Source organism: Mesorhizobium sp. 131-3-5, assembly GCF_016756575.1.
GTDB classification, from domain to species: Bacteria; Pseudomonadota; Alphaproteobacteria; order Rhizobiales; family Rhizobiaceae; genus Mesorhizobium; species Mesorhizobium jarvisii.
Window position 1 is genome coordinate 5,938,098 of record NZ_AP023254.1, and the last position, 111,398, is coordinate 6,049,495.

109 protein-coding genes and 1 pseudogene (2 of these 110 cut by a window edge) are annotated in these 111,398 nt (G+C 63.8%); 47 read left to right on the forward strand and 63 right to left on the reverse strand.

Translation table 11 applies throughout. From position 1 onward, the window contains the following. From guaA to JG747_RS29050, 5 genes are all read right to left on the reverse strand, one after another. On the reverse strand, positions 1-1,142 hold the 5' portion of the coding sequence (guaA, locus tag JG747_RS29030; RefSeq protein WP_010914447.1) for a glutamine-hydrolyzing GMP synthase. Its footprint begins 421 nt before the window's first position; only the first 1,142 of its 1,563 coding nucleotides appear in the window; the start codon lies at positions 1,140-1,142; the stop codon falls past the left edge of the window. 55 nt (positions 1,143-1,197) lie between these two features. Then, positions 1,198-1,863, reverse strand: coding sequence for a 5'-methylthioadenosine/S-adenosylhomocysteine nucleosidase (locus JG747_RS29035; protein ID WP_038644938.1), 666 nt, complete (start codon positions 1,861-1,863; stop codon positions 1,198-1,200). Beyond that, positions 1,863-2,321 (reverse strand): PaaI family thioesterase, encoded by a 459-nt coding sequence (locus JG747_RS29040; RefSeq protein ID WP_023686843.1) that lies wholly within the window; start codon positions 2,319-2,321, stop codon positions 1,863-1,865. The genes JG747_RS29035 and JG747_RS29040 overlap by 1 nt, the downstream gene beginning before the upstream one ends. Positions 2,322-2,417: 96 nt before the next feature. Further along, positions 2,418-2,870, reverse strand: a complete 453-nt coding sequence (locus JG747_RS29045; RefSeq protein ID WP_064986472.1) for a TspO/MBR family protein — start codon at positions 2,868-2,870, stop codon at positions 2,418-2,420. A 75-nt stretch (positions 2,871-2,945) separates the two neighbouring features. After that, a complete protein-coding gene (locus JG747_RS29050) occupies positions 2,946-4,235 on the reverse strand; it encodes an RsmB/NOP family class I SAM-dependent RNA methyltransferase (protein WP_202360548.1) in 1,290 nt (429 codons plus the stop codon). A 301-nt stretch (positions 4,236-4,536) separates the two neighbouring features. Here JG747_RS29050 and JG747_RS29055 point away from each other — a divergent pair, with 301 nt between their 5' ends. Beyond that, entirely contained in the window at positions 4,537-5,214 is a 678-nt protein-coding gene (locus JG747_RS29055) for an MIP family channel protein (protein ID WP_019860000.1), read from the forward strand. A gap of 72 nt (positions 5,215-5,286) precedes the next feature. Here JG747_RS29055 and katG read toward each other — a convergent pair whose 3' ends face one another. Continuing rightward, positions 5,287-7,485, reverse strand: a complete 2,199-nt coding sequence (gene katG, locus JG747_RS29060; RefSeq protein ID WP_064986469.1) for a catalase/peroxidase HPI — start codon at positions 7,483-7,485, stop codon at positions 5,287-5,289. Positions 7,486-7,635: 150 nt separating this feature from the next. On the opposite strand from katG, the gene JG747_RS29065 reads away from it, so the two are divergent. Next, on the forward strand, positions 7,636-8,544 hold the full coding sequence (locus tag JG747_RS29065; protein ID WP_019860002.1) for a hydrogen peroxide-inducible genes activator: 909 nt from the start codon (positions 7,636-7,638) through the stop codon (positions 8,542-8,544). Between the two features lie 18 nt (positions 8,545-8,562). Here JG747_RS29065 and JG747_RS29070 read toward each other — a convergent pair whose 3' ends face one another. Genes JG747_RS29070 through JG747_RS29085 form a run of 4 tightly spaced genes read right to left on the reverse strand, consistent with a single transcriptional unit; the run spans position 8,563 to position 12,266 of the window. Continuing rightward, positions 8,563-9,315 (reverse strand): amino acid ABC transporter ATP-binding protein, encoded by a 753-nt coding sequence (locus JG747_RS29070; RefSeq protein WP_202362373.1) that lies wholly within the window; start codon positions 9,313-9,315, stop codon positions 8,563-8,565. 50 nt (positions 9,316-9,365) lie between these two features. Next, positions 9,366-10,307, reverse strand: a complete 942-nt coding sequence (locus JG747_RS29075) for an amino acid ABC transporter permease (RefSeq protein WP_202360549.1) — start codon at positions 10,305-10,307, stop codon at positions 9,366-9,368. A gap of 56 nt (positions 10,308-10,363) precedes the next feature. Continuing rightward, positions 10,364-11,221 carry an ABC transporter substrate-binding protein gene (locus tag JG747_RS29080; RefSeq protein WP_038644927.1) on the reverse strand — a complete coding sequence of 286 codons (858 nt, stop codon included), beginning with the start codon at positions 11,219-11,221 and terminating at the stop codon, positions 10,364-10,366. A 31-nt stretch (positions 11,222-11,252) separates the two neighbouring features. Continuing rightward, a complete protein-coding gene (locus tag JG747_RS29085; protein WP_202360550.1) occupies positions 11,253-12,266 on the reverse strand; it encodes an isopenicillin N synthase family dioxygenase in 1,014 nt (337 codons plus the stop codon). Between the two features lie 103 nt (positions 12,267-12,369). Here JG747_RS29085 and JG747_RS29090 point away from each other — a divergent pair, with 103 nt between their 5' ends. Beyond that, positions 12,370-13,314: a nucleoside hydrolase gene (locus JG747_RS29090; protein WP_202360551.1), complete on the forward strand. Its 945-nt coding sequence runs from the start codon at positions 12,370-12,372 to the stop codon at positions 13,312-13,314. A gap of 103 nt (positions 13,315-13,417) precedes the next feature. Continuing rightward, complete coding sequence (locus JG747_RS29095; RefSeq protein WP_019860008.1) at positions 13,418-14,089, forward strand: TetR/AcrR family transcriptional regulator; 672 nt, start codon at positions 13,418-13,420, stop codon at positions 14,087-14,089. A 52-nt stretch (positions 14,090-14,141) separates the two neighbouring features. Here JG747_RS29095 and JG747_RS29100 read toward each other — a convergent pair whose 3' ends face one another. Together JG747_RS29100 and JG747_RS29105 are read right to left on the reverse strand one after the other, a co-directional pair. Continuing rightward, positions 14,142-14,666, reverse strand: a complete 525-nt coding sequence (locus tag JG747_RS29100; protein WP_064986461.1) for a hypothetical protein — start codon at positions 14,664-14,666, stop codon at positions 14,142-14,144. Between the two features lie 12 nt (positions 14,667-14,678). Then, positions 14,679-15,509: a class I SAM-dependent methyltransferase gene (locus tag JG747_RS29105; protein WP_202360552.1), complete on the reverse strand. Its 831-nt coding sequence runs from the start codon at positions 15,507-15,509 to the stop codon at positions 14,679-14,681. Positions 15,510-15,586: 77 nt separating this feature from the next. Between JG747_RS29105 and JG747_RS29110 the strand changes: the two genes are divergently transcribed. Further along, a complete protein-coding gene (locus JG747_RS29110) occupies positions 15,587-16,495 on the forward strand; it encodes a LysR family transcriptional regulator (RefSeq protein WP_202360553.1) in 909 nt (302 codons plus the stop codon). A 47-nt stretch (positions 16,496-16,542) separates the two neighbouring features. Here the strand turns inward: JG747_RS29110 and JG747_RS29115 are convergent, their stop codons facing one another. The 5 genes from JG747_RS29115 to hisS all read right to left on the reverse strand — a co-directional run bounded on the left by JG747_RS29115 (position 16,543) and on the right by hisS (position 23,082). Continuing rightward, complete coding sequence (locus JG747_RS29115) at positions 16,543-17,646, reverse strand: calcium:proton antiporter (RefSeq protein WP_202360554.1); 1,104 nt, start codon at positions 17,644-17,646, stop codon at positions 16,543-16,545. A gap of 69 nt (positions 17,647-17,715) precedes the next feature. Then, on the reverse strand, positions 17,716-19,488 hold the full coding sequence (locus JG747_RS29120) for an AMP-binding protein (RefSeq protein WP_202360555.1): 1,773 nt from the start codon (positions 19,486-19,488) through the stop codon (positions 17,716-17,718). A 102-nt stretch (positions 19,489-19,590) separates the two neighbouring features. Then, entirely contained in the window at positions 19,591-20,289 is a 699-nt protein-coding gene (gene hisG, locus JG747_RS29125; RefSeq protein ID WP_202360556.1) for an ATP phosphoribosyltransferase, read from the reverse strand. Further along, the gene (locus tag JG747_RS29130) at positions 20,286-21,407 is read right to left on the reverse strand and encodes an ATP phosphoribosyltransferase regulatory subunit (RefSeq protein ID WP_069091431.1); all 1,122 of its coding nucleotides are present in this window, start codon (positions 21,405-21,407) and stop codon (positions 20,286-20,288) included. The genes hisG and JG747_RS29130 overlap by 4 nt, the downstream gene beginning before the upstream one ends. A gap of 178 nt (positions 21,408-21,585) precedes the next feature. After that, positions 21,586-23,082, reverse strand: a complete 1,497-nt coding sequence (gene hisS, locus JG747_RS29135) for a histidine--tRNA ligase (protein WP_064986455.1) — start codon at positions 23,080-23,082, stop codon at positions 21,586-21,588. Between the two features lie 352 nt (positions 23,083-23,434). Here hisS and JG747_RS29140 point away from each other — a divergent pair, with 352 nt between their 5' ends. Beyond that, positions 23,435-23,686 carry a hypothetical protein gene (locus JG747_RS29140; protein ID WP_202360557.1) on the forward strand — a complete coding sequence of 84 codons (252 nt, stop codon included), beginning with the start codon at positions 23,435-23,437 and terminating at the stop codon, positions 23,684-23,686. A gap of 87 nt (positions 23,687-23,773) precedes the next feature. Here JG747_RS29140 and JG747_RS29145 read toward each other — a convergent pair whose 3' ends face one another. Then, positions 23,774-24,412: a DNA-3-methyladenine glycosylase I gene (locus tag JG747_RS29145; RefSeq protein ID WP_038644905.1), complete on the reverse strand. Its 639-nt coding sequence runs from the start codon at positions 24,410-24,412 to the stop codon at positions 23,774-23,776. Between the two features lie 214 nt (positions 24,413-24,626). Here JG747_RS29145 and JG747_RS29150 point away from each other — a divergent pair, with 214 nt between their 5' ends. Together JG747_RS29150 and JG747_RS29155 are read left to right on the forward strand one after the other, a co-directional pair. Further along, positions 24,627-25,358, forward strand: coding sequence for a L,D-transpeptidase (locus tag JG747_RS29150; protein ID WP_019860019.1), 732 nt, complete (start codon positions 24,627-24,629; stop codon positions 25,356-25,358). A gap of 264 nt (positions 25,359-25,622) precedes the next feature. Continuing rightward, positions 25,623-26,537: a bifunctional 5,10-methylenetetrahydrofolate dehydrogenase/5,10-methenyltetrahydrofolate cyclohydrolase gene (locus tag JG747_RS29155; RefSeq protein WP_202360558.1), complete on the forward strand. Its 915-nt coding sequence runs from the start codon at positions 25,623-25,625 to the stop codon at positions 26,535-26,537. A gap of 10 nt (positions 26,538-26,547) precedes the next feature. Here the strand turns inward: JG747_RS29155 and glcF are convergent, their stop codons facing one another. The 5 genes from glcF to JG747_RS29180 all read right to left on the reverse strand — a co-directional run bounded on the left by glcF (position 26,548) and on the right by JG747_RS29180 (position 32,619). Next, positions 26,548-27,873 (reverse strand): glycolate oxidase subunit GlcF, encoded by a 1,326-nt coding sequence (gene glcF, locus JG747_RS29160; RefSeq protein WP_202360559.1) that lies wholly within the window; start codon positions 27,871-27,873, stop codon positions 26,548-26,550. 10 nt (positions 27,874-27,883) lie between these two features. Further along, a complete protein-coding gene (locus JG747_RS29165; RefSeq protein ID WP_202360560.1) occupies positions 27,884-29,089 on the reverse strand; it encodes an FAD-binding protein in 1,206 nt (401 codons plus the stop codon). Then, complete coding sequence (locus JG747_RS29170) at positions 29,086-29,670, reverse strand: ASCH domain-containing protein (protein ID WP_202360561.1); 585 nt, start codon at positions 29,668-29,670, stop codon at positions 29,086-29,088. Before JG747_RS29170 ends, JG747_RS29165 begins: the two co-directional genes overlap by 4 nt. A 4-nt stretch (positions 29,671-29,674) precedes the next feature. Continuing rightward, on the reverse strand, positions 29,675-31,171 hold the full coding sequence (locus JG747_RS29175; RefSeq protein WP_027047180.1) for an FAD-linked oxidase C-terminal domain-containing protein: 1,497 nt from the start codon (positions 31,169-31,171) through the stop codon (positions 29,675-29,677). Positions 31,172-31,296: 125 nt separating this feature from the next. Beyond that, complete coding sequence (locus JG747_RS29180) at positions 31,297-32,619, reverse strand: DUF3422 family protein (RefSeq protein ID WP_010914419.1); 1,323 nt, start codon at positions 32,617-32,619, stop codon at positions 31,297-31,299. A gap of 224 nt (positions 32,620-32,843) precedes the next feature. Between JG747_RS29180 and JG747_RS29185 the strand changes: the two genes are divergently transcribed. From JG747_RS29185 to JG747_RS29195, 3 genes are read left to right on the forward strand one after another with little or no spacing between them, the layout of a single operon-like run. After that, positions 32,844-33,647 (forward strand): FCD domain-containing protein, encoded by an 804-nt coding sequence (locus tag JG747_RS29185; RefSeq protein WP_019860026.1) that lies wholly within the window; start codon positions 32,844-32,846, stop codon positions 33,645-33,647. 23 nt (positions 33,648-33,670) lie between these two features. Further along, positions 33,671-34,807 carry an alpha-hydroxy acid oxidase gene (locus JG747_RS29190; RefSeq protein ID WP_202360562.1) on the forward strand — a complete coding sequence of 379 codons (1,137 nt, stop codon included), beginning with the start codon at positions 33,671-33,673 and terminating at the stop codon, positions 34,805-34,807. 37 nt (positions 34,808-34,844) lie between these two features. Beyond that, positions 34,845-35,612: a metallophosphoesterase family protein gene (locus tag JG747_RS29195; RefSeq protein ID WP_038644895.1), complete on the forward strand. Its 768-nt coding sequence runs from the start codon at positions 34,845-34,847 to the stop codon at positions 35,610-35,612. Positions 35,613-35,656: 44 nt separating this feature from the next. Here JG747_RS29195 and JG747_RS37600 read toward each other — a convergent pair whose 3' ends face one another. Together JG747_RS37600 and JG747_RS29200 are read right to left on the reverse strand one after the other, a co-directional pair. Then, entirely contained in the window at positions 35,657-35,788 is a 132-nt protein-coding gene (locus JG747_RS37600) for a hypothetical protein (protein WP_257784452.1), read from the reverse strand. Positions 35,789-36,082: 294 nt separating this feature from the next. Continuing rightward, entirely contained in the window at positions 36,083-36,781 is a 699-nt protein-coding gene (locus JG747_RS29200) for a type 1 glutamine amidotransferase (RefSeq protein ID WP_202360563.1), read from the reverse strand. An 87-nt stretch (positions 36,782-36,868) separates the two neighbouring features. On the opposite strand from JG747_RS29200, the gene JG747_RS29205 reads away from it, so the two are divergent. The 4 genes from JG747_RS29205 to JG747_RS29220 all read left to right on the forward strand — a co-directional run bounded on the left by JG747_RS29205 (position 36,869) and on the right by JG747_RS29220 (position 40,902). Further along, entirely contained in the window at positions 36,869-37,516 is a 648-nt protein-coding gene (locus tag JG747_RS29205; protein ID WP_064986444.1) for a hypothetical protein, read from the forward strand. A gap of 31 nt (positions 37,517-37,547) precedes the next feature. Further along, entirely contained in the window at positions 37,548-38,282 is a 735-nt protein-coding gene (locus JG747_RS29210; protein WP_202362374.1) for a 16S rRNA (uracil(1498)-N(3))-methyltransferase, read from the forward strand. Between the two features lie 143 nt (positions 38,283-38,425). Further along, a complete protein-coding gene (locus JG747_RS29215; RefSeq protein ID WP_019860032.1) occupies positions 38,426-39,799 on the forward strand; it encodes a glutamate--cysteine ligase in 1,374 nt (457 codons plus the stop codon). A gap of 89 nt (positions 39,800-39,888) precedes the next feature. Next, on the forward strand, positions 39,889-40,902 hold the full coding sequence (locus JG747_RS29220) for a DUF937 domain-containing protein (protein ID WP_202360564.1): 1,014 nt from the start codon (positions 39,889-39,891) through the stop codon (positions 40,900-40,902). A gap of 171 nt (positions 40,903-41,073) precedes the next feature. Here JG747_RS29220 and JG747_RS29225 read toward each other — a convergent pair whose 3' ends face one another. Further along, on the reverse strand, positions 41,074-41,364 hold the full coding sequence (locus JG747_RS29225) for a DUF1127 domain-containing protein (protein WP_019860034.1): 291 nt from the start codon (positions 41,362-41,364) through the stop codon (positions 41,074-41,076). 177 nt (positions 41,365-41,541) lie between these two features. Between JG747_RS29225 and JG747_RS29230 the strand changes: the two genes are divergently transcribed. Next, positions 41,542-42,498 carry a LysR substrate-binding domain-containing protein gene (locus tag JG747_RS29230; RefSeq protein WP_019860035.1) on the forward strand — a complete coding sequence of 319 codons (957 nt, stop codon included), beginning with the start codon at positions 41,542-41,544 and terminating at the stop codon, positions 42,496-42,498. A gap of 8 nt (positions 42,499-42,506) precedes the next feature. On the opposite strand, the gene JG747_RS29235 is transcribed toward JG747_RS29230, so the two are convergent. Further along, positions 42,507-44,723: a bifunctional diguanylate cyclase/phosphodiesterase gene (locus JG747_RS29235; RefSeq protein WP_027047182.1), complete on the reverse strand. Its 2,217-nt coding sequence runs from the start codon at positions 44,721-44,723 to the stop codon at positions 42,507-42,509. 130 nt (positions 44,724-44,853) lie between these two features. Between JG747_RS29235 and xseA the strand changes: the two genes are divergently transcribed. Both xseA and JG747_RS29245 read left to right on the forward strand, forming a co-directional pair. Further along, positions 44,854-46,419 carry an exodeoxyribonuclease VII large subunit gene (xseA, locus tag JG747_RS29240; protein ID WP_202360565.1) on the forward strand — a complete coding sequence of 522 codons (1,566 nt, stop codon included), beginning with the start codon at positions 44,854-44,856 and terminating at the stop codon, positions 46,417-46,419. Positions 46,420-46,421: 2 nt separating this feature from the next. Beyond that, positions 46,422-47,558: a DmpA family aminopeptidase gene (locus JG747_RS29245; RefSeq protein ID WP_019860038.1), complete on the forward strand. Its 1,137-nt coding sequence runs from the start codon at positions 46,422-46,424 to the stop codon at positions 47,556-47,558. 60 nt (positions 47,559-47,618) lie between these two features. On the opposite strand, the gene JG747_RS29250 is transcribed toward JG747_RS29245, so the two are convergent. From JG747_RS29250 to JG747_RS29260, 3 genes are all read right to left on the reverse strand, one after another. Further along, positions 47,619-47,870, reverse strand: a complete 252-nt coding sequence (locus tag JG747_RS29250; protein WP_019860039.1) for a DUF768 domain-containing protein — start codon at positions 47,868-47,870, stop codon at positions 47,619-47,621. 390 nt (positions 47,871-48,260) lie between these two features. Continuing rightward, positions 48,261-48,950 carry an SDR family NAD(P)-dependent oxidoreductase gene (locus JG747_RS29255; protein WP_064986435.1) on the reverse strand — a complete coding sequence of 230 codons (690 nt, stop codon included), beginning with the start codon at positions 48,948-48,950 and terminating at the stop codon, positions 48,261-48,263. Between the two features lie 299 nt (positions 48,951-49,249). Continuing rightward, a complete protein-coding gene (locus tag JG747_RS29260) occupies positions 49,250-50,269 on the reverse strand; it encodes an isopenicillin N synthase family dioxygenase (RefSeq protein ID WP_019860041.1) in 1,020 nt (339 codons plus the stop codon). A 590-nt stretch (positions 50,270-50,859) separates the two neighbouring features. Here JG747_RS29260 and JG747_RS29265 point away from each other — a divergent pair. The 11 genes from JG747_RS29265 (at position 50,860) to JG747_RS29315 (ending at position 61,382) form a co-directional block, all read left to right on the forward strand. Further along, entirely contained in the window at positions 50,860-51,909 is a 1,050-nt protein-coding gene (locus JG747_RS29265; protein WP_202360566.1) for a hypothetical protein, read from the forward strand. Positions 51,910-51,941: 32 nt separating this feature from the next. Further along, entirely contained in the window at positions 51,942-53,234 is a 1,293-nt protein-coding gene (locus JG747_RS29270; RefSeq protein WP_064986434.1) for a hypothetical protein, read from the forward strand. 11 nt (positions 53,235-53,245) lie between these two features. Next, positions 53,246-55,006, forward strand: a complete 1,761-nt coding sequence (locus JG747_RS29275; protein ID WP_244748261.1) for a hypothetical protein — start codon at positions 53,246-53,248, stop codon at positions 55,004-55,006. A 23-nt stretch (positions 55,007-55,029) separates the two neighbouring features. Continuing rightward, positions 55,030-55,704 carry a hypothetical protein gene (locus JG747_RS29280; RefSeq protein WP_069091419.1) on the forward strand — a complete coding sequence of 225 codons (675 nt, stop codon included), beginning with the start codon at positions 55,030-55,032 and terminating at the stop codon, positions 55,702-55,704. A gap of 72 nt (positions 55,705-55,776) precedes the next feature. Beyond that, positions 55,777-56,880: a hypothetical protein gene (locus JG747_RS29285; protein WP_019860046.1), complete on the forward strand. Its 1,104-nt coding sequence runs from the start codon at positions 55,777-55,779 to the stop codon at positions 56,878-56,880. Between the two features lie 30 nt (positions 56,881-56,910). Next, complete coding sequence (locus JG747_RS29290; protein WP_038644874.1) at positions 56,911-57,747, forward strand: hypothetical protein; 837 nt, start codon at positions 56,911-56,913, stop codon at positions 57,745-57,747. Continuing rightward, positions 57,744-58,778, forward strand: a complete 1,035-nt coding sequence (locus JG747_RS29295) for a DUF4438 domain-containing protein (protein WP_202360567.1) — start codon at positions 57,744-57,746, stop codon at positions 58,776-58,778. The genes JG747_RS29290 and JG747_RS29295 overlap by 4 nt, the downstream gene beginning before the upstream one ends. A gap of 44 nt (positions 58,779-58,822) precedes the next feature. Next, the gene (locus JG747_RS29300; protein WP_244748262.1) at positions 58,823-59,500 is read left to right on the forward strand and encodes a hypothetical protein; all 678 of its coding nucleotides are present in this window, start codon (positions 58,823-58,825) and stop codon (positions 59,498-59,500) included. A gap of 41 nt (positions 59,501-59,541) precedes the next feature. Further along, entirely contained in the window at positions 59,542-59,898 is a 357-nt protein-coding gene (locus JG747_RS29305) for a hypothetical protein (protein ID WP_019860050.1), read from the forward strand. After that, on the forward strand, positions 59,895-60,710 hold the full coding sequence (locus JG747_RS29310) for a trypsin-like serine peptidase (RefSeq protein ID WP_019860051.1): 816 nt from the start codon (positions 59,895-59,897) through the stop codon (positions 60,708-60,710). The genes JG747_RS29305 and JG747_RS29310 overlap by 4 nt, the downstream gene beginning before the upstream one ends. 183 nt (positions 60,711-60,893) lie before the next feature. Next, positions 60,894-61,382, forward strand: a complete 489-nt coding sequence (locus JG747_RS29315) for a response regulator transcription factor (RefSeq protein ID WP_064986423.1) — start codon at positions 60,894-60,896, stop codon at positions 61,380-61,382. Between the two features lie 270 nt (positions 61,383-61,652). Here JG747_RS29315 and JG747_RS29320 read toward each other — a convergent pair whose 3' ends face one another. After that, positions 61,653-63,092: an FAD-binding oxidoreductase gene (locus JG747_RS29320; RefSeq protein ID WP_019860053.1), complete on the reverse strand. Its 1,440-nt coding sequence runs from the start codon at positions 63,090-63,092 to the stop codon at positions 61,653-61,655. Between the two features lie 199 nt (positions 63,093-63,291). Here JG747_RS29320 and JG747_RS29325 point away from each other — a divergent pair, with 199 nt between their 5' ends. Together JG747_RS29325 and JG747_RS29330 are read left to right on the forward strand one after the other, a co-directional pair. Continuing rightward, on the forward strand, positions 63,292-63,768 hold the full coding sequence (locus JG747_RS29325) for a carboxymuconolactone decarboxylase family protein (RefSeq protein ID WP_202360568.1): 477 nt from the start codon (positions 63,292-63,294) through the stop codon (positions 63,766-63,768). Continuing rightward, complete coding sequence (locus JG747_RS29330) at positions 63,768-64,625, forward strand: sigma-70 family RNA polymerase sigma factor (RefSeq protein WP_202360569.1); 858 nt, start codon at positions 63,768-63,770, stop codon at positions 64,623-64,625. The genes JG747_RS29325 and JG747_RS29330 overlap by 1 nt, the downstream gene beginning before the upstream one ends. 7 nt (positions 64,626-64,632) lie before the next feature. Here JG747_RS29330 and uxuA read toward each other — a convergent pair whose 3' ends face one another. Next, positions 64,633-65,817: a mannonate dehydratase gene (gene uxuA / locus JG747_RS29335; RefSeq protein ID WP_202360570.1), complete on the reverse strand. Its 1,185-nt coding sequence runs from the start codon at positions 65,815-65,817 to the stop codon at positions 64,633-64,635. Between the two features lie 101 nt (positions 65,818-65,918). Between uxuA and JG747_RS29340 the strand changes: the two genes are divergently transcribed. Then, positions 65,919-66,704 (forward strand): SDR family NAD(P)-dependent oxidoreductase, encoded by a 786-nt coding sequence (locus JG747_RS29340; RefSeq protein ID WP_038644862.1) that lies wholly within the window; start codon positions 65,919-65,921, stop codon positions 66,702-66,704. Positions 66,705-66,741: 37 nt separating this feature from the next. On the opposite strand, the gene JG747_RS29345 is transcribed toward JG747_RS29340, so the two are convergent. After that, positions 66,742-67,356 carry an alpha-ketoglutarate-dependent dioxygenase AlkB gene (locus tag JG747_RS29345; RefSeq protein ID WP_202360571.1) on the reverse strand — a complete coding sequence of 205 codons (615 nt, stop codon included), beginning with the start codon at positions 67,354-67,356 and terminating at the stop codon, positions 66,742-66,744. A 138-nt stretch (positions 67,357-67,494) separates the two neighbouring features. Here JG747_RS29345 and JG747_RS29350 point away from each other — a divergent pair, with 138 nt between their 5' ends. The 5 genes from JG747_RS29350 (at position 67,495) to JG747_RS29370 (ending at position 71,382) form a co-directional block, all read left to right on the forward strand. Continuing rightward, the gene (locus tag JG747_RS29350; protein WP_027047184.1) at positions 67,495-67,695 is read left to right on the forward strand and encodes a KTSC domain-containing protein; all 201 of its coding nucleotides are present in this window, start codon (positions 67,495-67,497) and stop codon (positions 67,693-67,695) included. Between the two features lie 79 nt (positions 67,696-67,774). Beyond that, on the forward strand, positions 67,775-68,740 hold the full coding sequence (locus tag JG747_RS29355) for an SDR family oxidoreductase (protein ID WP_027047185.1): 966 nt from the start codon (positions 67,775-67,777) through the stop codon (positions 68,738-68,740). Positions 68,741-68,750: 10 nt separating this feature from the next. Further along, complete coding sequence (locus JG747_RS29360; protein ID WP_202360572.1) at positions 68,751-70,463, forward strand: HAD-IIB family hydrolase; 1,713 nt, start codon at positions 68,751-68,753, stop codon at positions 70,461-70,463. A 101-nt stretch (positions 70,464-70,564) separates the two neighbouring features. After that, on the forward strand, positions 70,565-70,882 hold the full coding sequence (locus JG747_RS29365; protein WP_019860061.1) for a hypothetical protein: 318 nt from the start codon (positions 70,565-70,567) through the stop codon (positions 70,880-70,882). 56 nt (positions 70,883-70,938) lie between these two features. Continuing rightward, positions 70,939-71,382: a PPC domain-containing DNA-binding protein gene (locus JG747_RS29370; protein WP_202360573.1), complete on the forward strand. Its 444-nt coding sequence runs from the start codon at positions 70,939-70,941 to the stop codon at positions 71,380-71,382. 35 nt (positions 71,383-71,417) lie between these two features. Here JG747_RS29370 and JG747_RS29375 read toward each other — a convergent pair whose 3' ends face one another. The 9 genes from JG747_RS29375 to cyoA form a co-directional block, all read right to left on the reverse strand. Further along, a complete protein-coding gene (locus JG747_RS29375; RefSeq protein WP_202360574.1) occupies positions 71,418-72,656 on the reverse strand; it encodes a DUF763 domain-containing protein in 1,239 nt (412 codons plus the stop codon). 102 nt (positions 72,657-72,758) lie between these two features. Next, complete coding sequence (locus tag JG747_RS29380) at positions 72,759-73,367, reverse strand: cysteine hydrolase family protein (RefSeq protein ID WP_027047187.1); 609 nt, start codon at positions 73,365-73,367, stop codon at positions 72,759-72,761. Positions 73,368-73,684: 317 nt separating this feature from the next. Beyond that, positions 73,685-74,221 (reverse strand): response regulator transcription factor, encoded by a 537-nt coding sequence (locus JG747_RS29385; RefSeq protein WP_202360575.1) that lies wholly within the window; start codon positions 74,219-74,221, stop codon positions 73,685-73,687. After that, positions 74,211-75,563 (reverse strand): ATP-binding protein, encoded by a 1,353-nt coding sequence (locus tag JG747_RS29390; protein WP_202360576.1) that lies wholly within the window; start codon positions 75,561-75,563, stop codon positions 74,211-74,213. Before JG747_RS29390 ends, JG747_RS29385 begins: the two co-directional genes overlap by 11 nt. Further along, positions 75,560-76,375 carry an SURF1 family protein gene (locus JG747_RS29395; protein WP_244748264.1) on the reverse strand — a complete coding sequence of 272 codons (816 nt, stop codon included), beginning with the start codon at positions 76,373-76,375 and terminating at the stop codon, positions 75,560-75,562. The genes JG747_RS29390 and JG747_RS29395 overlap by 4 nt, the downstream gene beginning before the upstream one ends. Beyond that, positions 76,372-76,749, reverse strand: coding sequence for a cytochrome o ubiquinol oxidase subunit IV (gene cyoD, locus JG747_RS29400; protein ID WP_019860069.1), 378 nt, complete (start codon positions 76,747-76,749; stop codon positions 76,372-76,374). The genes JG747_RS29395 and cyoD overlap by 4 nt, the downstream gene beginning before the upstream one ends. Beyond that, positions 76,746-77,372, reverse strand: coding sequence for a cytochrome o ubiquinol oxidase subunit III (gene cyoC / locus JG747_RS29405; RefSeq protein ID WP_019860070.1), 627 nt, complete (start codon positions 77,370-77,372; stop codon positions 76,746-76,748). The genes cyoD and cyoC overlap by 4 nt, the downstream gene beginning before the upstream one ends. A gap of 9 nt (positions 77,373-77,381) precedes the next feature. After that, complete coding sequence (gene cyoB, locus JG747_RS29410) at positions 77,382-79,379, reverse strand: cytochrome o ubiquinol oxidase subunit I (RefSeq protein WP_019860071.1); 1,998 nt, start codon at positions 79,377-79,379, stop codon at positions 77,382-77,384. Between the two features lie 10 nt (positions 79,380-79,389). Next, positions 79,390-80,571, reverse strand: a complete 1,182-nt coding sequence (cyoA, locus tag JG747_RS29415) for a ubiquinol oxidase subunit II (RefSeq protein WP_202360577.1) — start codon at positions 80,569-80,571, stop codon at positions 79,390-79,392. A 217-nt stretch (positions 80,572-80,788) separates the two neighbouring features. Between cyoA and JG747_RS29420 the strand changes: the two genes are divergently transcribed. Together JG747_RS29420 and JG747_RS29425 are read left to right on the forward strand one after the other, a co-directional pair. After that, positions 80,789-82,111 carry an MFS transporter gene (locus JG747_RS29420; RefSeq protein ID WP_202360578.1) on the forward strand — a complete coding sequence of 441 codons (1,323 nt, stop codon included), beginning with the start codon at positions 80,789-80,791 and terminating at the stop codon, positions 82,109-82,111. A 57-nt stretch (positions 82,112-82,168) separates the two neighbouring features. Beyond that, positions 82,169-83,167 (forward strand): annotated as a pseudogene (locus JG747_RS29425) (IS481 family transposase). Here JG747_RS29425 and JG747_RS29430 read toward each other — a convergent pair. Beyond that, positions 83,152-84,279 (reverse strand): serine hydrolase domain-containing protein, encoded by a 1,128-nt coding sequence (locus JG747_RS29430; protein WP_202360579.1) that lies wholly within the window; start codon positions 84,277-84,279, stop codon positions 83,152-83,154. The pseudogene JG747_RS29425 and the gene JG747_RS29430 overlap by 16 nt on opposite strands. 163 nt (positions 84,280-84,442) lie before the next feature. After that, positions 84,443-85,483 carry a proline racemase family protein gene (locus JG747_RS29435; RefSeq protein WP_064986378.1) on the reverse strand — a complete coding sequence of 347 codons (1,041 nt, stop codon included), beginning with the start codon at positions 85,481-85,483 and terminating at the stop codon, positions 84,443-84,445. 108 nt (positions 85,484-85,591) lie between these two features. On the opposite strand from JG747_RS29435, the gene JG747_RS29440 reads away from it, so the two are divergent. Further along, positions 85,592-86,554: a dihydrodipicolinate synthase family protein gene (locus tag JG747_RS29440; RefSeq protein ID WP_202360580.1), complete on the forward strand. Its 963-nt coding sequence runs from the start codon at positions 85,592-85,594 to the stop codon at positions 86,552-86,554. A gap of 71 nt (positions 86,555-86,625) precedes the next feature. Here JG747_RS29440 and pldH read toward each other — a convergent pair whose 3' ends face one another. From pldH to JG747_RS29475, 7 genes are all read right to left on the reverse strand, one after another. Then, a complete protein-coding gene (pldH, locus tag JG747_RS29445) occupies positions 86,626-87,372 on the reverse strand; it encodes a pyridoxal 4-dehydrogenase, SDR-type (RefSeq protein ID WP_064986367.1) in 747 nt (248 codons plus the stop codon). Between the two features lie 37 nt (positions 87,373-87,409). Beyond that, entirely contained in the window at positions 87,410-88,588 is a 1,179-nt protein-coding gene (ppaT, locus tag JG747_RS29450) for a pyridoxamine--pyruvate transaminase (RefSeq protein ID WP_019860083.1), read from the reverse strand. Between the two features lie 25 nt (positions 88,589-88,613). Beyond that, positions 88,614-89,420 carry a 4-pyridoxolactonase gene (gene pldA / locus JG747_RS29455; RefSeq protein WP_019860084.1) on the reverse strand — a complete coding sequence of 269 codons (807 nt, stop codon included), beginning with the start codon at positions 89,418-89,420 and terminating at the stop codon, positions 88,614-88,616. Positions 89,421-89,467: 47 nt separating this feature from the next. Beyond that, the gene (locus JG747_RS29460) at positions 89,468-90,403 is read right to left on the reverse strand and encodes a putative B6 ABC transporter permease subunit 1 (protein WP_019860085.1); all 936 of its coding nucleotides are present in this window, start codon (positions 90,401-90,403) and stop codon (positions 89,468-89,470) included. A gap of 3 nt (positions 90,404-90,406) precedes the next feature. Then, positions 90,407-91,504: a putative B6 ABC transporter permease subunit 2 gene (locus JG747_RS29465; protein WP_019860086.1), complete on the reverse strand. Its 1,098-nt coding sequence runs from the start codon at positions 91,502-91,504 to the stop codon at positions 90,407-90,409. Next, on the reverse strand, positions 91,501-93,069 hold the full coding sequence (locus JG747_RS29470) for a putative B6 ABC transporter ATP-binding protein (protein WP_020628974.1): 1,569 nt from the start codon (positions 93,067-93,069) through the stop codon (positions 91,501-91,503). Before JG747_RS29470 ends, JG747_RS29465 begins: the two co-directional genes overlap by 4 nt. A gap of 78 nt (positions 93,070-93,147) precedes the next feature. Beyond that, positions 93,148-94,122, reverse strand: coding sequence for a putative B6 ABC transporter substrate-binding protein (locus tag JG747_RS29475; RefSeq protein WP_244748266.1), 975 nt, complete (start codon positions 94,120-94,122; stop codon positions 93,148-93,150). Between the two features lie 153 nt (positions 94,123-94,275). On the opposite strand from JG747_RS29475, the gene JG747_RS29480 reads away from it, so the two are divergent. Then, the gene (locus JG747_RS29480; protein ID WP_027047190.1) at positions 94,276-94,701 is read left to right on the forward strand and encodes a hypothetical protein; all 426 of its coding nucleotides are present in this window, start codon (positions 94,276-94,278) and stop codon (positions 94,699-94,701) included. A gap of 37 nt (positions 94,702-94,738) precedes the next feature. Here the strand turns inward: JG747_RS29480 and JG747_RS29485 are convergent, their stop codons facing one another. The 10 genes from JG747_RS29485 to JG747_RS29530 form a co-directional block, all read right to left on the reverse strand. Beyond that, on the reverse strand, positions 94,739-95,749 hold the full coding sequence (locus JG747_RS29485) for an ABC transporter substrate-binding protein (RefSeq protein ID WP_027047191.1): 1,011 nt from the start codon (positions 95,747-95,749) through the stop codon (positions 94,739-94,741). A gap of 33 nt (positions 95,750-95,782) precedes the next feature. After that, positions 95,783-96,610 (reverse strand): ABC transporter permease, encoded by an 828-nt coding sequence (locus JG747_RS29490; RefSeq protein WP_202360582.1) that lies wholly within the window; start codon positions 96,608-96,610, stop codon positions 95,783-95,785. Beyond that, the gene (locus tag JG747_RS29495) at positions 96,607-97,437 is read right to left on the reverse strand and encodes an ABC transporter ATP-binding protein (RefSeq protein ID WP_019860092.1); all 831 of its coding nucleotides are present in this window, start codon (positions 97,435-97,437) and stop codon (positions 96,607-96,609) included. The genes JG747_RS29490 and JG747_RS29495 overlap by 4 nt, the downstream gene beginning before the upstream one ends. 91 nt (positions 97,438-97,528) lie before the next feature. Then, positions 97,529-98,458: a 5-formyl-3-hydroxy-2-methylpyridine 4-carboxylate 5-dehydrogenase gene (gene fhmpcd1, locus JG747_RS29500; RefSeq protein WP_202360583.1), complete on the reverse strand. Its 930-nt coding sequence runs from the start codon at positions 98,456-98,458 to the stop codon at positions 97,529-97,531. Continuing rightward, positions 98,455-100,086, reverse strand: coding sequence for a GMC family oxidoreductase (locus JG747_RS29505; protein ID WP_202360584.1), 1,632 nt, complete (start codon positions 100,084-100,086; stop codon positions 98,455-98,457). The genes fhmpcd1 and JG747_RS29505 overlap by 4 nt, the downstream gene beginning before the upstream one ends. 111 nt (positions 100,087-100,197) lie before the next feature. Continuing rightward, positions 100,198-100,920, reverse strand: coding sequence for a class II aldolase/adducin family protein (locus JG747_RS29510; protein ID WP_202360585.1), 723 nt, complete (start codon positions 100,918-100,920; stop codon positions 100,198-100,200). Between the two features lie 70 nt (positions 100,921-100,990). Then, a complete protein-coding gene (locus JG747_RS29515; RefSeq protein ID WP_019860098.1) occupies positions 100,991-101,449 on the reverse strand; it encodes a YbhB/YbcL family Raf kinase inhibitor-like protein in 459 nt (152 codons plus the stop codon). A gap of 30 nt (positions 101,450-101,479) precedes the next feature. Next, positions 101,480-102,070, reverse strand: a complete 591-nt coding sequence (locus JG747_RS29520) for an amino acid synthesis family protein (protein WP_019860099.1) — start codon at positions 102,068-102,070, stop codon at positions 101,480-101,482. Positions 102,071-102,139: 69 nt separating this feature from the next. Continuing rightward, complete coding sequence (locus JG747_RS29525) at positions 102,140-103,279, reverse strand: FAD-dependent oxidoreductase (protein WP_202360586.1); 1,140 nt, start codon at positions 103,277-103,279, stop codon at positions 102,140-102,142. A 42-nt stretch (positions 103,280-103,321) separates the two neighbouring features. Further along, complete coding sequence (locus JG747_RS29530) at positions 103,322-104,158, reverse strand: 2-(acetamidomethylene)succinate hydrolase (protein ID WP_202360587.1); 837 nt, start codon at positions 104,156-104,158, stop codon at positions 103,322-103,324. A gap of 180 nt (positions 104,159-104,338) precedes the next feature. On the opposite strand from JG747_RS29530, the gene JG747_RS29535 reads away from it, so the two are divergent. Then, positions 104,339-105,010, forward strand: coding sequence for a GntR family transcriptional regulator (locus tag JG747_RS29535; RefSeq protein WP_010914325.1), 672 nt, complete (start codon positions 104,339-104,341; stop codon positions 105,008-105,010). Positions 105,011-105,141: 131 nt separating this feature from the next. Beyond that, positions 105,142-106,704, forward strand: a complete 1,563-nt coding sequence (locus JG747_RS29540) for a GMC family oxidoreductase (RefSeq protein ID WP_202360588.1) — start codon at positions 105,142-105,144, stop codon at positions 106,702-106,704. Here JG747_RS29540 and JG747_RS29545 read toward each other — a convergent pair. Then, positions 106,701-107,744: a bile acid:sodium symporter family protein gene (locus tag JG747_RS29545; protein WP_202360589.1), complete on the reverse strand. Its 1,044-nt coding sequence runs from the start codon at positions 107,742-107,744 to the stop codon at positions 106,701-106,703. The two genes, JG747_RS29540 and JG747_RS29545, sit on opposite strands and share 4 nt — an antisense overlap. 48 nt (positions 107,745-107,792) lie before the next feature. Here JG747_RS29545 and JG747_RS29550 point away from each other — a divergent pair, with 48 nt between their 5' ends. Both JG747_RS29550 and JG747_RS29555 read left to right on the forward strand, forming a co-directional pair. After that, positions 107,793-108,641, forward strand: a complete 849-nt coding sequence (locus tag JG747_RS29550) for a LysR substrate-binding domain-containing protein (protein ID WP_202360590.1) — start codon at positions 107,793-107,795, stop codon at positions 108,639-108,641. A gap of 177 nt (positions 108,642-108,818) precedes the next feature. Beyond that, on the forward strand, positions 108,819-109,493 hold the full coding sequence (locus JG747_RS29555; RefSeq protein ID WP_064986351.1) for a GntR family transcriptional regulator: 675 nt from the start codon (positions 108,819-108,821) through the stop codon (positions 109,491-109,493). Positions 109,494-109,706: 213 nt separating this feature from the next. Here the strand turns inward: JG747_RS29555 and JG747_RS29560 are convergent, their stop codons facing one another. Continuing rightward, a complete protein-coding gene (locus JG747_RS29560) occupies positions 109,707-110,147 on the reverse strand; it encodes an Lrp/AsnC family transcriptional regulator (RefSeq protein ID WP_202360591.1) in 441 nt (146 codons plus the stop codon). A gap of 134 nt (positions 110,148-110,281) precedes the next feature. Between JG747_RS29560 and rocF the strand changes: the two genes are divergently transcribed. Together rocF and JG747_RS29570 are read left to right on the forward strand one after the other, a co-directional pair. After that, the gene (rocF, locus tag JG747_RS29565; RefSeq protein WP_019860107.1) at positions 110,282-111,214 is read left to right on the forward strand and encodes an arginase; all 933 of its coding nucleotides are present in this window, start codon (positions 110,282-110,284) and stop codon (positions 111,212-111,214) included. 2 nt (positions 111,215-111,216) lie between these two features. Next, a protein-coding gene (locus JG747_RS29570) for an ornithine cyclodeaminase (RefSeq protein WP_038644814.1) crosses the window boundary here: on the forward strand, positions 111,217-111,398 show its beginning. The gene runs 874 nt beyond the window's last position; only the first 182 of its 1,056 coding nucleotides appear in the window; its start codon is at positions 111,217-111,219; the stop codon falls past the right edge of the window.

Sequence of the window (111,398 nt, forward strand, 5' to 3'; positions counted from 1 at the left end):
GCCCGCACCTCGTCCTTGAACAGTTCGCGCAGCGGCTCGACCAGTTGCATGTTCATGCGCTCAGGCAGGCCGCCGACATTGTGGTGCGACTTGATGGTCACCGACGGGCCGCCGGTGAAGGAGACGCTCTCGATGACGTCGGGATAGAGTGTGCCCTGTGCCAGGAAGTCGGCGCCGCCGAGCTTTTTGGCCTCTTCCTCGAACACTTCGATGAACAGCCGGCCGATGGTCTTGCGCTTCTTCTCGGGGTCAACCTCGCCTTCCAGCGCCGAGATGAATTTTTCCGAGGCATCGACCAGGATCAGCGGCAGATTGTAATGCTGACGGAACATCGCCACCACGCCCGCCGCCTCATCCTTGCGCATCAGGCCATGGTCGACGAGGATGCAGGTGAGCTGGTCGCCGACCGCCTCGTGGATCAGCAGCGCCGCGACGGAGGAATCCACACCGCCCGACAGCGCGCAGATGACCTTGCCCTTGCCGACCTGCTTGCGGATCGCCTCGACCGCGTGTTCGCGATAGGCGCGCATCGTCCAGTCGCCCTCGATGCCGGCGATGTTGTGGACGAAGTTCCGGAGCAGCCTGGCGCCGTCGGGCGTGTGCACCACCTCGGGGTGGAACATGATGCCGTACATCTTGCGCTCGACATTGCCAAAAATGGCGAAAGGCGAGCTTTCCGACTTGCCGAAAACCTGAAAACCCGGCGGCAAGGCAATGACGCGATCGCCATGGCTCATCCACACCTGGTGGCGCTGGCCGGTCGCCCACAGCCCCTCGAACAGTGGGCTGTCCTTCTCGATCTCGACGAAAGCGCGTCCGAACTCGCGATGGTTGGAGCTTTCGGCGACACCGCCCATCTGCACGCACATGGCCATCTGGCCGTAGCAGATGCCAAGCACCGGCACGCCGGCATCGAAGACGATCTGCGGCGCGCGCGGGCTGCCGATATCCGATGTCGAAGCCGGGCCGCCCGACAGGATGACGGCTTTGGGATTGATGCGCTTGAACGCGGCTTCGGCCGATTGGAACGGCACGATCTCGGAAAACACGCCGGCCTCACGGATGCGGCGGGCGATGAGCTGCGTAAACTGGCTGCCGAAATCGACAATCAGGACGGTGTCGGGATGATTGGCTGTTTTCATGGCGAGCGTTTAGAGAAAGAAATGAGTCGACGCAATGGGTTGCGTAGCCTGACTTTCAGACTGGTCTGGCCTGGTCGTTGGACGGAGCCGTCCGCAGCAGACCCGAGCCGATCGCCTGTTCGAGGCGCATGACGGCGTCGGCCAGCCTTTCGTCGATGACATGAAGATATTCGGTCCAGTCGCCGACATGCCTGAGATCGGCAGCGCCGTCAGAAATACCGCGCAGCCCGATCAGGGGCACATCGAACAGCTGGCAGGCGCGCAGGCAGGCGAAGGTCTCCATGTCGACCATGTCGGCCGCGATTGCGTCATAGGCAGCGCCGGTGATGATGGCGCCGCCGGTCGACAGTGTGGCTTGTCTGATTTCAGGAATACGAAACGGCAGCGGCACGGTGACCGGCAGATCGAGGAACGGCGTCGCACCTTTCTCGAAACCCAAAGCCGAGGCATCGATGTCGCGATAGCTGACCGAGACGGCCTGATAGATTTCCGTCTGTTCCAGCGTCCGGCTGCCGGCTGAGCCGAGCGAGACGACAAGGTCCGGCAACGCCTTCTGCGACTTCAGCCAGGACAGTTCCGCACCCAGCCGGACGGCTGCCTCGACCGGACCGACGCCCGTCATCAGCGGTGTGAACAGTTTTTGCAGATGCGAACCATATTCGGCCTGCGCCGCCATGACGAAGAGGACGTCCTTGCCGCCAATTCGCGTAACGTTGGCCATCACCCAGCAATCCCGTCACGCCCAACCACCGTCATCATCGTTCCGGTCATGGTGGCGATGAGCTTGGCCTCGCCATCGGCGGCGAAGGCGTAGGCCTGGCCGTCGGCGACGATGATGGTGCGGCCGGGCTTGGTCACCGAGCCGCGGAACAGGAAACGTTCGCCCCTGCCCGGCGCCAGTAGGTTGACCTTGAATTCGATGGTCAGCACGCCGGAATTCTCAGGCATCAGCGAAAAAGCCGCGTAGCCGCAGGCCGAGTCCAGCGCCGTCGAGATGACGCCGGCATGGAGGAAGCCGTGCTGCTGGGTCAGTGCCGCCGAATAGGGCATCTCGATCTCGATGATGCCGGGCGTCACCAGTGTCAGTTCGGCGCCGATCGTCGCCATTGCCTGCTGGCGCGCGAAGGACGCCCTGACGCGATCCTCATAGTCCGGGGCCGGTACGATCTTTGCTGCCATCGCAATTGCCTTCAGTTTTGCCGGGAAAGCTTATCGCAGAGGCACGCGCGGCAGGCAAATGCTTTTGCTGCACTGCAACAAAACGATCTGAAGCAGCTAGTTCAACCCCAGAAGCGAAGCATTGAGCACGGTGGCGAAGGCCACCCATGCCGCGTAAGGCGCGAACAACCAGCCGGAAAGCCTGTCACGGTTCCAGACGCTGGCGATGAACAAGACGATGCTGGCGAGGAGACAGACGATGACGACCAAGGCAGGTCCCATCATTTTTGCGCCGAAGAAGGTTGGCGACCATGCGAAATTCAAGATGAGCTGGACGCCCCAGACCTTCATTGCCGCTCCCGTCGGCTCTCGTCTCCATGTCCGCCAGCCGGCTATCGCGATCAGCACATAGAGCAGTGTCCAAGCGGGCCCAAATACCCAGTTGGGCGGATTGAAGGGCGGTTTGACCAGCGATGCATACCAGGCGCCCGGCAATGTGGCATAGCCGATCAGCAGGCCTCCACCGAGCACCATGACAAGGAAAAGCAGCAGCGACAGATATTTCTTCAAGAATCCCACCCCAGTGGCGGCACGGCGCCGCGCAACTGCAACTGGGGCACGATCGTTACCTGTCAACGGCAGCGTTCAACTCACGTTGCGCATGGCGCAGAAGTAAAACCCGTCCGTGCCGCTCAGCGCCGGGGACAGCGATATATCCCCGCCAGCGCCGATCCGCGTTGCGGCCTCGTGGCCCGGAAAATAGCGATCCCACAACGCGCGGTGGTCCACCGGAACAAAACGGCTGTTGCGCTCGCGGAACGCGGCGATCTGCTCGTCATTCTCCTCGGAGAATACCGAGCAGGTGATGTAGACCAGCAGGCCACCGGGTTTGACATAGGCTCGTGCGGCATCGAGGATCGCCGACTGCTCGCCCTTGCGGGCATCGAGCTGCCTTTGCGTCAGCCGCCATTTGGCATCGGGACGGCGCCGCCAGGTGCCGCTGCCGGTGCAAGGCGCGTCGACCAGCACGATGTCCATGTGATTGGAGAGCGGAGCGAGTTCGGCCGGCTTGGTGACGACCTGCACGTTGCGGTTTTCTGAGCGGCGGATGCGATCGAAGATTGGCGCAAGGCGCGCCTTTTCGGCATCATGGGCAAAGATCTGGCCGCGATTGTCCATCGCAGCCGACAGCGCCAATGTCTTGCCGCCGGCGCCGGCACAGAAGTCGAGCACCTGCATGCCGGCCTCGGCGCCGGCAAGTGTTGCCGCTATTTGCGAGCCCTCGTCCTGGACCTCGAACCAGCCTTTCTGGAAGGCGGGCTCGACCTGCACGTTCGGGTGCCTGCCGTCGCCGTCGATGGGCGGAATGCGGATGCCGAGCGGCGCGATCCGCGTGGCCTGCGCCCCTGTATCGGCCAGTTCCTTGAGCACCCTGGCGCGATCGCCCTGCAACGTGTTGACCCTTATGTCGAGCGGCGGGCGGGTCGCCAGCGCCGCGCCCTCCCCGACCCATGCCTCGCCAAAAGCCCGTTCGAAAAGCGGTTCACACCAATCTGGTATGTCGGCACGCACCGCGGGCGGCGCGTCGGCAAGCCGGCGACCGGCAATCGTCTGCAGCTCGGTGGCGCTGAGCAGCGGCGGCGCGAACTTGTCGCCATCGAGTGCGTCGTTGAGCGACTGCGCTGTCTGGCCCCATTCGAGCAGCAATGCGCCGAAGCCGACGGCGCGCGGCGTGTCCTCGCCGAGCAGCCAGCCGGCGGAACGTTTGTGGCGCAGCGCGTCGTAGACGATGTTGCCGATCGCCGCGCGATCACCGCCACCGGCGAAGCGGTGTGACAGGCCCCAATCCTTCAGCGCATCGGCCACCGGCCGGTGCCGCCGGCCGATGTCCTCCAGCACTTCGATGGCCGCAGCCAGCCGTCCGCCCAGTCGCATTGATCATTCCATCAAATCAAGATTTATCGCCTGCTCTTAGAGCCTTTCGCGTCCGGATTGAACCCCGCTGCGTCACGCGACGAAGAGGTCGCCTGAAATCTTCCGATCGATAAATATCGCGGGCCGGCAACAGCAGATCGACCAATAAATGCAAGGTGTCTAATGTTCGCAACTGGCGACTGCAAGCACGGCCTGTGGCGCAACCGCTCTGCTTTCCAAGTTTTTCCGTTGGGAATACTCTTCACGCTATGATTCGCGGCGCGGAAAACGCGAACCGGCGGATCGCTACGAGGAGAGGGCAATGAAAACTTATCTGGCGGAAGTTCTAGGCACATTTCTGTTGGTGTTCATCGGCACGGCGTCGGTGGTGACGGGCGGCTTCGGCGGCGCGCTGCCGCTCGGTCAGGAAGGCATCGGTCTGGCATTCGGCATCGGCCTCATCGCCGCGGCCTATGCGATCGGCCCGATTTCGGGCGCGCATCTTAATCCGGCGGTGACGCTCGGCGTCTTCCTCGCCGGCCGGCTGCCGGCCAAGGACGTCATCCCCTACTGGATCGCGCAGATCATCGGCGCCATCCTGGCTTCGCTGGCACTGTGGATCATCGTCTCGGGCAAGGCCAGCGAACCCATCACCAACTTTGGCGCCAATGGCTGGGATGTGGCCAAATGGGGCATGAGCTCGGCGTTCCTGTGGGAGCTGATCGGCACCTTCACCTTCGTCACGGTGATCCTCGGCGTTACCGCTGAAAAGCACTCGACGGCATTTGCCGGTCTGGTCATCGGCCTGACGCTGGCGGGCATTCACTTCGCCATGATCCCGGTCACCGGCACCTCGGTCAATCCGGCCCGCTCCATCGGCCCGGCGCTGTTCACCGGCGGTGCAGCGCTCAGCCAGCTCTGGCTGTTCATCGTCGCCCCGCTGATCGGCGGCGCCATCGCTGGTGTCGTCGCCAAGGCACGCATCTTCGAGAAGGATTGATCTCGAGAGCCTCAATGCAAAAGGCGCGGGCCACGGCCCGCGCCTTTTTTGTTGGATAGAGCCTTGTCTGGATCAGCCGGCGATGTCGAAACGGTCGGCGTTCATCACCTTGGTCCAGGCCACGACGAAGTCCTTCGCGAACTTCGCCTTGGCGTCCGCCGTCGCATAGACTTCGGCCAGCGCGCGCAGTTGCGAGTGCGAACCGAAGATCAGGTCGGCACGGGTGCCGGTCCACTTGACTTCACCGGTCTTGCGGTCGCGGCCTTCGAACACGTCCTTGGCGTCCGATGTCGCCTTCCACTCGGTGCCCATGTCGAGCAGGTTGACGAAGAAGTCGTTGCTCAGCGTTTCCGGCTGTTTGGTGAACGCGCCATGCTTCGACTGCCCGGCATTGGCGCCGAGAACACGCAGGCCGCCGACGAGGACCGTCATTTCCGGAGCCGTCAGCGTCAGCAGCTGCGCCCGGTCGACCAGCGCTTCCTCGACGGTGAGCCGCTGCTTGCCGCTGACATAGTTGCGGAAGCCGTCAACAGTCGGCTCCAGCGGCGCGAAGGAGTGGATGTCGGTCTGCTCCTGCGAGGCGTCCATGCGGCCCGGCCAGAAGGGAACGTCGACGCTGTGGCCGGCGGCCTTCGCGGCCTTCTCGATCGCGGCGTTGCCGCCGAGAACGATCAGGTCGGCAAGCGAGACTTTCTTGCTGCCGGTCTGTGCGGCGTTGAAGTCCTTGGCGATCGTCTGGAGCTTGTCGAGCACCTTGGCGAGCTCGGCCGGCTGGTTGACGGCCCAGTCCTTCTGCGGGCTGAGGCGGATGCGCGCGCCATTGGCGCCGCCGCGCTTGTCCGAACCACGGAAGGTCGAGGCCGACGCCCACGCCGTCGAGACCAGCTGCGACACCGACAGGCCCGAAGCCAGTATCTTGGCCTTGAGCGCTTCGGCATCCTGCTCGTCGATCAGCACATGATCGACCACCGGGATGACGTCCTGCCAGGGCAGCTCTTCCTTCGGAACCAACGGGCCGAGATAACGGGCGACCGGGCCCATGTCGCGGTGGGTCAGCTTGTACCAGGCGCGGGCGAAGGCGTCGGCGAACTGATCCGGATTCTCGTGGAAGCGCTTCGAGATCGTTGCGTAGGAGGGATCGAAACGCAGCGCGAGGTCGGTGGTCAGCATGGAGGGTGCGTGGCGCTTGGCCGAATTGTGTGCGTCCGGCACCGTGCCGGCGCCGGCACCGCCCTTCGGCGTCCACTGATGCGCGCCCGCCGGGCTTTTGGTCAGCTCCCAGTCGAAGCCGAACAGATTGTCGAAGAAGTTGTTGCTCCATTTGGTCGGCGTCGTCGTCCAGATGACTTCCAGACCGCTGCCGATGGCGTCACCGCCCTTGCCGGTGCCGAATTTGCTCGCCCAGCCAAGGCCTTGCTGCTCGATATCGGCGCCTTCCGGCTCGACACCCACCAGGCTCGCATCGCCCGCACCATGGGTCTTGCCGAACGTATGGCCACCGGCGATGAGGGCTACGGTTTCCTCGTCGTTCATCGCCATGCGCGCGAATGTATCCCTGATATCGCGCGCCGCGGCCAGCGGATCCGGATTGCCGTTCGGCCCTTCCGGGTTGACGTAGATCAGCCCCATCTGCACGGCACCGAGCGGGTTCTGCAGGTCACGGTCGCCGCTGTAGCGCTCGTCGGCCAGCCATTTGCCTTCGGGACCCCAGTAAACGTCCTGCTCGGGCTCCCAGACGTCGGCGCGGCCGCCGGCAAAGCCAAAGGTCTTGAAGCCCATCGATTCCAGCGCGACGTTGCCGGTGAGGATCAGAAGGTCGGCCCAGGAGATCTTGCGGCCATATTTCTGCTTGATCGGCCACAAGAGCCGGCGGGCCTTGTCGAGGTTGACGTTGTCCGGCCAGCTGTTGAGCGGCGCGAAACGCTGCTGGCCAGCCCCGGCGCCGCCGCGACCGTCGGCGATGCGGTAGGTGCCTGCGCTGTGCCAGGCCATGCGGATGAACAGCGGACCGTAATGGCCAAAGTCGGCCGGCCACCATTCCTGCGAATCCGTCATCAGCGCATGCAGGTCCTTGATGACAGCGTCGAGGTCGAGGCTTTTGAATTCCTCGGCATAATCGAACGCCTCGCCCATCGGATCAGACAGGGATGACTGCTGATGCAGGATCTGGACGTTCAGCTGGTTCGGCCACCAGTCGCGGTTGGTCCTGCCAACGGCTCCGTGCGCAACCGGGCATTTGCCCGCGCTTTTGTCATCGGTGTTCGCGTCCATCTTCAGTCTCCGATTTTTGCCGAGTTTTGATCTTTGCCAGGATTTTGGGTGCGGGCTGGTCGGCCGCACCATCTTGGAATGATTCCAGACTAGGCCGCATTGGCGATAAAAACAAATTGCCTTTCCTGTTCATTTCGATAGGATTTTCTTATGATCGGATTGACAGTTCGCCAGATGCATTATTTCGACGCGCTGGCGCAGACGCTGCATTTCGGACGCGCGGCAAAACTCGCCGGTGTCAGCCAGCCGGCGCTGTCCTCGCAGATCGCGGAGATGGAGCAGAGGCTGAACTGCCGGCTGTTCGAACGCGGCGGCAAGTCGGTGCGCATGACCGACGAAGCGATCGCGCTTTTGCCGCGCATCGAACGCATCCTGGCCGACATACGCGATGTCGAAACGACGGCAAGGCGCGGCCGCACCGCCATGGAGGGACGCTTCCGGCTGGGCATCATCCCGACGGTCGCGCCCTATCTCCTGCCGCGCGCTTTGCCCGAACTGAAAAAGCATTTTCCGGCCCTGCTGCTCGAATTGCGCGAGGCGGTCACCGCCACGCTGGTCGATGACATCGCATCGCGCAAGCTCGACGCCTTTATCGCAGCGCTTCCACTCGATCATCCGGGCCTGATCACCGAGGCGCTGTTTTCGGACCGGTTCTTCCTTGCCGTCCCGGCTGGCGACCCGGCCTTCGCCTCGCCGCCGGTTCCGCCCGAAAGCCCGGCGCTGGAAAGGCTCATGCTGCTGGAAGAGGGCCATTGCCTGCGCGAACAGGCGCTCGCGGTCTGCGGCAATGTGCGGCCGGTGGCGATGGCCAGCTACGGCGCCACCAGCCTGACCACGCTGTTGCAAATGGTGGCGCACGGGCTCGGCGTCACGCTGATCCCGGAAATGGCGACCGGCCCCGCCGGCACCATCCCCGACCTCAAGATCGTGCCGTTCCAGGAACCGATGCCGCAGCGCATGATCTGCCTCGCCTGGCGGCGCAACAATGCAAGACATGGCGAATGCGTCGAACTCGCCAAGATCATCCGCAGCCTCGGCGCGGCGGTGTTGGCCGCTTGAGGAATGATCAACCGGACTTCACAGAACGCGGGACAGAAACTCGCGGGTGCGCGGCGATTTCGGGTTGGCGATCATCTCGCGCGGCGCGCCACGTTCGACGATCACACCACCATCCATGAAGACGAGCTGATCGCCGATCTCGCGGGCAAAGCCGATCTCGTGGGTGACGACGACCATCGTCATGCCGCTCTCGGCCAGATCGCGCATCACCTGCAGCACCTCGCCGACCAGTTCCGGGTCGAGTGCCGATGTCGGCTCGTCGAACAGCAGCACCTTCGGCTTCATCGCCATGGCGCGCGCAATCGCCACACGCTGCTGCTGGCCGCCGGACAGTTCGCGCGGATAGCGGTCGACCTTGTCGGCAAGGCCGACGCGCCTTAGCAGGACTTCCGCCTCGGCCTTGGCCTGGTCGACCGGGATGCGCCGCACCTGCGTCGGCGCCTCGATCAGGTTCTCCATCACCGTCATATGCGAGAACAGATTGAACGACTGGAACAGCATGCCGATCTCGGCCCGGCGCTGGCACAGGAGATCGTCCTTGACCTCGTAGAGCCTGTCGCCATGGAGGTCGTAGCCGACGAACTGGCTGTCCACCAACAGGATGCCGCCGCTGAGTTTTTCCAGATGGTTGATGCAGCGCAGGAACGTGCTCTTGCCAGATCCCGACGGGCCGATGATGCAGGCGACCGAGCCCTCGGGCACGTCGAAGTCGACACCCTTGAGGACCTCGAGCGAGCCATAGGTTTTGCGCACGCCGCGCGCGAACACCATGGAATCGGCCGGCACGCCGAAGCGAGCGCGATTATCGGACTTCACATCGCTCATCGGGCAATGCCGCGCAGGCTGACCAGATTGCGCAAGGCGCGCATCGTCAGAGGTTCACGGCGCGTGTCGCTGCGGCCGAAATGACGCTCCAGGAAATGCTGCCCCACCGACAGGATGCTGACCACGGCGAGGTACCAGAAGGCGACCACGATCAAGAGCGGGATCGTCTCGAAGGTGCGGGCATAGATGCTTTGCGCAGTGTAGAACAGATCGTCGACCGCAATGAAGGTCACCAGCGAGGTCATCTTCAGGAGATTGATCGCCTCGTTGCCGGTCGGCGGCAGCACGAAGCGCATGGCTTGCGGCAGGGTGATGCGCTTCAGGATCATCCTGTAGGGCATGCCGAGCGCGCTCGCGGCTTCCGCCTGGCCCGTCGGCACCGACTTGATTCCGGCGCGGATGATCTCGGCCATATAGCCGGCCTCGCACAGCGAAAGCGCCACGACGGCGGAGAAGAACGGGGTCATGAAATCATTGGTGCGCACGGAAAACAGCGTGCCCAGGAAAGGCAGAGTGAGCGAGATTTCTCGCACCAGCAGCGACAGGTTGAACCAGAAGATCAGCTGGATCAGCGCCGGGACACCCCGGAAGAACCAGACATAGACGCCCGCGAAGGCGCGCAGCACCGGACTTGGCGACACCCGCATGATGGCGATGACGGTGCCGACCACGATCGCCAGCGCCATGATGATGACGGTGAGCACCAGCGTGTTGCCAAGGCCGCGCATGATCGAGGGATGGAACAGGTAGCCGGCGGCCGTGCCCCAGGCGAAGGCCGGGTTTCTGGCGAAAGCGCGGATGATCAGGAAGGCCAGCAGCAAGGCGAACGCCGTGCCGACCCAGATGCCATAGCGGCGCTGCGGCACGACGGTCAGTCGTGACACGGCGGCGGCAACGCCGGGCTCGACGCCGATCTCGGTCGGGTGGGCCACGCCCATCAATGGTCTCCTGGTTGCTGGCCGGCGCCTGACCAGGATCAGGCGCCGGGTAATTCCTATTCGGCGCGAAGCGCGTCCATGGTGCCGACGAAATAGGGTTCCTTGATCGCGTAGGCGCCCATGCCGTATCTGTCGAGGATAGCCTTGTAGGTGCCGTTCTTGAACAGTTCGGCTAGTGCTGCCACCATCATGTCGGCGGTCTCCTTGTCGTCCTTGGCAATCGCCATGCCGAGCGGCGCGACGTCGTAAAGCGTCGGCAGCACCACCAGCTGGCCCTTGCTCGTCACCTCGAAATAGCTCGAAGCGGTCGCATCGTCCATGCGAGCGTCGACGCGATCCGACAGCACGGCCTGGACGATATCGGTCGAGGAGTTGAAGACCGACTTCTCGATGGCCGCCTGGCCCTTGTCGGTACATTCCTTGCTCAGCTTGTCGACCAGGAAGTCCGAGGCGCTGCCGGCCGAAACGCCGATGCGCTTGCCGCAAAGCGGGGTGTCGCCGCTGAAGCTCGCCTTCTTGTCGGGCGATGTCGAGACGGCGAGGCCGGCCTTGAGGAACATGACGAAATCGACCTGCTTCAGCCGCTCCGGCGTCGCCGAGAACGTCTCCCAGGCGATCTTGAAACGGCCGGCCGCAAGGCCTGGGATCATCGAGGGAAAGGGCGTGCGCTGCACGTCAAGCTTGGCGTCGACGAGCTTGGCCACCTCGCCGGCCAGCTCGATGATGATGCCGGTCTGCTTGCCGTCGGCATCGAGATATTCGAACGGAGCATAGTCCAGCGTGTTGGCGACGGCGAGCGTTCCGCTCTGCTTGACCTCGGTGGATTTCGCAACCTCGGCGGCCCGGGAAACCCCGCCCCAGGCCACGGTGGATATCGCCAGCGCAAGGCCGGTCATTCGCAGATATGCATTCATTGCTGTTCCCCTTTCTCTTGCTTGTTTGCCGTTATGCGCCGGCGGCTTCCGCCGCCTTCTTCTTGCGATAGTGGTAGTTCTTGTCGATGCGCTCCATCAGATAGTCGCCGTAGAGCACCGGCCCGTATTTCGGCTGCGTGCCGGCCGGCACGCAGACCGACAGCGCCTCGATCGTCTCGTCCATGGATGGATCGAAGAAGAAGGGCTGCGAATAGCGCTCGCGTCCCGACCGGTTGATGACCCGGTGCGGCGTCGAGACGAACTGGTCGTTCGACCAGCGCGCCAGTATGTCGCCGACATTCATCACGAAGGAATCCGGGACGGGAGGTGCCGGAACCCAGTCGCCGGCCTTGTTCTTCACCTCAAGGCCGCCGACATTGTCCTGCGCCAGCAAGGTGATGAAGCCATAGTCGGTGTGCGGCGCCGAGCCGAAGAGGCCTTCTTCCTGGGGCTGGGTCGGATAGTGCAGCAGCCGCAGGAAGGTGGTCGGCTGCTCGAAATGGCGGTCGAGACTGTCGGAGGGCAGTCCGAGCGAGAGCGCGATGGCGCGGACCATCTTGCGCGCGAGCGTTCCCATCTCCTCGACATAGCGCTCTATCGTCTCCCTGAAACCGGCAAGCGCTGTTTCGTCGGGCCATTGGTTGGGGCCTTGCAGCGGCTTTTCGGCCAGGGTCCTTGGATCGTCGGCGCCGACCTCGTGCATGAAGAAGATCGATTCGCTCTGGTTGGGCTTGCTGACGGTTGCCACCGACGAGGTGACGATGGTCGAACCGGCAAAGGGCAGATAGCCGCGGAAATTCCTATCGATCTTCAGCTTCGCCTTTTCCTCCTCGGGCAAGGCAAAGAAGCGCTTGCTGGCTTCGCGCACGGCTTCGACATCGGCGCGCGGAATGGGGTGCCCGGTGACATAGAGGAAGCCGATCGTCTCGAGATAGCGGCGCAGCGTCGCCGCCGTTGCCCGGATGGCGCCCTCATCGTCGCCATAGAGCGCCGAAACGTCGAGGATCGGAATTTCGGAAAAATCGCCGCGCTCTTGTGCATCCATTTTCGAACACCCTGTCTTGAACATAAGATACAGTACTGTATTTCTACACATCCGAACGGCCTCATCAATAGGCTTTCGATCGCGAAAGGAAGAGCGCTGAAACATGGCACCACGCAAGATCATCATCGACACCGATCCGGGCCAGGACGACGCCTTCGCCATCCTCTTCGCGCTGGGGTCGCCGGCCGAGCTCGACGTGGTCGGCATCACCACGGTCGGCGGCAACGTGCCGCTTGCCCTGACGTCGAAGAACGCACTGAAGGTGGTGGAGCTTGCCGGGCGGCCTGATGTGCCGGTGCATGCCGGATGCCCGGCGCCGATGGTGCGCAAGCTGATCACCGCCGAATATGTTCACGGCGAAACCGGCCTCGACGGCGCCGATCTTCCCGAACCGGTGACGCCACTGCAGAGCGAACACGCGGTTAATTATCTCGTGCGCACCATCATGGACGCGCCGGAGGGCGAGTTGACCGTCTGCACGCTCGGGCCGATGACCAATCTCGCAACGGCCATGACCATGGAGCCGAGGATCGTGCCCCGGCTGCGCGAAGTCGTGCTGATGGGCGGCGGCTTCTTCCAGGGCGGCAACGCCACGCCTGCGGCGGAATTCAACATCTTCGTCGATCCGCATGCCGCGCATAAGGTATTCGACAGCGGCGTGCCTGTGACCATGGCAGGCATAGACTGCACCTACACCGCGCTGATGACGCCGGAATGGCTCGACCGACTGCGGGCAACCGGCAGCCGGGCGGCGATCGAGGCCGCCAATCTGGCCGACTTCTACCGCCAATACGGCACGCACAAATTCGAAACGCCGGCGCGCCCCATCCATGATGCCTGCGTCACCGGCTATCTGCTGGCGCCGCAAATCTATGAGCAGCGCCAATGCGCGGTGACGGTCGACATCGTCTCGCCGGAGACGATCGGCATGACCGTGGTCGACTGGTGGCATGTGACCGGCCGGCGGAAGAACTGCAACGTCCTGCGGCGCATCGATCCGGCGCCATTCTTCGAACTCATGCTGGAGCGGATCAGCGCATTGCCCTGAGCTGCGCCTTCCGCGATAGATGGACACTTGATGAGTCGCGAAGCGCATCGAAGCCGGCGAACGGGTTGCAGGCGTCGCATATGGCGATGAAGGTCTTGATCAGATGAAAGCGGACCCTGCCCCGGCCCGGGCCAAAAGACCGAAGGCCGCCCCGCCTGCGAAGCCGGCGCGGCAGACGCTCAGCCGCGAGGCCTGGATCACGGCTGCGCGCAAGGTGCTGGAGAAGCGCGGCATCGGTGAGGTCAAGATCGACCGCCTGGCGCACCAGTTCAAGGTGACACGCGGCAGTTTCTACTTCCACTTCGCCAGCCTGGCCGACCTTCGCGACGGCCTGCTGCAGGAATGGCGAAACACCAATTGCGCGCCGTTCTGGGCCATGCGCGACGTGCACGACATAGACGGCCTGCAATTCTTCACCGACATCGTGCATGTCTGGGTCGATGAGGCGCCTTTCAGCCCGCTGCTTGATCTGGCCGTGCGCGACTGGTCGCGAACGTCGAAGAAGCTGGCGCAGGAGGTCAAGGACATGGACGATCTGCGCATCGCGCTGTTGATCCGCTCCTTCCGCGCCATGGGCTATCCGGAGGACGAAAGCCTGGTCCGGGCGCGCATCACCTATTTCCACCAGATCGGCCAGTATGCGCTGTCCTTCAAGGAGGATCCGGCGGTGCGCAGGAGCTACCAGCCGCTGTTCGGAGAGGTGCTGCTTGGACCGCTCGTGCAGGAACCGGGCTCGGCGCCACGGCCGTCGGAGATTCAGAGCGGACGGCGTTAAAGGGCGTGCCAGCGATAGCAGGCTGCGGTGCGTCCAGCGACCTGCCAATCATCTAGGAAGCAGCCGCATCACCTGCCATGGCGCGAGTCGCGTTCTGCTGGGGACGTAGCAGAAAATAGAACGCGGCGACGTGCGTGATCATCAGCAGCGGCACGTAGATGACCGGGATCGCATAGGTCGCACCCAACAATCCCGCATGGGCGGGAAGACCGGCCTGGATCGCTTGGTAATAATCGACGATGAGGTCGATGGTCCCGACGACATTGAAGGCAACGACGAATAACCAGAAAAGCGGGCGTACCCTCACGGCAGACAGTGCCAGCATGGCCAGCACCCCGGTTGCGAAGTCGCCGTAGGCGGCGAAGGTAGCGAAGCTTGCGGGCAGGTCGGGGCTGACGACGCCCGGGAGGATGAAGACGAGCCCGAAGAAACGGAAACTGTGCAGGGTGGCAATGGCGCGTTGCGCTGCGACCCCGTCCATCGAGCTCAGCCAGGGCCAGATGTACACACCGAAGCACAGCAGCCATACAACATAGCCGAGAACGAGCTGGATCTGAAAAAGGACTTCCGTCGACATTGTGGTCTCCCGTCAGCTGTTGGTCGACGCGGCCTCGAACACCGCGGTCAGGATGCCGAGCCGGCCTTCCATGAGGTTTCGTCCCAGATTGGCTGCAAGCTCGGCGAAGTCCGGCCCCATCACCACGCCGAGATTTGGCGAAGGCGGCGGACCCGACGCCCGTAGTTGCGCGAACCAGGCCTTGGCGGCCTCGGTGTCGTCTTGCCATGCCAGCATACGGAAGCCGGCCGGCTCGATCGCCTCACGCGTCGCATCGATTGTCATGAGGAAGCTCGTCGCCGGTGTTCGCGCCCAGGGAAGCGGATAGTCCGGCTGCCCGCCGCCTAACACGACATCGAAGGTGGCAAACCTGCCGCCTGATTTCAGCACGCGCCGAATCTCACGATAGAGCCGCCCCCGGTCGAAGATGTTCATTGCTACATGCTGCAGCAGCACGATGTCGAAACAGCCGTCATCGAACGGAAGCTCCAGGGCGTTGGCGGTCTGGAAAGACAGCCGCTCGCCCTGCCCCGTGCGCTCGGTCAGATAGCGCGCGGCATCCACGAATGGCTCGCTGAGGTCCACGCCGGTAACCCGGCAGTCATAAGTCGCAGCCAGGAAGCGCGCCGGCCCGCCGACGCCCGAACCGACGTCCAGAACCGACATGCCAGCGGTGATGTCAGCCAATTGGGCAAGCTCGGCGGTGGCGGCAAGCCCACGGGTGTGAAACTGGTCGAGGGTGCCCAGTTGCTGCGGCGTGAGAAGCTGATCCTCAGGGCCAAGAGCAGCCAATACCGCCCTCAACCGTTCAGTCAGGCCGGTCGCGCGATAGTGGTCGCGCACTCCATCAAGTTCATCGATCATGGCAAGATGCTCCTGTCTCAAGCTCTTACCTAAACCCGCTTCCATCGTTCGACTATCCGCTGTAATTACAACAACCCATGAAGCAGAACTACACAATCCGGCACGGGGCGCTGGAGGGCGTCGAGGTGTTCCTGGCTGTCGCCAGACACCGCAACTTCCGCCGCGCCGCCGCCGATCTCGGGGTGACGCCATCGGCTGTGAGCCAGGCGGTGCGCGTGCTGGAAGCGCGGCTTGGTGCGGCGCTGTTTGTCCGCACGACGCGCAGTGTCGGTCTGACCGAGGCCGGTCAGCGCTTCCTCGACCGTGCCGGCCCTGGCTTCGAGGAGATCGTCGCCGCAGGCGAGGCCGCGCGTGATGTCGGCCAACGACCGACCGGCCTGCTGCGCCTGTCGGTGCCGCGCGCCGTCGTGCCGTTGATCCTTGAGCCGGTGATCGCGTCGTTCTGCCAGGCCTATCCCGAAGTCGAATTGGAGATCGCCGCGAGCGACGAGATGGTCGATCTGGCGACAGGCGGGTTCGATGCCGGCATCCGCCTCGGCCAGTTCATTGCCACCGACATGGTGGCGGTGCGGCTGACACCGTCCTTCCGGTTCGTGGTCGTCGGCAGTCCCGACTATCTCGATCGCCAGGGCCGCCCTGAGCGTATCGACGATTTGCGCCGGCATGCCTGCCTGCGCCTGCGCCGTTCCAACGGCGCCATCGCGCCGTGGACATTCGTCGACGGCAACGAAGCGATCGAGGCGATGGTCTCAGGTCCGCTGATCGCCCACGACTATCCGACATTGCTCGGGGCCGCGGTGCGAGGGATTGGGCTGGCGCAGATCCCGCGACCGGTCGCCGAAGGTCCGATAGAACAGGGAAAACTCGAGCCTGTGCTGGACACCATCGCGGCGACGACGCCGGGCGTCTTCCTCTATCATCCCGGCAAGCGCCAGATCCTGCCGAAGCTGCGCGCCTTCATCGATCACCTCAAATCCTCGGTCTGAGGCAGCGAAGGATGTCGGAGCCTGATCGCTCACTTGTACCAAAGCTCTCATGGTATAAATATCAGAAATATATAGGTAAAAAATACGACAAGATGGACCATTCCGGTCAAGAACGTCGTTCTTTCCGTGCTGAAACTTACATTGCATATGAAAAGCGCCAGGACCAAAAGGACCGCATCGGCAGCCGGCAGCCCCAGGGTCAGTCCTCTCCCCGTCAGCAGGCTGGCGGCTGCGACTGCCGGTATGGTCAGGCCGATCGTGGCGCAAGCCGAGCCCATCGCGACATTCAAGCCGCGCTGCAGCTCGTTGTTGAGTGAAGCGCGCACCGCCGAAATGGCCTCCGGCATCAACACCAGCCCCGCGATCATTGCCCCGACAATGCTGTCAGCCTGGGTCACCTGGTAGGCAACGAGCGTATCTTCGACGCTTGCCGCGACCTGCTCGGCGAGCATGACAATTCCGATCAGCCCGGCCATCAGCAGCAGAGCGCTGGAAGAGATGTTCTCGTGAGGGGCAGCGCGCACCGAAACGTCATGTGGTTGTCCCTGGATAAAGTCTTCCCGGTGCCGGACGGTCTGCGCGAACACGAAGCTTGCATAGAGCAGCACTGAAAGGACGCTAACGAAACCAAGTTGGGCTGCCGAAAACGTGCCGGGATCCGTGGTCTGGGTGTAGGTCGGCAGAATAAGCGTCATGACGGTCAGCGCGATCAGAACCGCCAGATAGGCACTGGTCCCCTGCCGCACGATGGCCTGCTTGCGATGACGCCAGCCGCCAAACGCGAGACACATGCCGACGACGCCGGTGGATGCGATCATCACCGTCGAGAAGACGGACTCCCGTGCCAGCGTCGGGTTGTTCTCTCCATGCAGCATCATGGAAACGATGATCGACACTTCAATTGCCGTGACGGCAAACGTCAGCACCAGCGTGCCGTACGGCTCCCCTACCCGCCGAGCTACCGCCTCGGCGTGGTCGAGCACCACGAAAATGGTGACGAACATGATCGCACTCGACAGCGCACCGACAAGGATCCTGGCGTTCAGCAAACCCTCGTCCACGGACAGCCCGCTGGCTCTGACCGCGACAGCCATCGCTAGCGCAGCGAGGGGCATCGCGTAGGAAATCGCCGATCGTCCGAAACCGCTCATCCAAGCCCCTGTGCGCTTCTGCGAACCTTGGCTGCATTCGCGCACCGACAGATCGAAGCGTTCACCCGTTCACGCCGTCTTCTGCGCCACCAGCCCCAATTCCTCGACCATCGCCTGACGCATCAGGAACTTCTGCGGCTTGCCGGTCACCGTCATCGGCAATTCGGTGCGGAAGCGGATGTGGCGCGGGATCTTGTAGTGTGCGATCTGGCCCGCACAAAAGGTCTTGATCTCCTGCTCGGTGGCGATCTGGCCGGGCTTGAGCACGATCCAGGCGCACAGTTCCTCGCCATATTTCTGGTCGGGAATACCGAACACCTGCACCTCCCTGACCTTGGGATGGCGGTAGAGGAATTCCTCGACCTCTCTGGGATAGACGTTCTCGCCGCCGCGGATGACCATGTCCTTGACCCGGCCGACGATGTTGCAATAGCCCTCGGCGTCGATGGTGGCGAGGTCGCCGGTGTGCATCCAGCCATCGGCGTCGATCGCCTCGCGGGTCTTTTCGGCGTCGTCCCAATAGCCCTTCATCACGGAATAGCCGCGTGTGCAGAGCTCGCCCGGCGCGCCGACCGCGACGGTGGCTCCGTCGGCGTCGATGGCCTTGACCTCGACATGAGGGTGGATGCGCCCGACGGTGGAGACGCGCTTTTCCAGAGGGTCGTCGACGCCGCTCTGGAAGGAGACCGGGCTGGTCTCGGTCATGCCGTAGGCGATGGTCACCTCGGACATATGCATCAGCGACACCACCTTCTTCATCACCTCGATCGGGCATGGCGAGCCGGCCATGATGCCGGTGCGCAAGCTGGAGAGGTCGAAGGTCGCGAAATCCGCATGGTCGAGCATGCCAACGAACATGGTCGGCACGCCATAGAGGCCGGTGCAGCGCTCCTGCGCCACGGCCTTCAGTGTGGCGCACGGATCGAAACCCTCACACGGAAACACCATAGTCGCACCCTTGGTGACGCAGCCCATCGTGCCCATCGACATGCCGAAGCAGTGATAGAGCGGCACCGGGATGCAGAGCCGGTCGTCGACGGTGAGCTTGATCGCCGAGGTCACGAAATTGCCGTTGTTGACGATGTTGTGGTGGGTCAGCGTCGCGCCCTTGGGCGCGCCCGTCGTGCCCGAGGTGAACTGGATGTTGATGGCATCATTCGGCTTCAGCCCCTCGGAAATGCGGTCAAGACTGTCATGCTCGTCGCGGCCGGCCATGGCCAGCACGTCGGCAAAATTGAACATGCCCGGCGAATTGTCCTCGCCCATGCGGATGACGATCTTCAGGGCCGGCAGTTTTTGCGCCTTCAGCTTGCCTGGCGTGGCCTTGGCGATCTCCGGCGCCAGCGTCTCGATCATGCCGAGATAGTCCGAGGTCTTGAAACTGGCGGCCGTGACCAAAGCCTTGCAGCCGACCTTGTTCAGCGCATATTCCAGCTCAGTCAGCCGGTAGGCCGGGTTGATGTTGACCAGGATCAGGCCGATGCGGGCGGTGGCGAACTGCGTCACCAGCCATTCCCAGCGGTTGGGCGACCAGATGCCGACGCGGTCGCCTTTCTCGAGACCCAGCGCCAGGAAGCCGGCGGCGAGCGCATCCACCGTGTCGGACAGTTCGCTCCAGGTGAAGCGCTTGTCCTGGCCGACGAAGACGGCGGCATCTTGCGTGGCGTATTTGCTTGCGGTGTCGGAGAAAAGCGCCGGAATGGTCTTGTCGAGCAGCGGCACCTTGCGCTCGCCCGAGACATGCGCCCTGCCGTCGACGGGTGCGATAAAGACGCTGCCGGCACGCGCAGCGCGGCCGCGCAGATTGGTGGCGTTCTTCAGCTCGTCGAGATTGACCGGCATCGCTGTTTCCTCCCCAGGCCGCGCCGAGTCTATCAGCCCGGCGGGGCAGTGGAAATCCTGTCGATGGTCGTGGAGTTCTGGTCCCTCGGACGGACGGGATGGCTATCGGACCGCCACCACCATCTTCGTAGCGATGTCGCGCAAGACCGCCTCGTCAGCCGCCGAACGCGATTTGCGCGATGCCACCAGACAGGCCTGCGACTTCAAGACCACGCCGTCGCCCAGCACCTTGAGATGGTTGGCGCGCAGCGTCGAGCCGGTGGTGGTGATGTCAACGATGACGTCGGCCAACCCAGCCGCCGGCGCGCCTTCGGTGGCACCCAGGCTCTCGACGATGCGATAGACCTGGATGCCGTGTTTTTGCGAAAAGAACTGCTGCGTCAGCCGCCAATATTTGGTGGCGATGCGCAGCCGCCGGCCGTGGCGCTGGCGGAAATCGGCGGCGACGTCGTCGAGATCGGCCATGGTGTCGACATCGAGCCAGATTTCGGGCACCGCCACCACGACATCGGCATGGCCGAAGCCGAGACGGGCGACGATCTCGGCGCGGGCTTCCCAGTCGGCGAGATTTTCGCGCACCAGATCCTCGCCGGTGATGCCGAGATCGACCGCACCCTGGCCGATTTCGCCTGCAATCTCGGAAGCCGACAGGAAAGCGACCTCGACATTGTCCAGGCCCTCGACACGGGCATGATATTTGCGCTCGTCGCCGGGCAGGCTGATGGCGAGGCCGGCCTTGGCCAGCACTTCCAGCGCCTGTTCCTTGAGCCGGCCTTTCGATGGGATCGCCAGCGTGATCATGGTGCTGTCTCCCGCAACGCCTCGATGCGGTCGACCCAGACGGAAAAGCCGACGCCGGGGATCGCCGTCTTGGCGCCAAGCAGCGTCAGCAACCGATCGTAGCGGCCGCCACCGGCCAGGGGACGCTCGCCGCCTTGCGCCGCGATTTCGAAGACCACACCGGTGTAATAGTCGAGCGGACGGCCGAAGGCGGCATCGTAGCGGATTTTTTCCGCCGGCAAGCCATGCGCCTCGATCGCCTTGGCACGGGCAGCGAATTTCTCCAGCGCGGCACCCAGCGACAGCCCGGCACCGGCAGCAAAGGTTTCCAGCGCCTCAGCCGCACCATCGAGCGGCACGTCGATCGCCAGAAAATTCTTCAATGCCGCGAAGGCTTCGTTAGACAGCCGCACACTGCGCAATTCGGCCTTCTCGATCAATCGCCGCGCAATGTCTGTGGGCGCGCGTCCGGCCGATGCCGACAGGCCTGCCTCCTCCATGCCGCCGGCAATGTGCGTGGAAAGACTTTCGAGATCCCCGTCGAGGACAAGGGCAGCGACCTCGCCGGAGAGCTGGCCGTTGCGCGGCGGGTTGGCGAGGTCGGCGAGTGCCGCCTGCAGCATCGGCGCCGAGCCGAAGGCACGGGCCAGCCGCATGCGCCAGCCGCGCGGCAGGCCGAGTGCGGCCAGCACCGCTTCGAAGATGCCCTGGTCGCCCAGCGTGACCGCCAGCGACCGGCCGGGCAGCACCAGCGACAGCAGCGCATGCGCGTCGGCCACGGAGCGGGCGTCGGCCTCAGCGGTGTCGCGGTCGCCAAGGTCCTCGATGCCGGCCTGGAAGAACTCGTTGCCGCCTTCGCGGCGCTGGCGAAACACTTCGCCGAGATAGGAATAGCGGCGCGGCGTGCCGGCCTGCGAGCTTATATGGTCGAGGCAGACCGGAATGGTGAATTCCGGCCGCAGGCACAATGTCTGCCCGGTCTCGCTTTCGGTGAGGAAGATGCGGCGGCGCAGATCCTCGCCGGCCATGTCGAGGAACGGGTCCGCCGGCTGCAGGATGGCGACCTCGACCGCGTGCGTGTTGCGCGTAGCGAAGAGTTTTACGATGTCGGCCGCGATGGCGGGGAAGCGGGAGGTCATGTGGCGCGCCCTTCCCTTCTCCCCTTGTGGGAGAAGGTGTCGCCGAAGGCGACGGATGAGGGGTGTTCCAGCGAAGTGAGACGCTGGCATTCCCTGGAGCACCCCTCAACCGTCTCGGCGCTGCGCGCCGATCCACCTTCTCCCACAAGGGGGGAAGGGAAGAACAGCGCGGCGCTCATCATTTCGCCCGTTCCTCGGCCTGCGCCGCCAGGATCTTCTTCACCTCTGCGACCAACTCACTTTCCGCAACCGTCACCTGAGCCGGGCGGGCGGCGCGCCATTCGGCGTTGTCGGTGATTTCGGCGGACATGCGCGCGCCTTCGATCAGGTCCTTGATCTGCAGTTCGCCCTTGGCGCGCTCGTCGCCGCCCTGGATGACAGCGACCGGGCAACCGCGCCTGTCGGCATATTTCAGCTGCGCCTTCATGCCGGCGCCGCCGAGATACATTTCGGAACGAATGCCGGCGGCCCGCAACTCGCTGACCATCTTCTGGTAGCGGCCGAGGCTTTCGGTGTCCTTGTCCATGACCAGGACCACGACCGGCGCGATCACATCGGCGCTGTCGAGCTTGCCGAGGTTCTTCAGCGCCGTCATCAATCTGGAGACGCCGATGGAAAAGCCGGTCGCCGGCACCGGCTCGCCGCGGAAGCGCGAGACCAGGCCATCGTAGCGCCCGCCGCCGCCGACCGAGCCGAAGCGCACGATCTGGCCGTCCTCATTGGGGATTTCGGCCAGGAGTTCGGCTTCGAAGACCGGGCCGGTGTAATATTCCAAGCCGCGCACCACCGAGCGGTCCATGGCGATGCGGTCTTCGCCGTATCCTGCCGCCCTGACCAGGGCTTCGATCGTCGCGAGTTCGCCGACGCCTTCCTGATAGGTCGCGTTGGAATTGACCACGGAATCCTGGCCGGCCTGCGCATTTCTCGCGGTTGCTTGAAGAACCGCCTCGGCTTGCCCGTTGTCCAAGCCCGCGCCCTTGGCGAAATCGCCTTCGCCTTCCTTGCCGCCATCCCAGCGCCCCGGGCCAAGCAGAAGCTTCACGCCTTCCGGCCCGAGCTTGTCCAGCTTGTCGATGGCGCGCAGCACGGTCAGCCGGCGTCCGGCATTCTCGTCGCCGCCAAGGCCGATCGCCTCCAGCACGCCGTCAAGCACCTTGCGGTTGTTGACGCGGATGACGTAGTCGCCACGCTTGATGCCGAGCGCTTCCATGACGTCGGCCATCATCATCGCCATTTCGGCGTCGGCGGCGACGCCCGGCGTGCCGATCGTGTCGGCGTCGAATTGCATGAACTGGCGGAAGCGGCCGGGGCCTGGCTTCTCGTTGCGGAACACCCAGCCCGAGCGGTAGCTGCGATAGGGCTTGGGCAGGCGCTCGTAGTTCTCGGCTACGAAACGCGCCGTCGGCGCGGTCAGATCGTAGCGCAGCGACAGCCACTGCTCGTCATCGTCCTGGAAGGAGAACACGCCCTCGTTCGGCCGGTCCTGGTCGGGCAGGAATTTTCCGAGCGCATCGGTGTATTCGATCAGCGGCTGGTCGGCCGGTTCGAAACCATAGAGCTCATAGACCGAGCGGATCGTCGCCATCATCTTCTCGACGGCGCGGATGTCCTCAGCGCTGCGGTCGGCAAAACCGCGCGGCAGCCGCGCTTTCGTCTTTTCCGATTTGTCGGCCATGAGATGGGTCTTTTTGCTAAGTAAAGGATGACTTATTTTCGAGTGCGCGTGTCCTAGCCGAAGCTACCGAGAGCGGCAAGGGTTAGCGCCTCTCCCTTCTCCCCTTGCGGGAGAAGGTGGCCTCGCGAAGCGAGGTCGGATGAGGGTGCTCCAGGGAATGCCAACGCCTCACTCCGTCACGCACCCCTCAACCGTCTCGGCGCTGCGCGCCGATCCACCTTCTCCCACAAGGGGAGAAGGAAAGATGACTGAAACAGAAACGCACCGAGAATGAAACAATCCCGCCACGGGCACGGCATCGTGCCGACACAATCGGCGTCGATACAGCGCAGGACACGAAGGGGTTCGGAACATGACCAGCGCAGCGAAATTCGATGCCAACAGCGATGCCGGCGAATTGCCTGCGCGGCTGCGCCCGGCCGGCACCCACGCGCCGAAACTGGTTGGCCAGGCTGCCGGGCCGTTCAATGTGCCCGCCGACACCGGCAAGGGCCCCTCCCTGCGCGATGCATTGGTGACCGGCCTGCTGGTGATCTATCCGACGGTGGCCACGGTGGTGGCAATCGTCGCCGGACTGTTCCTTGCCAGCGTCAACGGCACCTGAAACCGCCCGCTTCGTCGGGTTCCATATTTTCTGATCGAGGGATCGAGCAGGCGACTGGGCTTCTCCCCGTGAACGGGGAGAAGGGAGCTACGCGGGCCGCTTGAACGCCTTGCGTTCCTTCTCGACCTGCTTGCGGCAGACACAGCCCTCGAGATGGTCGTTGACCAGGCCCATGGCCTGCATGAAGGCATAGACTGTGGTCGGGCCGACAAAACTCCAGCCGCGCTTCTTCAGTTCCTTCGATATCCGCACCGAGACCGCCGTCGTCGGGTTGGCGCGCAGATGGGCGAGGTCGACGATTTCGGGCCGTTCCGCCTTGCCGGGTTCGAACTTCCAGAACCAGGCGGCGAGCGACCCGAACTCGTCGACCATTTCGCGGGCGCGCTTGGCGTTGTTGATGGTCGAGACAATCTTGCCGCGATGGCGGATGATGCCGGCATTGCCGAGCAGGCGTTCGACATCCTTGTCGGTGAAGGCGGCGACCTTGTCGAAATCGAAGCCGGCGAAGGCCTCGCGAAAATTCTCGCGCTTTCGCAGGATGGTCAGCCACGACAGGCCCGACTGAAAACCTTCAAGGCAGATCTTTTCGAACAGCCTGCGGTCGTCGGCCACCGGCCGCCCCCATTCATGATCATGATAGTGCAGATAGTCGGGCAGGTTGCCGTGCCAGAAGCAGCGCACGACACCGTCGGGACCGGCGAGCAGGCCGGTGTTTTCATTGCTCATTGCGAAAAATCCATCCGTTAACGCGCTTTAGCGCTGCTTTTACCGTGGCTTTACCAGATTCCTGAACCCGGCGGTAACCACACCAAAAGGTTTACTGACAAAGCCGCATTTTACGCATTCCGATTCATGTTTCGGTTGCTGCTTGCGCGCCAATGATCGCTGGACCGGGGAGCGTTTCCACCCGGTGTATCAGACGATCTAAGGTGCGTTCCCGATGAAGAGAGTTGTGTTTTCCGTGTTCGGCGCCGTGGCTGTGTTTGCCGGCGTCACACCCTCGGCCGCTGGCGACCGCTATGCCGACAGGCCGCCTGTGATGGTGAGCCCCGACCTTTCAGCCCCCTGGGTGCTGCAGCTCGGCAATGCGCCCGGCATCGTGCGGCAGAACCGCCAGCAGCCGCGCCTGCGCACCGCGCAACCGGCACAGCCAGACCGCGTGCAGACGGCGGCAGTGCAGGCACCGGCGAAGCGCATGGTCATGCGCCCGCAGATCAATCCGATCTACCTGCCGCAGGAAGTCGCCTATGACGGCACGCAGAAGCCGGGCACGATCGTCATCGATACGACGCAGAATTTTCTCTATCTGGTCGAGAAGAACGGCAAGGCGCGGCGCTACGGCGTCGGCACCGGCAAGCCCGGCTTCGAATGGTCGGGCACGCACAAGATCACCAACAAGCGCGAGTGGCCGGACTGGCGCCCGCCGGCGCAGATGATCAAGCGCGAAGCCGCCAAGGGCCGTTATCTGCCGACCTATCTGGCCGGCGGCATCGAGAACCCGCTCGGCGCCCGCGCGCTCTATCTCGGCACGACCGAATACCGCATCCATGGCACCAACCAGCCATGGACGATCGGCGGCGCGGTGTCGTCTGGCTGCATCCGCATGCGCAACGAGGACGTGGTCGACCTTTATGAGCGGGTCAATGTCGGAACCACGGTCGAGGTGATATAGTAGCTGCAGCGAATCACCTGGTCGGGAAGCACATCGTTTCCTGAAGTCGGAAGGAACAACGGGGGACGGGCCGTATGGGGATGCGGTCAGTCAGGAAGGGCAGCACGGGAAACCGCGCTGCCCTTCTTCTTTGATCGGCATCCTGTCCCAGCGACAAAGCCCGCGTCGTTGCGTCGCGCAGAAGGCATGGCGCTTCGCTTTCATGCTGCCATTTTCGGCGGTCCTTTGCTATGTCGGCGCCAACGCAAGCAAAGAGTCCCTCCCATGTCCCTGCCCGACGACAGCCGCTATCTCAAGGGCGGCCCGGTTGCCCAGCGCATCATCGCAGCCGTGCGCGAGGATGCGGCGATTGCCAAGGCCGAGGGTTTTCCGCCCAAGCTGATCTCGATCACCGTCGGCGATACCGATGCCGTGGATGTCTATGTGCGCAACCAACGCGCCAAGGCGCAGCTTGCCGGCATCGATTTCGAGGAACGGCGTTTTCCCGCCACCATCACCTCGGGCGAACTGGAAGCGCACGGCCTGAACGCCGATCCGCGCGTCACCGGCATCATCATCCAGCGGCCGGTGCCGGCGCATATTTCGGTCAAGACGCTGCAGGCGGCTGTGCATCCGCTCAAGGATGTCGAAGGCATGCACCCGGCTTCGATCGGCAACATCGTCTACAACCAGCTTGATCTGGCGCCCTGCACGGCGGCTGCATCCGTCGAACTGCTCAAGGAGACCGGCCTTGACCCCAAGGGGCTGGAAGTCGTCATCGTCGGCCATTCGGAAATCGTCGGCAAGCCGATCGCTTTCCTCTTGATGAGCGAAGGCGCGACGGTCACGGTCTGCCATCACATGACGCGATCGGTCGCAGCGCATGCGCGCCGCGCCGACGCGCTGTTCGTCGCCGTGGGCAAGCCGCGGCTGATCAAGGCCGACATGGTCAAGCCAGGGGCTGCCGTCATCGATATCGGCATCAATTCCGAGATCGGACCCGATGGGACGAGCCGCATCGTCGGCGACGTCGACACCGACAGTGTGAAAGACGTGGCCTCCTGGATTACGCCGGTACCGGGCGGCGTCGGCCCGATCACGGTGGCGATCCTGCTGCGCAACACGATGGTGGCGCTCAGCCGCCAGCGCGCGCTGTACGAGGCGACCTACGGCACCGCGGACAGGCTGGCGGCGGAGTAAGCGCCGATCCCTACTCCGCGGCGATTAGGCTCTCGTCGCGAACACCCTCCGGCTTTGGCCCGCCATAGGCCCAGTCAAGCAGCTTGATGGTATGTATGACGGGCATGCTGGCGGCCGACGCAATCTGGGTGATGCAGCCGATGTTGCCGGTGGCCACGATCGAAGCCCCGGTCGCCTCGATATTCCTGACCTTGCGGTCGCGCAGCTTGGCTGAAATCTCGGATTGCAGGATGTTGTAGGTGCCGGCCGAGCCGCAGCACAGATGACCCTCGCGCGGCTCGCGCACAATGAAGCCGGCCTTGGCCAGCAACTCTTTCGGCTGGCGTGTGATCTTCTGGCCGTGCTGCATCGAACAAGCGGAGTGATAGGCGACGATAGTACCTGGCTTGCGCACCGGCTCCGGCAAGTCGAGGCTTGCCAGATATTCGGTGATGTCCTTGGCCAGCGCCGACACCCGCGCGGCTTTCTCCGCATAGGCCGGATCGAGCCGCAGCATGAAGCCATAGTCCTTGATCGTCGTGCCGCAACCGGACGCGGTGATGATGATGGCGTCGAGCCCGCCCTGGTCTATGGTGCGCGTCCAGGCATCGACATTCTGTCTTGCCGAGGCAAGTGCGGCCTCTTCTCGCCCCATATGATGGACCAATGCGCCGCAGCAGCCCTCACCGGGCGGCACCACGACGTCGACGCCGAGGCGCGTCAGCAGCGAAATCGTCGTGTCGTTTATGGCGGGATCGAGTACCGATTGCGCGCAGCCGGTGAGAATGGCGACGCGGCCCTTTTTGGCCCCCTGCCCGGCATGGACGCCCGGCGAGGCCATCGGCGAGGCTGCCGGGATCGAGGCCGGCGCGAGCTTAAGCATGGCGGCGAGCGGCTTTAGCGCCGGCAGCTTCTCGAACAGGCCGATGAAGGGCTTGCCGAGTTTCGCCAGTCTGAGAGCGGCGCGAAAACGCCAGGGATAGGGCAGCACGAAGGCCAGCATGGCGCGCGTCAAGCGGTCGAGCAGCGGCCTGTCATAGGTCTCCTGGATGTGGGCGCGGGCATGGTCGACCAGGTGCATGTAGTTCACACCCGAAGGGCAAGTGGTCATGCAGGCAAGGCACGACAGGCAGCGGTCGATATGGGTGACGATCTCCTTGTCGGCCGGACGGCCGTTCTCCAGCATGTCCTTGATCAAATAGATGCGCCCGCGCGGCGAATCGAGCTCGTTGCCGAGCGTCACATAGGTCGGGCAAGTGGCCGTGCAGAAGCCGCAATGCACGCATTTGCGCAGGATCTTTTCGGATTCCGCGACATGCGGGTCGGCGAGCTGGGCGGATGAGAAATTCGTCTGCATCGCTGATGTCCTAGGCCATGCGGCCGGGATTGAGGATGTTTTTCGGGTCGAATTCCTGCTTCAGCCGCTGGCTGAGCGCTGCCAGCGCCGGCGGCTGCGGCTCGAACACCGGCAGCGCGGCGCGATGGGCAGGGGCGGCGCGCACCAGCGTCGCATGGCCGCCGCCATGTTTGCGCAACAGGCCGCGCAGCAGGGCGGCTTCGGGGTCGCCCTCTTCCATGCGCAGCCACACCAGCCCGCCCTGCCAGTCATAGAAGGCGCTGGCGGCCGCCTGCATGCGCAGGGTCAGCACCATCTGATGCGCGTGAAAGGGCGCCATCGACACGCGCCAGACCGGTTTCTCGCTGCCGTCGGCGAACGGCCTGATATCGCGCACATCGCGCCAGATCAGATGCGAAGCCTCGCCGGCAATCTCCTCCAGCGGCCCGGCCTTGCCGAGCAGCGTCTTCAGCGCGGCGATGCGATAGGCGACCGACGGGCCAAAACCTTCAACGCGCAGCAGCGTGGCGGCGTCGCTGCCGAGCGCACCGCCGGCGACGCGCGCGGCAATGCGCTCCGGCAGATGGGCAGCGCTCGACACTTCGGCACTGGACCCGAGCGCCAGCGCCATGGCACTTGCCGCGGCATCGTCGAGCAGCCCACGGATAGCGAGCGTCACCTCGGTCTCGGCTGATGGCAGCACCTTGAAAGTGACGTCGGTGAAAACGGCGAGCGTGCCCCAGCTGTTGGCCATCAGCTTCGACATGTCGTAGCCGGTGACATTCTTGACCACGCGGCCGCCGGACTTGAAAGCTTCACCCCGGCCGGACACGACGTTGATGCCGAGGATATGATCGCGCGCCGCACCGGCCTTCAGCCGGCGCGGACCGGAGAGGTTCGCGCCAAGCACGCCGCCGATCGTACCTTTGCTCGGCTCGCCGCCGAGCAGCGGGCCATAGTCCATCGGCTCGAAGGCCAGTTGCTGGCCGTTTTCCGCCAGCAGCTTTTCGATATCGGCCAAAGGCGTACCGGCCTTTGCCGACAGCACCAGTTCGGCGGGTTCATAGAGGGTCACGCCGGTGAGTGTCGACAGGTCGAGCGTGTGTTCCGTCTGCAGCGGCCGGCCAATGCCGCGCTTGGAGCCGTGGCCGATGATTTCGAGCGGCGTCTCTTCCCCCACCGCCCAGGCAATGGTGGACAGGACCTCGTCTGACGTCGTCGGGGTCAAAGTCGTCAAAGCCTGTGCTCCCTGAGTTTTTCGAGCACGGCTTCGCCCCTTGGCGACAGCCGGTAACCGATCTCGAGGCTCTCGGTGAGCCCGAATTCCCCAAGCTTGCGGACATCCCGCTTGAACTTCAGCGTCTCGACCCCGGCCTTGGCCGCCAGGTCAGCCGCCCGCACTTCCGGATGCGCGCCGATTGCCCGCAGGATCGACGGGAAATAGCCGGGTGCCGTCTTGTCCCAGCGGGCAAAGCGTGCGGTCAGGGCGTGCCAGTCCGCATCGGAAAGCGAAGCCTCGCCGCGCAAGGCAACCCGTTCGTCGGGTTCAAGACCGATGAGTTCGATGCGATAGACCGGGGCGCCGTCGTCGGACCCCAGCATCTCCCGAAGAGCTTCGAGTGTTGGAAAGCCGGCGGCACTCGAATCCTTTTCCGACAATGCGGACATCTCCACGACCGCGATACCGCCGATCAGCACGACACCCGACGCCGTTCTCACCCGCCCGCCAGCCTTGACCGTCGGTCGCTTCCAGCGGCGAAAGGCGAGCGTCACTTCGCCCAACGCAATGGCCGCAAGGGTCTGGTCCCGGAACAGCATCCCCTCAAAACCTCGGAATGTCCGGAAATGCCACCTGCCCCCGGTGCACATGCATGCGCCCAAGCTCGGCGCAACGGCGCAGTTGCGGGAAGACTTTTCCCGGGTTGAGCAGATGGTTGGGGTCGAAGGCGCATTTGACGCGCATCTGCTGGTCGAGATCGACCTGGTTGAACATTTCCGGCATCAGATCGCGCTTCTCGACCCCAACCCCATGTTCGCCTGTCAGCACGCCGCCGACCTTGACGCAGAGGCGCAATATATCGGCGCCAAAACTTTCGGCCTTGTCGAGTTCGCCGGGAACATTGGCATCGTAGAGGATCAGCGGATGCAGATTGCCGTCGCCGGCGTGGAAGACATTGGCGACGCCGAGACCGTATTTTTCCGACAACTCGCGCATGCCGGCGAGCACGCGCGGCAATTCCTTGCGCGGGATGGTGCCGTCCATGCAGTAGTAGTCGGGCGAGATGCGGCCGACCGCCGGGAAGGCCGCCTTGCGGCCGGCCCAGAAGCTCAGCCGCTCCTGCTCGGATTGCGAGATGCGGCAGGTGGTCGAGCCGTTGCTTATGGCGATCGCCTCGACAGCGGTGATGAGGTGATCGACCTCGACGCCCGGCCCGTCGAGCTCGACGATCAGCAACGCCTCGACATCGAGGGGATAGCCGGCATGGACGAAATCCTCAGCGGCATGGATCGCCGGCCGGTCCATCATTTCCATGCCGCCGGGGATGATGCCGGCGCCGATAATGTCGGCGACGCACTGGCCGCCCTGCTCGCTGGTCGGAAAGCCGATCAGCAGCGCGCGCGCCGTTTCCGGCTTCTTCAGGATGCGCACCGTAACCTCGGTGACGACGCCGAGCAGGCCTTCCGAACCGGTCATCACGCCAAGCAGATCGTAGCCTTCGGCGTCGAGATGGCTGCCGCCGAGCCGCACCACCTCGCCATTCATCAGCACCATCTCGATGCCGAGCACATTGTTGGCGGTGAGGCCGTATTTCAGGCAGTGCACGCCGCCGGAATTCTCCGCGACATTGCCGCCGATCGAGCAGGCGATCTGGGAGGATGGATCGGGGGCGTAGTAAAAGCCCTCCTGCTCGACGGCGGTGGTGATGCCGAGATTGGTGACGCCCGGCTGGGCGACGACGATGCGATTTGGAAAATCGATCGCCAGGATGCGGTTGAAGCGGCTCATCACCAGAAGCACCGCGTCTTCCAGCGGCAGCGCACCACCCGACAGCGAGGTGCCGGAACCGCGCGGCACGACGCGGATGTTGCGATCGTTGCAGTATTTCAGCACCCGGGAGACCTGCGCCACCGTCTCGGGCAGAACGACGACCAGCGGCAATTGCCGATAGGCGGTCAGGCCATCGCTCTCGAAGGCGCGCATGGCGTTAGCGGCGTCGACCACGCCCTCGCCCGGCACGATGATGCGCATGTCGGCGACGATCTCTTCGCGCCGGCGCATCGTGGCGTCGTCTGGTTTCGGCATGGCCAGGCCGGACATCAGCAGCCTCATTTTGCTTCACTGGTCAAAATCTTTTACCAGTGAAGCGCGCTGCTTGCAAATGCCGCGGTGATGGGAGGCACCCGCGTCGGGCCGGGACAGGTTTCCGCAGCGGCAATCTGCCGCTATTCGCCCGGGTGCTTGGCCGGCTCGGAATGCATCCGCCGCACGCGGCGCACGCCCCACCAGACCAGCAGGATGGCGACCGGCACCGAGGCGGCGGTGACGACTTCCGGCGCGAAAGCATGGCCGAAGATCGAGGCGCCCTTGGCGACATAACCGATGAGCCCGACGACATAGTAGGAGACGGCGGCGACCGAGAGGCCCTCGACGGTCTGCTGCAGGCGCAGTTGCAGCCGGGCGCGGTTGTTCATCGAGGCGAGCAGGTCACGATTCTGCTTCTCGACCTCGACATCGACCCAGGTGCGCAGCAGCGTCGTGGCGCGGGTCAGTTTGCGCGACAGATTGGCTTGCCGCTCCTCGACCGAGCGGCAGGTGCGCATGGCAGGCGCAACGCGGCGCTGCAGGAACCCACCCCAGGTGTCATAGCCGGGCACGGCCTCTTCCTCGAGCGCTTCCAGCCGCTCGACGACAATGCCGTCATAGGCGCGGCTGGCGCCGAAGCGGTAGAGGCTGGAGGCAGCGTCGGCCTCCAGTTCGGCGGCAAGTTCGGTCAGGTCGGCGAGCAAAGTCTGGCTGTCACGGGTCTCGGCAACCTTCATTTCCAGCGTGGTCTGCGCCAGCCTGTCCTCGATGCGGCGGGCGCGGCCGGACAAGGTCAGTGCCAGCGGCAGGCCGAGCATGGCGAGCGTCCGGTAGGTCTCGATGTCGATCAGCCGCTGCGACAGCGCCCCGGTACGCGCGGGCGTCAGGCCACGGTCGAGCACCAAGATGCGGGTCATGCCGTCGCCATCCTGGCGGAAATCCGTGACGATGGCTGCGTTGCCGCGCTCAACCAGCGAGTAGCACAGGCTGGTCGGGTCGAAAGCCGCAATCAGCCGCTCGCTCGTCTGCGTCCATTTGCGGATCTCCAGCCGAATGCCCGAAATGACGGTGCCCGGCGGCGAAAAGCCGTTGCCGAAGGGCGTATCCTCCTGCGCCCTGCCGCTTTCGGAAAGCGGGCCTTCCCAGAGATAGGTCGAGAACTCCGTATGCCGTTCCCAACGCAGCGAACCCTTGCCCCACTTCATCGCATGGTGACGGGCCTGGCGATCGGGCGCGGCGATACCGAGGCGCCGCGACAGTTCGGAAAGCACGGCATGGTCGACGCCGGAGCCACCCTCGGTCATGAAGGCGAGTTGCACCAGGACGCGCGGCTTCTCGATCAGCGGATGCGGCCGGGCATGGACCTCTCCCAGCGCGCCGGGCCGGCCCTCATGCGCGGGGAAACCCATGACGCTGCCCTTGGCGCGCGGCTGGAATTCGAGATTGGACGGGTCGTCTGACACGGCTTGTCCCCCGGGGTTCTCTAGACCCTCTTTCTCTGACCTTTTGGCAGTCGCGTCCCTCTAGAGCCAATAGGCTGACGACGCAAACAGCAAAGTTTAGCCGAAGATGATATTGCGCCGCGCGGCGAAACCGACACGCTTCGACCAATTGGATAAATAATTTGACCAGTTGGCGACGCAGGCTTTATCCTGCGCGACACCGGTTCAATTCCCAGGCACAGCTGTTGAGCGATATTTTTTCCAGGATCGAGCATTCGCGCACCGCCGACGAGGTGGTGCAGCAGATCGAGAGCCTCATCCTCGAAGGCGTGCTGCGCACCGGCGACCGGCTGCCGGGCGAGCGCGAACTGGCACGCCAGTTCGACGTATCGCGGCCGATCCTGCGCGACGCGCTGAAGGCGCTGGAAGGGCGCGGGCTGCTGACGACCAAGGCCGGCGGCGGCACGCATGTCGCCGACATCATCGGCCAGCTGTTCACCAAGCCGGTGGCCGACCTGATCTCGACGCATCGCAAGGCGGTGACCGATTATCTGGAATATCGCCGCGAGATCGAAGGCATAGCCGCCGAATATGCGGCGCGGCGCGCCACCCCCGAGGATCTGGCGCTGCTCGACCGCATCATGGCGCGCATGGACGAGGCGCATCGCACCGGCGATTTCGACGACGAGGCCGAGATCGACGTCGAGTTCCACCAAGCGATCTGCGAATGCGCGCACAACATCCTGCTCTTGCACACGCTGCGTTCCTGCTACCGGCTTTTGTCGGAAGGCGTCTTCCAGAACCGGCTGCTGGTCTTCACCGTGCCTGGCGCGCGCGAGGCGCTGCTGGCGCAGCACAAGGCAATCCACGCCGCGGTCAAGGCCGGCGATCCCCACGCTGCCCGGCACGCGGCAATGGACCACATGACCTATGTCGAGCGGTCGATGGCCGAAGCCGAGCGTAGCGGCGACTGGCAACGCGTGTCACGGCTGCGGTTGCGGCAGCGTTCGGAAGCCGGCGACACCGAACCGGCGCGCAGGCGCTCCTAGTAGTACGATCAAGCAGGGACATCATGAGCGACATTATCACCATCGCGGACCTCAAGGATCTCGCCCGCCGGCGCGTGCCCAAGATGTTCTTCGACTATGCCGATTCCGGCGCCTGGACCGAGAGCACCTATCGGGCCAACGAGGAGGACTTCCAGAAGATCAAGTTCCGCCAGCGCGTGATGGTCGACATGAGCAACCGCTCACTGGAATCGACCATGATCGGCCAGAAAGTGTCGATGCCGGTGGCGCTGGCGCCCACCGGCCTGACCGGCATGCAGCATGCCGATGGCGAGATGCTGGCGGCGCAGGCGGCCGAGGAATTCGGTGTGCCTTTCACCCTGTCGACGATGAGCATCTGCTCGATCGAAGATGTCGCCTCGGCGACGACGAAACCGTTCTGGTTCCAGCTCTATGTGCTGCGCGACAAGGATTTCGTGCTCGATTTGATCGATCGGGCAAAAGCGGCGAAATGCTCGGCGCTGGTGCTGACGCTCGACCTGCAGATCCTCGGCCAGCGCCACAAGGATGTGCGCAACGGGCTTTCGGCGCCGCCCAAGATGACGCTGGCCAACATCATTGACCTGGCCAGCAAGCCGCGCTGGTGCCTGGGTATCGCCGGCACCAAGCGCCGCACCTTCCGCAACATCGTCGGCCACGCCAAGGGTGTCGGTGACGTCTCTTCACTGTCGTCCTGGACAAACGAGCAGTTCGACCCGCAGCTGTCGTGGAAAGATGTCGCCTGGATCAAGGAACGCTGGGGCGGCAAGCTGATCCTGAAAGGCATCCTCGACAAGGAGGACGCGCTGATGGCGGCCAAGACCGGCGCCGACGCGATCGTGGTTTCCAACCATGGCGGGCGCCAGCTCGACGGCGCATCGTCCTCGATCATGGCGCTGGAAGAAATCGCGGACGCGGTCGGCGACAAGATCGAGGTGCATATGGACGGCGGCATCCGCTCCGGCCAGGACGTGCTGAAAGCGCTCTGTCTCGGCGCCAAGGGCACCTATATCGGCCGGCCATTCCTTTACGGCCTGGGCGCGCTCGGCAAGGAAGGGGTTACCAAAGCGTTGGAAATCATCCGCAAGGAGATGGACATCACGCTGGCTCTGTGCGGAAAGCGTCTGGTCACCGACATGGGCAAGGATCAGCTCCGGCGCTAGGGTCCGGTGACAGCCTGACCACGGAGACCACGAGGCGTTGGCGGAACCCGGCATCCATTTTCTCGACGCGCATGGGCCGGAAGGTGTGCGTCTTTACGCCATCGGCGACGTGCATGGCCGGCTCGACCTGCTGGCAGCCATGCACCAGCGGATCGAGAGCGAGCTGGAGTGGAAACCGGTTCGCGACTGGCGGGTGATCCATCTCGGCGACTATGTCGACCGCGGACCGGATTCCAAGGGCGTCATCGATTTCCTGATCGCGGCGCGCGAACGCGATCCTCGCCATCTGATGCTCGCCGGCAACCACGACATCGGCTTTCTCGATTTTCTCAGGACCCCCGAGCCGGAAGGGCTTTTCATGCGCTATGGCGGCGTCCAGACGGCGCTGTCCTATGGCGTGTCGCTGACTGCTGACGCCAGCTGGTTCGGCAAGATGGAGACGATGAGACGCGGACATCAGGCCTTGCTTGAGGCGATGCCGCCGGGCCATGTCGATTTCCTGCGATCGCTGCCGTTCTCGCTAACGTTCGGCGACTTCTTCTTCTGCCATGCCGGCATCAGGCCAGGCATTCCGCTGGACAAGCAGAACCCGCAGGACCTGATCTGGATCCGCGACGTTTTCCACGATCACACCGGCCTGTTCCCAAAGATCGTGGTGCACGGCCACACACCCGTCCCCGAGGCCGAAGTGATGGCCAACCGCGTCAATGTCGACACGCTTGCCTGGCAGTCAGGCATGCTGACCGCCCTCGTCGTCGACGGGGCGGACAAACGCATCCTGGAAATGGCTATGAAGGGAGCTTGAGCCCAGCCGCGGCGCAGGGATGCGTCGCGAGCGGGCCGGCTTTTCTAGCGAAGCGAGGCGGTGACGCCGTAGCCGTCGACGGCGTTGTGGTTGTTGGCGGCATCGGCGGAATAGATGCCGAGACCGCACAGCACGATGGCGGACAACATGGCAAAGGACAGAAGAGCTGCTTTCACGGACGTCATCTCTTGTTGAGCTTCCTGCATCTGTGCACCAGGCGGTTACCAATGCGTTGAAACGGAGAATTCGCTTCAAAGTTTCGACGATTTCGCGCTTCTAAGCGCGTTCTGTATCGGAGGTGTGTCGCACGGGTCACACAAAAGGTTCATCCCGGTTGCACAGCCGATGCAGAGCGCGCGCCTTCTAGGATGGCGGTCTGACACAAGCCAAGAAAGGGGTTTTCCCCAGCCGGTTTCACGGCTGCGTGCCAATTATGTCACGTATGTCACGCGAGGCACGAGGGCAGGCTCTCAGATCGTGGCTACCCAGGCGCGGGCAATCGCCATACCGGCGGCATCGGCGTCGGGTCCGTTGACGGCCATTTCGCCATCGAGCCTCTCGGCCCAATCGGGATGCCGCGAAGCGATTGTCGACGCGAAGGAGGTACTCCAGTCCTTCACCATCGGCCGGTCGGCCTCGAAATGGAACTGGAAGCCATAGATAGCGCGGCCGACACGGAACGCCTGGTTGTCGGCGACTTCGTTGCCGGCCAGCCGCACGGCGTTATGCGGCAGATCGAACGTGTCGTCGTGCCACTGGAAGATCGGGAACATTTCCGGCAGTTCAGCCAATACCGGATCGGCCCTGGCGTCTGGCGTCAGCGACACGCCGCACCAACCGAATTCATTGGCGCCGCCGATGCGGTTCTCGCCGCCGAAGGCGCGGGCGACGAGCTGGCTGCCAAGGCAGATGCCGAGCACGGCGCGATCCTTGCCGGCGAAATCGCGGGTGAGTTCGAGCAGTGCTGGGAAATAGGGATACTCATCATCGGCCAGCGCATTCTGGCCGCCGCCGAGCACCACCATGGCATCATGCTCCGTGGCGTCGTCCGGCAGCGGATCACCCTTGTAAGGGAGACGCACGTCGAGATCGGCGCCGGCTTCAGCAAGTGCGGCACCGACCTGGCCGAGGCCGGTATTGTCGTAGTTCTGAACCACCAGCACCCGCATCGCAAAACCCTGCTGACATGAAAATGATGCCAGGAGCGATATCATGCCGCCCGCGTTGCAGCCAAGATCGTATTCTGGGAGAGAACTATGCCACTGCAGAACCGGGTCGATCCGTTCGGCACCATCCACGCCGTGCCCGAGCGCGGACTGTTCACCGGCAATCGCGGCATCATCCACGATCCCGCGACCAAGACGTTGCTGAAGAAGCGCTGGGCGCTTCAGGCCTGGATCATCTGCATATGCCAATTCCGCAATGTGCGGCGCGAGCCGATGGGCAAAAACCGTCCTGGTGGCAAGGCCGGCTGGACCGAGCTGTTCTTCCTCGACGAGGTGACGGCGCTTTCCGCCGGTCATCGGCCGTGCTTCTTTTGCCAGCGCGAACGGGCCAGGGATTTTGTCGGCCGCTTCGGCGAAGCCTTTGGCATTGCCGAACCCCGTGCGCCACAAGTCGACAAAAGGCTGCACAAGGAGCGGCTGGCGTCGAGTGGCAAACGCCCTGCTGTGGCGATGCATGAGCTGTCCAGCCTGCCCGACGGCGCGGTGGTCGCCACCGGCGGCAACGCCTATGCCTTGCGTCACGGCAAGGCGTTGCGTTGGTCCTTCGCCGGATATGGCCCACCCGCCGGCCTTGGCCAACTGGAAGACAAGGCGCTTATGCTGCTGACCCCGCAGACAACGCTTGCCGTCCTGCGGCATGGCTTTCGACCGGTTTGGCATCCGTCGGCCGAGGCTTGACGCCAGCCGCCGGCTCGCTCATTCCTCGGCCATGCGCGCCAATTACAAGATGCAACGTCTGTTCGTGCCTGACGACCTTGGGCCGGATGCCGAGTTCGACATCGACCAGCAGCAGAGCCATTATCTCATGCATGTGCTGCGGCTTGGCGAAGGCGCCGAAATCCTGCTGTTCAATGGCCGCGACGGCGAATGGTCGGCGGCCATCGCGGCGAAGTCGAAGAAAGCGGTCAGACTCAGGGTGCGGACCTTGCACCGGCCACAGCCACCACTGCCCGACCTCATCTATTGTTTCGCACCGCTGAAGCAGGGCCGGCTCGACTATCTCGTGCAGAAAGCGGTCGAGATGGGCGCCGGCGTCCTGCAGCCTGTCATCACGCAGCACACGCAAGTGGCCAAGCCGTCCATCGATCGGCTGCGTGCCAATGTCGTCGAGGCCGCCGAGCAATGCGGCATCCTGGCGGTTCCGGAAGTACGCGAAGCAGAAAAGTTCGAACGCCTGCTGACCGGCTGGGACAAGGAGCGGCGGCTCGTCTTTTGCGACGAGGACGCCTCGACCAACAATCCGCTACCGGCCTTGCAGGCCGTAAAGGAGAAGAAGCTCGCGCTGCTGGTCGGGCCGGAGGGCGGCTTTTCCGACGATGAACGCAAGATGCTGCGCGCCCTGCCCTTCGTGACCGCCATTCCGCTCGGTCCGCGCATCCTGCGCGCCGACACGGCGGCGGTGGCCGCACTTGCGGTGATGCAGGCAACTGTCGGAGACTGGTAGGACGTCATGTCGTGCAAGAGGCCGCCCGGATCGTGGCCTTCAATTCCTCTTGACCTGTGGCTCAGGATTTTTCGCTTGATCGGCTACTGACATTTCGTCCATTTACCGCCGGCGGTCGCCCGACCGCCTCTGAGGGCTGAACCATGGCGCGCGACACAACCGATTTCCGGCCGATCGAAGGCGTCGACGAACTCGTCGACCACCTGGCCGAGGGCAACAAGCCGCGCGACAAGTGGCGCATCGGCACCGAGCACGAGAAATTCCCCTTCTATGTCGATGGCAACGCGCCGGTGCCCTATGGCGGCGAGCGCGGCATCCGCGCCATCCTCGAAGGCATGCAGTCAAAGCTTGGCTGGGATCCGATCATCGACGACGGCCGCATCATCGGCCTAGTCGAACCGACAGGCCAGGGCGCGATTTCGCTGGAGCCCGGCGGCCAGTTCGAGCTTTCCGGCGCGCCGCTGGAGACCATCCACCAGACCTGCCGCGAGGGCAATGCGCATCTGGCGCAGGTGCGCGAGATCGCCGAGCCGATGGGCATCCGCTTCCTCGGGCTCGGCGGCAGCCCGAAATGGTCGCTGGCCGAAACGCCGAAAATGCCGAAGTCGCGCTATGAGATCATGACGCGTTACATGCCCAAGGTCGGCACCAAGGGCCTCGACATGATGTACCGTACCTGTACGATCCAGGTGAATCTCGACTTCGAGAGCGAGGCTGACATGCGCCGCAAGATGCAGGTGTCGCTGAAGCTGCAGCCACTGTCGACGGCGCTGTTCGCCAACTCGCCCTTCACCGAAAGCCGGCCGAACGGCTTGCAGAGCTGGCGCGGCGACATCTGGCGCGACACCGACAACCAGCGCTCGGGCCTGCTCGAATTCTGCTTCTCGCCCGATTTCGGTTTCGCCGACTATGTCGAATGGGCGCTCGACGTGCCGATGTATTTCGTCATCCGTGACGGCCGCTATCACGATATGACGCGCATCACCTTCCGCCAGTTCATGGCCGGTGCCGCGCGAAACGAAGTGCCGGACGGCCTGCCGACCATGGGCGACTGGGCGAACCACCTGTCGACGCTGTTCCCCGACGTGCGGCTGAAGCGTTTCCTCGAAATGCGTGGCGCCGATGGCGGCCCGTGGCGGCGCATCTGCGCGCTGCCGGCCTTCTGGGTCGGACTGCTCTATGACGAGGCGGCACTCGATGCGGCCGAGGCGTTGACCGCGAGCTGGACCTACAAGGAAGTGCTGGCGATGCGTAACGCCGTGCCCGAGCTCGGCATTGCCGCGCCCTTCCGCAACGCCACGCTGCGCGAGATGGCGCGCGATGTGCTGGCCATTTCGCGCACCGGGCTGAAGAACCGCGGCAAGAAAAACCGCGACGGCTACGACGAAACCTCGTTCCTCAACACTTTGGACGAGGTGGTCGCCCGCGGCACGACCAGCGCCGAGGAGATGCTTTCAGCCTATCACACGCGCTGGGGCGGCTCGATCGAACCGGTGTTCATGGAATACGCCTATTAACCGCGCGCGTTAGGGAGCGGCAAAAGCCGCTTCAATCGAGCATTGAAACGAATTAGGCTCCCTTCCGAGGAATTCAGGAGGAGAAGCCGATGCCTACCTTGTTCGACATGCTGGCGCAGGCCCAGAACGGCAACGGCATGCAGGCCCTTGCCCAGCAATATGGGCTTTCGATGCAGCAGACACAGGCAGCGGTCGCCGCCCTGCTGCCGGCCTTTTCGCAAGGGTTGCAACGCAACACCGCCGATCCTTACGGGCTCGGCGCCTTCATGACGGCGATGGCAAGCGGCCAGCACGCCAAATATTTCGAGGACGCGACGCGCGCCTTCTCGCCGCAAGGCGTCGACGAAGGCAACGGCATTCTCGGGCATCTGTTCGGCTCGAAGGACCTGTCGCGCGCCGTCGCCAGCCAGGCGGCGCAGGCGAGCGGCGTCAGCCAGCAGATCCTGCAGCAAATGCTGCCGGCGATCGCCTCGATGGTGATGGGCGGACTGTTCAAGCAAACGACAAGTCAGATGCAGGCCGCAGGCGGTTTCGGCGGCGGCAACAATCCGCTCGGCGAGATCATCGAGCAGATGATGCGCCAAGGCGGCATGCAGGCGCCGGCGCCACAACAGCGCCAGGCACCTCAGCCCCAGAACCCGATGGACAACCCCCTCGGCAAGGTCTTGCAGGACATGTTCGGCGGCAGCGCACCGCAACCGCAGCCGCAGCCGGCACCCAATCCCTATGGCGACAATCCGTTGGGGAAGGTGCTGCAGGACATGTTCGGTGGCGGTACCCCGCAACCGCAAGGCCGGGCGCAGCCGCAGCAGACGCAGGGCCCCTATGGCGACAACCCGCTCGGGAAAATCTTCGAGGAGATGCTGCGCGGAGGTGGTGGAGGTGGCTTCGGCATGCCTGGGGGGCAGCCGGCGCCGCAGCCGCAGGCACCGCAGCAGCGCCAAGCCCCACAGCCGCAAACCAATCCGAGCGGCAGGCCAAGAAACCCGTTCGACGATCTGTTCGGCAAGATGTTCGAGACCGGCGCCCAGCAGCGTGACGACTACCAGAAGGGCGTGGAAACGATCTTCGACCAGTTCAAGCGAGACATGGACCGTCGGTAGGCGCCAAACCTACGGCCCTTTCTGAGCAAGCCAGAAAAGAAAAGCCCGGTCCTTGGGAGGACCGGGCAACGTGCAGGCAGGCCGGCGGGGAACCGGCAGGGAGTGGGGAGCCTGCATAATCCTTGGTCGCGCTGAACCCTGAAAAGGTTCAGCAGGACCGAAATCAGCCGATCAGGCCACCTTGCGGGCGATGTCCTCGATCGTTTCGACGCGATCGCTGGCGATTTCGCGCAGGATCGCGGTCGGGTCGCGGCCGAATGGCACGTCGATGGCGACATGCAGGTCGGCGCGCGTCAGACCGATATCGGCGAGTTCAGCGTCCGACATCTCGCCAAGGCGATAGAAGGCGCGACGGTTTTTCCAGGCGCGGTAGAAATTGAAGACGGTATTGGCCACGCGCATCGCAACGGCCGGACGCGAGGTGATGCGCGAGGTCTCGGTGGCGAAATCGATCGTGGTCATGTCGGTCTCCTTCAGTCTCGAACAGACAAAGCCAAGCAGTCGGCGCTGGCGACAGCGGCCGTTCCGGCTTCGATTCACATGCCTTCATGTGGATGTCAGCAATTTGCCATCGACCGATTGATTAATCCAACGAATGTTTTTAATCTTTACCATCAACACCAGTGATGGATCACGCCGATGAAAGCGCCGCTCGATCTCGATCAGTTGCAAACCTTCATCTCGATCGCCGATACCGGCAGCTTCACGCGGGCGGCCGAAGAGGTGCACCGGACCCAGTCGGCGGTGTCGATGCAGATGCGCCGGCTGGAGGAGCGGATCGGCAAGCCGCTGTTCGAGAAGGAGGGGCGCTCCAACAGGCTGACGGAGGAAGGCGACAAGCTGCTCTCCTATGCAAGAAGGCTGCTCTACCTCAACCGCGAAACGCTCGCCGCCTTCGACGACCAGCGGCTCGAAGGCACGATCCGCATCGGCACACCGGACGACTATGCCGACCGTTTCCTGCCCGAGATCATGGCGCGCTTCACGCGCTCCAACCCGCGAGTCGAGCTGACAGTCATCTGCGAGCCGACACCGGGACTGGTCGAGCACATCAAGCGCGGCAATCTCGACCTGGCGCTGGTGACGCACAATGATGTGCGCGGCCAGTCGGAGGTGGTGCGGCGCGAGCCGCTGCTGTGGGTCACCTCGGCCAATCATGCGACGCATGAACAGGAAACGCTGCCGATGGCCTTTGGCCGCCCCAACTGCATCTGGCGGCGCGCCGCCGTCGATGTGCTGGACCAGCAGAACCGCGACTATCGCATCCTGTTCACCAGCTTCTCGGCGACCGTCATCACCGCCGCCGTGCTATCGGGCCTGGCGATCTCGGTGCTGCCGGAATGCGCGCTCAGGCCCGGCATGCGGGTGCTGGGCGAAGCCGACGGCTTCGGCGCCCTGCCCGACTGCCGCATCGGCATCATGCGTGGCCAAACCTCGCGGCCTGAAATCGTCGATGCGCTCGCCCGCCACATCTCGGAGAGCCTGGACAACATCTCGGTGCCGCTCGTCGAAGAGGCCGGGACGTTCGATTTCGCCGCACTTGCCTACGCCAAGATCAGGCGGACCAAGGCAAACCAGATCCTGCCGGGCTGGTAGGACGGCTCTCAGGCACGGGCAGTGGCTTGACCGCCCTGCTCGCCGGGCAAAGCCAGACCCGGCAAGCCAAGCAACTGAACCGGCTCCAGCGGCGGCGACAGCAGGTAGCCTTGCAGTTGATGGCAACCCATGCCGACGAGCAATGCCTTTTGCTGCTCGGTCTCGACGCCTTCCGCGGTGACATCGACGTTAAGCGCGATTGCAAGGTCGATCAGCGCCTTGACGATTGCCGTCGAATTGCCCTCGGTGCCGAGCAGGCGCACGAACGAACGGTCGATCTTGAGCTTGTCGATGGCGTGACGCCGCAGATAGCTCAGCGACGAATAACCGGTGCCGAAATCATCGAGCACGATGCCGATGCCGGCCTGGCGCAGAGCCACCAGGGCCGCCGCGGTCATATCGTTGTTTTCCAGGAGGACGTTTTCGGTGATCTCAAGCTGCAGACGTGTCGGCGCAAGGCCTGTCTCGGCAAGGATCGCAGCGACCATTGTGGGAAAGCCGGCATCGCGCAGCTGCAGCGGCGACACATTGACCGCCACCCATGGCAGCGCCGATCGAACGGCGAACCGGCAGGCTTCCAGCAGCACCCATTTCCCGAGTTCGCCGATCAGGCCGCGTTCCTCGGCGATGGCGATGAACTGCGCCGCCGGTAGGGCGCCATGGACTTCGTGGCTCCAGCGGATCAATGCCTCCGCGCCAAGGATCGCCCTGCCGTCAACGGCAAACACAGGCTGATAGTTGAGCTTGATGCCCGTGCCACCGATCAGCGCCTTGCGCAGTTCGCTTTCGACCTTACGCTTGCGCAGCAGCAGATCGTCCATGTCGCCGGCAAAGACCTGGTAGCGGCCGCGGCCATTTTTCTTGGCTTCGTAGAGCGCGATGTCGGCCTTGCGCAGCAGATCGTCGGCGTCGGCCTCGGGACCTGTCGACACGGCGATGCCGATGCTGGCACTGACAAAGACCTGATCGTCCATCAGTTTGAACGGTTCCCGCAACCGCTGCTGAAGCAGCTCCGATACATCCTCGGCATCACGCACGCCGCGGATGTCGACGAGAATGACGGCGAACTCATCGCCGCCAAGCCGCGCCACGGTGTCGACGTCGCGAATGGTCCGTTGCAGCCTGGCCGCGGTCTGGCGCACCAGTTCGTCGCCGGCCGGATGACCGAGCGTATCGTTGACATGTTTGAAGCGGTCGATATCGAGATAGAGTAGCGCCACCTTGGCGGCATCATGGCCGGCAGTCAGCAAGGCGCGGCGCAGCCGGTCCTCGAACAGCGCTCGGTTGGGCAAGCCTGTAAGCGTATCATGAAAGGCAAGATACTGGGCTTCGTTGCGGCTGGTCTGCAGCGCCGTGGATGCGCGACGCAGACGCCGCAGTAGAAATGCCAGCACGCTCGCCGCAAGGAGCATCGCGGCGATCAAGGCTGGGCCGGCCTTGCGCATCAGCGTCAGGCCGGGGCGCTCCTGATCCCAAGCGATATAGCCCAGGATAACCCCACGCGAGTCGAGCAGCGGGATGGCGGCCGAGCCAGTCGGCTGCGACAACGACAGGAGATGCGCGCCGTCCAGCAGATATTTTCGGGCGATCTTGTCGATAACGGTGTCGTTGATGAACTCGACGGAAACATACAGATATTCGCTGCCCCGCGCTTGGGTGACGCGGTCGGAGCTCGGTATCAACGGCATGACGCTGAGGATGGCCGGCTTGCCGCCGAGCGATATCAGATCCTCCGCAACCATCTTGACCGGGCCGCCGGCCACAGTCTCGTCCGGTGGCCGGTCGATCAGGCCACGCAGCTTTTCGACGGTGGATCGCAAGGCAGTCTCGTCCTCGGCATAGAGGTCCGGCGCCACCACCTTGCCCTCACGCATGGCGTGGATGGGACGGTTGGCCTCATCCAGCACGTAGACGCGGTTGTGGCCGTAGTAGGAGTACATCCAGACGCTGAGGTTTTCGGCCATCCACGTCTGATTGCCTGATTTGGCATTTATGACGGAATCGTCCCAGACCGAGACACTTTCCTGCTCTCGCTCAACGGCAGCGATCTGGTCCTGCAAGCCATTGGCGAAGAATATCTTTTGGCGCTCAAGCGAAACGTGATCAGCCTGCACGGCGGCGTAGAACCCAAATCCTACGACCATGACGAACGAGAAAGCGGCAAGCGCCAGCACGGTCAGCGTGACCTGATACGTCAATGGGCTCCGATGTGCGCGTGTGCTCATGCGTCCTTGGCCAGCTGCTTCGGGCGCCAGTCAACTAAAATAGGCTTAAGATCGCGATAAGATCGCGCTATGACATGCGGGCCGACACCGGCGCCTTGACGCGAGGCGCCAACCAGCCCCCAATCGGCCGATGAGCGAAGCAGCATCCGAATCACGCACCAACGCCACCGAATACACGGTGAGCGAGATTTCCGGCGCACTGAAGCGCACGGTCGAGGACGTCTTCGGCAATGTGCGGGTGCGCGGCGAAATCTCGGGCTATCGCGGGCCGCATTCCTCCGGCCATGCCTATTTCGCGCTGAAGGACGACCGTGCCCGGCTCGACGCCGTGGTGTGGAAAGGCACGATGAGCCGGTTGAAATTCCGCCCCGAGGAAGGGATGGAGGTGATCGCCACCGGCAAGCTCACCACCTATCCCGGCAAATCCAACTACCAGATCGTGATCGACAATCTGGAGCCGGCCGGCGCCGGCGCGCTGATGGCGCTGCTGGAAGAGCGCAAACGCCGGCTGCAGGCCGAGGGGCTTTTCGACGCCGGTCGCAAACGCCGGCTGCCCTTCATGCCGCGCGTCATCGGCGTCGTCACCTCGCCGACCGGGTCCGTCATCCGAGACATCATCCACCGCATCAAGGACCGCTTTCCGCTGCATGTGCTGGTCTGGCCGGTGCGCGTTCAGGGCGAGACTTCGGGCGTGGAAGTGACCAATGCCGTCAACGGCTTCAACGCGCTGGCCTGGGATGGCTCCATCCAGCGCCCCGATCTCCTGATCGTCGCGCGCGGCGGCGGCAGCCTCGAGGACCTCTGGGGCTTCAACGACGAGGCGCTGGCCCGCGCCGTTGCGGCCTGCGGCATTCCGGTGATTTCCGCTGTCGGCCACGAAACCGACTGGACATTGATCGACCTCGTCGCCGATGTGCGGGCGCCGACGCCGACGGGCGCCGCCGAAATCGCCGTGCCGGTGAAGGCCGACCTCGAAGCGACGCTGGCCAGCCTTGGCGCACGGCTCAAGGCGGCGGCGTTGCGCAATTTCGAACGCAAGCGGCAGGCCGCCCGCGCGGCGGCGCGGGCCCTGCCCTCGCCCGACCAATTGCTGGCGCTGCCGCGGCGGCGCCTCGACGAGGCGACATCAAGGCTCGGCCGTGGCCTGTCCGTCAGCGTCGATCGCAAGCGGGCGCGTCTCCAGGCCCAGAGGCTGACTCCGGCCACGCTGTCGCGGCGCATCAACGAGGCGCGCACGCTGACCGGGCGTGACCTTGCCCGCGCGCAGGCGGCGTTCTTCGCCATTGTGCGCGAACGGCGCGCGCGCTTCGCGCGCACCGCGACGCGGCTTTCGCCGGCTCCGATCGCGCGCAGGCAGAAACTGCAGGCCGACACGCTGGCGGCGCTCGCCAGGCGGCAGGATCGGGTCATTTCGCTGTGGCTCGAGCGCCTGCGCGGCCAGTTGAGCCAGGCCGAACGCCTCTTGACCACGCTTTCGCACAAGGCCGTGCTCGCGCGCGGCTTCGCGCTGGTGAAGGATGCCGACGGCGCCGTCATCAAGCAGGCGGCTGACGTGGCATCGGGGATGGCGCTTTCGCTGGAGTTTGCCGACGGCACGGCGGACGCGGTGGCAACCAGCGGTGCGGCGCGCCCAAAGCCGGCAGCCAAGCCATCAACAAAGGCCAAAGAACCCGGAAATCAGGGATCGCTGTTCTGATCATGACCGATAATCCCCACCATCTGGCAACGCCCAGTGGCAAGCCGCGCGTGCGCAGCTTCGGCATCGGTTTCGACGGAACGCCCGGACCGTTCAATGCAATCACCGACGTGCCCGGTGTCGCGGTCGGCTATGCGACGCTGATTTCAGGCGACGGGCCGCTCGTCGTCGGCAAGGGGCCGGTGCGCACCGGTGTCACGGCGATCCTGCCCAGACCGCGCGCCGACCTGGCTACACCAGTCTTCGCCGGCATCTTCAGCCAGAACGGCAATGGTGAGTTGACCGGCTCGCACATCATCGAGGAAACCGGCGCTTTCAACTTCCCCATCACCATCACCAACACGCATTCCTGCGGTGTTTCGCGTGACGGCACGCTGCGCTGGATGCAACGCGTACTGCCCACCGCGCTCGACAGCGCCTGGGGCCTGCCGGTGGCCGCGGAAACCTATGACGGGTTTCTCAACGACATCAATGGCCACCATTTGACATCAGAGCACGTCGCCCAGGCACTCGATGACGCAAACGGCGGCCCGATCGAGGAAGGCAGCGTCGGCGGCGGCACCGGCATGATCACTTTCGGCTTCAAGGCCGGCTCGGGCACGGCGTCGCGCATCATAGGGTGGCAGGGAAATTCCTACACGGTCGGCGCCTTCGTGCAGTCGAATTTCGGCAAGCGGCGCAATTTCACCCTTCGTGGCCTGCGCGCCGGATCCGAACTCGCGGAGCCCGCGATCCGCGAAGGCACGCCACGCGCCGAAAAGGGTTCGATCATCGCCGTTGTCGCCACCGATGCGCCGTTCCTGCCGCACCAGATGAAGCGGCTGGCACGCCGGGTGCCGCTGGGCGTCGCCATGACCGGCGGCTTCGGCTATCACAGCTCAGGTGACATCTTTCTCGCCTTCTCGACAGCCAATCCTGCCGCCGCACTTGCGCCGTCGGGCCGTATCGCCACGGCCGATTTCATTCCCGATACAGACATCGATCCATTCTTCGATGCGGTGATCCAGACGGTGGAGGAATCGATCCTCAACGCCCTGGCCGCCAATGACGACATGACCGGGCGCGACGGCAATTTCGTGCCGGCGCTGCCGAAGGCGTGGCTGAAAGAAAAATTTGGGCTGATAGAAAAGTTCGACTGAAACGAAAACGCGGGCCAAAAGGCCCGCGCATTCAGACAAACAGAAAGTTCAGGGTAGAATCTATTCCGCGGCCTTGCCGGCCGCCTGCTGGTTCTCGTCGGCCTCGGCGGCTTCCTCGAGCCGGGAGGCAATGAGCTCCTGGATGTCGCCGACTTCTTCCTGGATATCCTCCAGGGGAATACCGACTTCCGCAGCCTTGGCGGCACATTCCCTGGCCAAGGTCTCGGCCTGCTTGTCGATCCTGGCCTGGGACTGGCAATGGACCTTTTCGCCGATCCATCCCCGCAAGAACTCGATCGCGTGTTCACTCATACTGCTGTTCCCTGGCGGCAAAGCCGGTTGGTAATCATAAACGTCCGCATCCCGCAAAGGATGCATGCTCCCATTCCAGCCGAGTCGCGGCGAGCCGGCAAGTCAATGCCGTGCAGGGTCCACAGAGCCGAAGGAAATCGAGGGTTCAAGCACATTTCTGATTCTGGAGGGTTGCTTCCGTGAGCTGGATCAACCCAGCTTCGCGCCACTGTTTCTATTTGCTTTTCCGGTTTTCCAGCCGATTTTTGGCCACAAATGATGGCGCAATGCGTAACACATTTTTACAGTCGCTCCGGAGGGCTGCGCTGGGCGCGCCGGTCGAAGCCGCCGCTATATAGTGATATCCCCATGCAATGTCGACTCCCGGAACGTCGCACCTCGCCGGCCCCATCAGAAGGTCTCAACCCAGGGCCTGAGCTCCATTTCCCAAGTCCAGGCGCTGCGGTGCTGGCGATGGATGGAGAGATAGGCCTCGGCGATCGCGCCCGGGGACAGCCGGCGATCCTGCGGCCCGGACTCCTGTCCGGACGCGGCCGAGGCAATGGCGCCATCGATGATGAAATGCGCGACGTGGATGTTCTTCGGCGCCAATTCACGGGCCATGGACTGGGCCAGGCCGCGCAAGCCGAATTTTGGCATGGCAAAACCGGCGGAGCCGGCGAACCCCTTCACGCTGGCCGTCGCGCCGGTGAAAAGGATCGAGCCCGATCCTCGCGCGACGAGCCGGCGAGCCGCCTGCTGGCCAACCAGGAACCCGCCATAGGCCCCAACCAGCAAAGCTTGACGGACGGCCTCGGGATCGAGCTCCGCTATTGGTCCGCGGGCGCGTCCGCTGGCGTTGAAAATCACCAGCGAGAGCGGGCCGGCCTTGTCGGCGACATCGAACAGGTGCTCCACCGATGCGGGATCGGAGACATCCGTTGCCACGGCCTGCGCGCCGGTCTCGGCCTGCAAGGCACCAAGCTTCTCAATGTTGCGGGCGGCCAGAACGACGCTGAACCCTTCCTTCGCGAGGAGGCGCGCCAGCGAGGCGCTCAAGCCGGAACCCGCACCGGCGATGATTGCGACATTGGATGTCATGAAACCTCTCCTTCTTTCCACGGGACTGCGGTCGATGGCAGGCGAATGAGCTGTGGTGAAACTTGCCGGATCGGCGCGGCGACGGCAACGCGCAACGTGGCTAGAAAAAGGCCGGGCGCGAAACCGGCCCGGCCAAAAAGAAGGTCATAACCTTCAGAGGGGAACACCGCTCGGTGAAATGGGAGGAAAACACCGAACGGATTTTTCTCTTTTGAACCGATTCGCGGGTAGATACGACGAATTGTTTTCCAAAGATCGGACAGAATGGCGAAAATCCTATCTTTTGTTCGCCAGGAAGCTCAGCCAACCCGGCTTTCCCCTTCGAGCAGATCCGCATAATGGCGCCGCGCGACGTCGGGATGCGAGCGCAACCGGCTTTTCAGCACATTGGTTCCGACATCGCGAAACAGCGGATTGTCCGGATCGCTGGCCGGCCCCCGCGCCTGCGCCGCCAGTTCCTCGGAAAGGCCAAGCAGCGGGATCGTCGCATCGAGTCTGGCGCTGAAGAAGAACGGCACCGAAATGCGCTCGACGCCGGCGGGCGGCGTCACGACACGATGCACGGTCGCGCGCAAATAGCCGTTGGAGGCCAGTTCAAGCAATTCGCCGATGTTGACGACGAGCGTGCCGGGAATGGGGTCCACATCCACCCAGCTGCCGTCATAATCGACCTGCAGCCCCCTATTGTCATCCTGGAGCAGCAGGGTCAGGAAGCCACCATCCTTGTGCGCGCCGACACCCTGGTCGCCGCCGGTTGCATCACGGCCGGGGTAGCGCACGATCTTCATGCGATGGTTGGGCTCGCTGCTGTAGATCGGGTCGAAGGCATCCTCGGGCTGATCGAGCGACAGGGCGAAGGCTTTCAAGAGCCGGATCGCCACGGCCGTCACCTTGCTCTGCCAGGCAAGCAGAGCGGGTTTGAGATCCGGCAGCGCCGCGGGCCACTGGTTCGGTCCCTGCAGCCGCGTCCAGGCGGGAATTCCTGGCCCTTGCGCGATTGCCTGGCGTTCAACGCCGATGTCGAGCTGCTCGCGCCAGTCCTCCTTGCCCTTGGTCAGTTCGCCGCCGGCGCGGGTGTAGCCGCGAAACTGCGAGGACTTGAGCATCTCGATCGCCCGCTTGTCGGCCTCCGGCAAGGCAAAGAACTGGCGCGATGCGGTGAGCACCTCTGTGATCTCCGCCCAGGAGATGCCATGTCCGGCCAGATAGAAAAAGCCAATGTCGCGCGAAGCGGAACGAAGATCCGCCAGAAATGTCCGGCGTTCCGACGCGCCTTGTTCAAGACGGCTCAGATCGAGCACAGGCACTATTCTGGGCATATCAAGCTCCTTTCCCAGTGCTTTCCGGATGTTGCTTGAAATTTCCGTCCGAAAAACCCAGCCGATTGAACATGCGGCACTTTTGCGCGACCCTGGCCGCCATCATTGCGCGCTAGTCTTATCGACTTCGAATGGCCGGGAAAGGAACGATCGGCCCTTCGGCGCGGCCGTGACGAACAATTTTTCCATTCGCAGGGGCAAGCGGATGATGATCGCGATCCGAGGGAATTCAGGCGGAGTGGGAGTCGCTCTGCCTTGCGCGGCGGCTGCTTCGATATCACCGTCCCTTCAGCTGGCAAGTCCAAGGCCGTAGGGCGAAATATTGGTGGTCGCTCACGATTTGATTGGGCCACATCAATCCACCCTCTCATCGACCACTATGAAAATAAAGATAAAATAATATCTGCATTGTAACTATGATTACGCACAAAATCACTCGACTGAACAGTCGCTGATATTGGCGACCACCTTTCAACTACCCGTTCCTGTCGACTTGAGAGCTATTGTATCGAGGGCGACTATCCCGACCGGCGTTAATCGCTTTGGTCCCGCTCCCCTGAGGGGCCGATCGCTCAAGAGGAGATCTCGAGATGGACGGGTATGACGAATCGATGTTCGACGACCTTGCCTTTGATGAAGCGGAAGGCCCTGCCGACAGTTACGACGAATTCGACGAAATGGACGAGGGCGACGGCTTCGATGAGGCCGACGAAGGCGACGAGTTCGACGAAGGCGACGAATTCGAGGCCTCGGGCTTCGACGAGATGGACGCCGGCGACGAATTCGATGCCGGTGACGAGTTCGACGAAGGCGACGGTTTCGATGAAGGCGATGAGTCCGACGACGATGCCTGGGACCAGGCCATGAGCTACGCGCTTGCGGCTGAAGACAGCGACGAGTTCTTCCGTCGCATCGCCCGCGGCGTGCGCGGCGTCGTACGCACCGTCAGGCGTGCCGCTCCCACAATTGGACGCATTGCTCGCGCGGTGGCACCAGTCGCCAGCCTTATTCCCGGCTACGGCACCGCGATTGGTGGCATCGCCAATGTCGTCGGCCAGTTGATGGCGGACGAAGCCTCCGAGGACGAGGCGCTTGACGCCTTCGCCGAGCTCGCGGTGCGCAATCGTGCCGCCATTCCCGTTGTGGCCGCGCTTGCGACGAGGCGAGTGCTTGGCCCGGTGGCGGTGCGCATGCCCGCGGCAGCACGCACCCAGGCGGTTCGCACCGTTCGCCGCGCCGCCACCCAGCTCGTCAATCGTGGCGGGCCGACAGCGATCCGCGCTCTGCCGCGCATCGCCAACAGCGTCCGCCGAACCGCCGTGACGCGCCGCACCCCGGCGTCTGTCCGGCCGCTGGTCCTGGCGCGTACCGCGCGCCGTGTCGCGGCGCGCGGGCACGGCCTGCGCCGGCAGTTGACCAGGCCCTTGCCGGCTGGTCGCCAGATCGTGCGCCGCACCGCGGCGGCGGTTCGCGCCGGCATGGCCCCAGGACGCAACCTAGCGCGTATCGCCGGACGGGCCTTGGGGCGGACTGCCGGCGGATGGCCAGGCGGTTGGACTGGCGGATATGGCCGAAATCACGGGCGCCGGCGGCGTATCGTGATCCGCGGTCCGGTCAGCATCACCATCCGGCCCAATTAAACCCAGTCGGTGCAACAAGAAGGATCGCGGCGATGCGCACGGGTTCTTCGACCAGGCGGTTCCTGGACACCAAGCTGCGGGCTTTGAAGGCTCGCGCACAACGCCTCAACCGCCTGACACCGAGGCGCATCGGACTTCGTCCCGAAGACCTGCCCTATGCGCCGTCGCGGGCTCACTTCCATGCCGCCAACAAGCGGCTGGCGACCATCGGCAACGCCATCAACCGGCATATCGCCGAGATCGAGCGCGGCTGGCCGCCCGCGACGGCCGAGGTCGCGCTCACCCAGATGGCGATGCTCGACCGCAGGATCGATCGGCTGCGCCGGACCTTCGGCATGTTCTTCGAGGTGATGTCGCAGCGCGGCTCGGGCTTCGCGCCGGCGCTCGCCGCCCATGATGCGATCGCCCTCGACTGCTACACGGTCGTCCGCGCGGCCTTGCCGGGCGTCTTCGGCGGCCCGCTGCTCAAACCGCTGACCTACATGGAACACGGCTATTCGCCTGCCACGCAGCGTCGCGGCGTCGCCCTTGCCCGCTTGCTCGGCGACAGCAACCCGTTCCCGGTGATCCGCATTCCGTGGGATCGCGACAATCCCTGGCAGTCGGTCTTCCTGCATGAGGTCGCCCACAATCTGCAGGCCGACATGGGCCTATGGCAGGAGAACGCGCAAGCGGTCGCCAACCGCCTGGCCTCGATGCGTTTCGACCCGTTGGTGGTGACGATCCTGCGCCGCTGGCACAAGGAAATCTTCGCCGACCTCGCCGCACTGCTGCTCGGCGGCACCGCGTCGGTCTGGGGTATGATGGAATTCCTCGCCCATCCCGGCGCGCGGGCCCTCACCTATCGCCCCGGCGGGGCGCATCCAACCGGCTGGATCCGGGTTCTGATCTTGACCGAGATGTTGCGTCGCATGGGCTTTGCCGCCGAGGCGGCGCGCGCCGAACGCGTCTGGCGTGGCCTTTACAATCCGGCGCGCGGCCACAGGCTGCCTCCGGTCCTGCTTGCTTCGGTTCCTCGCGTCGTTCCGGCGGTGGTCGACGAGATCGCCTACCAGCCGCGCCGGGGTCTTGGGCAGCACGCGCTGGCCGACGCCATCCCTTTCACGCGCGCCGACGAAGCCCGCATCCGCCGTGGCGGAATCCAGATCGCGGCGGGGCAAGTGCCTGACCTGCCGCCACGTTTTCTTGTGTCGGCCAGCCGTTTCGCGCTGGAGGCCGGCGCCGAACCGGACGCCATTGCAAAGCTTGTCATCAGAAACCTGGCCCAGCGTCAGGCAAACCGACGGCCTACTGCGCAACCGTCCCCAGCCGCACTCGTTGCATGAGGTGAGATGTCATGGTCGACGTATTTACAGCCGCCGCCAGCCCGGTCTCGAAATTTCGGTCTCCTGCCACGGTTGCCGTGGACAATCTGCTGCGCAAGACGCTTCGCGTCAGTGACCCGCGCGATCCCGACCAGATCGCCAACGCTCTCTTGAACTTCTATCCCGAGGAAGCAGACAGGGATCGACGCGAACAAGCCGGCCTGCCTTATTCGAGCGTGCCCGACTATGTGCCGCAAGCCCGCAACACGGGCCCGTCTTCCGTCGAGATGGCACAGGCGCAGGACGATCTCGAACGCGACCTGCAGACGCTTTCGACCTCCTCGCCGCTGAAGGACATCCGCATCGAGATGATCGGCTGGGGCCGCTCGATCCGGCAGCTCGCCAATGATGGGCTGGCTGCCGCCAGGCTCGCTCTCGATTCGGTCAACCACGACCGTGCCATGTCGGCGCGCCGCCAGCTCGGCGAGTATTCGCGCCTGGCGCGCTATGTCGGCACGCTCACCGACGGCAGCGCCATCCTGTTCAGGCGGTTTGCCCAGAGCTGCGATGTGCTGGCGGGGCTCATTCTTGTCGCCATCGGCGAGGGGCTGGCGTCCAACGGCATCACCCGCAGCACCTCGATCGTGCGTTCGGCCGCCGGAGAACTGCAGGCACGCCGCAACGCCGTCATCATGGCGCTGCGCAGCCTGACCGGTTCGGTCGAAAGCACGCTTGGCCAGGAAGACTGGCCGCGCGGCATCGAGGCCTACCGAAATCTGGTGCAGCAGCTGGAGGCCGGCGGCCAGGCTGATCTGCGCGCGCTGCTGGAAGAGAACGCACTGTCGCAAGCGATGGACGACCTTGTCGACCTCTCGACCGGAGCAAGCGTCGAAGGCTTGCGCGAGCTGTCGACCGCGTCGGCGATGCTGGTCCACCGCTTCCAGCGCCTGATCCAGTTCGGCCAGAGCGTCCCGGTTCCGATCGACGTGCCGATCACTTCAGGCCCGCCGGAATCGCCGCCGCTGGTGGCATTCGTCTCCAGCCTGCAGCTGTTCGTCGACGCCTTCGTCTCGAAAGGCAGCTCGCGGCTGCTCTACGTGGCGCGCCCGCCGATCATCGTCTATGGCCTCTACGGCGCCGGCGGACCGGACCAGGGTGCCATCCGCCTGATGAACCTGACCATCGCGCGCGGTTTCCTGCTCGAGCAGGTCGACTGCTTTGCCGGCTGCGGCTGCGATGACGACGACATCTCCTGCCAGGTGCTGCTGGATTACCTGCTGTTCCTGCTCGACAGAGCGATCGACCTCTATGCGGTCGGCACGGATCCGGACGGCCTCGGCGAACAGGAAAGGCGGGCTACCGCCGTTGGCCTCGCCATCGGCGCGGCGCTGGACCTGACCGACCAGTTGAAGAATCCGGGCGTGCTTCTGTGTGAATTCAGCGACAAGCTGAAAAACAAGCTCGGTGTCATCCGTGATGAGTTGCTCGACCCATTCGGCGCTCCTGGGGCTTGGGACCCGGGCCTGAAGTCGCTGATGGTGCGTGAGCTGCGTATCGCCTACCAGGCTGAGGACCAGACGGAACGCCTGGTGCGTTCGCTGACGCCGCAATGCGACTTCAACGTCTTCAATTTCCGCAACAATCAGTCGCTGATCCGCTGGATGATCCGCGCGATCCTCCAGGATATGTTCGGCCTTGGCACCAATCTGCCGAGCCCGGTCCAGATGCCCTCGCCGATCGCCAGCTCGATGGCGAGCATGGGTCAGAACCGTCCCGACTACTGGTCGGCCTGAGCTGGCAGGAGAGGAGCACGACAATGGCTGCGAAGATTCCGTTTCCCTACCACCCGGCCAACAAGTTCCACGCCGGGGTCAAGGCCCGCTTCGAGATCGAGGCCGAGACACCGCAATCGATCGATAGGCTGACCGACAAGGTCGTCACCAGCGGCGACGGGACCATGACCGCCATCGGCGACGTTGCCAGCGCAATCAGGGAGTTCCCCGATGGAAAACGGTCGAAGCAGATTTTCGACCGGCTGATAGCCGCGATCGAAACCATCGCGACTGGACTGCCCGATGGCGACGCCATCGACAAGAAGCTCGGCGAGATCACCACGGCGATCAACAGGTTGGATGAAACGGTGCAGTCGCTTGGTCTGCGCGACAAGGACAATGTCACGGCGCTCTATGCCGCCGCTGTCGACACGTCGGGCGACATTGTCGGCCGGACGATCGCTGGGCGTTGGTTCAACCAGGCGAAATTCGCGTCGTTGCAGGACATCGTGGCATTGCAGAAGGGCAAGCCGCAGGAGAATCGCCGCAACGAGTTCGTCAAGCGCCTGCGCGATGCCAACACGTTCAGTGGCGGCCTGCCGTCGGTCGTCACCGATAGCGAACTGGTTCGCTTCTTCGACCTCGCGCCAGCCGTGATGAACGCGATCGCCGCCAGCCAGGACGCAGCGTCCGGCGGCCAACAGCCGCCAAGTGCCTGAGAACCCAAGTGCCTGAGATCCCGAGTGCCTGAGAACTATGAGCAGCCAATTCGAGCAAGATGAGGTCTGATTATGGCTAGTGAATCCAACCAGGTCATCCAGCGGCTGTTCCAGCGCTTCTTCAGGGACGAGCTGGCGGGTTTGTCGCCGGCTGACCGCGCCGCTTTCGAGAGCGAATTCGAGGGTCGTTACGGGGAATTGCTTGATCGCTCATCCAGTGCCAAGACCACCAGTTTCGCCGACCTGGTCGGCTTCGGCGACGGACCGATCAAGCCGTTCGATTCGCTGCAGATGCCGCTGCTGCGCAACGATTTCGACGAATCGATCATACCGCCGCAGCTTCAGGCATCGGCCGAGCTCTACTACATCTACCAGATGGACCGCATGAAGCTGTTCCAGGTGGTCGATGTGCTGCGCCGGCTGTTCCAGAACGGCCAGATCCGCATCCAGCGCGGCCCCGGCGCGCGCGGGCTCTACATCCTCGAGAAATGGCGCCCCATCCGCTACAAGCGCCGCGACCGGCTGATCGCCTATCGACGCGTCTTCAACTACGGTCGCGCCCCGGTGCCCGCCGGAGCCATCGTCAACCGCAGCTTCCACTTCCAGCTGGTCGCCTTCATGAATGCGATGTCGCAGTACTTCCAGGATCTGACCATCGGTCAGGTTATTCGCGGCAGCTCCACCATCAACGACCGGCCCTTCGCAGCGCTGGCCACGGTGCAGCGCGTCGGCACCGACCTGCGCTATCACCTCGACCGGTCGAGCTATGGCAACATCCTGGCCCTGACCCGTGAAACCGGACAGTACGTACAGCAGATCTTCGAGCTGTTCGACGCACCGGACATCAAGAAATCCTTCGACGCCAACACCAAATGGGACGTTATCGAAGCCGTCGCCAACCGTCATCTGGGCGGCGCCACCGAGATGTCGGAGCGCGCCAAGATGGCCGATGCGGGGCGCAGAATCCTGCAATACATCGCCGAGAACGATTTCCGCACGACGATCACGCCGGAGGAGTTCGACGCGGACGCCAAGAAGATGGGCGCGCAGGCCGACGCATGGCTGGCGGCCTACCGGCTGACACGCGAAGGGCGGCGCTTCCCCGGCCTCGACGGCGATCGTGTGCACTGGTCATATGGGCTGAACCGCAACACCGCGTCGCGAATAGCCGCCTGAACCGTTCGCCGGGACTGAAGGGTGTCTGCGATGGACCACCAACTTGCTCTTGCGGGGCGTTTCGCGGCCAAGCCGCCGAACATCGTCATCGACGCCCCGCTGGCGCTGTCGCCGATGGGGCTGCTTGTGACGGTAACGCTTTCGCAATCAGCGCGGGTGTGGCTGCCGCGCGGCTTCTACACCTTGCTCGACAACGACGAGTACTATCGGCGCCGGCCCGATCAGATGGGAGGCGGCTGGCTCGCCCCCGGCACGCGCGATGCCATCCTCAGGGAATTGACCCTGGAGCTCGAACCGTGGCGCCGGGCGTGGCAGAACGGCCGCCTGTCATCGCGGGTGCACTGGATCGGCGACGCCCAGTATGAGAGCGCGCTGCCCGAGCGCGAGGAAACAGCCCTGTTACCGCGCTTTGAAGGCTGCTGCGCCGCGCTTGAAACACGTCTTGGCGATGCGGCCGGCACCGCCGCTCCGCTCGACGAATGCGCGCGCGACGTGATCGCGCTCTCCGCCGCGCTTCAGCCCGATAGCACCTACATTCTCACCATCGCCGGCAATGACGGCGCCAGGCCGCCATTGTGCGACTATCTCGAGCGGCTGGCATTTCCCGCCAAACGCCATCCTGGAGCAACCCCCGGATGGTCCGGCCCGGCGCTGTGGCCCGCCGCGGCTCCAATCGCCGCGAGCGGCCGCAATGCGGCGATCGTGCAGGTGGTCGCCCCGGTCATCCTGGCGCTGCCCGACGGATGGAGCGAGACCGACTGGGCGCTAGAAGATCCGGCCGACCACGATGACGGGACGCCGGACGATCCCTGGCGCAATGCCTGCGCGCTCTGGTACGATGTCGTGCCGGCGGAGGCCGCGGCATGAAACCGCCCCGCATCCACCCGGTGCATGGGCTGCGCACCAATGCGCGCGACCTGGTGATGATCAGCGTCGCCGGACAAGTGGCATCGCCGACCGAGAGGGGCACGCCATGGCGCATCGGTTACGACGGCAGGCCGCGCTCGCTGCCGGGTACCGGCGGCATCGTGCTCAACCATCGCGTCGGCGACCCCTGTGTCGGGCTGGCCGGCGACCATGTCGAACCGGCAGTGTCGATCCGCAACGAAGCGCGCGCCGCCGGCGGCAACCCTGACGCCGCGAACCAGGCGCTACAGAGCTATTCCTGCGTCGGCAACCACGCCATCGTCACGTCAGGACGCGCGGTCGGCGCACGCGGCGTGGTGACCGGCAAGCATGGCGGCGTCGACACCGTGCTGATCGACTTTCCGCTGCCGGCGATGCGGCAGATGGCGATCGGCGACCGGATCCAGGTCTGGGCTTACGGGCTTGGCCTGCGCCTGACCGACTATCCCGACGTCGCGATCTGGAACTGCTCGCCAAGGCTGCTGGCGCGCTGGCGCCCGGTCGAGCGCAACGGCAGGATCCACGTCAAGGTGACGCACCGCATCCCTGCCCGCGTCATGGGCTCGGGTCTCGGCCGCAACAATGTGCTGCGCGGCGACTACGACATCCAGATGTCCGATCCCGGCATGGTGCGGCGCTACAAGCTCGGATCGCTGCGCTTCGGCGACATTGTCGGCATCATGGATGCCGACAACCGCTATGGCCGGTCGCGGCTGGGAGGACATGTGTCGGTTGGCGTCATCGTGCACAGCGACTCCACTGTCGCGGGTCACGGCCCGGGCGTCGTCTCGCTGCTTTCAGCGCCTGCCTCTGTTCTCCAGCTGGAGCTCAGCCCGGACGCCAACATCGCGCGCTACCTGGACATTCGCCCACCCCGACCGGCACGGCCGTCCTTTCCCTTGCCGACCGTCGAGCAGAGTGAACGAACCGTGGCAAGGCTGCGCCGGCGGGCGACGGCGTCGGACGCAAGCATGGTGGCCGGATCCGGCTAGATCCGAGCCCGAGCGGAAAAACGAGTTACGAGAAAGGGATCGGCATGTCATATCTCGACGAACAACTCGACGCGCTGGTCAACGAGGCCGCGCAAACAGTCGCTCACCGCTCGCCATGCGGCTGCGCGCGCTGTCGCCGGCAGCAGGGCTTTCGCGCCGTCGAGGTCAGGCGCCGGCATTTTCCGAGTTGCGGCTGCGGAAGTTGCGGAGACGTCGCTTCCTTCGACGAGACAGCCACACGGCGCGGGCGCACCCCGAGGCCGGCACGCGGCCAGACTTCGATGCGGGCGCGCGGGTCGCAACTGCCGGGCTGGCGCGGCTGGACGCCGCCGGTCTCGCTGGCGGCGATCGACGCGGCGCGCACCGCCGCGAGCCGGGGCGGACACGTCGATGCTTTGCTGCGGCCGTTCCTGGCACCGGGGCCGCAGGTCTATCGCATCACCCGCGCCGGCATCGACCGCGACCGGCCGCTCAGCATCGGCATGACCAAGGGCAACAATTCGATCGCGCAGAGAATTGTCGAACACTACCGGCAGCCGAGCCGGGCCGACCCCAGGGTAAACACCGCGATCCGCAATCTGCAGCCGGGCCAGATCCTGGTCCAGGCAGCCCGGCTCACCCGCCAGGCCATGCATCCAAGGCGGGCCAGGAACTACGAAGGCTGGCTGCAGGACCGGGAGCGCCCGCTGCTCTACCGACCCCAACAGCACGACATTCGATGAAACGGCGCTGATGCGCAACAGTTGAACCAAGGGAGATTCCCATGCACGGGCAAGCCGCAACTCATGCAAGGTCGGTATGGGCCGACCTCGACGCCATCGTTCTTCAGGAGGTCAAGGCGCTGCACGCCGCGTCGCCGCGCCCAGCTGAAACACCCTTCGGCTCCGACGAGGAATTCATGGACCGCGCGGCGGCCTATCTCGAAGGCCGTGGCGACGAGGCTCATCTTCTGATGGAGCGCCTGCGCGGCCTGCTTGGCCTCACTGCAAGTGCTGGCGCGGATCAGGCCGAGGCGTCGCAAGAGCCCGCGCATGAAGGTGGGATCGATGATGCGGCGCAACCGGGAGCCATGCCGGCGGATGCCGCTTCGCCGGGAGCCGAACACGAGCAAGAAACATGATGCTGTTCTCGACCGCGCCATTCGAACTCGACCGGCTGGCGGACGAAGCGGACTATGCGGTGGTTGGACCGACCGACGGGCGCGCCAGGGTCACCCACACCAACCGCTTTCCGCACAGCGCGGTCTGCCACATCGAGCGCGATTTCGGCGACGGCAGGTTGACCGGCTGTACCGCCTTCCTGATTTCGCCGACGCGGCTGTTGACCGCGGCGCACTGCATCACCAGCCCGATCCGTCAGCGGCTTGGCCTGCCCAATCTTGCCGTGCGCATTCGTGTCACGCCGGGTCGGGCCTCGCGTGACGCGCGGCCCTTCGGCTGGCAATGGGCCAAGCAATGGCACGTCAACCCGCCTTACCGCCGCCGTCCGTCAGGCCTGCACGATGTTGGATTGATCGAACTCGAGCGGCCGTTTTCGCCATCGCCCGGACACTTCCAGCTCTGGTCGCCGAACCGTCAGGACCTCGAGCGGCTTCGCACCACGCGCCTGCTGCACATTTCGGGTTATCCGGCCGACAAGCCGGACGGCACGCAATGGGAGCATTCCGAGCGCCTGGACCGGATCACCGAACGGCAGCTTTTCTACAGTGTCGATACCTGTCCGGGGCACAGCGGCGCTCCAGTATGGATCCATCGCCAGCAGGCCGGCGTACCCGTGGTGATCGCGGTTCACACCGCCGGTCCACGTCCACATTCGGGTGGGGCCTGGGGATGCCGGCCCGGCGTGCCGCTTGCCCCAGCGGGCCTGTTCAACCGGGGCGTCAGGCTGACCCCCGATCTCTTGCGTTCGATCCGCGCCGGATTCAGGCGCTGAACTGGGAAAATTGACGACCCAACGATAATTTTTGGAATGCTAATATTTCGAAAAGTGCTATAGTCCAGACTATCTATGCAGCATTCATACTGGTCGCGCCGGGGTTCGGCGGCGTGGCAGTTTTGTTGGGACGCCAGGGGCTTGTGATTGTACTGAGTTTCCTGCCAACTGGGGCGTTCGGCCATGATTGCACGTGCCGAGAACTTGCAGAGACTTTCCGACTTCGCTGATGAGATTTCCGCGTCACGAAAAGAGTGCGACCCGGAAACGGATACTTCGAGCTTTGTCGTGAACGGCCATTCGCTGGTCGCCATCCGTTACGCGGACGATCGCGGTGATCCAAACAATCATGCAGATCAGCGCCGGCCAGTAGGACGCATCGTCTGCGCCGGCACGCAATACCTGATCTATGACGCCGTCTGCATGCCGGGCGCCACCGCCGATCTTCCGCTCTCGGCCGCCGAGATATTGACCCGGCGTGAGCTGCAGATAGCCCTGCTGATCAGTGACGGAAAAGTCGACAAGGAGATCGCAAGGCAGCTCGGCATCAGCGGCTACACCGTACGCGAGCATATCCGGCGGATTTTCGCCAAGCTGAATATCGGCCGCCGCTCGGCGATTGCGTCCTGTGTGCTCGCGGGTCGGGCGGACTTTCGCCAAGACGCGCGATAGGTCGGTCGAGCGGCTTTTTCGAGGGATCCCCGCCGTCCTCGTCGAGATCCGGCAGGATTTGCTGGCGAGCCGGGCCGGCATAGAGGAGTGGGCGAACCGGCTGGCGACGGCGCTGCCCGCGCATGAGACCGAGACGGTTTCGTGAGGACCAGCGCCTGACGCGGTGGCAGTCCATGTGAACTGAGCCGCTGAAGAGCCAGACCCATGGCCATGCGAAAGCCCACGCCTGTGGCGGAGACGCGGGCTTTTCGTCACTGCCATGCGGGCGGCTCAGGCGGCCTGCTGGCTTTGTTTCGGCCGCAAATTCTGGTTCATGCGGAACAGGTTCAGCGGGTCATAGCGCTGCTTGATCTCCAGAAGCCGCTGGTAATTGCCGCCATAAGCCGCTTCCACCCGGTCGACCTCGTCCTCAGGCATGAAGTTCACATAGGCCGTGCCGGCAGCATAGGGCTTGGCCGCCTCATAGAGGCCGCGCGCCCAGCCGATGCAGGCCCTGTCCATTGCCGGTTCGCGCCAGCGGGCATGAACATTCATGACGAAGTGCGAGCTGCGTTGCGGAAACGCCGTCGCGTTCTGCGCCACACGGCCCGCCGCACCGCCGACATGGCCGATGAATATCTCGCATTCCGGGCCAGGAAGCTCACGTATCGCTTCGGTGACGACCTCAACTGCCCTGTCGGAGAGCTCGGTGAAGTCGTGGCTCTTCCAGTAGTTACGGGCGCCGGGGGCGAGCAATGGGTCGAATGCCTGCTGCCAGCCGGCAAACGGGTTGGGGCCAACGACATCGGCAATCGGCGAGCCGATGGCGCGAAGCTTCTTCGTCGCCTTTTCACCCGCCTGGAGATCACCGCAATAGCACATGGCCAGCACCAGAACATCCTTGCCATGCCACTCCGCCGGCAGGAAGGGCAGTGGCGGCGCTTGCCGCATGACCACCCAGCAGGTCAGTTCGTCGGGCGCTGTTTCGAGCGCGTTGCGATACTCCTCCAGCACCTTCTCGGCATCGGCGAAAGGATGCACGACAAGCCCCGACAGAACCTGGGGACCCATCTGGTGGAGCTGAAACTCGAATGCCGTGACAATGCCGAAATTGCCGCCGCCGCCACGCAGTGCCCAGAACAGGTCCGGATTTTCCGTCTGGCTGGCGCGCAGCAACTTGCCGTCGGCGGTGACGACATCGGCGGAGACCAGATTGTCGATGGTCAGGCCGAATTTGCGGGTGATCCAGCCAAAGCCACCGCCCAGGGTCAAGCCCGATATGCCGGTGGTCGAATTGATGCCGGTCGGCACCGCCAGCCCGAAGGCCTGCGTTTCGCGGTCGACATCGGCGAGCGTGGCGCCGGGTCCAACCCATGCCCGCCGTGCGGCGGGATCGACCCGCACCGACTTCATCGGCGACAGATCAATCATCAGGCCGCCATCGCAGACGGCGCTGCCGGCAATGTTATGGCCGCCGCCGCGCACGGAGACGAGAAGCCTGTTTTCCCTGGCGAAATTCACGGCACGAATGACGTCGGAGGCTCCGACGCAACACACGATCAGCCCGGGCCGCCGGTCGACCGTGGCATTCCAGATGGTGCGGGCTTCGTCGTAGGCAGCGTCCCCCTGCTGAAGCAGTGTGCCGCGCAATTGTGCCGAAAGCGCTTCGATGGCTGCAGCGTCGACTGTCGTCTTGCCGCGGTCAAGCGTGGTGAGGCTCATGGTGTTCATGGTTTCCTCCCGATTTGCTTATGAGCCGATCTCCTTCAAACGCCTTCAATTCTGCTCTTATATTAGGCATCGCGCAAGTTATGAGCCAGACGGTGGGCCGCCGAATGACGCGCATCAACGGACGAAAATTCTGGCGTGCATGTCACACTGGCAGATGCTGCTTCGTCATGTGGTCGGCACCAACAGAAGGAAGCCCACCATGACTGCAAAAATAGACCTCTTCGCCGCCGCCCCTTCGCTGATGAAGAACTGGCAACGCTCTTCGATCGAGCTGTCCGCCGCCGCCAGTCTCGAGCACAGCCTCACCGAACTGGTGAAGCTGCGTGCCTCGCAGATCAATGGCTGCGCCAACTGCATCAATCTTCACGCCACCGAGGCGCGTGAGAACGGGGAAACCGAGCAGCGCATTTACCTTTTGCCGGCCTGGCGCGAGGCACCCTGCTACAGCGACCGCGAACGCGCGGCACTTGGCTGGACCGAGGCCTTGACCCGACTCTCGGAAGGCACCCGCCATGCAAGCGCCTATGACGAGTTGAAGGTGCATTTCACGGAGGAGGAGCAGATCAAGCTCACCTTGACGATCAACATCATCAACGCCTGGAACCGTATCGCTGTCGGTTTCGGCCTCTATGCCGACCCGGCTGCCGTGAAGGCCGCCCGGGTGGCCGCAGCCTGATGACGAGCTCAGCGCCCGTCGACGCCGCTGCGGGCTTCGGCCCGCTGCGCCCCAAGCTCATGCGCGTCGCCTACCGCATGCTGGGTTCGGTGTCGGACGCCGAGGACGTCGTGCAGGAGGCCTTCATCCGCTGGATGAAGGCCGACCGCGCCGCGGTGCGCGAGCCCGAGGCATTCCTGCGCCGCACGGTGACGCGGCTGTGTCTCGACCAGCTCAAATCCGCGCGACGCAAACGCGAGACCTATGTCGGCCCCTGGCTTCCCGATCCCGTTGTGGAAGAGGACGAGGTGGAGGACGTCACCTTGCCGCTGATGCTGGTGCTGGAGCGCCTGTCTCCGCTCGAGCGTGCGGCCTTCCTGCTGCACGATGTTTTCGGGCTTGGGTTCGACGAGGTCGCGGCCGCCATCGAGCGCGACCCGGCGGCCTGCCGCCAGCTGGCGGCCCGGGCGCGTGGCCATGTCCGCGAGGCGCGGCCCCGCTTCACGGTGGAAAGGCAACGCGGCCTAGCGCTTGCCGAGGCCTTCTTCAAGGCCTCGCGCAGCGGCGACGTGAAGGCGCTTGGCGCCATGCTCGCGACCGATGTCATCGCCCATGCCGACGGTGGCGGCAAGCGTCCGGCGGCCACCCAGCCGGCCCTGGGCTTCGATGCCGTCATGAGACAGTATGAACAGGTCGCGGCCTGGTTGCGCACGCATGGCTCGAAGCTTGTCCGCGTCGGTTTCATCAACGGGTTGCCGGGGTTCGTCACCCTGGAAGCCGATGGCGAATTCCAGACCACCGCACTCGACATCGAAGACGGCAAGATCGCGGCCATCTATGTCGTGCGCAATCCCGACAAGCTCAGACATCTCCACTAGGCGCCGCTCAGGCCAGCCCGAACTTCTCCACGGCGCGCATGATGCCACGCAGTTCGGCGAGGCCTTTCAGCCGGCCGATCAACGAGTAGCCGGGATTGATCTTCTTCTTGCCGATGTCGTCGGCAAGAAGGTGGCCGTGGTCCGGCCGCATCGGGATGCGCCAGTCGGCACGGCCCTCCTTGCGGCGGCGCGCCTCCTCCTGCATCAGAGCGAGGATGACATGCGCCATGTCGGTGCCGCCCTCGAGATGCTCGGCTTCATAGAACGAGCCGTCCTCCTCGATGGCGATGTTGCGCAGATGGACGAAATGGATGCGGTCGGCGAATTCCTTGACCATGGCGACGATGTCGTTGTCGGCGCGCGTGCCGTAGGAGCCGGTGCAGAAGGTCAGCCCATTGGCCGGGCTGTCGACGGCGTTGAGGATGAAGCGCGCATCCTGCGCGGTGGAAACGACGCGCGGCAGGCCATAGAGCGAAAAGGGCGGGTCGTCGGGATGGATGCACATCCGCACCCCCTCCTCTTCCGCGACCGGAATGATCTCGCGCAGAAACCAGGCGAGGTTGTCGCGCAACTCCTTCGGCCCGATTCCGTCATACTCCGCCAGAGCCTCGCGGAAACTGTCGCGGTCATATTTGCGCTCGGTTGCCGGCAGGCCGGCGATGAGGTTGCGCTCGATCTGATCGACCTGCTCCGACGTCAACGCCTTCAGCCGCTTCTCGGCTTCGGCGATCCGCGCCGGCGTATAGCTGGCGGCGCCGTTCTTGCGCTGCAGCACGAAAAGATCATAGGCGGCAAAATCGACGGCGTCGAAACGCAAGGCATAGCCGGTCGTCGGCAGGCGATACATCAGGTCGGTGCGCGTCCAGTCCACCACCGGCATGAAATTGTAGCAGATTGTTTCGATGCCGGCCTTGGCGAGCGTGCGGATGCTGTCGCGATAGTAGCCGGCGTAGCGCTCGCGTTCCGGCGCGCCGATCTTGAAGGAATTGTGGACCGGGATGCTTTCGACCACCGACCATGTCAGGCCTGCGGCCTCGATGATCCGTTTGCGCTCGAGCACATCGGCTTCGGGCCAGGCTCTGCCGTCGTAGATGTGGTGAAGCGCCGAAACCACGCCGGTGGCGCCAGCCTGTCTGACATGATCGAGTGTCACCGGATCATCCGGACCATACCAGCGCCAGCACTGTTCCATTGCAACTTTCCTTTTTGCGAGAGACCGGCAACCTATTGTTTGACACCGATGAGTGTCAAACTCAGAACCACGTCTTGATAGCGCATGAAGGAGCTCCCGCGATGAAGGATTTCGACGGCAAGGTGGCATTGGTAACGGGGACGACCGGCATCGCGCTCGCTACCGCAAGGCGGCTGGCGCAGGGCGGTGCGGCGATCATCGCCTGCGGCATCGATCGGGCCGCCAATACCGCCCTGCAGGAAAGCCTTGCCAAGGCCAGAGCGGACGCGCTGGTGCAAACAGTCGACGTGTCCGTTTCCGACCAGGTGCGTGACGCGGTCGCGGCCGGCGTCAAACGATTCGGCGGCATCGACGTCATCGTCAATTCCGCCGCGGTCCATCCGTACGGAACCGCGACGACGACCGATTGGGAAACCTGGAACCGGGCGATGACGGTCAATGTCGGCTCGATCTACCTGACCGCACATTTCGGCATTCCGGAAATGATCAAGCGCGGCGGCGGCGCCATCGTCAACGTCGCTTCGGTGCAGGGCTTCGCCTGCCAGCAGAATGTCGCCGCCTATGCCACGACCAAGGGCGCCATCCATACGCTGACACGCTCACTGGCGCTCGACTACGCGGCAGCAGGCATAAGGGTGAATTCGGTCAGCCCGGGCTCGATCCGCACGCCCATCCTGGAGAAGGCCGCGCGTGGCGACCACGGCAGCGACGCCGATGTCGAGGAAGCCTACAAGCGCTTCGGCGCGGCTCATCCGCTTGGCCGCATCGGCGAGCCGGAGGAAGTGGCGGAGTTGATCGCTTTCCTGTGCTCGTCCAAGGCCGGCTTCTGCACCGGCGCCGACTACAAGATCGACGGCGGCCTGACCGCCGGCATCGGAGTGAAGTAGAGCCTCGGCGATCGGCTTGGCTTCGCCGGAGCGATGTTCAGGGGATCTGTGACCGCAGCGTCCGCAGGGTGATCGAGTAGCGATGCTCGGCAAGCGGCGGAATGCTGTGTTCCCACTCCGTGCGCGAAGGTCCCGTCATGAGATAGGCCGATCTTGGCTCGACGACGATGGTCCGACGCTCCCACCGGTCACCGCTCTTTCGCCGAAGCCGGAAGCTGCAGGGCGCCAGCAGCGAGATGCCGGCGACATCCTCGAAATGCGGCTTGTCGCGATGCCAGCCGATACCGGCGCCAGGCCGGTATTCATTGATCAGCACCTGCGCGAAAGCCTCGACGGGCCGGCGCGCAAGGGCCGCGACCCTCTCGCGCACAGGCAGCAGGAAGTCGGGGATCGGCAGCGCCTCGACGACTTCGCGCCGGTCATAATCGTAGCTCATGCCAAACCCGACGACACGCCGGTTTGCCAGATGGCCATGGAAATCGAACGCCTGGAACGGCAGTCCCTCGAGATGCCGGGCAAGCTCTGTCTCTTCCTGCGGCGTGATCAATCCCGGCTGGTAGGCAAAACCTTCGGGCAGATCCTGTGCGGCACCAAAGAGATCATGCTGGAATGCCGGAGTGCGACCGGTGGCTTTCGATTTGAGTGACGACATCCCGCCTAGATGGTGAGGGCCGAGCCGCAGAGCAATATCGGGTCGCTCTTGGGTGCGCGACAGATAGTGCTGTGGCGAAAGGCAGGGAACCGGACCATTTCTGGCGGATTTATCTGGCTGAGCAGTCAGGTTGCCAACATGCCGTCGACCGCGATCCGGAGCACACAATACGATCCCGCGACCAGAATCCTCTCCGTCTGGTTCGTGCCGAGCGGCCATCGCTACGACTATGCGGACGTTGCCCCGGCAACCTATGCCGCTTTCAGGAAGGCTGCCTCGAAAGGCCGCTTCTTCAATGAATTCATCAGGGATCACTACAGCTACCGCCGCGTGGCATGACGCTGGCGGCAAGATCGTCTTTTGCGCAAACCTTTTCGTCCGACGCGCGTTGTTCTTCCTCGAAGCCGAGGAGACAGACATGCAGAGCAAGACAGCCAGCGAAGCCGCCAAGCAGCGTCGCATCCAGCGTGGCATCGATGCCAGGGACAAATCGAAAGGCAACGGCAAGGGCCAGCACGCCATGCAGGCCGGCGCCCGAAAATATCCGGAGCCACCCTTTCCCGAGCAACATCATCCCAAGCCGGGGGATGAATGGGCGATCGACCCGGCGCCGCTCTACGACGCGCCCTTCTATCTCGGATCGAAAAAACTCGAAGACAAAGTCGCTCTCATCACCGGCGGCGATTCCGGCATCGGCCGTTCGGTGGCGGTTCTGTTCGCGCGCGAGGGCGCTGACATTGCGATTGTCTATCTGGCCGAGGACAGGGATGCCAAGGCGACAAAATCCGCCGTCGAAGCGGAAGGACGGCGCTGTATCCTGGTGAAGGCAGACGTCAGCGAACGCGACCAATGCCGCAACGCGGTGGCGCAAACGGTCAAGGCATTCGGGCGCATCGACGTGCTGGTCAACAATGCGGCATTCCAGATTCATTCAAGCGAGTTCGCCGAACTGACCGAAGAGCATTTCGACACGACGCTGAAGACCAACCTCTACGGCTATTTCCATATGGCACAGGAAGCCGTGCCGCATATGAAGCCGGGCTCGGCCATCATCAACACCGGTTCGGTCACCGGCATAGACGGGTCGAAGGCGCTGGTCGACTACTCCATGACCAAGGGAGGCATCCATGCCTTCACCCGCGCCCTCTCCGGCAATCTTCTCGGCAAGGGCATCCGGGTGAACGCGGTTGCACCGGGTCCGGTATGGACCCCGCTCAACCCTTCGGACAAGGAAGCCGGTGACGTTTCGAAGTTCGGCGCGGATACACCGATGAAGCGGCCGGCGCAGCCGGAAGAACTCGCACCGGCCTATGTGTTTCTCGCCTCGCCGCATTGCTCGAGCTACATCACCGGCGAGATATTGCCCGTGGTCGGCGGCTACTGAGGTCAGTGCAATGTATTTCATCGCATTGGCGACGGACTACGACGGCACGCTGGCGCATGACGGGATCGTCTCGAAGAAGACTCTTGCCGCGCTGGAGCGGTTCAAGAAAAGCGGCCGCAAGCTCATTCTTGTGACCGGGCGCGAGCTGCCTGACCTCAAGCGCGTCTTTCCCGAGATCGGCCTGTTCGACAAGGTCGTCGCCGAGAACGGAGCGCTGATCTACACGCCGGCCAGTGAGGAAGAGCGGGTCATCTCACCATCGCCGGAAGCCGAATTCGTCTCCAGACTGAAGAAGCAGGGCGTCAAGCCGCTGTCGGTCGGCCGGTCGATCGTCGCGACCTGGGAGCCGCTTCAGGCCACGGTGCTCGAAACCATCAAGAAGATGGGGCTCGAACTCGAAATCATCTTCAACAAGGGCGCGGTGATGATCCTGCCGAGCGGCATCAACAAGGCCACCGGGCTGGCCGCGGCGCTGCAGGATCTCCGGCTGTCGCCACACAATGTGGTCGGTGTCGGCGACGCCGAGAACGACCATGCCTTCTTGAAGGCCTGCGGCTGCAGCGTCGCCGTCGACAATGCGATTCCCGCGGTCAAGACCACAGCGGATATGGTCACGCGTGGCGCACGCGGGAAAGGCGTGGAGGAGCTCATCGACAGGCTAATCAAACGCGATCACGACATCCTGCCAAGGCGGCATGACGGCATCGTGCTGGGCTCCGCCGGCGGCGACGATATCTATCTGTCGCCAACCGACACGGTCCTCATCGCCGGCAGCTCCGGCATTGGCAAGTCCACCCTGGCCACCGCGCTGACGGAACGCTTCGTCGAGAGCGGGTTTCAATTCTGCATCTTCGATCCCGAAGGCGATTATGACGGCCTCGAAGGCGCCGTGCGTCTGGGCGATGGCTCAAGCGCGCCGACCAAGGCGCAAGTGCTGGACCTCATCGAGAAAGCCGACAGCAATGTCGTCATCAATGGATTGGCGCTGCGCGTCAATGAACGCCCAGATTTCTTTGCTGACCTGCTGCCTGGCCTCGGCAGTTTTCGACGTCGAACGGCCAGGCCACACTGGCTCGTCATCGACGAAGCGCACCATCTTCTGCCCAAACGACGCGATGACACGCGCACGATCCTGTCCCTGGAATTGCCGGGCACGGTGCTGATCACAGTGCATCCCGAAGCGATCTCGACCGACGCGTTGCGCCTGGTGACCGCCATCATCGCCCTTGGCCCCAAGGCGAAGGATGTCGTCAAGGCCTACTGCAGCGAGACCGGCATCGACCCGCCCAAGGACATGGCCCCGCCCAAGGGCGAGCGCGTGCTGTTCTGGCGACCGCAGAAACGCAAGAAGATCGCCGTGGTCAAGGTCATCGAGCCGCGTCAATCCCTTAAGCGGCACAGCCGCAAATATGCCGAGGGGCAACTCGACGAGGCGGGCAGTTTCTATTTCCACGGCCCCGACGATGCGATGAACCTCAGGGCCCATAATCTGATGATTTTCGCTCAGATCGCCGAGGGCATCGACGACAGGACCTGGGAGTTCCACCTGCGTGCCGGCGACTATTCCAAATGGTTCCGCAACCAGATCAGAGACAAGGATCTGGCGCGCGAAACCGCCGAGGCGGAGAACGATAAAAAGCTCTCCGCCGAGGAGAGCCGCAAGCATGTGCTGGAAGCAGTGCGCCGCCGCTACACGGCTCCCGCCACGGCACCGGAAGACTAGCGCGCAACGTGTCGCTCCGCCTGTCCATGAGCCTTTCAGGCATCGGTTGGAACTCACCCGGCGGCTTCACGTTCAGACCCTGTTCAACAGGAGATACGGCCATGCCACGAGGCGACAAATCGAAATACACCGACAAGCAGGAACGCAAAGCCGACCACATTGCGGAAGGCTATGAGAAGCGCGGCGTCTCCGAGAAGGAGGCCGAACGCCGCGCCTGGGCGACCGTCAACAAGGATGATGGCGGCGGCAAGAAAGAAGGCGGCTCCGGGCGCGGCAAGCACACCGGCCACCCGGCGGCACACAAGGGCGGCAAAAGCGGCGGCAAGGCGTCAGCCGCACGCCCAGCTGCAAGTCGGTCGGAATCGGCGAGGAAGGCCGCGGCAACGCGCAAGCGGAATGCCGAGCACCATGCCCATTGACGTCGACAAACACCCTTTGGTCTGTCCTGAAAGACCAACATGATGAGGGCACAGGCATGAAATCGCGGCTCGACAGCGAGGCCGGTGGACAGCGAACATTTGTCGTGGTGCTCGACCCCGGCGAAGAAGCATTCGCCGCGCTGACCGCCTTCGCGATCGACCAAGGAGTCGACAGTGCTTCCCTGACAGCGATCGGCGCCTTTGAAAGAGCGATCGTGGGCTGGTTCGACCCCAATGCGAAGACCTACCGCAAGATCCCGATCGACGAACAATGCGAAGTTCCGAGCGCCATCGGCGATGTGGCGCTGGGCGATGACGGCAAGCCCAACCTCCACGTTCATACGGTGTTGGGATTGAGCGACGGCACGACCCGGGGTGGACACCTGCTTCAGGCCATGGTGCGACCGACGCTGGAAGTGACCCTGGTGGAGGCGCCCGGCCATCTGCGCCGTAGCAGGCGTCCGGAATTGGGCGTTGCGTTGATCGATCTGGACGGTTGATTTCGAGCCCGACTGCGGAGTTCAGCCTGCCCCTGTCATGCCTTGTCCGGCGGCGGCTCCCAGCCAAAGACACTGCGGCCGCCAAGCAGGTGCGACTGGTCGAATTCGCCGGCAACGATTTCCTTCAGGCTGGGGCCGGTGACATATCGTTCGACCTGCCGCGACTGATCGTCGAGCCGCTTCAACGCGCCGATTTCCTCCTCGCGGCCAAGCCTGGCTTTCTGCACAGCCGACTTCAGCACGCCGATCGTCTCATCATAGACCTTGAGCGGAACGGGGAACGGGTGCCTGTCCTTGCCGCCATGGGCGATTGAAAACCGGCCCGGATCCGAAAACCGGCACGGCGCGCCATGCACCACTTCGGCGACCAGCGCCAGCGCGCGCACCGTGCGCGCGCCCACGCCAGGAACCAGAAGAAGTTCGGAGAAATCCGCCGGGCCGCGTTCGGCGGCGGCGGCCATGTTTCCATGCAGGCGGCGCATGACGATATCGCTTTCGCGCACATCATGGTGAGCCGGCATGATCAGATGCGGCAGCATCGGCTGTTCGGGAGCCGCCGCTGTGCCGGCATCCAGGGCAGCGAATTCGCGCAGGATGCGGTCCGGGCCGAGATCCTGGAGCAGGTCCAGCTGTCCCTGGCGCGAGGCCTCGGCACGATGGTCGGTCAGGTTGACGATCTCGCCCTGGTTGGCGCCCTCGATGGCGGCGTGCGGCTGATCGACGAAACTCTTCAAACCTTCGGACAGCCAATGGTAGCGGCGCGCCACCTTGCTGTCGCCGTTCATGCCTTGCTGCACCACCACCCAGTCGCCGTCATCGGTGACGATGAAGCCGTGCAGATAGAGGTCGAACCCATCCTGGACGGCGGCACTGTCCACCTTGGCGACAAGCCGGCTGACGCTTGCCAGGCGGGTTCCGTCGAAGCCGATGCGCTCGCCGATGGCGGCCAACTCATGCGGGGTTTTGCGCGAGTGGGCGCCACGGCCCCCGCAGACATGAATGCCGAGTTCGCCCGACAGCGGCGTCAGACCGCGCTTCAAGGCGCCGACGACGCTGGTCGTGATGCCGGACGAGTGCCAGTCCATGCCCATGACGGCACCGAAGGACTGGAACCAGAAGGGATGCGCCAGACGCCGCAGCAGCTCGTTGCGACCATAATGATGGATGATCGCCTCGCACATCACGGCGCCAAGGCGCGTCATGCGGTCGCCGAGCCACTTCGGCACGCGTCCGCCGTGAAGTGGAAGATCAGCACTGCCCGATCGTTGCGCCAATTCCGTTGCCTGTTCCGATCTCTGTCTTGTCTCGACAGATAGGTATCCGAGCCCGCGCGAAGAAGCACCTGATGCTTCGGCCTCCTCGACGCCTGGTGACATTCAAGTCCAGTTCGAAAGAACCGTCTCCATCTCGACCGTCTCGACCTGCTGCGCGAAACGTTGGTGATAGACGGTGAGCAGGGCGTCATGCGTTGCATCGGAAGAACTGCACAGCGCGTCCGTGACGAGAACGACACGGTAGCCGAAATCGATGGCGCCGAGCACCGTGGCCAGTACGCACACGTCGGTTTCACCGCCGGTGATGACCAGCGTATCGATCTCGTGTTCCATCAGAAAGGCTCGCAGACGGCCTTCAAACCAGGGCGAATAAATATGCTTGTCGATGACCGCCGCCGGCGGACAGCAAGCAGCCAATGACGGCAACAGCTCGACCATTTCCGGGCCGATATTGTCGATCGCCATCGAAGACCAGCGCTCATAGTAGCGCTTCCATGCCCCGACACCCTGCCCCGCCCTCTGCGCGGGAAGGAAGCGCGTGAAGACCGTCTGTTCTGCCCGTCTTTCAACGAGCCTCTCAATCTGAGGGAGGACACGCGTGATCCAGGGCGTCGCCCACGGCGACGGTTCCGCGAACAGCCGCTGCATATCCACGCAGACATGCATGCAGCCGTGACCCAACGGCCCATATGCCAAGCCCGGCACCGACATCAAAGAATGTCCGGCTGGTGGTGTCTTCTCATGGACTTCTCCCATTGCTGCCCAGGACACGGGAACGCCATAAGCCAGGACTCGTTCCTGGTGGACCGGCGGCAACCAACGCGATTGGTCGACGCGTTCAGCCTGTGGATCGCCGCTCAGCCCGACCTACGATGCATCGCCCAACCAAGGTAGCGATGCATGTCGGCACGTTCGACGATCCGGCCTCGTTACAGCCCCACTACAATTATGGATCAAGCCAGCGGCTTATCTGGGTTTGCTGCGGAATAGACCTGCCGCACCACGACACTGAAGAACGACGGTTGAGCCTACCTCACCACGCGTTTCTCGAGCTTGCGGGCCAAAGTGCGCCGATGCAGGCCGAGCCGGCGCGCGGTTTCGGAGATGTTGAAGCCGGTCTCGACGAGCGTCTCGTGGATACGCTCCCATTCGAGGTTCTTGATCGAGGTGGGACGATTGCTGACGGAAACCGAGACATCGCCCTCGGCCCGGCCGAAGGCGGCTTCGATATCGTCGGTGTTGGCGGGCTTGGCCAGATAATGACATGCGCCAAGCTTGATCGCCTCGACCGCCGTGGCGATGCTGGCGAAGCCGGTCAGCACGACGATCCTCATCGAAGCGTCGCGGGCGCTGAGCAGTTTCACGCATTCCAACCCCGAGCCGCCGGCGCCAAGCTTGAGATCGACGACGGCGTAGGAAGGAACCGCCGTTTCGAGGGCGCCGAGCAACTCTTCCCTGCCGTGGCAGACCACGACGTCGTAGTCGCGCTTTTCGAAGGAGCGTTTCAGCGTCTTCGCGAAGGTGGTGTCGTCCTCGACGATAAACAGGGATCGATCAGGCCTCATGATCATCTCCATCGGTCAGCGCCGCGAGCGGCAACGAGAGCGTAACACAGGCGCCCTGCTCGATGTTGCGCGCCGAAAAGTCACCTCCCAGCTTTCGGACCACGTTGACGACGAGGAAAAGGCCAAGGCCGCCGCCGGGTCGTCCCTTGCTCGACATATAGGGCTGGCCGAGCGCGGCCAGAATACCCTCGTCAAAGCCCGGCCCGCGGTCACGCACCGAAATCACCAGTTTCTCGCCCTGCCGCCCGGCGGCGACGCCGACCCAATCCTGCGATGCCTCCAGAGCATTGTCGAACACATTGAAGATGACCTGCTTCAGCGCCGTGTCGGAGACGATCTGCTCGTCAGGTTCGAAATCGTTCTTGTACTCCAGATTGAGCGGCTGGCGGCTGACCCGCCATTCCTGGACCAGATCGTCGAGGAAATGGCGGATGCTGGTGCGGATCGTGCCCTCGCCCCGTGCCTGCCCCGACGACATCAATATGCCCGAGACGATGCTTTTGCAGCGCTCGATCTGCGCCTGCATCTCGGCGACGTCCCCGGCCAATTCGCGGTTGCGGGTAACGCTGCGCATCTGGCGCCAGTCGGACAAGATGACAGAGATGGTCGACAGCGGCGTGCCCAACTCATGCGCGGCACCGGAGGCCAGCAAGCCCATGCGCACGATGTGGTCCTCCTCGGCCGAGTGCTGGCGCAGATCGGCGAGATAGGCATCGCGTTCGCGCAGATTGCGGTTGATGCGCGTCATGAAGATGACGATCAGGCCGGCCGCCAGCACGAAGCAGATGAACATGCCCCTGATATGCAGGGCCAGCAGGTCGCTGCCGCCGTGATGCGGGATGGCGATCGGCTGGAACTGGAAGGTGAGGAAGACGAAGCAGGCGGAGGCGGCCGCCACCAGGCTCCAGGTGGACCAGGGCGTCAAAAGCGCGGCGCCAAGCGTGATCTGCAAGAGATAGAGCGACACGAACGGGTTCGAGGCACCGCCACTGAGGTAAAGCTGCGTCGTCAGCGCCGCCATGTCGAAGATGAGCGCGACGAACAGCTGCGCGTTGCTGATCGGCCGCTGGCCGCGCAAAGCGAGCAGGCTGAAGATGTTCAGCCCAACCAGGAAAACCACCACCCCGGCCATCTCCCCCAGTGGCAGCGGGATGTCGAACCAGTATTGCGTCACCAGGATGGTGAGCACCTGACCCGCCACCGCCAGCCAACGCAGTTGGATGAGCAGGAGCAGGTTTTTTCTGTTCGCCGCGTCGGGATCCGAGGCCGTGCCGCCGTTGCCCGCAAGCGATGCGGTCGCGAAGGATTTGTCGTTGCGAAGCGTATGCGTCGGGGCGCTCATCGTGCCGGTCCTTGCCGCTGGCGGGCGCCGATCATCGGCGCGGCCAAGGCCGCGGCAAGCATCGCAGCGAGCGTGAACCAGGTCAAAGCATAGACGAGGTGGCTGTTGCGGAAAGTCACGACCGTCAGGCCGCCGCGCGGCCAGCCCGCGGATGCTTCCGCATCGACGAAATAAGGGGCGATGTCGTTCGTCAAGCCGCGCGCGGCTGCGATGGCGACGACGTCGCGCGAATACCAGCGATTGCCCGCCGCATCGTTGCTGCGCAGGAAGCCGCCCCGGGGCTCGCTCATGCGCAACAGGCCGTCAATGACGGTCGACGAGCCGAGGCCGCCGCTCTCTTGTTCGAACTCGGCCTTGCGCCCCTGTGGGATGAAGCCGCGGTTGACCAGCACGACGAAGCCACGGTCTGTCCGCATCGGCGTCAGCACCCAATAGCCGCCGCCAAGCTCCGTCACCGCCTGCACGAGCGTGTTCTTGCCGCCCAAAAACCGTCCGGCCAATCGCACATGGCTATACTCGTCGCCGGCCGCGGTCATGCCACCCCATGTCGCCGGACCCGGCGCATCGACAACCGGCGCATGGATGCGCTGGTCGACGCGGGCGATCAGGTCGAGCTTCCAGACCCGCCTTTCCAGCTGCCAAATGCCGAGCCCAAGGAACACCGCCACGCCGACGAGCCCGAGCAATGCGAGAAAAAGCCGCGACGCGGACGACCTGCCGGCATCCTTTCCTGGCGCGGCGGGCAAGCTGATGCCGGCCTGTCCGATCCTTACTTCGGCAGTGGTCCTCCCCGCGCCCGGCGCCGGGCTCATGGCATCTCGCGCATGTCGTGAACCCCCGGCATCATGTTGGCGTTGAGGTGGTACATCACCCAGAGCGAGCCAGTCAGCACGATGACGACCAGGATCAGCGTGAAGATCAGCGCCAGCATCGACCATCCGCCTTCCGAGGCGGTGTTCATGTGCAGGAAGAAAACCATGTGGACGACGATCTGCACCACCGCGAAAGCCATGATGACGATGGCCGTGGCCTGCTTGTTGTCGATGGCGCCGCTCATGACCAGCCAGAACGGAATGGCGGTCAGGATCACCGACAGGACGAAGCCGATCAGATAGCCCTTGAACGATCCATGCGCGGCGCCGCCATGGGCGTGGCCGTGGCCTTCGGCGTGATCATGAGCGCTCATCGCAACATCCCCATCAGGTAGACGAAGGTGAAGACGCCGATCCAGACGACGTCGAGGAAATGCCAGAACATCGAGAGGCACATCAGCCGGCGGCGATTGGCCTCGATGAGGCCGAACCGGGCGACCTGAGTCATCAGCGTCACCAGCCAGACGATGCCGAAGGTGACGTGCAGGCCGTGCGTTCCGACCAGCGTGAAGAAAGACGACAGGAAGGCGCTGCGCTGTGGTGTCGCGCCTTCGTGGATCATGTGGGCGAATTCGTAGAGTTCGATCGACAGGAAGGCCAGGCCGAACAGGCCGGTCACGGCAAGCCACGCTTGCGTCGCCGCGACGCGGCCTTTGTCCATGGTCAGCATGGCAAAGCCATAGGTGATCGAGGACAAGAGCAGCATGGTGGTGTTGACCGCCACCAGATCGAGATCGAACAGGTCCTTCGGCGCGGGTCCCGCCGCGTAATTGCCGCCGAGCACGCCATAGGCCGCGAACAGCATGGCGAAGATCAGGCAGTCGCTCATCAGATAGAGCCAGAAGCCGAGCATGGTGCTGCTGCCTTCGGCATGCGCATGCTCTTCTTCCAGGTGGAAGACCGGTCCGGTGCCGGCCGTGGTTACACTCGAAGCCATGCTCAAACCCTAGCCCTGGGCGGCGAGGAGCGTCGTCCTCGCCTCCTCCGTCTGCGTGACCTCGGCAGCCGGAATGTGGAAATCGCGGTGATAGTTGAAGGTGTGGCCGATCGCGGTGGCGATCAGGCAGACGAAGCTCAGCGCCGCCAGCCACCAGATGTACCAGATCAGGCCGAAGCCGAGCGCGACGCTGAAGGCGGCCAGGACGACGCCGGTGCCGGTATTGCTGGGCATATGGATCGGCTTGAAGCCGGAGAGCGGCCTGGCGTAGCCGGCCTTCTTCATGTCCCACCAGGCATCGTTGTCGCGCACCACAGGCGTGAAGGCGAAGTTGTAGGCGGGCGGCGGCGAAGAGGTCGACCATTCGAGCGTGCGGCCGTCCCAGGGATCGCCGGTCGGATCGGTCAAGGCCTCGCGCTTGCGGATGGAGACGAAGATCTGGATCAGGAAGGCAGCGATGCCGGCAGCGATCAGCACCGCGCCGAAGGCGGCGATGACGAACCAGATCTGCAGCGAGGGATCGTCGAAGACACGCATGCGGCGCGTCACGCCCATCAGGCCGAGTATGTAGAGCGGCATGAAGGCGAACCAGAAGCCGACCACCCAGCACCAGAACGACACCTTGCCCCAGAACGGATCGAGCTTGAAGCCGAAGGCCTTGGGCCACCAGTAGGCGATGCCGGCGAACAGGCCGAACAGCACGCCGCCGATGATGACATTGTGGAAATGCGCGATCAGGAACAGGCTGTTGTGCAGCACGAAATCCGCCGGCGGCACGGCAAGCAGCACGCCGGTCATGCCGCCGACGACGAAGGTGAGCATGAAGGCCATCGTCCACATCATCGGCAGTTCGAAGCGGATGCGGCCGCGATACATGGTGAACAGCCAGTTGAATATCTTCGCTCCCGTCGGGATCGAGATGATCATCGTGGTGATGCCGAAGAAGGAATTGACGCTGGCGCCGGAGCCCATGGTGAAGAAATGGTGCAGCCAGACCAGGTAGGATAGGATGGTGATGACCACCGTGGCGTAGACCATCGAGGTGTAGCCGAACAGGCGCTTGCCGGAGAAGGTGGAAGTGACCTCGGAAAAGACGCCGAACAGCGGCAGGATAAGAATGTAGACTTCCGGGTGACCCCATATCCAGATGAGGTTCACATACATCATCGGGTTGCCGCCGAAGTCGTTGGTGAAGAAGTTGGTGCCGACATACCGGTCGAGCGCCAGCAGCGAGAGCACGGCCGTCAGCACTGGGAAGGACGCCACGATCAGTACGTTGGTGCAGAGCGACGTCCAGGTGAAGACAGGCATGCGCATCATCGTCATGCCGGGGGCGCGCATCTTGATGATCGTGCAGATCAGGTTGATGCCCGACAGCGTGGTGCCGACGCCCGCCACCTGCAGCGCCCAGATGTAATAATCGACGCCGACGTCAGGACTGTAGCCGATGCCGGAGAGCGGCGGATAGGCGAGCCAGCCGGTGCGGGCGAATTCGCCGACGAACAGCGAGGCCATGACCAGGATGGCGCCGCCGACCGTCATCCAGAAGCTGAAATTGTTGAGGAACGGGAAGGAGACATCGCGCGCGCCGATCTGCAGCGGCACGACGAAGTTCATCAGCCCGGTGACGAAGGGCATCGCCACGAAGAAGATCATGATCACGCCGTGCGCGGTGAAGATCTGGTCGTAGTGATGCGAATTGAGGTAGCCCTCGGAGCCATTGAAGGCGATGGCCTGCTGCAGGCGCATCATGATGGCGTCGGAGAAGCCGCGCAGCAGCATGACGAGACCGAGCACCATGTACATGATGCCGATCTTCTTGTGGTCGACGCTGGTGAACCACTCGCGCCACAGGTAGCCCCACAGCTTGAAATAGGTGATGACGCCGAAAAGGGCGATGCCACCGAGCGCCACCGCGACGAAGGTGGCGACGACGATCGGCTCATGCAGCGGCAGCGAGTCTAAGGTGAGACGGCCGAAAATGAATTTGGTCAGCGTATCGGGCATCGGCTGTCTCTCACAATTCGCGCCGCAGCAGGCCGAGCGACGGCGTATCCGCCTCGGCGCGACGGCTCTCGGTCCCGGGCCTCAGCAGCCCTGCCCCGCGCAGCGGGGAAAGATTCCTGGCCGGCCAATCCTTCGGCGTGACATCGCTGGCCGCGCGCGCCGCGGCAGCCGCTTCCTCCGCCGTGCAGATGCTGGCGACATAGGACGGATCGTTGCCGAACACCGCGCCGCGCCGGGCGAGCTTGTCGTATTGCAGCGGCAGCGTGTTGCGCACGCCGGCGAGGCCGAGGCCACCCTTGGCGTCGATCGACATCATCTCGTTCATGCACATCTTGCCGCGCTCGACGCACAGATTGAGGATGGCGCCAAAAAGGCCGGGATCGACGGAGGCATAGTGGCGGACCGGCTCGTTCTCGCTCGGCTTTTCAAGTTCGAGATAGTTTTCGCGGCTGAGCGTCGCCGGCGCGGTTCTGGCCTGCGCCACCCACTGGTCGAAAGCCTGGTCGGACAGGCCGTGGAACGCAAAGCGCATCCCCGAAAAGCCGGCGCCGCTGTAGTTGGACGAGAAGCCGCTGTAGGTGCCAGGCCGGTTGATGACGGCGTGCAGCTTGGTTTCCATCGCCGGCATGGCGTAGATCTGCCCGGCAAGGGCTGGAATGTAGAAGGAATTCATTACCGCCGACGAGGTGATGCGGAAGTCGATCGGCTGGTTGACCGGCGCCGCCAGCTCGTTGACGGAGGCGATGCCGTAATCCGGATAGATGAAGAGCCATTTCCAGTCGAGCGCCACGACCTCGACCCGGAGCGGCTTGTGCGCTTCAGTGACCGGCTGGCCGGGTTCGATCCGGTCGATCCGGCGGTACGGATCGAGCAGATGCGTGCCGAGCCAGGTCAGCGCGCCGAGGCAGATGATGATGAGCAGGGGCGCCGCCCAGATCACCAGTTCCAATTTAGTCGAATGATCCCAGTCCGGCGCGTAGGTCGCCGCTGTGTTGGATTGCCGATAGCGCCAGGCGAAGAAGACCGTCAGCGCCATGACCGGGATGATGATGACCAGCATCAGCAAGGTCGAGACCACGAGCAGGTCGCGCTGCTGGGCCGCGACATCGCCGGCGGGCGCCAGAACGACCAGATCGCAGCCGCTCAACAGCCCGGCCAGGGGGAACAGAAGCAAGGCTCCAAATCGTTTCATCAAGCGCTGCCCTCGAAGGATCGCCGCAACCGTTCATGTTGCAGTGCGGTATCGATCCAAGGGCTACTGCTCGCGGCGCTGTGGTAACATTGGACAATTTGTCCAATGCCCAGCAGGCATGGCTTTGGCGCAGTGTGCAGTGCACAATAGACCCCCCCGGGGGAATCCCCGGAATTGGGTTCCGGACAGTTCATTCCACGCGGTGGCGACGGATAAGATGGCTCAGACTTCGACTGCCGAAACAAACAGCGAGTTGATCGGCTCGCATCATGGCCAGGTCAGCGCGGGCGATATCGCGGTCGGCGTGATCGTGGGCAGGACGTCGGAATTCTTCGACTTCTTCGTCTATGCGATCGCCTCCGTCATCGTGTTTCCCAAACTGGTGTTTCCGACGCACGATCCGCTCGTCGGCACGCTCTATTCCTTCTGCATCTTCGCGCTGGCCTTCGTCGCGCGCCCGTTCGGCTCCGTGCTGTTCATGGCGATCGACCGCGCCTATGGCCGCGGCGCGAAACTGACGATCGCGCTGTTCCTGCTTGGCACGTCGACCGTTGCCGTCGCATTTCTGCCGGCCTATGGCGACATCGGTGCGGTCGCGGTGTGGCTTTTGGCGCTTGCCCGCATCGGCCAGGGGCTGGCACTCGGCGGAACATGGGACGGACTGCCCTCGCTGCTGGCGCTGAACGCGCCGCAGAACCGGCGCGGCTTCTACGCCATGATCCCGCAGCTGGGCGCGCCGATCGGGCTCATCGTGGCAAGCTCCCTCTTCGCCTTCTTCGTCGCCAATCTGTCGGCCGACGACTTCTTCTCCTGGGGCTGGCGCTATCCCTTCTTCGTCGCCTTCGCCATCAATGTCGTGGCCCTGTTCGCCCGGCTGCGCATCGTCGTCACGCCTGAATTCTCGAAACTGTACGAGAGCGGCGACCTGCAGCCGACGCGCATCAGGGACACGATCCGGGCCGAGGGCCACAACGTCGTCATCGGCGCCTTCGCGCCGCTGGCGAGTTTCGCCCTGTTCCACATGGTGACGGTGTTTCCGCTTTCCTGGGTGTTCCTGTTCACCAATGAGGGGCCGGCACGCTTCCTGATGATCGAGGCGGTGAGCGCGCTGTTCGGCATTGCGGCCATCGTCGCATCGGGGCCATTGGCCGATCGCGTCGGACGCCGTGCGCTGCTCGGCGGTTCGGCGATCGCCATCGCGACCTTCAGCGGCTTTGCCCCACAGCTTCTGGATGGCGGCGCCGTCGGCGAGGCGCTGTTCATGGTGCTGGGCTTCATCCTGCTGGGGCTGAGCTTCGGGCAATCGTCGGGCGTCGTCGCCTCGCGCTTTTCCCGGCAGTATCGCTATACCGGCTCGGCGATCACCTCGGATCTGGCGTGGATGTTCGGTGCCGGCTTCGCGCCGCTCGCCGCCCTGCTGCTGGCCGGCAATTTCGGCCTCATCGCCGCCGGCGCCTATCTGCTGTCGGGCGCTGCCTGCACGTTGCTTGCCCTGTGGATCGACGGGCGCCGTCCGGCCGCGGACCGTCAGCCCGACTAGATGTTTGATCCCGGTTTTTGATGGTGCATCCTTATCTTCCGAATCAAAGGATGCGCTATGGGCCAAGTTCTGCATGGGAGCGCCACAACGACAGAGGCGGTCCGTCGAGCGATACAGCATAGTCAAGAGAGCCTGAGGACCCTGGCCAAGCGCTACGGGATCAACCAGAAGACGGTTGCGAAGTGAAAGAGGCGAGCTTCGGTCGCCGATCTACCGACTGGTCCGAAGGAACCGAGATCGACGGTGCTCTCGATTGAGGAGGAGGCGGTCATTGTCGCTTTCCGCCGCTACACGCTGCTGCCGCTCGACGACTGTCTATATGCGCTTCAGGCGACCATCCCGCACCTGACGCGGTCTTCATTGCATCGCTGCCTGCAGCGCCATGGCATCGGTCGGCTTGCGGATGTCGAGGGCGACAAACCGGCGAAGAGGAAATTCAAGAGCTACCCGATCGGCTACTTCCACATCGACATTGCCGAGGTCAGGACCGAGCAGGGCAAGCTGCACATGTTCGTCGCTATCGACGAGTTGCACGAGAAGGCCCCCACAGCCATCTCTAAAGACTTCCTGCTCCGGCTGATCGCGGCCGTTCCCTACAAGATCCACACTGTGCTTACGGACAATGGCATCCAGTTCACCACCCCCGGTGCCGGTGGCTCGGCCGTGCCGCTGATCAAGGAGGCAATCGCTAATGGCGAGATCTTCCGCGCTCACGCCTTCGAATACGCCTGCGCCAGGAATGACATAAAGCACCGCACGACCAAGGCCAGGCATCCGTGGACCAATGGCGAGGTCGAGAGAATGAACCGGACTATCAAGGACGCCACCGTCAAGCGCTTCTACTACGAGAGCCACGACCAACTCCGCATCCATCTCGCCGACTTCGTCGCAGCCTACAACTTTGCCCGTAGGCTCAAGACCCTCAAAGGTCTCACACCCTACGAGTTCATCTGCAAGGCGTGGGTCTCACAACCGGAAAGGTTCAAACTCAATCCGCTCCAGCAAATGCCGGGACCACCCGGCTGCCTTCGGCCATTCAGTCAGAGCGAGTCGTAAACGGCGTCGATCAACATCTTGCGGCGTGGGTCCATGTCGTCAAAACCCAGCATGCGGTTGGTGACATAGCCGAAACCGACGCCGGCACCGGGATCGGCAAAGCCGATGGCGCCGCCCCAGCCGGTGTGGCCGAACGTTTGCCGCGATGCACGGCCGGCATAGACCGGATCTTCCATCTGATAACCGGCGGCGAAGGCAGTGGGGGCGGCGAAGCTTTCATCCATGCCGCGAACACGCTGACGCGCCGCCGCTTCGATTGCCGCGCGGCCGATCAGTGGATGGCCCTCCCAGACGCCACCGGCTGCCATCATGCCGTAAATACGCGCCAATGCGTGCGCCGTCGACTGGCCATTGCCGCCCGGCACCTCGGCGGCGCGCCAGACGCGGTCGTTGGGGGCCAATGCACGGGGCGCCGGATTGTCGCCTGCGTGGGGAAATGGCGAGGCGCGGACAAATTCGACCCAGTCCGAAGCCCCCGGGCCTTCGATCATCTCGGCGACCCTGGATTCCTCGCGGTCCGGCAGACCGACATGAAAATCGGCTCCGAGCGGGCCTGCTATCTCCTGCGCGATGAAGCGGCCGATGCTTCGCCCGTCGACGCGTCGCAAAACTTCGCCAGCAAGGTGGCCATAGGTAAGCGCGTGATAGATGCAGCGGCTGCCGGGCTCCCATAGGGGCGGCATGGCGGCGAGCGCGTCGACAAAGGGCGTCCACGCGAACATGCCCGCTTCGTCCATCGGCACGGCAAGACCATTCAGCCCGGCCTGGTGCGACATCACCTGGTCAAGCGTGATGCGCTCCTTGCCGCCGGCCGCGAATTCCGGCCAGTAGCGGGCAATGGGTGCGGCATAGTCCAGTCTGCCGCGCTCCACCAACATTGCGATCGCCAGCGCGACGACGCCCTTAGTGGAGGACCAGACATTGATCAGCGTGTCCTGCCGCCACGGACGGGTTCGCGCGGCATCCGCAGGACCGCCCCACAGGTCAACAACGGTCTTGCCGTGGACCACGACGGATACGCCTCCGCCATGTTCCAGCCCTTGGGCGAAACACTCGGCGAATGCCGCGCGCACGGCGCCAAAGCGCGGATCGCAGATACCATCCATGTTCATGCGTGAACTCTCACCAGGCTGATATGACGGGAATGCCGCCGTTGACCATTCTGGCTCGGCGGGAACCCGCCAGTCCAGCGAATTGCCGACACTCAAGATCGTCGCCCATATGATGCGACCCGAAAATCATGGCAACCAGGGCAATCGACGGGCCGGCTCAGGCCTACTGCTTCACCGAGGTGGAGGTGCCCCAGGTATCCGACAGCACGTAGCCTTGAGGGTATGGATCCGTCGGATCGAGATAGTAGCTGTGCTCGCCGGTGATCCAGGCCCGGCCGGTGATCTCCGGAACGATCGCCTTGCGCCCGGCGATTTCCGTCAGTTCCACGATCCTGCCGGTGAAGCGTGAGCCGATGATCGATTCATGGATCAACACGTCGCCAACGCCCATTAAGCCGCGCGCCTGCAGCACGGCCATGCGGGCCGAAGTGCCCGTTCCGGTCGGGCTGCGGTCCGAGCGGCCCGGCGAGACGATGCAGGTGTTGCGCGTGACATTGCCCGGTCCCTGGAACGGCATGGCGAACTGGACGATCGACACGCCGCGCACATGGTCGAATTGCGGATGGATGACATCGAGCTGCTCGCGCGCGGCCCGCCTGATCTTCTCGCCGGCCACTGCCAGCTCGCGCGCTTCGTCGGGCGCGACCGAGAAGCCAAGCACCTTGGCATCGACGATGGCGTAGAACATGCCGCCATAGGCGATGTCGACGGTGAGCGTTCCGAGCCCTTCAACCTCGATGTTGGCATCCAGGCGATCAACAAAGGCCGGCGCGTTGCGCAAGGTGATCGAGACGCATTTGCCGTCGCGGCATTGGGCGCGCACCTCGATGACGCCACCCGGCATGTCGAGCTTGAAGCGCGTCTCGGGCTCCTGCATCGGCACCATGCCGGTCTCCAGCAGCACCGTGGCGACGCAGATCGTGTTGGAACCGGACATCGGCGGATATTCCGTCGGCTCCATGATGATGGCGCCGGCGGCGCAATCCTCGCGCGTCGATGGAACGAGCAGGTTGACGTGGCGCGCGACGCTGCCGCGCGGCTCGCAGATCAGCATGCGCCTGATATGGTCGTGATCGCGCTCCATCGTGATCATCTTGTCCATCATCGTGCGGCCAGCCGGCGGCAGAACACCGCCGATGATGACGTCGCCGACTTCACCTTCGGCATGGCAGCCGACGACACGAATGCTGGTTTTGCTGCGCATTGCTGTTCCTGCGTTTGTCCCTGCCGGCCACGACTATTTTGCTTGGCAAGCCGTGCCGCTTCGGGACAAACTGATCAATCCGCGTGCAAGCCTCAAGGAGAATCCGAAATGACCTCTAATGTTTTTTCCGGCTGCATGCCGGCGTTGATGACCCCGTGCACGCAGGACCGCCAGCCCGACTTCGACGCGCTGGTGCGCAAGGGACGCGAGCTGATCGCGGCCGGCATGTCGGCCGTCGTCTATTGCGGCTCGATGGGAGACTGGCCGCTCCTGACCGACGAGCAGCGCATGGAAGGCGTCGAGCGCCTGGTGAAGGCCGGCGTGCCGGTGATCGTCGGCACCGGCGCGGTCAACACCGCCAAGGCCGTGGCGCACGCGGCGCACGCCCAGAAGGTCGGCGCCCGGGGCCTGATGGTGATCCCGCGTGTTTTGTCGCGCGGGCCATCGGTGACGGCGCAGCGCCATCACTTCAAGGCAATTCTTGCCGCCGCGCCTGTTCTGCCGGCGGTCATCTACAACAGCCCCTATTACGGCTTTGCCACACGTGCGGACCTGTTCTTCGCCCTTCGCGCCGAACATCCGAACCTCGTCGGCTTCAAGGAGTTCGGCGGCCCGTCGGATCTGCGCTACGCGGCGGAAAATATCACCAGCCGCGACGATGAGGTCGCGCTGATGATCGGCGTCGACACCGCCGTCTTCCACGGTTTCGTCAATTGCGGCGCGTCCGGCGCCATCACCGGCATCGGCAACGTCCTGCCGAAGGAGGTGCTGCACCTTGTGGGCTTGAGCCAGGCGGCGGCCAAGGGCGACGCCGAGGCCCGCCAGCGCGCGCTGGAACTGGACGCCGCGCTCGCCGTGCTGTCCTCCTTCGACGAAGGCCCCGACCTGGTGCTCTATTTCAAGCACATGATGGTGCTGAAGGGTAATCCCGAGTACCTGCTGCACTTCAATGAGACGGATGCCCTCACCGACAGCCAGCGCGGCTATGCCGAGGCGCAGCTCAAATTGTTCGACAGCTGGTATGCCCAGTGGTCGAGGCAACCCGGCGTGATCGCAAGGTCCGCAGCCTGACCCGGCAGGCGCGACAGGCGGCCATAGTACGGCCGCCTTTGCATTGCGGGGCTGAGCAGCCGCTGTCTGACTTAGTGCCTGACCATCCCGGCGTCGACATTCAGCGTCTGGCCGGTGATCCAGCGCGCATCGTCGGAGGCCAGGAACGAAACCACGTCGGCGATATGTTCCGGCTGCCCCTTGCCCTTCATCGCCTGCAGCATTTCGACAAAGCCGAACGCCTCGTTGTGCGGGCTCGCCTTGACGCCGTCGCTCTCGATCAGGCCAGGCGTCACCGCGTTCGCCGTGATGTTGTATTTGCCGAGTTCGGTGGCGAGCGCCCGGGTGAAGCCGATGACGCCGCCCTTGGCCGCGACATAGGCCGCCATGTTCGGCGTGCCGGCAAAGAAGGTGTTGGAGGCGATGCTGATCACCCGCCCGGCCTTGCCAGCCGCGCGCATCTGGTCCGTACCCGCGCGGGTGACGATGAAGGTCCCTGTCAGATTGACGTCGATGATCTTGCGCCAATGGTCGAGATCGACGTCGTCCCAGGCGACGAACGGCACGATGCTGGCATTGTTGACCAGGATATCGACGCCTCCGGTCAGTGCCTGGATTTCGGCGAAGAGTGCCTTGACCGAGGCCGGATCGGAAATGTCGGCGGCGATCGCCCTCGCCTTCCCGCCGATCGACACGGCGGCAGCCTTGGCGCCTTCGGCGTTGATGTCGCTGAGGATGACGGTTGCCCCGTCGGCGGCAAGCCGCGCGGCGATCGCCTTGCCAATACCCTGTGCGGCGCCGGTAACCAGGGCCGTCTTTCCCGCAAGCCGTTCAGTCATGAAAATGCTCCCTCAATCCGTATCTGTTGATGTCTGTTCAGGCGTCGGCGTCGATAACAGCCAGCGCCGCCTCGATGCCTTTGCCGATCGCGAGTTTCTGGCCAGCCGCGTTCACGGCGCCGCCAAGTGCCGTCAGCGCCGCGATCGCATAGATCGGCTGCGCCGTCGGCCCCATATGGCCGATCCGCGTCAGCTTCCCCAATGTCTCGCCGCGGCCCGACGAAAACACCACGCCGTAGCGGGCGCGCGCGGCCTGGCGAAGCGCCGTCTCGTCGACACCATCGGGGGTGCGGACGGCGGTGGTGGTCGGCGACGCGATGCTGTCGCTGGCCGCCCAGATCGATAGGCCCATCGCGGTGACGCCCGCGCGCATGGCCTTGGCGGTGAGCGCGTGGCGCGCCCATACAGCCTCAGGCCCCTCATTGAGATAGAGGTCGAGCGCGACGTCGAGCCCGTTGATCTCCGAGACCGACGGCGTGAACGGAAACGGCTTGTCCCTCGACCAGGCAGTTTCCCAGTCGACAATGCTCAGCATCGATGCGCGCGGCGCCAGGGGATTGGCCTTCATCTTGCCCCAGGCCCGCTCGCTGACGCCCATCATTGTGAGGCCGGGAGGGGCACCCAGGCATTTGTTGGGGCCAGTGACATAGATATCGGCCTTGCAATCCTCGGGATGCGTCTTCATGCCGCCAAAGGACGAGACCGCGTCGACGATGAGATAGCCGCCATGTGCCGAAACCAGCGCGCCGATGGCGTCGATCGGGTTGATGGTGCCCGACGGCGTGTCGTGATGACAGACCGACACGATCGTGATCTCCGGATGCGCCTTGAGCATGTCGGCGACCGCCTGCGGATCGATAGCCTCATTGTAGGGCACTTCAATCTCGAGCAGATGCGGCGAGTACCGCTTCGCCCAGTAGCCAAAGCCCTTGCCGTAGACGCCCGAGGCAAGATTGAGCACGACATCGTCGGGCGCGATCAGCGACGCCGCCGCCGCTTCGAGGCCGAGCACCGGTTCGCCATGCAGGATGACCGGCTTGTTCGACAGCCGCATCGCCTTCTGCGCCTTGTCGACCACACCCTCGTAGAAGAGCTGGAACGCAGGATCATAGTCGTAGAGCACCGTGCGGCCGAGGCCGCGCAGCACTTCTGGATAGGCGTTTACCGGACCCGCGGTCAGGGTGATGACCGGATCGGCATGATCGGAATAGCGCATGGTGTTGTCTCCGGATTGGCGGCGGTCAGCCGTAGAATTGCGTGCCGGTCCTGTAGGTCTTGAAGTTTTCCATGTCGTGCGAGTACATCAGCTCGGCGCCATGGTCCTCGGCGAGCTTCTTCACCTTGCGCATCGAATTGACGCCTGCCACCGGGTCGATGTGGAAGGCAGCCTGGCACAGCGTCTCCAGGCTCTTCTGGGTGTAGGCGGCGTCGATGGTGAACATGATCGGCTTGCGCTTGGGGAACTCGACCAGCAGGCTGTAGTGGCCGATCGAATGGCCGGGCGTCGAGATCAGCTTGACGCCCTTGGCGAGATCGACGTCGCCGTCGATGCCCTCGAAGGTCGAGTTGGCGCGCGTCGTGCCTTCCAGCAGTTGCGCCGTCGCGCCTCGCGCTTCGGCGGCCTCCGCCGAGAAGCTCAGGTCCGAATAGCCGAGATGTTCGAAAGGCTGCGGATTGCAGGCCTGCGGCACCTCCGAGCGATGGCAGATCTTCTTGGCATGCGGAAAATACTTGTTGCCGCCGCAATGGTCGAAATGGAAATGCGAGTTGACGACGACGTCGATATCCTTCGGCTCGAGGCCGAGCAGCGCAAGCGCGCCGGGGATGGTCTGGTGCTTTTCCTGGATCGGCTTCTCGAAGGGCAGCACCTTCATGACGTGATCGTAGTCGTAGCCGGTGTCGATCAGGAACCGGCCCTCGGCATGCTCGATCAGGATCGAATAGACGGGGAAGCGCACTTCGCCGCCAGGGCCTCGGTTCCAGAACACGTGGTAGCCGTCGAGAACGAGCGAGCCGCCGTCGAGCAGGTAGACTTTGGTATCCGACATTCTTGCCTCCTGTTTGGCGCGGGTCCCTTCCGCGCATCTGATTGTGGTCAGCGCGCGCCGCGCTCGTATGGAATGCCTAGTGCCGCCGGCAGGCTGGCACGCCGGCCAAACAGCACCAGCATGATCATCACCGCCAGGAACGGCAGCATCTGGATGACGTCGGTCGGTATGTTGATGCCCGCCACCTGCATAGCCGTTGTCAGCGACAGGCAGACGCCGAACAGCAGGGCGCCGAACAGCACCCAGACCGGACGGCCGCGCGCCAGCATGGCCAGCACGATGCCGAGAAAGCCGGCGCCATTGGTGATGAACGGAATGAACAGGCCCGCACCGACATTGGCGAGATAGGCGCCGCCGAGCCCGGCCAGCGCACCGGTCGTCAGCACCGCGATGGTCCGGGTCCTGATGACGTCGATGCCGGCGACGTCGAGTGCTGCCGGCTTGTCGCCCGCTGCCTGCAGATTGAGGCCGAGCTGCGTGCGCCGATAGAGGTAGCCCATGCCGAACACCAGCGCGACCGCCAGATAGACGATCAGATGATGTTTGAAGAAGGCGGGTCCGATGACAGGAATATCCGACAGCAGCGGAATGATGGTGGCGTCCGCCGCCGGCAGGCGGGGATAGCTGCGCGAGAACTGGAAATGATGAAGCAGCGCCGTCAGACCTTCGAGACCGAGCGTCAACGCGATGCCGATGACGATCTGGTTCAGCCCGATGCGCACGCACAGCAGCGCCATGATCATCGCCACGGCGACACCGCCGGCGGCACCGGTAAGGAACCCCAGCCACAGCGACCCGGAATAGAACGCGCCGACAAAGCCGAGATAGGCGCCGGCCAGCATCATGCCTTCGATGCCGATGTTGAGCACGCCGGCTTTTTCCGACATCTGCTCGCCGAGGCCGGCCAGCAGCAGCGGGATGGCGGCGGTGACGGCGCCGAACAGCAGCGCGCTGAGAAAGACTTCGCTGAAGAGCCCGGTCATGCCCTAAGCCTTTCTCGACTGGTTGTAGCGATGGTCGACATATTCGGCGAGCGCGAGCACGATCAGCACGATGGAGACCAGCACCAGCGTGAAATGGTTGGGCACGCCAAGCCGCCGCGCCGCGCTTTCGCCGCCGATCGACAGCACCGAAAGCAGGAACACGAAACCGATAGCGGCAAAGCCGTTCATGCGGGCGAGGAACACGGCTGGAATGACGGCAAGCCCGTAAGCGGGATTCCAGTCGGCGCGGACATTGCCCTGGACGCCGATGATGTCGACAGCGCCGGCAAGGCCGGCCAGCCCGGCCGAAATGGCGAAGACGGTGACGGTCAGGCCAGACACGCCGAGCCCCGCGTGGACCGCGGCGCGCGGATTGGCGCCGACGATCCGCAATTTCAGCCCGAACGCCGTGCGCGTCATCACCAGATGCACGATGATGATTGCCGCCAAGCCGAGCAGCAGGCCGCTGGTGATGGTCGTTTCGAACAGGCGCGGCAGCCTGTCTTCCACCGGCAGCGTACGCGTCTGCGGCACGGTCGTGCTGGGGTCGCGAAACATGAGCTTGACCAGCACATTTGCGAGCGAGGTGCCCAGGAACGTCATCATCAGCGTGGTGATGATCTCGTTGACGCCCTGATAGGCACGCAGCAGAGCTGGGATCAGCGACCAGATCATCGCCACCGCCATGGCGATGAGGAACGAAAAGGTCAGCGCCAGCCAGGATGGCATGATCTGAACGAGTACGGGCGCGCTGGCCGCCGCCGTCACCGCGCCAAGCAGGAACTGGCCGTCGCCACCGAGATTCCACATGCCCGCGCGAAAGGCGACGATGAGGCCGGCGGCAAGAAACAGCAGCGGCGCCATCCGCGTCAGCGTCTGCTGGATACCGAGCGGGGAGAACAGTCCTTTCTCCAGCACGAAACCGTAATAGGCGAGCGGGTCGACGCCGACGGCAAGCAGGATGAAGCCGGCTATGATGAGGGCGATGAGGATCGGGCCGAGCGTCATCAGCAGCCGATGCAGGATGTCGCGGCGCGTCGCCGTCCCGCTCGTGGCATCGAGCGCGGTGGCACTGGCCGTGGGGGCGGTGTCGATGCTCATGCGGCAAGTCCGATCATCAGGCGGCCGATCCTGGTGCGGGCATCGTCGGTGTTCTCGACCGTGCCGACGAGCGCTCCGTTGGCGATGACGGCGACGCGGTCGCACATAGCAAGCAACTCCTCGAGGTCGGTGGAAATGAGCAGCACGGCAAGGCCGCGGGCCGCCGTATCGCGGATGCGCTGGCGCGATGCCAAAGTATTGGCGAGATCGAGTCCATAGGTCGGCTTGTTGAAGATCACCACCTTGGCGCCCTCTGCCAGTTCGCGTGCCAGAAGCACTTTCTGGATGTTGCCGCCCGACAGCCGGGCGACCGGCGTCTTCAGGCTTGGCGTGCGCACGTCGTATTCGCGCACGAGCTGGGCGGCGCGCTCGTCGATCTCGCCACGCTGCTCGACGCCGTGGCGCCAGAACGGGGCAGCGCCGACCTGCTTGAGGAAAAAGTTGATCGAGACCGGGAAGGTGCCGACAGTGCCTTCGCCGAGCCGGTCGTCGGTCAGGTAGCGCAGACCGCGCCGGCGGCGTTCGCCGACGCTCAGCGCCTCGATGGCGACGCCCTCCAGCCGCACCGAACCGCCTGTCGCGGCGCGCTGGCCGGCCAGCGCTTCGGCAAGCTGCTTCTGACCGTTGCCGTCGATGCCGGCGATGCCGAGGATCTCGCCCGGGCGGATGTCGAAGGAGATCGACGACAGGCCGGGCGCATTGTCCGTCGGCGCGACCGCCAGATCCGCGACCTGGAGCAGCGGCGCCGCTTCGGCCTGGACTGTACGGACCGGACGCTCGACGGCTTCCGGATCATCCTTCTGCTTGCCGAACATCAATTCCACGATCTCCGAGATGATCGCCTGCTCGCCCAGCGCGCGAAACCGCTCGGGTGGGATCTCGCCGACCTTGCGGCCGAGCTTCAGCACCGAGATGCGGTCGCCGAAGGCCGCCGCCTCCTTGAGCTTGTGGGTGATGAAGACGATGGCCAGACCCTGCTCGACAAGCCGGCGCATCAGTGCGCCCAGTTCGTCGATGCCTTTCGGCGTCAGCATGGAGGTGGACTCGTCCAGGATCAGCAGCCGGCTGTTGCGCACCATGGCGCGCAGGATTTCGACCTGCTGCTGCTCGCCGAGCGAAAGCTCCGACACCTTGGCATGCAGCTTCACCGTGATGCCGAGACTGCGGGTGATCTCGGCGACGCGCGCCTCAAGCTCCTCGGTCCTGGGGCGTTGCCACCAGGGTCCGCCAAGCAACAGGTTTTCCGCCACCGTCAGCGTCGGCACCAGCATCATGTGCTGGAAGACAGTGCCGATGCCCAGCGCCAGCGCATGGCGCGGCGAGGTGATCGGCGTTGGCTTGCCGTCGACCAATATGCGCCCTTCGTCCGGCTGCTGCAGGCCAGACAGCATGCCGATCAAGGTGGATTTTCCCGCGCCGTTCTCGCCGAGCAGCACATGCACCTCGCCGGGACGGATCGACAGGTCGACGCTGTCATTGGCGACAATGCCGGGAAACCGCTTGGTCACGCCCTCAAGCGCGACGATGTCGCGGCCGGCAACGGACGATGAAAAAGAACCGCTCATGAAAGCCTGCACCAAGAAAATGGTAATCGGCCGGAGAGGCGAACGGATCACCCCTCCGGCAGCTAACCCGTGATCGCCTTACTGGGCGACGCTGGTCATCAGCGCCCTTACGGCGGCCGCGTCATAGACCGGATCGACCTTGATCTTGCCGGAAATGACGTCTTCGCGCAGCGTCTGGATTTCCGCCCAGACATTGTCCGGAATGGCGGCGGTTTTCAGCAGCTTCACCGAGTCGTCCTTGAGGCCGATCGTATAGTGCTTGGTGCCGAACGTGTCGGCCTTGATGTCGGCGATCATCGCCGCATAGACCGGCTCGATGTTCCACACCACCGACGACAGCAGGAAGCCCTTGTCGATCGGCGATTTGTCACCGATGACGTCGATGAAATAGACCTTGCCGCCATCTGCTGCCTTGGTCGTCTCGACCGCCTGCAGCATGCCGAAGCTCGAACCGTTGCCCTGGCCGAAGATGATGTCGGCGCCCGACGCGATCACGCTTTCGGTGACCCGCTTGCCGCCGGCCGCATCGCTGTAGGCGGCCGGTCCGATCACCGCATAGGTGATCTTGACGTCCGGGTTTTCCGCCTTCACGCCTTGCGCGAACGCCGCCGACTGCGAATTCCATGATGGCGGTTCGCCCGAGACGACGATGCCGACCGACTTGGAGCGCGACATCTTGGCGGCGAGACGGCCGGCGAGATAGGCGCCCTGGTGGCCACTCAGCGTGTAGTCGGCGACGAGACCCTTCTCCAGGCCGTTCGGCGTGTCGACGATCGCCACCGGAACCTTCAACTCCTTGGCGATTTCAGGCGCCGAGGTGTTGTAGCCGCTGGCGTGGGCGATCAGCAGGCTGGCACCGTCTGACGCAAGTTCCCGCAGGGTCGGACGAACGTCGCCATAGCCGAGGCCCTGGGCCACGACCACTTCGATGCCGGCGGCCTTGCCAGCCGCCTTGGCGGCGTCGATGCCTTGCTGGTTCCAGCCGTAATCAGTGCCTTCTTCGGGTGTCAGGATGGCGATCGACTTGACTTCGCCAGCAATCGCGCCACCCATCAAGATACCTATCAGTATAACTGCACTTACGCTGCTTTTAAGAATCTTTAACATGTTACCCTCTCTGTTGATTTGCCAATCAATATTCTTATTGTTATTGCGCAGAAGCGAGGTAGACTGCCTGATAAAGTTTACCCTTGGAGTTCAGGCAAAGTGAAGATTCGTTATGTTCTCCCTGTCGCGCTGGCGTTCACATCCTTCGCCAACGCGGTCGAGTTGCACCATGTCATCGTCCGCAAGGGCACCGACGGGCTCGACATGGTGCCGTTGACGATTTCGAATGCGAGCAAGGAAGGGCTGTCCTGCAATGCCGACTTCGCCCACTGGTATTCGGCAGGGATCGCGACGGTCGAGCCGGGCAAGAGCGCCCGCGTCGAGCTCTGGTTCGACGCCAAGACCGGCACGTTCACGATCCTCAACGACAAGCGCGAGAACCTGCCGGTCGAGCGGCTGTGGTGCGGCCTGTCGGGCCGCGCATATGCCACACGGGTGCAGATCACGCTTGACCGCAACGACGCGGCCAAGGGAGCGCGCGCCGTGTCCTGCGGCGTGGAGCGGGACACGCTGGCGTGCCGGTAGGCGCTCATCGATCCGTTGGCCCGCGACATAGCGCGGCCTACTCCTTGGCCAGGAATTTGTCGGTGAAGACGTCGTCCGCCGACAGGGCCGCCTTGAGCACGCCCTGATCCGTGAGCGTCTTCAACGTTTCCTCCCACTGCGTCTTCGTCATCCAGCCGAGGCCGTGTTCCTTGGTGTCCGGGCTGGTGAAGGTCGACGCGATGTCGGCGTTGATCTGCGCCAGAAGCACGTCTTTCTTGTCGGCGTAGCCGGGTGCGGCCTTGGCGGTGATCTCGGCTGCCTCTTCGGGGTGTGCCACGACATAGTCGAAGGCCTCCCTGTACGCCTTGACGAAGCGGGCGACGATTTCGGGCTTGTCCTTGATCATCTTCTGCGAGGTGAACAGGCCTGAGCCATAGGCCTTCCAGCCATGGTCCGAACCCATCATGATGCTGAGCGAACCGGGACCGCCGGCCTTGGCCTCAAGTTCGGGAACCTCGGCGTCGACATAGCCGACCACCGTCTGGACCCGTCCCAGAAGCAGGTAGCTTTCATAGGGCGGCGAGACGCTGTTCAGCGTCATGTCCTTCTCGGTCAGGCCATTGGCCGCCAGGAAGCCCTTGAAGAAGATGTAGGTCGAACCGGCCGGATGAATGCCGATGGTGAGACCCTTCAGATCCGCCGGCTTGGTGAGCTTCATCGTCTTCGCCAGCGAGATGATCGCCAGGGGCGAGTGCTGGTTGACGGCCGCCAGCGCCACGACGGGAACATTCTGCGACCGCGCGACGGCAAGCGTGGGAAGATCGCCGAAACCGAAATCCGCGTTCTCATTGCCCACCAGCCGCATGGCGTCCGGCGAGCCCGACCCCTTGCGGATCTCGGCGACGTCGATGTCGTTCTTGGCGAAGAAGCCTTTCTCCTTCCCGACGAAGAACATGGCGTGGTTGCCGCGCACCACCCAGTCGAGCTGGACGTTGACCTTGTCGGCCGCCAGGGCCACGCTGGAGAAGCCGAGTGTCCCGACACACGCCGCAAGCGCGGCTGCCTTGATGAGTGAGCGTCTGAGCATTTTTGTTCCCTTTTTCGTTTGTTGAGAGCGGACCTAGGACTGGCTGAATTTCGGCGCCCATGGCACCACGATGTGTTCGAGAATTTCGGCCGCGTAGTAGAAGGCGATGCCCAGCACCGAAACGAGGAGCAGGGCAGCGAAGACCAGCGCGGTATCGAGCTGGGTCGAGGCGAACTGGATGACGTAGCCGAGCCCGTCCGAGGCGCCGGCGAATTCGCCGACGATGGCGCCGATGACGCTGAGCGTCGCGGCGATCTTGGTGCCGGCCATCAGGTTGGGCAGCGAATGCGGAACGCGGATCCTGAACAGGATCTGCGTGCGGCTGGCGCCGACCGAATTCATCAGCGACAGCAGCGAACGATCGACCGACTGCATTCCCGCCAGCATCGACAAGGTCACCGGGAAGAAGGCGATGACCAGGATCAGGCCGATCTTGGGCGCGAGCCCATAGCCGAACCAGAGGATGAAGATCGGTGCCAGCGCCACCTTGGGCACATTCTGGAACAGCACCACCAGCGGATAGAGCGCTCGCCCCAGCCAGTCGAAGCGTACGATGACCAAGGCGATGGCAATGCCGACCACGACAGAGACAAGGAATCCGAACAGGATCTCGCCCGCCGTCACCAGCGTCGCCTGCATCAGCGTTCCCCATTGCGCGACCAGCGATTGCGCGATCTCGGACGGAGCGGGAATGATGAAGGCGGATATCGCGAAAATCCGCACCACGGCTTCCCACACCACGATCGTCGCCAGCAGAAGGATGACCGCGGGAAGCCAGCTGCCGGTCGCTGCGCCCCAGCTGGAGGCAAACCGCGACTCGGGCCTCGACTCGGAGAAATTGGTGACGGGTTGATCGCTCATGATGCGTCTCCCGGTTGATGGCTGGCGCGCAGCATGGTGCGCAGTTGAACCACGAGCCTGACGAACTCCGGATCCTCGGTGACCGTCAGGTCGCGCGGATAGGGCAGACCAATGTCGAGGCTTTCGGTGATCCGCCCAGGCTTGATCCCCAGCACGTGGACATGGCGCGACAGGTGAATGGCCTCATCTATCGAATGGGTGACGAGCACGATGGTCTTGCCGGTGCGCTGCCAGATCTCCAGCAGCGACTGGCCCATGGCATCGCGGGTAATGGCGTCGAGCGCGCCGAACGGCTCGTCCATCAGCAGCACCGCCGGATCGAGCGCCAGGGCCCGCGCGATGGCGACGCGCTGGCGCATGCCGCCGGACAATTCATGGGGGCGCTTGTGGGCACTGTCGCCCAACCCCACCAGTTCCAGCATCTCCTGGCCGCGCCCGCGCAACTCAGCGCGCGAGAGCGACTTGTCGGCGATACTGAGCAGCATCGATGCGTTGTCGACGGCGTTCTTCCAGGGAAGCAAATTGGCGTCCTGGAAGACGAGGCCGATCATGCGCTTGCGCGCCGCTTCGACCGGCGAAAGCCCAGCGATCGAAACGCTGCCGCTCGTCGGATTGACAAGCCCGGCCAGGACCTTGAGCAAGGTGCTCTTGCCGCAGCCGGACGGACCAATAAGGGACACAAACGACCCCTTCGGCACCGAAAGATCGATATTCTGCAGAACCAGCTGCTTGGCCATGACCACCGACACACCCTTGGCGGAGATCAGGTCGTCATGGCGGATATGGGCCGGCCGGCCGCCGGCCGCTCGAATGGTTTCAACGCGCATGGCTTGCCACCTCATGCACTGCCGTCAGCCTCGACCGCACCGTCCAGTCCCCGACGGCGTGCCTGTCTTTGTGAGCTCGATAAACCATTGGCTACTCCCGGCCTTCCAGGATGCGTCGCACCGCGACGAGTTTGCGCGCCCTTTCCCCTTGCAGCGCCTTGGTCTGCTCGGGCGTATAGGAGAACATGCCCTCGCCCGACTTGATGCCGAACTTCGACGCGTTGGTCTTTTCCAGCACCATGGGCGCGACATCGCCGCGATTGGAGAGATCGGCGTTGAGGAAGGACGAGACGGACTTGTAGATATCCAGCCCCGCCATATCGAGCAGAGCCATCGGCCCGATCACGGCGATCTTGTAGCCGATGCCCCAGGACACGCAGGTGTCGAGATCTTCCGGATCGATGACGCCTCGCTCGACGAGGTCGACCGCCTCGCGCAGCAGCGCATAGAGCACGCGGTTTTCGACGAAGCCTGGAACATCCTTCTTCACCACCACCGGCAGCAAACCCATCGAGCGGATGAGGTCGCGGATCGTCGCCACGGTTTGCGGCGCGGTCTTCTCGCCGGCGATCACCTCGATCATCGGGATGATGTGCGGCGGGTTCGACCAGTGCATGCCGACCATCCGCTCGGGATGCGAGATATGCGCCTGCAGCTTGGTGATCGGGATACCCGACGTGTCGGACGCGACGATCGTATCCGGGCCGATCAGGCCGTCGACGGTGCGATAGACATCGGCCTTGACCGAAATGTTTTCAGGAACGTTCTCGATGACGAGGTCGGCGCCGGATATCGCATCGCCGATATCGTCGGTGAAGCGAACCGTCCCGACGCCGGCCGACGGTGGCGCGATGCCCAAGGCGTCCAGAACGGTCTCGGCCACGCTCAGCATGGATCGCGCGCGCTCGATCGCTGCCGGGGCAACATCGTAGGCGACCACCTGCAGGCCGCCTCTGGCGAGCCGGGCGGCCATGCCCGGCCCCATCGTACCCAGGCCGATGATGGCGATATTTCGGATCATTGCACTGCCCTGCTTTCTTTTGAGCTCGCGATGAGGTCGGCGGCCTTTTCGGCAATCATGATCACTGCGGCGTTGATGTTTCCGCAGACCAGGTCGGGCATGACGGAAGCGTCCACCACTCTAAGCCCGTCGACGCCGCGAACCCGCAATTGCGGGTCGACGACCGAGGCCGCATCGGCCCCCATCCGGCAGGTCCCGGCCGGGTGATGCACGGTGATGGAGGTCTTGCGGATATGCTCGTCGATCTCGTCGTCGCTCTGGCACTTCGGACCGGGAAAGAACTCCGCCTCGATGAAGGGCTGCATGGAGGGCTGCGCGGCCAGATCCCTTGCCACCCGGAAACCGGCCCGCAGCGACTCCCAATCCTTCGGCGAGGCGAGGAAGTTCTGGTGGATCAGGGGCGCCGCGGAAGGATCGGCCGAGGCCAGTTTCACGGCTCCGCGGCTTTCGGGCTGCGTCGCCACGATGCGCGTTGCGAAGCCGTCCGCAAACGGCGCCTTGAACGGCTTGAAGTATGGCCATGCCGCAAGCGGCGCCGCCGTGAAGAGCAATTGCACGTCCGGCAATGGTCGCGCCGGGCCGCTCTTGAGGAAGGCGACGACACCGCCGGGCACGTCGCCCGAAAAACCGCGTCCCGTGAGGTAGGTCTTGACGAAATCGAAGCCGATGCGATCGGCACGCATGTTGCGCAGGAAAGGGCCGCCCGGAGCCCGGCGCCGGTACATGAGGATGACCGAGACGTGATCCTGCAGGTTCTTGCCGACCGCCGGCAGATTGACCCGCGTCTGGATACCGTGCGCGGCAAGCTCATCCTGCGCCCCGATACCCGACAGCATCATCAGTTGCGGCGTGTTGATCACGCCGCCGGCAAGCAGCACTTCCTTGCGGGCGAGAACCGTACGTTCGCCACCGCGATGGTTGATGATGACGCCGGTTGCGCGCGCACCCTCCAGTACGATCCTGGTTGCGTTCGCTTCCGTCAGAACGGTCAGATTGGGCCGCTTCAGCACCGGCCGCAGATAGGCTGACGCGGTCGAGGCGCGCCGACCTTTCGAAATCGTCATCTGGAGGCGGCCGAACCCTTCCTGCCGCTCGCCATTGTAGTCCTTCGTCTGCGCATAGCCTGCCTGCACGCTGGCTTGCGCGAAGGCGTCGATCAGCGTGTCCTTGTAGCGGCAGAACTGGGTGCTGACCGGGCCGGCGCCGCCGCGATACTGGTCCTCGCCCCCTTCCCAGCTTTCCTGCTTGCGGAAATACGGCAGCACCTTGTCGTACGACCAGTCGCTGAGACCTGTCGCCGCCCAACGATCGTAGTCCCCGCGATTGCCGCGCACATAGGCCATGGCGTTGGTCGACGATGATCCGCCAATGACCTTTCCGCGCGCACACTCGACCCTGCGCCCGCCTACATTGTCTTCCGGCTCGCAGAAATACATCCAGTCATGGCGGCGCTCGGTCAGGATCTTGCCCCATCCAAGCGGAATGTGGATCATCGGATCGCGGTCCCAGCCGCCGGCCTCCAGCAGCAGCACCGAACATCTCGGATCGGCGCTCAGCCGGTTGGCGAGCACGCAACCGGCCGATCCGGCTCCAACGATGATGTAATCGTAACTTTCCGCGTGCGGCATGGTTTCATTGCTTTCGTCCGACGCCCCGGCGCCAGAGAACTAGTGCGATTGAGGCTGGAAAGTCCTGGCCGACACCAGGCTTCCCAGCTGATGTTCAAAGCCTGATGGACATCAGGCGAGGCCTGCTTGCCTGAGGCGCTGCGACCAGTGGTTCCATCCTCGATCGATCTGGGCGCCGACGAGTTTTCCTGCCGTCTTGATCTCGCCCGGCGACAGGTATTTGACATTGCCGATCTTCAAGCCGGCGGTGAGCGCTGCTGCTTCCTGCTCGAGATAGAAGGCCCGGAAGACGACCTCCCGCACGGAGTTGCCTACATTGACGACGCCATGCCGCGCCATGAGAACCACGGTCTGGCTGCCGAGACGCTCGGCGATATCAGCGCAAACGTCTGGGCTGCCGCCGAAGAGATCCGTTTCGTCGCCGTGCTTGTCGCGAATCTCGTAGACCGGGACCGACTCGCCGATAAAAGCTCCCATGTGGGTGACCGGCCGAAGCGGCGTGTCGACGAAGCAGTACGGCAGGACAGCCGGAGAATGGGTGTGGAGTACACACTGAACGTCGGGCCGCGTTTTGTAGATCTCGCTGTGGATGTACCGCTCGAGATAGGACGGCCGGTTGTCCGAGGTCTCGCCATCCAGATTGAAGCGTTGGATGTCGTCGACGGTGATCAAGCTCGGGGCCAGTTTCTGCGCCAGGAAGAAACTAGCGGGATCCTCGGGGTCACGGGCACTGATATGCCCGAACGTATCCATGATGCCTTCGTTCAAAAGGATCTTGGTCGCTGTGACCAGCTCTTCGAAGACCTTCCGACGCACTGGGCTGTTGTCTGTCATTTCCAAATTCTCCCATTGCGGCGATGGCGACCATTCTTGTTGTTGTTATCGGTCGCCAGGGCCGCGGATTTCACTTGTTTTCGTAGATGCCGACGATCCGGTTCTGCTCGATGATGTTGCCGGCGTATTTCTGCAGGAACTCCTCCCTGGTGGGCGTCCCGTCGACCTTCGTGTCCAGGGCATAGACCCAGAAATAGTAGTGATGCTCTCCATGGCCAGCGGGCGGCTGGGGTCCGTAATATTGCTTGCCGCCGGCGCCGTTGGGTCCCACGCGGAACTTTTCCTGTGCTCCAGAAAGATCCGTCGTCGACGGATCGATGCCGTAAACTACCCAATGCGTGAAGCCATTGGGCAGGGGCGCGTCGGGATCGTGGCAGATGACCGCAAGCTCTTTCGTCCCTGCCGGGACGCCGCTGACCCTAAGCTTGGGCAATACGTTGCCCTTGTCGCCGGCATGCTCGTCGCGCATTTTCCCGAGCGGCTGGAAATCCGCTGACGTAATCTTGAGGTCCTTGATGTTCAGGGGCATGGAATTCGTCCTTCAGTAACTTCGATCGAGCTAGGCGCCGGCCTTGAGGTCGGCGACGGATTTGCCGCCGACGCGCTGGTGCACGCGCGGACCCGATGCGACGGCGACGCAGATCAGAAGTTCGTCCGGGCGCGGGGCATCCGGCACGCAAAAGGTGACGGCATCGTAGTGGGAACGGATGTAGAGCTCGTCCTTGTGGGCAAGCGGGATATCGATGGTCGTGCCGGCGACAGCGACCTTGCTGACCGAGGAGATCCAGGCCTTGCCGCCCCCCACCTGCTGGCGCAGCGGATCTCCGAACACCGTGGTGATGCAGGCGACGACATGTTCCTGTTCGCCTGATGTACCCGCGATACCGCCCTTGCCATAGCTTTCGACCGGCCTGTTGCCGAGCAGCGCCACCGCCCTCTCGCCGAGCGCATGACCGATCGCTGCACTCGGATTGGTCAGATCGGACAGTTCGGCGACGAACTTTCCGGCGAAGGGATTGCGTATGACAACGCCAGTCGCGACTTTGACGAGGGTTTCGCCAGGCGTGCCACCGTCATGCCGGCTTTCCTGGACCGAGGAATACCATCCCCTGACATCATAATCTCTTTCGACTTCACTGGAATAGTTCATCTTTATCTCCTGAAAGGCGCGCGCTGTTTCCGCACGCACCGATTAATTCGTTGACCTGCTCGCCCGACGCTACTGCGGCCACGAGTAGACACGGCGCAGCGGGTCGTAGCGGGCGGCTTCCAGCGCCGCCGGCGTGAACATGTTTCCCTTCGAGAGCGAGCGGTTCGCCGCATAGTCGCCAGACAGGGCCTGGCAGCGATCGGTGATCGGGCGAATGCGCGTCTCCCAAGCGACCAGCGCATCCTCGACCGAAGCGCCCTCCTCCAGGTCCTGCGACAGGCTGAAGGCGTTGACCATCGCGCAACCGGCGCCCTGGGCAAGAGCCGGGCACATGGCATGCGCGGCATCCCCGACAAGGGCGACCTTGCCTCTTGTCCAGCTATCCAGCTTGGTCGTTTCGTACTTGTCGTACCTGGCGGTTTTCAGCTTGGCCGCCTCGACCAGGCATGGCTCCAGGAAAGGAAACATCTCGACCCAGACTTCGAGATCGATCGGAACGCTCGATCCACGAGGATCGGCGGCCGGAGCCATCAAGCCGAGGTAGAGCTCATTCTCATTGCAGGGCGAATAGAGAATCCGCTGAACACGCGGCCAGAAGTTCCACATGTCGATGGTATTGTCCCACTCGCCATGACCGAGCTCTTTCTTCATGCGCGGGACAATCAGCCGGATGAGGCCATCTTTCGAAACCCAGCGATCCTGTTTGAAGCCGATGGAATCCCTGACCTTGGAACCAACGCCATCGGCGCCAACGATCAGGTCGCCTTCGAGAACCTCGCCGGTCTGGAGGGTCAGGCGCCCTTCCGGGTCGGCGGCGACCGCCTCGGAATTGACGCGGATGTCGACGCCCAAGGCGCGGGCCCGGTTGACCAGGGCATCGTGCAGGTGGCTGCGGGTCATGATGCGCCAGGGGAGACCGTTGAACGTCTCCTTGGAAACCGACTTGTTGTGCATCCAGGTCTCGTAGGTCGGAGGCGTGTGCGAGCCCTGGAGAACATCGTCCAAGGCGCCCAGCCCTTCGAGCACGCGAAGGCCATTGTGCCAGAGATAGATGCCCGCGCCGAATGCCCGCAGTTCCGAGCTCTTTTCGTGCAGCCTGACATCCCAACCCTTCTGCTTGAGAGCGATGGCGGCCGTCAGCCCGGCAAAGCCGCCGCCGGCTACCTCGGCACGACGCGTTTTACCCGGAGTTTTGTTTAGATTGGCCATTTTCTATCCTGATGCTGCGTGCAAGAAGACGGCGCTTGGCCGTCAGGCGTCTATGAAGTTGGTGATGGCTTTCAACGTGATCTCGGGAGACACCTCGTTGACGTAGTGGTCGGCGCCCGGAACGACGACGACAGGCAGATCGGGCCGCAGTCGGCTTGTCTTCGCCAGCGCCGCCGCCGAAACCAGCTTGCTCGCCTCACCCCGAACGATGAGGACGGGCTTCGTCACGTCTCGGTAGGCGGGCACCAGATCCGATCGCAGGCCCTTGGCGGACTGCGCCATGGCCGTGGGCGATGCCAATGGACGCAATCCGCCGTCGACCGGCTGATAGCCGCTTTCAGCCCTGATCCTGATGGCGTCGGCGGGAATGTTCGGATAGCGGCCGGCTAGGTATGCTTCGACGGCCTTCACATCCTCGAAAAGCTGGCTCCCCGCGTTCACGCGCGCTTCCAAGGCGTCCAAGGCGTCGGTCTCGATGTAGGGCGTAAAGTCGATCGCAACGACCGACCGCACCAGATCCGGGTATTTCGTCGCGGCCGTGACGGAGTTTCGAGCACCAAGCGAATGTCCGACGAGGATGGCACGGCCGCGATCGAGCGTACGTATCAGGCCGGCGATGTCGTCCGCGTAGTCATTCGCCTCGTAGCCGGTTTCCGGCTTGTCGCTGAGGCCATGCCCCCTCTGATCAACCGCAATCGTCGTAAACCGGTCCGAAAGCCGGATCATCAACGGTTCGAAGACGGCGGAGTTGGAGGTGATGCCGTGGAAGAACAGCATCAAGGGACCGCTGCCCTTCTCGCGCACGTTCAAGGTGACGCGGCCAATGTCGACGCGTCGCGAGATGAAGTGGTCGGAAGATATGTCTGCCGCCATGTCCATGATCCCTGGATCCTCGCCTCGCTGCCCATCTCCTGCAAAAGGATCATACAGACCGGGGTCACGTCAAGCCGATTGTCTGACAATCTTCATATTTGACAATCTGGCTATCCTGCTGTCAAATTTGCGCGGCGTGGCGTATGCTGCTTCAGTTTGCGACTCAAAGGCCATGAGACGTTACCGATGCCCCCAGATTTGAATTTGCGAATTTCGCCACGGACCGTGCAACGGGAAACCGTCGACAAGTTACGGCTGGCGATCTTCTCCGGGTTGTTCCAGCCGGGAAGCCGCCTCATCGAAAGTCAACTGTGCACACAACTCGGCATCAGCCGCCCCTCGCTGAGGGAGGCTTTGCGCAGTCTTGAGGCCGAGCGCCTGATCGAGATCGTGCCCAACCGCGGGCCGTCGATACCGGCACTTTCGTGGGAGGTGGCAACCGCCATCTACGAGGTTCGAGAGTTGCTGGAAGTCGAGGCAGCAGGACGATGCGCGTTAAGGATTTCCCCGGAACAGTTGCGTGAACTCGAGAAATCGCTTTCCGCGTTCGAAGAGGCAGCATCCAGCAATGACAGCCTGGCGCAGGTCATGACCGCCGCGGATTTCTATTCGATCATACTGGCGAATTGCGGCAACCCTATCCTGGAGGAAGTCCATCGCGGTCTGGTGGCCAGGATCAGCTTCTTTCGAGGACGATCGATGTCCCTGGAGGGCAGAGCACAAAGCAGCCTGGCGGAGATGAGGGAGATATTCGAATCCATCGCCGCCGGCGACGAGAAGGCCGCCCGCAAAGCCTCCAAACAGCATGTCTTGAGGGCGAAAGCGGCAGCGAAGATATCCATGGACAACGGGATTTGAGGTCTTCGATGGACTGTCGTTCCGCCTGAAGACTCGAAGTCCTTCATGACGTTTCGGATCGGCCGAACGCGGATTCGTGCGCGGGCCTTCTCCGTGTCGGTGTCAGACATGACGGCTATCGCAACCGGCAAATGGCAGATGGAGTGAGGATGACCAGGGCCAATGTTGAGCACGCACCGAATTGCGATATCGTCATCGTCGGCGGCGGGTCGGCCGGGTCGTTGCTCGCCGCGCGGCTGAGCGAAGATCCGGGCAGCCGCGTTCTGCTGATCGAGGCAGGCGAGGAGGCGACAGATCCCGATATCTGGAACCCCGCCGCCTGGCCGGCACTTCAGGGCCGCAGCTACGATTGGGACTATCGCACGGAGCCGCAAGCCGGCACCGCGGGCCGGGTGCATCATTGGGCGCGCGGGCGGTTGATCGGCGGCTCAAGTTGCCTGCACGCGATGGGCTACATGCGCGGTCATCCTTCCGACTTCCAGGCCTGGGTCGACGCGACCGGGGATCGCCGATGGAGTTGGGATAAACTTCTGCCCGTTTTCCAGGCTATCGAAGACCATCCGCTTGGTGGCGACGGCATTCACGGCAAGGGTGGGCCGTTGCCGATCCATTTGCCGGCGGACGAAGTCAGTCCACTTGCTCGCGCCTTCATCGAGGCAGGCGCATCGTTGGGTCTGCCTCGCCTTGAAGGCCACAACAGCGGAGAGATGATCGGCGTCACCCCGAACTCCATGAACATTCGCGACGGGCGCCGGGTTACGGCGGCGGACGCCTGGCTCACAAAGGCGGTTCGAGGCCGCGAGAACCTGACCATCCTCACGGGCTCCCGAGTGGAGCGGCTCAAGCTGGAGGGCAATCAGGTCCGCAGCCTCGAGGTCGTGGGGCGACAGGGTTCGGCCGAAGTGTTTGCGGACAAGATTGTGCTTTGTGCCGGAGCGTTGGAAAGCCCGGCCTTGCTGATGCGTTCGGGCATCGGTCCGCGCGATGTGCTCGATGCGGCGGGCGTCGGCTGCCTGATCGAGATGCCTGACATCGGTCGAAACCTTCAGGATCACCTGCTTGGCGCCGGCAACCTTTACGCGACCCGCCAGCCGGTGCCGCCATCGCGCCTCCAACATTCGGAATCGATGGCCTATATGCGGGCTGACAGCTTCACCGCTGGCGGGCAGCCTGAAATTGTCGTTGGCTGCGGTGTCGCGCCGATCGTGTCGGAACGCTTTAAGGCACCCGCCGCCGGCACCGCCTACTCGCTGCTGTTCGGCATCACCCATCCGACGAGCCGCGGCAGCGTGCGCATCAGCGGGCCTGAGCTCGGCGACCGGTTGATCATCGACCCGGGATACCTGCAAACTGATCGGGACCGCGAACGGTTTCGCAGAGCACTTGAGGCAGCACGGACCATCGGGCACAGAGAGGAACTCGCCGGCTGGCGAGAGCGCGAACTCCTGCCAGGAACGCTGAACAGTGAGGCCGAGATGGACGACTTCATCGCGCGATCGGTCATCACGCACCACCATCCCTGCGGCACCTGCAGAATGGGCAGGGACCCGGACGCCGTCGTCGATGCAAATCTGCGGCTCAAGGCGCTCGACAATCTTTTTGTCGTGGACGCGTCGATCATGCCCAACCTCACCGCGGGACCGATTCATGCCGCGGTCCTCGCGATCGCCGAAACTTTCGCCCGACGGCGCTAAGCCACCGAGGCCGTCGGCTCGGCTGGCAGAACCGTCGGCCGGCGCGCCGCCTTGGCATATTTCTGGGCGATCATGGCGCAGACCATGAGCTGTATCTGGTGGAAGAGCATCAGCGGCAGAACGATCGCGCCGACACCCTGGCCGGCAAAGATCACATTGGCCATCGGCACGCCGCTCGCCAGGCTCTTCTTCGAACCGCAGAAGGTGATCGTGATCTGATCGGCCCTGTCGAAGCCGAGAAGCCGGCTGCCATAGGTCGTCAGCACAAGCACCAGGCCGAGCAGCAGCATGTCGGCGACAACGACCACGGCAATGTCGCGCAGCGAGAACATGTGCCAAAGCCCCTCGGCGACCGCCGTGCTGAAGGCCAGATAGACGACCATCAGGATCGAACCGCGATCGACAGGCATCAGCAGTGTCTTGCGGGAGCGTATCCAGTTGCCGATCCGCGGTTCCAGCAGCTGTCCGAGCGCAAAAGGCAGGAGCAGCTGCACCAGGATCTGGCTCACCGCATCCCACGAAAATCCGCCATGGCCACCTATGGAGAAGAGCAGGCCGACGAGCAAGGGTGTCAGGAACATGCCGAAGATGTTGGAGGCGGAAGCCGAACAGATGGCCGCGGGGACGTTTCCGCCGGCGATCGAGGTGAAGGCGATCGATGACTGCACCGTCGACGGCAAGACACAGAGAAACAGAATGCCAAGGTAAAGCGGCTTGGGCAGGATCGAAGCCGGCAGGTAGCCAAGCGCCAGACCCAGCAGCGGGAACAGGCCAAAGGTCGTCAGAAGGATCACCAGGTGCAGGCGCCAATGCATCAGGCCGGCGACAACGACATCGCGCGAGAGCCTCGCACCATGCAGGAAAAACAGCAGCGCCACGGCAAGATTGGTCGCGATCGCGAACCATCCCGCGAACGTCCCGGTCGCCGGTGCGACCGACGCGAGCGCGACGGTGCACAACAGGAGGATCAGAAAGGTGTCCGGCAGAAAGCGGCGCATGACATGTTCGCTCCAGAGTGGCGACGCCGTCTTTTTACGCATTGCAAAACAAGATACAATGAATAACAGTTATCGTGATTTGGGATACAAATGCTCGATCTGGTCCAACTTCGCAGCTTCGTCACCGTCCAGCAGATGGGAAGCTTTACCTTCGCGGCGGAGAGGCTGGGGCTCGGGCAATCCACCGTCAGCCAGCACATCGGCAAGCTCGAGGCCGCGCTTGGCAGGCAGTTGCTGGCCCGCGATACGCACAAGGTGGTGCTGACGCCAGACGGCGAAGCCCTGCTCGGCCATGCCCGGACCCTGTTGTCGATAGAGGGACAGGTGCAGGCGCTTTTCACCGCGCAGAGGCTGCGGGGCACTTTGAGGCTCGGCGTATCCGAGGACCTGGTGACGAGCCGGCTGCCGCTGGTGCTGGAGGATTTCGTCCGGTCCCACCCATCCGTTGATCTTGAACTGACCGTCGCGTTGAGCGGCGTGCTCTACCAGATGCAGGACAATGGCGAGCTCGATCTCGTTCTGGCAAAGCGCCGGCTGGGCGACCGCCGTGGCCGGCTCGTCTATCGCGAGCCGCTTGTCTGGCTCGCCCGCGATCCGGAACACGTCCTGTCGCTCGCGGCCTTGCCGTTGATTGCCTTCCCCGCGCCGAGCGTCACGCGCAGCATTGCGCTGGAAGTGCTCGAACGGCACCGCATGCCGTGGCGCATTGTCTGCACATGCGGCAGCCTGAGCGGGCTGACGGCCGCCGCCCGTGCCGGCATGGGGGTTCTGGTGCAACCGCAAAGCATGTCGCCCTCCGGCTTGAAAGAGATCCCATCCGGGCGCCTGCCGCCGTTGGAGGATGTGGAATTTGTCCTTATCCCCAGCAAGGGCGCCGACAGGGCGCTCGTCTCGGCGCTGTCGGAAGATATTCTGACCAAGGTGAGAGGTCTGCGCTGACCTATTGCGTTGGGGATGCCGGCGGCGAATTTGACGTTGGACAGAAGCCTTCACGCCCGGAAGCGTCTGGCTGATGCCTCTTAGCTGTTCGGGAGGCCCTGGGCCCCTTGTCCCTGGTGCGTTGTATTTGACATTCTAATATTGACCATCTCAGGCGAACGAAGATACGGATTTGCCATGGACCTGGATCCTTCGACGCTCAATCGGGCGCTGCCGCTGCGCGATCAAATCTATCACAAGATCCGCAATCTGATTGTCGTCGGCCAGTTGAAGCCGGGGGAAGTCATCAACGAGGTGGCTATCGCCGAGGCGCTCGGCGTTTCGCGCACTCCGGTGCGGGAAGCGGTCAAGCGCATCAGCGACGAAGGCCTGGTGACAATCCTGGCACAGACCGGCACCTATGTCGCGCCGATCAGCCGCGCCGACCTGGAAGAGGCCTATGTCATCCGCCGGGCGCTCGAGATGGAAAGCGCCAGGCGCGCCGCCGCCAAGATGACCCCGGCGTCCGCCGAACTGCTGGAGGACAATATGGCGGCGCACAAGCTCGCCATAGCGCGCGGGCGGTATGCCACCGCGATCCAGCTCGACGACGTCTTCCATCGCACCATTGCGGAGATCTGCGGCCTGCCGATGATCTGGCGGGCGGTCGATATCTCCAAGGCACAGATGGACCGCGGCCGCTATCTCGCCATTCCCAAGCCCGGCTACGGCGAACAGACGATCGAACAGCACGAGGCCATTCTCGACTCGCTGAAGCGCCACGATGCCGAGGGCGCCGCGCAGGCGATGGAGAACCATCTCGAGACGTCGCTCCGCAACACACTCGAAGTCGCCGCCGAGCTTCTCGGCTGACGCTCGCCATCGATCGCAGCGGATCAACACATGCGAAGAATGGGACTGTGTATCGGACTGAAGGGCTGAGGCGATCGCTGAATACAAGCGCGTCCATGCGCGATCTGGCCCGAGGAGCTCGCCGTCATCAGCCGTGCCAAAATCCGCACGATTTGCCCTCGGCTTCGTCGGGGAGAACTTCCTCGGCCACCAGCGTCTTCATTGAACGCGTACCTACGTCAGTCGTGCTCGCGTCGTGCGCGGCGTGGCCAGGAGCAGGCTCGTTTCACTGCCCGTTATGCCGGTAATCAGTCGGATGCGCCGTAGCACGGCATCGAAATCGGTCAATGATGCCGTCCCGAGTTCGACCACCAGATCCCAGCGACCGTTGGTGGTATGAATGGTCGAGACTTCCGGGAAGCCGCCCAGTGCCCGGACCACGCGGTCGGCGGCATGGCCCTCGATCTCGATGAGCATGATGCCGCGGATGCGCTGATCGACGGCGTCGGCGCGCAGCACCACCGTGTAGCCGATGATGTCGCCGGACCGTTCCAGCCGCTCCATGCGTGCCCGAACCGTGGCGCGCGAGACGCCGAGATCGATGGCGAGGTCCGACACGCTGCGCCGGGCGTCATGTCGCAGCAAGGTCACGAGCCGTTCGTCCAAAGCATCCATCAGATTACCATTTCGATAAATTCTGCCGCCATTATGATAGGTTATGCTTTGCGGACTGCCAATTGTCTCTGTTCATATTGCCGGCTCGCCATGATCTCCTGTCGACCATTCGAACTTTGGCCGCGGGAAAAACAATGCGTTGCAGGATCGTCGGGGCGCCGGTGCAGGACGGCGCCGGCAGAATGGGCTGCGAAATGGGGCCGAGTGCGCTGAGGACGGCGGGGCTTGCCGAGGTGCTGTCCGGCCTCGGCCACGCTGTCGAGGATATGGGCGCCGTCCAGCCAATGCCGGCGAGGCGCGTCGTGCACGGCAACCTCGCCCTGAAGGCCCTGCCCGAAATATCGGCCTGGACATCCGCCATCGCAGCGGCAGCCTACGCGGCGAGCGAGGACGCCATGCCGATCTTTCTCGGCGGCGACCATTCGATCTCGGCCGGCACCGTGTCTGGCCTCGCCCGCCGCGCCGCCGAGGCCGGGCGCCCGCTGTTCGTGCTGTGGCTCGACGCGCATCCGGACTTCCACACGCTGGACACCACCGCCAGCGGCAATCTGCATGGTGTTCCGCTCGCGTACGCCAGCGGCCAGCCAGGTTTCAGTGGCTATTTCCCGGATCTGCCGGCGGCGGTCGATCCCAAGCGTATCTGCACCATGGGCCTGCGCAGTGTCGACCCGGCCGAGCGCAGCGCGCTCAACCAGGCGGGCGTGACCGTGCACGACATGCGCGCCATCGATGAACATGGCATCGCGCCGCTGCTGCGCGCTTTCCTGGCGCGCGTGTCTGATGAAGACGGGCTGCTGCATGTCAGTCTCGACGTTGACTTTCTCGACCCGTCGATTGCGCCGGCTGTCGGCACCACGGTTCCTGGCGGCGCGACGTTCCGCGAAGCGCATCTGGTGATGGAGATGCTGTCCGACACCGGCCTCGTCTCCAGCCTCGACCTGGTCGAGCTGAATCCTTTTCTGGACGAGCGTGGCCGAACCGCGACGCTTATGGTCGACCTGACGGCGAGCCTGATGGGCCGCCGCATCATGGATCGCCCGACCCGCAGCCATTCCGGGAGCTTTTGATCATGACCACGGCAAAGCTGAACATCGTCCCCTTCGTCAGCGTCGACCGTATGATGAAGCTGGTGCTTGCCATCGGCGTCGAGCGCTTCCTGACCGAGCTCGCCAGCTACATCGAAGAAGATTTCCGGCGCTGGGAGCTTTTCGACAAAACGCCCCGCATCGCATCACACAGCCATGACGGCGT

What these genes read in the sequence shown, in the direction of transcription:
- JG747_RS29535 (WP_010914325.1), top strand. Translation starts at nt 104,339, where the DNA reads ATGCCCCCAGATTTGAATTTGCGAATTTCGCCACGGACCGTGCAACGG.
- katG (WP_064986469.1), bottom strand. Translation starts at nt 7,485, where the DNA reads ATGGACGCGAACACCGATGACAAAAGCGCGGGCAAATGCCCGGTTGCG.
- JG747_RS29515 (WP_019860098.1), bottom strand. Translation starts at nt 101,449, where the DNA reads ATGCCCCTGAACATCAAGGACCTCAAGATTACGTCAGCGGATTTCCAG.
- JG747_RS29035 (WP_038644938.1), bottom strand. Translation starts at nt 1,863, where the DNA reads ATGGCCAACGTTACGCGAATTGGCGGCAAGGACGTCCTCTTCGTCATG.
- JG747_RS29420 (WP_202360578.1), top strand. Translation starts at nt 80,789, where the DNA reads ATGGCTCAGACTTCGACTGCCGAAACAAACAGCGAGTTGATCGGCTCG.
- JG747_RS29350 (WP_027047184.1), top strand. Translation starts at nt 67,495, where the DNA reads ATGCCGTCGACCGCGATCCGGAGCACACAATACGATCCCGCGACCAGA.
- cyoB (WP_019860071.1), bottom strand. Translation starts at nt 79,379, where the DNA reads ATGCCCGATACGCTGACCAAATTCATTTTCGGCCGTCTCACCTTAGAC.
- JG747_RS29250 (WP_019860039.1), bottom strand. Translation starts at nt 47,870, where the DNA reads ATGAGTGAACACGCGATCGAGTTCTTGCGGGGATGGATCGGCGAAAAG.
- JG747_RS29340 (WP_038644862.1), top strand. Translation starts at nt 65,919, where the DNA reads ATGAAGGATTTCGACGGCAAGGTGGCATTGGTAACGGGGACGACCGGC.
- ppaT (WP_019860083.1), bottom strand. Translation starts at nt 88,588, where the DNA reads ATGCGCTATTCCGATCATGCCGATCCGGTCATCACCCTGACCGCGGGT.
- JG747_RS29390 (WP_202360576.1), bottom strand. Translation starts at nt 75,563, where the DNA reads ATGAGCGCCCCGACGCATACGCTTCGCAACGACAAATCCTTCGCGACC.
- JG747_RS29230 (WP_019860035.1), top strand. Translation starts at nt 41,542, where the DNA reads ATGAAAGCGCCGCTCGATCTCGATCAGTTGCAAACCTTCATCTCGATC.
- JG747_RS29040 (WP_023686843.1), bottom strand. Translation starts at nt 2,321, where the DNA reads ATGGCAGCAAAGATCGTACCGGCCCCGGACTATGAGGATCGCGTCAGG.
- cyoC (WP_019860070.1), bottom strand. Translation starts at nt 77,372, where the DNA reads ATGGCTTCGAGTGTAACCACGGCCGGCACCGGACCGGTCTTCCACCTG.
- JG747_RS29115 (WP_202360554.1), bottom strand. Translation starts at nt 17,646, where the DNA reads ATGAGCGGTTTCGGACGATCGGCGATTTCCTACGCGATGCCCCTCGCT.
- JG747_RS29205 (WP_064986444.1), top strand. Translation starts at nt 36,869, where the DNA reads ATGCCACTGCAGAACCGGGTCGATCCGTTCGGCACCATCCACGCCGTG.
- JG747_RS29170 (WP_202360561.1), bottom strand. Translation starts at nt 29,670, where the DNA reads ATGCTGTTCCGGGACCAGACCCTTGCGGCCATTGCGTTGGGCGAAGTG.
- JG747_RS29305 (WP_019860050.1), top strand. Translation starts at nt 59,542, where the DNA reads ATGCACGGGCAAGCCGCAACTCATGCAAGGTCGGTATGGGCCGACCTC.
- JG747_RS29095 (WP_019860008.1), top strand. Translation starts at nt 13,418, where the DNA reads ATGAAAGCGGACCCTGCCCCGGCCCGGGCCAAAAGACCGAAGGCCGCC.
- JG747_RS29225 (WP_019860034.1), bottom strand. Translation starts at nt 41,364, where the DNA reads ATGACCACGATCGATTTCGCCACCGAGACCTCGCGCATCACCTCGCGT.
- JG747_RS29090 (WP_202360551.1), top strand. Translation starts at nt 12,370, where the DNA reads ATGGCACCACGCAAGATCATCATCGACACCGATCCGGGCCAGGACGAC.
- JG747_RS29355 (WP_027047185.1), top strand. Translation starts at nt 67,775, where the DNA reads ATGCAGAGCAAGACAGCCAGCGAAGCCGCCAAGCAGCGTCGCATCCAG.
- xseA (WP_202360565.1), top strand. Translation starts at nt 44,854, where the DNA reads ATGAGCGAAGCAGCATCCGAATCACGCACCAACGCCACCGAATACACG.
- JG747_RS29560 (WP_202360591.1), bottom strand. Translation starts at nt 110,147, where the DNA reads ATGGATGCTTTGGACGAACGGCTCGTGACCTTGCTGCGACATGACGCC.
- JG747_RS29070 (WP_202362373.1), bottom strand. Translation starts at nt 9,315, where the DNA reads ATGGTGTTCGCGCGCGGCGTGCGCAAAACCTATGGCTCGCTCGAGGTC.
- JG747_RS29485 (WP_027047191.1), bottom strand. Translation starts at nt 95,749, where the DNA reads ATGCTCAGACGCTCACTCATCAAGGCAGCCGCGCTTGCGGCGTGTGTC.
- JG747_RS29540 (WP_202360588.1), top strand. Translation starts at nt 105,142, where the DNA reads ATGGCAGATGGAGTGAGGATGACCAGGGCCAATGTTGAGCACGCACCG.
- JG747_RS29295 (WP_202360567.1), top strand. Translation starts at nt 57,744, where the DNA reads ATGAAACCGCCCCGCATCCACCCGGTGCATGGGCTGCGCACCAATGCG.
- JG747_RS29490 (WP_202360582.1), bottom strand. Translation starts at nt 96,610, where the DNA reads ATGAGCGATCAACCCGTCACCAATTTCTCCGAGTCGAGGCCCGAGTCG.
- pldH (WP_064986367.1), bottom strand. Translation starts at nt 87,372, where the DNA reads ATGACTGAACGGCTTGCGGGAAAGACGGCCCTGGTTACCGGCGCCGCA.
- JG747_RS29050 (WP_202360548.1), bottom strand. Translation starts at nt 4,235, where the DNA reads ATGCGACTGGGCGGACGGCTGGCTGCGGCCATCGAAGTGCTGGAGGAC.
- JG747_RS29100 (WP_064986461.1), bottom strand. Translation starts at nt 14,666, where the DNA reads ATGTCGACGGAAGTCCTTTTTCAGATCCAGCTCGTTCTCGGCTATGTT.
- JG747_RS29370 (WP_202360573.1), top strand. Translation starts at nt 70,939, where the DNA reads ATGAAATCGCGGCTCGACAGCGAGGCCGGTGGACAGCGAACATTTGTC.
- JG747_RS29210 (WP_202362374.1), top strand. Translation starts at nt 37,548, where the DNA reads ATGCGCGCCAATTACAAGATGCAACGTCTGTTCGTGCCTGACGACCTT.
- JG747_RS29315 (WP_064986423.1), top strand. Translation starts at nt 60,894, where the DNA reads ATGATTGCACGTGCCGAGAACTTGCAGAGACTTTCCGACTTCGCTGAT.
- JG747_RS29530 (WP_202360587.1), bottom strand. Translation starts at nt 104,158, where the DNA reads ATGGACATGGCGGCAGACATATCTTCCGACCACTTCATCTCGCGACGC.
- JG747_RS29270 (WP_064986434.1), top strand. Translation starts at nt 51,942, where the DNA reads ATGCGCACGGGTTCTTCGACCAGGCGGTTCCTGGACACCAAGCTGCGG.
- JG747_RS29190 (WP_202360562.1), top strand. Translation starts at nt 33,671, where the DNA reads ATGAGCGACATTATCACCATCGCGGACCTCAAGGATCTCGCCCGCCGG.
- hisG (WP_202360556.1), bottom strand. Translation starts at nt 20,289, where the DNA reads ATGATCACGCTGGCGATCCCATCGAAAGGCCGGCTCAAGGAACAGGCG.
- JG747_RS29475 (WP_244748266.1), bottom strand. Translation starts at nt 94,122, where the DNA reads ATGGGTGGCGCGATTGCTGGCGAAGTCAAGTCGATCGCCATCCTGACA.
- JG747_RS29365 (WP_019860061.1), top strand. Translation starts at nt 70,565, where the DNA reads ATGCCACGAGGCGACAAATCGAAATACACCGACAAGCAGGAACGCAAA.
- JG747_RS29320 (WP_019860053.1), bottom strand. Translation starts at nt 63,092, where the DNA reads ATGAACACCATGAGCCTCACCACGCTTGACCGCGGCAAGACGACAGTC.
- JG747_RS29520 (WP_019860099.1), bottom strand. Translation starts at nt 102,070, where the DNA reads ATGAACTATTCCAGTGAAGTCGAAAGAGATTATGATGTCAGGGGATGG.
- JG747_RS29080 (WP_038644927.1), bottom strand. Translation starts at nt 11,221, where the DNA reads ATGAATGCATATCTGCGAATGACCGGCCTTGCGCTGGCGATATCCACC.
- JG747_RS29065 (WP_019860002.1), top strand. Translation starts at nt 7,636, where the DNA reads ATGATCGGATTGACAGTTCGCCAGATGCATTATTTCGACGCGCTGGCG.
- JG747_RS29055 (WP_019860000.1), top strand. Translation starts at nt 4,537, where the DNA reads ATGAAAACTTATCTGGCGGAAGTTCTAGGCACATTTCTGTTGGTGTTC.
- JG747_RS29120 (WP_202360555.1), bottom strand. Translation starts at nt 19,488, where the DNA reads ATGCCGGTCAATCTCGACGAGCTGAAGAACGCCACCAATCTGCGCGGC.
- JG747_RS29440 (WP_202360580.1), top strand. Translation starts at nt 85,592, where the DNA reads ATGACCTCTAATGTTTTTTCCGGCTGCATGCCGGCGTTGATGACCCCG.
- JG747_RS29215 (WP_019860032.1), top strand. Translation starts at nt 38,426, where the DNA reads ATGGCGCGCGACACAACCGATTTCCGGCCGATCGAAGGCGTCGACGAA.
- JG747_RS29360 (WP_202360572.1), top strand. Translation starts at nt 68,751, where the DNA reads ATGTATTTCATCGCATTGGCGACGGACTACGACGGCACGCTGGCGCAT.
- JG747_RS29110 (WP_202360553.1), top strand. Translation starts at nt 15,587, where the DNA reads ATGAAGCAGAACTACACAATCCGGCACGGGGCGCTGGAGGGCGTCGAG.
- JG747_RS29130 (WP_069091431.1), bottom strand. Translation starts at nt 21,407, where the DNA reads ATGACCTCCCGCTTCCCCGCCATCGCGGCCGACATCGTAAAACTCTTC.
- JG747_RS29200 (WP_202360563.1), bottom strand. Translation starts at nt 36,781, where the DNA reads ATGCGGGTGCTGGTGGTTCAGAACTACGACAATACCGGCCTCGGCCAG.
- JG747_RS29395 (WP_244748264.1), bottom strand. Translation starts at nt 76,375, where the DNA reads ATGAGCCCGGCGCCGGGCGCGGGGAGGACCACTGCCGAAGTAAGGATC.
- JG747_RS29280 (WP_069091419.1), top strand. Translation starts at nt 55,030, where the DNA reads ATGGCTGCGAAGATTCCGTTTCCCTACCACCCGGCCAACAAGTTCCAC.
- JG747_RS29265 (WP_202360566.1), top strand. Translation starts at nt 50,860, where the DNA reads ATGGACGGGTATGACGAATCGATGTTCGACGACCTTGCCTTTGATGAA.
- JG747_RS29435 (WP_064986378.1), bottom strand. Translation starts at nt 85,483, where the DNA reads ATGCGCAGCAAAACCAGCATTCGTGTCGTCGGCTGCCATGCCGAAGGT.
- JG747_RS29235 (WP_027047182.1), bottom strand. Translation starts at nt 44,723, where the DNA reads ATGAGCACACGCGCACATCGGAGCCCATTGACGTATCAGGTCACGCTG.
- JG747_RS29545 (WP_202360589.1), bottom strand. Translation starts at nt 107,744, where the DNA reads ATGCGTAAAAAGACGGCGTCGCCACTCTGGAGCGAACATGTCATGCGC.
- JG747_RS29255 (WP_064986435.1), bottom strand. Translation starts at nt 48,950, where the DNA reads ATGACATCCAATGTCGCAATCATCGCCGGTGCGGGTTCCGGCTTGAGC.
- JG747_RS29085 (WP_202360550.1), bottom strand. Translation starts at nt 12,266, where the DNA reads ATGGATGCACAAGAGCGCGGCGATTTTTCCGAAATTCCGATCCTCGAC.
- JG747_RS29140 (WP_202360557.1), top strand. Translation starts at nt 23,435, where the DNA reads ATGACCAGCGCAGCGAAATTCGATGCCAACAGCGATGCCGGCGAATTG.
- JG747_RS29430 (WP_202360579.1), bottom strand. Translation starts at nt 84,279, where the DNA reads ATGAACATGGATGGTATCTGCGATCCGCGCTTTGGCGCCGTGCGCGCG.
- JG747_RS29385 (WP_202360575.1), bottom strand. Translation starts at nt 74,221, where the DNA reads ATGAGGCCTGATCGATCCCTGTTTATCGTCGAGGACGACACCACCTTC.
- JG747_RS29145 (WP_038644905.1), bottom strand. Translation starts at nt 24,412, where the DNA reads ATGAGCAATGAAAACACCGGCCTGCTCGCCGGTCCCGACGGTGTCGTG.
- JG747_RS29330 (WP_202360569.1), top strand. Translation starts at nt 63,768, where the DNA reads ATGACGAGCTCAGCGCCCGTCGACGCCGCTGCGGGCTTCGGCCCGCTG.
- JG747_RS29300 (WP_244748262.1), top strand. Translation starts at nt 58,823, where the DNA reads ATGTCATATCTCGACGAACAACTCGACGCGCTGGTCAACGAGGCCGCG.
- JG747_RS29105 (WP_202360552.1), bottom strand. Translation starts at nt 15,509, where the DNA reads ATGATCGATGAACTTGATGGAGTGCGCGACCACTATCGCGCGACCGGC.
- JG747_RS29075 (WP_202360549.1), bottom strand. Translation starts at nt 10,307, where the DNA reads ATGGGCGTGGCCCACCCGACCGAGATCGGCGTCGAGCCCGGCGTTGCC.
- JG747_RS29470 (WP_020628974.1), bottom strand. Translation starts at nt 93,069, where the DNA reads ATGAGCGGTTCTTTTTCATCGTCCGTTGCCGGCCGCGACATCGTCGCG.
- JG747_RS29505 (WP_202360584.1), bottom strand. Translation starts at nt 100,086, where the DNA reads ATGCCGCACGCGGAAAGTTACGATTACATCATCGTTGGAGCCGGATCG.
- JG747_RS29175 (WP_027047180.1), bottom strand. Translation starts at nt 31,171, where the DNA reads ATGTCCGGCCTGGCCATGCCGAAACCAGACGACGCCACGATGCGCCGG.
- JG747_RS29290 (WP_038644874.1), top strand. Translation starts at nt 56,911, where the DNA reads ATGGACCACCAACTTGCTCTTGCGGGGCGTTTCGCGGCCAAGCCGCCG.
- JG747_RS29460 (WP_019860085.1), bottom strand. Translation starts at nt 90,403, where the DNA reads ATGACCGGGCTCTTCAGCGAAGTCTTTCTCAGCGCGCTGCTGTTCGGC.
- JG747_RS29245 (WP_019860038.1), top strand. Translation starts at nt 46,422, where the DNA reads ATGACCGATAATCCCCACCATCTGGCAACGCCCAGTGGCAAGCCGCGC.
- JG747_RS29510 (WP_202360585.1), bottom strand. Translation starts at nt 100,920, where the DNA reads ATGACAGACAACAGCCCAGTGCGTCGGAAGGTCTTCGAAGAGCTGGTC.
- JG747_RS29380 (WP_027047187.1), bottom strand. Translation starts at nt 73,367, where the DNA reads ATGTCGGTGCCGGGCTTGGCATATGGGCCGTTGGGTCACGGCTGCATG.
- JG747_RS29260 (WP_019860041.1), bottom strand. Translation starts at nt 50,269, where the DNA reads ATGCCCAGAATAGTGCCTGTGCTCGATCTGAGCCGTCTTGAACAAGGC.
- JG747_RS29525 (WP_202360586.1), bottom strand. Translation starts at nt 103,279, where the DNA reads ATGGCCAATCTAAACAAAACTCCGGGTAAAACGCGTCGTGCCGAGGTA.
- fhmpcd1 (WP_202360583.1), bottom strand. Translation starts at nt 98,458, where the DNA reads ATGATCCGAAATATCGCCATCATCGGCCTGGGTACGATGGGGCCGGGC.
- cyoA (WP_202360577.1), bottom strand. Translation starts at nt 80,571, where the DNA reads ATGAAACGATTTGGAGCCTTGCTTCTGTTCCCCCTGGCCGGGCTGTTG.
- JG747_RS29465 (WP_019860086.1), bottom strand. Translation starts at nt 91,504, where the DNA reads ATGAGCATCGACACCGCCCCCACGGCCAGTGCCACCGCGCTCGATGCC.
- uxuA (WP_202360570.1), bottom strand. Translation starts at nt 65,817, where the DNA reads ATGGAACAGTGCTGGCGCTGGTATGGTCCGGATGATCCGGTGACACTC.
- cyoD (WP_019860069.1), bottom strand. Translation starts at nt 76,749, where the DNA reads ATGAGCGCTCATGATCACGCCGAAGGCCACGGCCACGCCCATGGCGGC.
- JG747_RS29150 (WP_019860019.1), top strand. Translation starts at nt 24,627, where the DNA reads ATGAAGAGAGTTGTGTTTTCCGTGTTCGGCGCCGTGGCTGTGTTTGCC.
- JG747_RS29275 (WP_244748261.1), top strand. Translation starts at nt 53,246, where the DNA reads ATGGTCGACGTATTTACAGCCGCCGCCAGCCCGGTCTCGAAATTTCGG.
- rocF (WP_019860107.1), top strand. Translation starts at nt 110,282, where the DNA reads ATGCGTTGCAGGATCGTCGGGGCGCCGGTGCAGGACGGCGCCGGCAGA.
- JG747_RS29555 (WP_064986351.1), top strand. Translation starts at nt 108,819, where the DNA reads ATGGACCTGGATCCTTCGACGCTCAATCGGGCGCTGCCGCTGCGCGAT.
- JG747_RS29285 (WP_019860046.1), top strand. Translation starts at nt 55,777, where the DNA reads ATGGCTAGTGAATCCAACCAGGTCATCCAGCGGCTGTTCCAGCGCTTC.
- hisS (WP_064986455.1), bottom strand. Translation starts at nt 23,082, where the DNA reads ATGGCCGACAAATCGGAAAAGACGAAAGCGCGGCTGCCGCGCGGTTTT.
- pldA (WP_019860084.1), bottom strand. Translation starts at nt 89,420, where the DNA reads ATGTCGGATACCAAAGTCTACCTGCTCGACGGCGGCTCGCTCGTTCTC.
- JG747_RS29310 (WP_019860051.1), top strand. Translation starts at nt 59,895, where the DNA reads ATGATGCTGTTCTCGACCGCGCCATTCGAACTCGACCGGCTGGCGGAC.
- JG747_RS29155 (WP_202360558.1), top strand. Translation starts at nt 25,623, where the DNA reads ATGTCCCTGCCCGACGACAGCCGCTATCTCAAGGGCGGCCCGGTTGCC.
- JG747_RS29345 (WP_202360571.1), bottom strand. Translation starts at nt 67,356, where the DNA reads ATGTCGTCACTCAAATCGAAAGCCACCGGTCGCACTCCGGCATTCCAG.
- JG747_RS29495 (WP_019860092.1), bottom strand. Translation starts at nt 97,437, where the DNA reads ATGCGCGTTGAAACCATTCGAGCGGCCGGCGGCCGGCCGGCCCATATC.
- JG747_RS29220 (WP_202360564.1), top strand. Translation starts at nt 39,889, where the DNA reads ATGCCTACCTTGTTCGACATGCTGGCGCAGGCCCAGAACGGCAACGGC.
- JG747_RS29325 (WP_202360568.1), top strand. Translation starts at nt 63,292, where the DNA reads ATGACTGCAAAAATAGACCTCTTCGCCGCCGCCCCTTCGCTGATGAAG.
- JG747_RS29550 (WP_202360590.1), top strand. Translation starts at nt 107,793, where the DNA reads ATGCTCGATCTGGTCCAACTTCGCAGCTTCGTCACCGTCCAGCAGATG.
- glcF (WP_202360559.1), bottom strand. Translation starts at nt 27,873, where the DNA reads ATGCAGACGAATTTCTCATCCGCCCAGCTCGCCGACCCGCATGTCGCG.